Raw genomic sequence first — 115,343 nt, forward strand, 5'->3', positions numbered from 1 at the left:
GACCGGCCGCGTACGCAACCACCGCGCGCACCAGAACTCGCCGCGGAAATTCAGCACGACGATCACGATCGCGATCAGCGCGGCTTCGAGCGTCACGCCGTACGTCGCATTCCAGAAGCCGCCGAGCCGGTGCTCGGCGAGCGGCATGCCGATCAGCACGACGAAGACGAGCGCCGTCACGATGCGCGCCTCGCCGCGCCACGAGCCGATCCACGCTTCAAGCCGTTCGCGGTTGAGCGACGCATAGCAGCCGATCAGGATCGGATCGACACCGGTGTGCAGCATCATCCCGAGCTGCCCGCGCAGCGCCGGCGCAACGAAATACGTGACGGTGCGCACCAGCGGCACGACCAGGATCAGCGCGGCCAGCCAGCGCGTGCCGGCGCGGCGGATGCCGAGCACGAACAGCAACGGCCAGAACCAGTAGAACTGCTCCTCGAGCGCGAGCGACCAGAAATGGCCGAGATACCACGCGCCGTCGGGGTGCAGCGCGTTGTCGCCGGTCAGCCCGAACCACGCCGAGTAATTCCACAGGTGCAGCGCTGCATAGAGCCACTGCCGACGATCGACGTCGACCCCGCCGGCGAACGCGACGATCGCAACGGCCGCGAGATACACGTAGCAGGCCGGCCAGATCCGCAGCGCCCGGCGCACGTAGAACGACGTCAGCGCGATGCCGCCCGTGCGCGCGAACTCGGCGCGCAGCACGTTGGTGATCAGGAAACCGCTCAGCACGAAGAAGATCAGCACGCCGAGCCGGCCGTCGGCGATCAGCCGCAACGGCGCGTACCAGCCCGTATAGCCGCCGGGCAGCACATGCTCGGCGTGACCGACGACGACCATCGCGACCGCGACGGCGCGCAACCCGGTCAACTGCGTGACGCGATGGTTCATCGGCTGGTTTCCGTTGGCACGGTAAAGGAACAGGAATCGGCCGGCGCCCGACCGGCCCGCCGACATGTCGCCGGGATTTTGTATGAAAAATATCGGAATGAAATTGCTTCAAAAATCCGCGTGGCACATGCCGCCGACGAGGCGACGCCGCGCCACGGCGCGCCCACGCCCTGCGCGACGAATGGGCATAATGACAAGCCTTGTCCGGCGGCGGCCGGTCCGATGCCTACGCAACGAATCTTGCGGCGCAGCAACATCCGCTCGACCGTACCCGTCCGCACATCGGCCCGCGCCTCGTCCGCCTCCTGTCGACCTCACCGGAGCCTGTCTGTGTACCCACCGATCGAACCCTACGCCCACGGCCATCTCGACACCGGCGACGGCCACCGCATCTACTGGGAACGCTGCGGCAACCCGGCCGGCAAGCCCGCCGTGTTCCTGCACGGCGGCCCCGGCGCCGGCTGCGGCCCGGACCACCGCCGCCTGTTCGATCCCGAGCGCTACGACATCCTGCTGTTCGACCAGCGCGGCTGCGGGCGCTCGACGCCGCATGCGAGCCTCGAGAACAACACGACGTGGGATCTGGTCGCCGATATCGAACGCCTGCGCGAAATGGTCGGCGCCGAACAATGGCTGGTGTTCGGCGGCTCGTGGGGCAGCGCGCTGGCGATCGCGTACGCGGAGACCCACCCCGAACGCGTGAGCGCGCTGATCGTGCGCGGCATCTTCACGATGCGTCGCGCGGAACTGCTGTGGTACTACCAGGAAGGCGCGTCGTGGCTGTTTCCCGATCACTGGGAAGACTTCCTCGCACCGATTCCGGAAGCCGAGCGCGGCGATCTGATGGCCGCCTACCATCGCCGGCTGACCGGCGACGACGAAGCCGCGAAACTCGAAGCCGCGCGCGCGTGGAGCATCTGGGAAGGCCGCACGATCACGCTGCTGCCCGATCCCGCGCTCGCCGCGCATTTCGGGGACGGCCACTATGCGCTCGCGTTCGCGCGGATCGAAAACCACTACTTCGTGAACAAGGGTTTCGTCGAGGAAGGCCAGTTGCTGCGCGACGCACATCGGCTCGCCGGCATTCCGGGCGTGATCGTGCAGGGCCGCTACGACGTCGCGACGCCGGCGCGCACCGCGTGGGAGTTGTCGAAGGCGTGGCCGGATGCGACGTTCGAGATCGTGCCCGGCGCGGGGCATGCGTACAACGAGCCGGGGATTCTGGAGGCGCTCGTCGCGGCGACGGACCGGTTCGCTGCGTGATCGACGGAATGCGGCGCGGCGCGTGTCGCCGTGCCTGCGGGCACGCTTACGCGCCGCCGGTCACAACGCGGCTTCGACGATCGTCCGGCCGCTGATCGCCCGTTCGACGAGCTGTTCGTCGCCGACCTTGCGGATCGCGTCGTCGAGCAGCCCTTCCGGTTCCTCGGTCGCCACCTTCAGCAAGCCCGATAGCCCGCGCGCATCGAGCACCACGAGCGTTTCCATCGAATCCGCGCGGCTCACGAGCACGCGCCGAAACGCCGGACCCGCGCCGAAGCTCGCACAAAGCTCGATCGTCTCGTTGCCGAGCGTGTAGTCGAAGTGCTTGATCATGTCCGCCGCCGTTGCATGGAAATGGCGACGCGCGACGGCGCGGCGCCGTGACGTCGACGCACCCGCGCGTGCCGCCGGCGCGCGGGACCTGAGTTCGGACCGTTCGCCAGCACCACCATGCTAGGCGTGCAGTATTAACGAAGACTTAAAGGGTGCGAGCCCCGCCCGGCAGTACCGTCAAGCCGCATCGAGCGGCTCGACCGTCACGCCGACCTTCAGCTCCTGATCCGCGCCGCCGCCGCGGATCACGCCGCGCAGCGGCGTCACGTCGGCATAGTCGCGCCCGACCGACAGCATCACGTAGTCGTCGCCCGGCGCGCGATCGTTGGTCGGATCGAGTTGCAGCCAGCCGCCATCCTCGGGCCACGCCGGATCGTACACGTCGACCCACGCATGCGACGCGTCGGCGCCGATCAGCCGCGGCTGTCCGGGCGGCGGCTGCGTCAGCAGGTAGCCGCTGACGTAACGCGCGGCCAGCCCGAGCGAGCGCAGCGCGCCGATCATCACGTGCGCGAAATCCTGGCACACGCCCTTGCGCAACCGCAGCGCATCGAGTGCCGACGTCGTGATGTCGGTGCTGTTCGGCGTGTACGCGAAATCGGCATGCACGCGCCGCATCAGGTCCCACGCCGCCTGCACGAGCGGCCGTTGCGGCGTGAAGCTCGCAGCCGCGTACGCGGCGAGTTCGGGATCGCACGCTACATGCGGCGACGCGAACACGAACTCGCTTGCCGGGTCGTAAGGCTGCCCCGCGCGGAACCGCAAGCGGTCGCGCACGGCCTCCCATGCGGTGGCATGCGCGGCGTCCGGATTCGCGATCGACGGCGGCGGCTCGCCGCGGGCGCCAAGCGACCACATCGGCGGCGTCACGTGCACCGTGCTGCGGCTGCGCACGAGCAGCGCGTCGTGCGGCTGGTTCAGTGCGAACGACGCGCGCGCGTTGCCGAACGCGTCGATCTCGGTGCAGACCGATTCCGGCGCGGGCTCGATGTCGAGCGAGAACGACAGCACCTGCTGGCGCGGCGTCGCGAGCGGTTGCAGGCGAGCCTGGTGCTGCGCGGATTCGACACGCGCCGCGTAACGGTATTCGGTGTCGTGCGTGACGCGCAGCAACCGGCCCGGCGCGACGGCGGCCGGAGCCGCGGCCGCTGCCTGCCGTGCATGGCCGGCACCGGATGGCGTTTTCGGTGCGCCTTTCGTCGTCACCATAGCGTCCTGCCCGCCTCGCGCACGTGGCTGAAATAGCGCTCGCCGATCCGGTTCGACAGTTCCCACACCGCCTTCACCGTCGTGTCGAGCGCGGCGAGCAGCTTGTCGTGCCGACCGCCTTCGGCGGTCTCGCACAGCTCGTGGAGCGACCACGCGGGTATGTCCGGAACCGTCTCGGCCAGCTCGGACAGCGCGTAGCCTTCGCTGCGCTCGACCTTCGTCAGCCGGCCGCGCAGCGCCTGCACGACCCAGCCGAGCGAACGCGGATTGTCGGTATCGAGCACGACGAGCGACAGCAGCGGCGCGACGTCGAAGCCGCGCTGGAACCGCGAACGGAACGTGATCGTGCTGTCGAACAGTTCCAGCACGAGTTCGAAGCCGTCCTGCCGATGCACGGCCCCTTCGTCGAACGCGAACTTCAGCACGCTGCACAGGAAGTCGAGCCGGTCGATCTGTCGGCCGATCGACAGCAATCGCCAGCCGTCGTCGCGCGTCATGTTGTCGGTCTGCGCGCCGGTGATCGCGCCGAGCAGCAGCCCGAGGCGCTCCAGCAACTGCAGCGCGTCGTTGCCGATCTGCTCCTCGGCTTCCGGCTGCCCTGCGCTGTCCGCGAACAGTTGGGTCGCGTCGTCGATCAGCCGCCACTGATCGCTCGACAGCCGTTCGCGGATCGCGGCCGCCGCGCCACGCATGCCGAACAGGCACGACGCGATGCCCGACGTGCGATCGGCGCCGCGCGTGAGCGACGTCGCCAGCGCGTACTGAAATGCCTGCGGCGCATCGACGGCGTGCGGCGCGTCGGCCGCGACCAGCCCGGTGTCGCGGCACAGCGTGTCGATCAGTTCCAGATGCGCGGGGCTGTCGACGTCGTCTTCGCCGCGCAGCCGCTCGAGCGCGGCGCGCGCGAGGCGCATCAGGTTGGTCGCGCGCTCGGTGTAGCGGCCGAGCCAGAACAGGTTCTCGGCCGCGCGGCTCGCGATCGCGCGCGGCCGCTCGACGAGATCGTCGGGGCCGAGGTGCGTCTGCAGCAGCGTCGTCGAATCGACGATGCCTTCGGTCATCACCCACGTATCGACGGTGCTGCCGCCGCGCGGCATCGGCGCGTTGAACAGCGCGTCGCGCGTGCCGACCCGAGACAGCCCGCCCGGCAGGAGCCGCCAACGCCGCGCGCCGTCCGCAAGCGCGAACACGCGCAGCAACAGCGGCTTCGGCACGATCCGTGCGCTGCCGTTGCCGTCGGGGGCATCGGGCCGCGGCCAGGTCGGCGCCTGCGACAGCGGCAGGTCGGCCTGCACCGTGTAGTGTTCGGGCCGCGCGAGAATCCGCGCGCGCCATTCCGCCAATTGCGCCTGCGTGAGCCGCGCGCCGATCACCGGTTCGAACGCCCCGCCTTCCTGCACGTCGGGCGGATAGGATGCCTTGACGATGCTGCGCGCGAGCTGCGGCAGCGCGTCGTCGCACGCGGCCGCCTCGCCGCACCACCACGAATGCACGGCCGGCAGCGTCAGCGTTTCGCCGAGCAGCGCTTCCGCGAGACGCGGCATGAAGCCGAGCATCGCCGGCGATTCGAGGAAACCCGAGCCCGGCGCGTTCGCGAGCAGCACATTGCCCGCGCGCACGGCCTGCAACAGCCCCGGCACGCCGAGCATCGAATCGGGCCGCAGTTCGAGCGGATCGAGCCACGCATCGTCGACGCGCCGCAGGATGCCATGCACCGGCTCGAGCCCGCTGAGCGTCTTCAGGAATACGCGGTTGTCGCGCGCGGTCAGGTCGCCGCCTTCCACGAGCGTGAGGCCGAGATAGCGGGCGAGATACGCATGCTCGAAATAGGTTGCGCTGTGCGGCCCCGGCGTCAGCAGCACGATCCGCGAATTCTTCGCGGCGGGGCTGAGCGACTGCATGCTTTGCAGCAGCGCGCGATACGCGGATGCGAGGCGCTGCACGCGCAGCCCGCGAAACCCGCGCGGAAAGAGCCGCGACACGATCAGCCGGTTCTCGAGCAGATAGCCGAGCCCGGCCGGGCCCTGCGTGTGCTGTGCGACGATCCGCCATTGGCCGTCGGGGCCGCGCGCGAGATCGAACGCGACGACGTGCAGCCACGTGTCGCCCGGCACGCGTGCGCCGCGCATCGCGCGCAAGTAGCCGGGGTGGCCCGTGACGAGCGCGGGCGGCAGCAGCCCGCGCTCCAGGATCGTCTGCGGACCGTACAGGTCGGCCAGCGTCGCGTCGAGCAGCCGCACGCGCTGCAGCACGCCGCGCTCGATCGCGACCCAGTCCTCCGGTGTGACGATCAGCGGCAGCAGGTCGAGCGACCACGGGCCGACCGCACCGTCGCCGGCGCGCTGCTCGTGCAACTGGTAGAACAGCCCGTTCTCGCGCATGCGCCGGTGCAGTGCATCGGCGCGGCGGTCGAGGTCGGCCACGCCGTCGCTGCCGATCGACGTGAAGAAACTGCGCCATGCGGGCGCAAGCGCAGGCGCGTTCAGGCCGGCCGCGCTGCCGCGCAGTTCGTCGTAACGGCCGGCGGCGGCCGGCGCCGCGAGCGCGGCGGCCAGTTCGGCGGCGTCCGGCTGGGCGCCGGTATCGAAAAGCGTGGGCATCGCGTCGAGGGCGGCGAGATGATCGAGGTCAATGGGCGGCACGATGTCGTTCCGTCGTCAGGGTGCGGCCGCGCACGCGCGCCGCCAGTCGGGCGGCAAGCCGCAGCGCGGAACCGCAATCTGTCCGCATCCTAGCACTCCGGCGGCGTCGCGACCGACCGGCGGGCCCGGAGGTCGCGAACCGCGCATCGTCGTCCTCCCTGTCATCGATCGATCACGGCCGCCGCAAGTCGAGCGTGAACGGAAATTCGCGGCTCGGCGCGGCGGCCGCGACCTCCATCCGCCCCGGCGTGTGGCCGATCTCGACGAAGCGCGCGAGCCGGCGGCTCTCGGCTTCGTATGCATTGATCGGGAACGTCGCGTAGTTGCGCCCGCCCGGATGCGCGACGTGATACCGGCAGCCGCCGAGCGAGCGCTGCAGCCACGTATCGACGATGTCGAACGTGAGCGGCGCGTGCACGCCGATGGTCGGATGCAACGCCGACGGCGGCGCCCATGCCTTGTAGCGCACGCCCGCCACGTATTCGCCGACGGTGCCGGTCGGCTGCAGCGGCAGCGCGCGGCCGTTGACGGTCACCACGTGCCGGTTGTCGTTCAGCCCCGTCACGCGCACTTCGAGCCGTTCGACCGACGAATCGACGTAGCGCACCGTGCCGCCGGGCGCGCCCTCCTCGCCCATCACGTGCCACGGTTCCAGCGCGCCGCGCAGCGACAGCTGCATCCCGTTCACCGCGATCTGCCCGAACAGCGGAAAACGGAATTCGAAGTGCGGCGCGAACCACGCCGGATCGAACGCGAAGCCGGCGTCGCGCAGCTCGGCCAGCACGTCGTCGAAATCCATCCGAAGAAATTCCGGCAACATGAAGCGGTCGTGCAGCGCGGTGCCCCAGCGCGTGAGCGGCGTCGTATACGGCGCGGCCCAGAAGCGCGCGACCAGCGCGCGCAGCAGCAGTTGCTGCACGATGCTCATCCGCGCATGCGGCGGCATCTCGAACGCGCGCAGTTCGAGCAGGCCGAGCCGGCCGGTGGACGAATCGGGCGAATACAGCTTGTCGATGCAGAACTCGCTGCGGTGCGTGTTGCCCGTCACGTCGATCAGCAGGTTGCGCAGCACGCGATCGACGAGCCACGGCGGCATGTCCTGCCCGAACAGCAGCTTGTTGCGCTGGATTTCCGCGAACGCGATGTCGAGCTCGTAGAGCTGGTCGTTGCGCGCCTCGTCGACGCGCGGCGCCTGGCTCGTCGGCCCGATGAAGAGCCCCGAGAACAGGTACGACAGCGACGGATGGTTGTGCCAGTACGCGATCAGGCTCGCGAGCAGGTCCGGCCGGCGCAGGAACGGGCTGTCGGCCGGCGTCGCGCCGCCGAGCACGAAGTGGTTGCCGCCGCCCGTGCCGACGTGCCGCCCGTCGACCATGAACTTCTCGCTGCACAGCCGCGACTGCCACGCGGCGTCGTACAGGAATTCGGTGTGGTCGACGAGTTCGTCGAAGCTCGCGGCCGGGTGGATGTTCACCTCGATCACGCCCGGATCGGGCGTCACCTGCAGCAGCTTCAGCCGTGCGTCGCGCGGCGGCGGATAGCCTTCGAGCACGAGTTTCACGCCGAGCGTGTGCGCGGTCAGTTCGATCGCGCCGAGCAGGTCGAGATAATCCTCGAGCGCGGCGAGCGGCGGCATGAACAGGTACAGGATGCCGTTGCGCACTTCGACGCACAGCGCGGTGCGCGTGATCCACGCGGCCGATTCGAAACGCTCGGGCCGGCGATGCGGGTCCACGGCGCCCGCACGAGCGCTCGCGGCCGCGCCGTCGTCGCGCCACTGCATCACGGTCGGCGCGGACGCTTCGCGATGCACGCCGGCCAGATAGCGCGGCGCGTCGGCCGGGCCCGCGTAGCGGGCGCGCATGGCGGCGGCGTCCGGCAGTGCGTCGCGCGGTGCGAACGGATCGCGCTCGACGAGGTACGGATAGTCGGCGCGGGCCGTCCACGGCAGCGAGTCGAGCGGCAGTCGATAGCCCATCGGCGAATCGCCCGGCACGAGGTACATCCGCTCGTCGCGGAAGAACCACGGGCCCGTCTGCCAGCGCGGCCCGTCGAGACCCGGCGTGTCATCCACCCGCTTCACCGGCAGCACGTAGCCGACCACGCTGTCGAGCTGCTGCTCGAACACCTTGCGCAGCCGCGCGCGCTCGAGTTCGTCGTCGAGGCGCGCGTCGAACGGATCGACGTTGACGGGCAGCCGGCGCTCGCGCCACAGGTAGTACCAGACGTCCTCGTAGCCGGGCCGGATGAATTCGCCGGTCAGGTTCAGCCGCGCGGCGAGCGCATCGATGAAGCGCTTCGCGTCGTCGGTGGTGTACGAGGACGGCTCGCGCTCGTCGGCGAACAGCGAAGGATCCTGCCACACGGGCTGGCCGTCCGCGCGCCAGAAGATCGACAGCGCCCAGCGCGGCAATTGCTCGCCCGGGTACCACTTGCCCTGCCCGAAATGCAGGAAACCGCCGTCGCCGTATTCGGCGCGCAGCCGCTGCACGAGTTCGGTCGCGTAGCCGCGCTTGGTCGGGCCGAGCGCATCGGTGTTCCACTCGGCGCCGTCGCGATCGTCGATCGACACGAAGGTCGGCTCGCCGCCCTGCGTGAGCCGCACGTCGCCGGCGGCCAGCGCGCCGTCGACCTGCGAGCCGAGCGCGAGCACGGCATCCCACTGCGAGTCCGTATACGGCTTGGTCACGCGCGGCGATTCGTACACGCGCGTCACGCTCATCTCGTGCTCGAACGACACCTCGCATTCGTCGATCAGCCCTTCGACCGGCGCCGCGCTCGTCGGCTGCGGCGTACACGCGAGCGGAATATGCCCTTCCCCGGCGAGCAGGCCCGACGTCGGATCGAAGCCGATCCAGCCGGCGCCCGGTAGATAGACCTCGCACCACGCGTGCAGATCGGTGAAATCGACCGACGTGCCGCTCGGGCCGTCGAGCGATTTGACGTCCGGCGTGAGCTGGATCAGGTAGCCCGACACGAAGCGCGCGGCGATGCCGAGATGGCGGCACAGCTGCACGAGCAACCACGCGCTGTCGCGGCACGAGCCGGACGCGAGCTCGAGCGTCTGCGCGGGCGTCTGCACGCCGGGCTCCATCCGCACGAGATAGCCGATGTCGCGCTGAAGCTGCTGGTTCAGCGCGACGAGGAAGTTCACGGTGCCGGCCGGCGTGCGGTCCACACCGTCGAGATACGCGCGAAACAGCGGCGCGGCGCTCGTCTGCGGATCGCACGCGAGATACGGCGCGAGCTCGGTCTTCAGCGCGTCGTCATAGCTGAACGGATATTGCTCCGCGCTCGCTTCGAGGAAGAAGTCGAACGGGTTGTACACCGACATCTCGGCGACGAGATCGATCGTGATCTCGAAGTGCTCGGTGCGCTCCGGAAACACGAGGCGCGCCAGATAGTTCGAGAACGGGTCCTGCTGCCAGTTGATGAAGTGCTGCGCGGGCTCGACCGTCATCGAGTACGCGAGGATCGGTGTCCGGCAATGCGGCGCGGGCCGCAGCCGCACGACCTGCGGGCCGAGGTTGACGAGCCGGTCGTAGCGATAGCGGGTGGTGTGATGCAGCGCGACGTGGATGGACATGGGAGCTCGGGTCGGGTTGGGCCGGCCGCGCACGCCGCGTCGCTGTCGACGCGGCGGCCCGGCATGGCGGATTCGGCGAAAGCGCGCCGCCGGTCAGACGAGTTCCGGCGACTGCACGACGCTGATCTCGACGGCGACGGCCGTCGCACCGAGCCCCGTCACCGGCTGCGCGTCGCGATGGTCGAGGCCGACCGCGATGCGCACGTAGCGTTCGTCCGGGCAACGGTTCATGAACGGGTCGAAGCCGACCCAGCCGAGCCCTTCGACATAGGCCTCGGCCCATGCATGGCCGGCCGGCTGCTGCGTCAGCGACGCGGCTTGCGGCTGCGCGCCGAGCGCCGCCTGCGGCTGCCCTTGGGATTGCGATTGCGATTGCGACTGCGATTGCGACTGCGATTGCGCGGCATGCGACGCGCCGAGCGCCTGCTGCATGCCGTCGCCGCTCTGCAGCGCGAGCGCCGCCTCTTCCTCGACGTCGCCCGCATGCTGCTTCGAATCGGCGATGCGCTGCATCGCGCTGTCGGCCAACACGTAGCCCGAGATGTAGCGCGCGGGGATCTTCAGCACGCGTGCGGCCGCGATGAACGCGTGCGCATGGTCGCGGCTCGTGCCCTCGCCGCTTTGCAGCGCGGTTTCCGCATCGACGGGCGCATCGGTCGCCAGGTTCGGCGCGTATGCGATGCGGCCGTGCACTTCCGTCATCAGCCAGTGCAGTGCGTCGAGACCGTGCGGCTCGATCGGCAGCGCGTCCGTGAGCGCGCGCACGGTGTCGCCCGCCTTCGTGAGCGCGGTCTCGCGCTCGAAGATCCACGGCGGCGCATAGCCTTCGGAATTGCCGAGAATGCCCGCGCGGTCCTGCGTCTCGACGACGCCGGCCGCCACGACCACGATCTCGTCCTTCGCGCCGCGATCGTGGCGCACGAGGTCGATCCGGTTGCCGAGCCCGTCGGCGTACGACAGCGTCGGCTCGACGCCGTCGATCGTGACCTGCCACGCGCGCACCGTCTGCCCGGGGCCGGATTGCGGGCGCAGCCGCAGCCGTTGCAGCGCATGGCTGGCTTGATCGTCGAACCGATAACGCGAAATGTGTCGAATGGCGAGTCGCATGGCAAGCCTCAGTCGAAGTTGTAAGCCTGGGCGATTTCGAGCCCGAGGCTGTTGTTGCGGCCGATGAAGTCGGTCAGGAATTCGTGCAGGCCGCTCTTGAAGATCCGCTCGACCGAGGTATCGGACAGCAGTTGGAGGATCTTCGTGGCCGTGTCGTGACACGGGTGTGTCACGCCGTAATCCTTCGCGAGCAGGTTCAGGCTCGACACGACGCGCCCGTAGCAATAGCGCAGCGAACGCGGCATGCGGCCGTTCAGGATCAGGTAGTCCGCGATGTTGAGCGGCTTGTACTGCACGTCGTACACCCAGCGGTACGAACGATGCGCGGCCACGCAGCGCAGGATCGTCTCCCACTGGTAGTTGTCGAGGATCGTGCCCACGTGCGACACCGACGGCAGCAGCAGGTGGTACTTCACGTCGATGATCCGCGCGGTGTTGTCGGCGCGCTCGATGAATGCGCCGATCTGCGCGAAATCGAAGATCTCGTTGCGCAGCATCGTGCTGTAGAAGCTGCCGAGGATCAGCGCGGTTTCGCGCTTCACTTCGTCGAGCACGGCCGGCAGCTCGCTTTCAGGCACCGGCTGCGCGAGCGCGCGGCGCAGCGCGAGCCACGCGCCGTTCACGCTTTCCCACGCCTCGCGCGTGAGCGCCGTGCGCACCATCCGCGCGTTCGAGCGCGCGGCTTCGATGCACGACAGCACGCTCGACGGGTTGTCGCGGTCGCGCAGCAGGTAGTCGGTCACGGTATCGGCCGCGTACGCGTCGTATTTCTGCCGATAGCCGTCGTCGGCGCCCGAGCTGACGAGCACCGACGACCATTCGGCCGGCGCGTCGGCCGTGCGCGTGAGCGCCATCCGCAGCCCGGCATCGACGATGCGCGCGATGTTCTCCGCGCGTTCGATATAGCGGTACATCCAGTAGAGCCCGCTTGCAGTACGTCCCAGAAGCATCTCGTGTCCACTCCGTCTTCGTTCGGTTCGCGCGCCGGCTCCGGCGCGCGCGGTCGCGTCCGGCTCAGTCGGCCAGCACCCAGGTGTCCTTGGTGCCGCCGCCCTGGCTCGAGTTGACGACGAGCGATCCCTCCTTCAGCGCGACGCGCGTGAGCCCGCCCGGCGTGATGCGGATCCGGTCCGACACCAGCACGAACGGCCGCAGGTCGACGTGGCGCGGCGCGAGGCCGGCGTCGGTCAGGATCGGCGTCGTGGACAACGCGAGCGTCGGTTGCGCGATGTAGTTCGCGGGACGGGCGCGCAGCTTCGCGGAAAACGCGTCGAGTTCGGCCTTCGACGCGCACGGCCCGACCAGCATCCCGTAGCCGCCCGAGCCGTGCACTTCCTTCACGACCAGTTCGTCCAGGTGCTCGAGCACGTACTTCAGGCTGTCGGCCTCGCCGCAGCGCCAGGTCGGCACGTTCTCCAGCAGCGCCTTGCGGCCCGTGTAGAACTCGACGATCTCCGGCATGTACGAGTAGATCGCCTTGTCGTCGGCGATGCCGGTGCCGGGCGCGTTCGCGATCGTGATGTTGCCCGCGCGGTACACGTCCATGATGCCGGCCACGCCGAGCACCGAATCGGGGCGGAACGTGAGCGGATCGAGGAACGCGTCGTCGACGCGGCGATACAGCACGTCGATCGGCTGGAAGCCTTCGGTCGTGCGCATCGCGACGCGGCCGTCGATCACCTGCAGGTCGCTGCCCTCGACGAGGTGCACGCCCATCTGGTCGGCGAGGAACGAATGTTCGTAGTACGCGGAATTGTGGATGCCGGGCGTGAGCACCGCGACGGTCGGGTTGTCGGTGTTGCCGCCCGGCGGGCACACGGCCGCGAGCGACTGGCGCAGCATCTGCGGATAGGTTTCGACCGGGCGCACCTTCACCTGCTGGAACAGCTCCGGAAAGAGCTGCATCATCGTTTCGCGGTTTTCCAGCATGTACGACACGCCGGACGGCGTGCGCGCGTTGTCCTCCAGCACGTAGAACTCGTTCTCGCCGGTGCGCACGATGTCGACGCCGATGATGTGCGTGTAAACGTTTCCGGGCGGCCGGAAGTCGATCATCTCCGGGATGAACGCGTCGTTGTGCGCGATCAGGTGCTTCGGCACGATGCCGGCGCGCACGATTTCCTGGCGGTGGTAGATGTCGTCGAGGAACGCGTTGAGCGCCATCACGCGCTGCTCGATGCCGAGCGACAGCCGGCTCCACTCCGCCCCCGAGATGATGCGCGGGACGATGTCGAACGGAATCAGCCGCTCCGCGGCCTCCGCGTCGCCGTAGACGGCGAACGTGATGCCCGTCTTGCGGAACACGCCTTCCGCATCGTGGGCCTTCTGGGCGAGGCTCGCGGGATTCTGCGTGTCGAGCCATTGCTTCAGGCGCGCGTAAGGCGCCCTTACCATGTCGCCGGATTGCAGCATTTCATCGAATGGCTTCATCGATTTTTTCTCCATCGATCGTTTTCCCCGGCATTGCGCATGCCGGACCGGCGTAACCAATGCTTTGCAAGGAACGTGCCGTGTCCGCTCCCGTCGATATCCCCCTGTTTTTGCGCCGCGCCGGGCACGCCCGCGCCACGTTTCGCACCACAACGGTGCATCGCCGACGCGGCGCGCACTCGCGGTGCGCCGCCGACGCGCATGGCCGATGCTGCGCCGCATCCGACGAACATAGTTCTCCCGCGTGTCACGGATGTGCAATCTGCACTGCACCAAAAGCGACGAGGCGGGCACCGGCCCGCGCGGGCGGGCCGGCACGCACACGGCGCAGCCGGCCCGGGGGAAGCGCCGACCCGGCGGCCCGGACAGTCCGACGCGATGAACTGTCCGGTTAACTCGGTCCGGCCCCTCAACGCTATGCAGCCGTAATCCCGCCGACAACGCCCATGCATATTTCGACTGACACCGATCGAAAAAAAACATCGGCCCGACCGGCGCGATGCGCGGTACGCTAGAACGTTTGCGCAGCAGACGGCGCCCCCTTTCAGGCGCCCGACTATAAAAAGCGAAGATCGAAATGGAAGCAAAGTGGCTGGAAGATTTCCTGAGCCTGGCGGATACCAAGAGCTTTTCCCGGGCCGCGCGTCATCGGCACCTGACGCAATCGGCGTTCAGTAGACGAATCGCGGCTCTCGAAACCTGGATGGACGCGAAGCTGGTGGACCGGAGCATCAATCCGATCGCACTGACGCCGGCCGGCCAGATGTTCCGCGGGCTCGCCGCGGACATCCTGCGCAGCATGTATGCGGCGCGCAATCTCGTGAACGGCTACGACCAGTTCGCGGCCAGCGACCAGGTCGTGCGCTTCGCCGTCGCGCATACGCTCGTGTTCACGCTGTTTCCGGAATGGCTCAAGCAGCTCAACAGCGAGGTCGGCCACGTGACCGCGCGCGTCAATGCGGTGAACGTGCCGGAAGGCGTGCAGCAGCTCGTCGAAGGCGAATGCGACCTGTTGCTCGGCTATCACCATCCGCAGTTGCCGATCGTGCTCGATCCGAACCACTTTCCGTTCGTCAGCCTCGGCGTCGAACGGATCCTGCCCGTGTCGTCGCCCGATGCGCGCGGCAAGCCGGTGTTCCAGCTGCCCGGCACGCCCGATGCGCCGCTGCCGCTGCTCGCGTATTCGTCGGGCGCCTTTCTCGGCAACATCGTCGAGATGCTGCTGCTGAACGCGACCGAGCCGTATGTGCTGCACCGGTGTTTCGAGACGCATATGTCCGAGGCGCTGAAAGGCATGGTCGTGGCCGGGCACGGCATCGGCTGGCTGCCGGAAAGCTGCGTCGCGAAAGAGCTCGCGGACGGCACGCTCGTCTGCGCCGGCACCGGCGACTGGATCACCGAACTCGAAATCCGCCTGTATCGATCGGCGCGCAAGCGCGGGCTCGCGGCCGAGCAGCTGTGGGCCTACATCATGAACCGGCCGCGCACGGCGCTCGACGCGGCGATCGGCACCGAAGAGGCGGCCGCGCCGGCAATGCGCGGCGCGCGACGAAGCGCGGGCGGCAGCCGCTGAATGCCGTGTTCGCGCCGTGGATATCCATGGCGCGCATGCGTATTCTTTCGACAGCAATCGATAATCCGCCGGATTCCATAAAATCCCTTACCTGTCCGCAATCCGCCGCCATCAAAACGCAAACGTTTGCGAATCCATGTCGTACTTTTTACTGCTTTCCGTATTAAGTAAGAATATTCAGCCCGAATTTCCAGACAGAAATACCTTGTTACACAAGTTTCTATTTACCTGTAACAGCCGGAATGATCAAAAACGTCGCACTCTCATTTCGCGACATACGCTCTGTATCCGAACATTCATCGATTTTGCTTGAATACAGGCGCAACAGTTTCTTTTATCAGTCGTTATTTTTCGGCACGAACGTCGATACCTCCGACGTGATTCAAAGCGTGCTCGATCATCGCTACCGGTGAGCAATTTTCATGTCCGGGAATATCGACTTTATTCAGAATTAAGACATCCTTACCAATCTCTCCTTATCCTATTTAGATAGGATCTTTCGCTCTCGTCCCATTCGGGTCACACGCGGTTGTTGGTTCAAAAGCCATCGTGTATCAATAGCGTGTCGCAAAAAGAACGTTGGCAAATTCGACTCCGAGTCGATGCGCGTCATCGATTCCGGACGGGAGATTGGAATGTCACCTTCGCTTCGACAGCAGGCTCGCCCTTTCCTGAGCGTCGTGCTCTCCACGCTCTGCATGAACGCCATGGCTCAGACATCGGCGGCCTCGCCGCCGGCGTCCGGTCCGGGGGCAAACCGGTACGTGATTTCGTATATCTGCGGCGATGCGCGGATCGACGGCACCGCGCCGCTTCCCCCTGACGGGCGCCCGTACAACCTGGGCGTGTCGTTCGTGTCGGAGAGCACCGGGCAGCCGCTCTCCAACGTACAGGTGCGCCTGCGCCGGCATGGGCGCGTGCTCGTCGAATTCAATGCATCGGGATCGCGCTGCCTGTTCAGCGTGCCGGACGCGAGCTACCGGGTCGAAGGGACCTATCAGGGAGCAACCCAGTTCGCGATCGTCGAGACGGGTACGCTCACGACGCAGTTGCGATGGTGAAACGTCGCACCGCCCCGCTCCGATCGCGTCATTCATGGAACGCATCGAATCCAGGAGACTTGAATGCCCCGTCCAGAACGACCGGACGACTCGCCCGACCGTCAGCCGAAACCCTCGTGGGGTCCGGGAAGGAATGCGGCGCTCAGCGTCGCTGCATTTGCCGCGATCTTCGGCGCGTTCGCGTACGTCGAGCGAGACACGAGGATCGGCCACGCGAGCGTGACGCACGATATCGCCGGCGTGATCGGCAACGTCGTGGGCAAGTACCGCCAGCTCATCGTCGCGGCGACGGGCGGCTCGTCCCGAACAGCGGCGCCCGCCGGCTCGACGTCGACGATCGCGCAGGCCGGGCCGGTTCCGCCGTCCGCCTCGACGGCGCCCGCCGTGTCGGCGCCGGCCGAACCGGCCGTGCCGCCGCAAGCGACGGCCCGCTCCGACACGAGCCCACCGCGCGCCGCGCACGTGCCGCCGACGAAGCTCGCGGCGAGCCCGCACGCGGCGTCGACCGGCAGTCGCACGGCGCGCCCCGGCGATGCGCACCGGACGTCACGCTCGCAGGCGCTGGCACGCACGAGAAAACACCCCGACCCCGCGACGAAACGGCAGCCGCAGTCGAGCCTCGCCGGCACGCCGTACATGGAGACCGCCCGCGTCACGCACGATGAGCTGGAAGGCGCCCGCGCTCTGGCCAAGGCGCGCCGGTGCGCAGAGATCGACGAATGGAGCTGCGTGGAGCAGAACGCGAGCCGAGCACTCGCCATCGACCCGACGAACAGCGAATCGCGCGCACTGCTAGGACAGGCGATCCGCAACCGCCTGTGAACCGGCCCTCGGGCGTGCAATCGACGTGATCGTTTCAAAGTGAGGAGACACCGTGGCCAACAATCGTCACCAACAATGCACCACCGTCGCTCCGCCGACCCGGCGGATCCTCCTGCACGCGCCGCTGCTGTGCCTGCTCGTCGCGTCCGGCCCGTGTCTTTCCGCCGAAGGCGACGCGGAACCGCGCGGCACGAGCGAGATCGCCGGATCCCGCGGCGCGCCGGATGCGCTGCCACTCGACCTGCGGCCAACGGGCGCGTCGACGCAAGCCGCGCAGGATTCGGGCACGCAGCCCCCGCTTGCGACCACGCCGATCGCGCGGGCCTCGGATGCGTCGCTGCAGATCGCGCAGGCGCCGAACCCGGCGATGCCGACCACGGTCGTGGTGGACCCCGATGCTGCGCAGCCAAGCGCACCGGCGCCGGTCGCAGCATCGCCGAACGCGTCGATGCTGCTTGCGCAGGCATTCGACACCCCGCCGCCGGATACGTCGGCGCCGCGCGCGCGAACGTCGGATGCACCGCCGCAGCCCGCGCGACCCGTGACCACCGCACCGCCGGCCGCGCCGACCATGCCGACGCTCACCGCGCAGGCATCCGGCACACCGATGCCGAATTCGCCCACGCCTGCGACCGAGACGCCGGGCGCGCAACTGCCGTCGTCCCAGCCGCCGAATTCACAGACGCCCGGCGCCCAGCTCCCCGGCGAGCCGACCCAGCGATCGCAGGGACCCGACGTCGAAGCGCCGAATGCGCGGGCGCCGAATCTCCGCACCGCCGACGTCGAGACGGTACGCAACGACGTGTTCGGCCTCGCGGCGAGCGGCGGCGCGGTCAAGGCGCTCGACGAAGCGAAGGCCCGGCCCGATGCGTTCTCCGCCGTCGACATCGCGCAACTGGAAGAGCTGTCGATTCGCCAGCAGGTGCGCGGCGGACGCGACAAGTCGCGCTCGATGACGAGTTCGGACCGCTTCGATGGAATCGACGACGCGCTGCGCGCGGCGGACGACCTCGACAAGCGGATACCCGCGACACCCGAGTACACCCCGGTCCGCACCGCCCTCGCGGGCGACCGGGTCGTCGCCCTTGCCGCACGCGGCGAGATGAAAACGGCCGTCGCGACGTTCGAGACGATTCCGTCCAGCGCGGAAATCTCGATCGACGCGTTGGCGGCCGTCGGCGATGCATACCTGTACCTGAGCGAGCCGGCCAAGGCGAACGCCGTGTACGCGCGCGCGCTGAAACAGGCCACCGCCTCGCCGACCGATCGCGCGACCCGCGGCTTCCAGTACGGCTCGCGCACGCGCCCGATCGAGCTGCAGGAAGGGCTGTTCTGGTCGTACGTCGACCAGGCACGCGCGCCGGAAGCGAAGCAGGTGCTCGACGACATGGAGAAGTCGCTGCCGCCTGCCAGGCAGGTGACCAACGTCGGCCCGGGAGAAAGCGACTATCTGCGCTACTACCGGCTGCGCGCGCAATACCTGATCTTCACGGGTCACGTGAACGAAGGGATCGCCGCGCTCGAACAGCTCGAGAAAGAGGTGCCGTTCAACGCAGAGGTGCGCGCCGCGCACGCCGACGCCGTGTCGGGCCAATCGCATCCGCGCCAGGCGATCTCGATGTATCGCGCGTCGCTGACCGATCACCCGGACAGCGTCGAGATGCTCGCGGGCCTCGGCCGCGCATCGCTCACGGCGGACGATTACGCGACCGCGAAAACCGTCGACCAGACCCTCGGCAACACGTTCCCGGACAGCGGTGCGGTGCGCAGCTTCAAGCGCGACTACAACGCATACCGCAGCCCGGTGTTCACGACCGACCTGAGCTTCGAGCACGGCAACAGCGCGCTGGCCAACAACAGCTTCACGTCGGACAGCTATGTGTATTCGCAACCGTTCGGCGACAACTGGCGCGTGTTTTCGCACACGTTCTACGGTTTCGCGCAGACCGACGACGGCAACCTCAGCCGCACGCGCACCGGCATCGGCGGCGACTACCGGCACGGGCCGCTCACCGTGCTCGGCGAAGTCACGCGCTCGATGGGCGGGGACGGCCGAACCGGCGGCCGCGGGACGATCGCGTACGCGTTGAACGACTACTGGACGGTCAGCGCCGGGCTCGACACCAACGACAACTCGCTGCCGTGGAAAGCGTATGCCGCGCACATCTGGGGCCGCTCCGCGAACGTCGAGGTCGTGTATCGCCAGAACGACCGGCGCGAAGTCAAGCTCAGCTACGGCGTGAGCCGCTACAGCGATTCGAACCTGCACCAGGAGATCGCGGCGACCGCCACGCAGCGCGTGTATACGTCCGCGAACCAGCTCGTCAACGTCTCGCTGAACCTGGGCACGGACAGCAACACGCGGCGGGACGCGCCCTACTTCAGCCCCGGTCGCGACTACGCGGCCGCGGCGACCGTCATGCATCAACTGACGCTGTGGAAGAAGGGCGACCTCGGGCTGCGACAGCGCGTGTCGGTGTCGGGCGGCGCGTACAACGAGCGCGGCTTCGGCACCAGCCCGTTGTGGAGTGCGCGCATCGAGCACGCGTGGACGTTCAAGCACGACATCACGCTGAGCTACGGCGTCGAGGTCAGCAGCCACGCGTACGACGGCCAGCGCGAGCGCTCCGAAACCGGCTTCCTGTCGCTCAACCTGCCGTTTTAGAAAGGAGCCCTGAATGCAATCCAGACGGACCTTCATGTGCGGATGCCTCGGCACGTTTGCCGCCTGTTCGCTGTTCCCGGGCGTGAGCGGCGCCAAGATGATCGACCTGCTGCCGCCGTCCGACCCGGCCGACGGCAAGACGTTTCGCGTGATCTGCCTGCACGACGTGCGCGACAACCTGATGGCGTCGTTTTCGTCGCCGACCGCGATCATCGATCCGTTCGCGGTCGATACCGGTACGCTGACCGCGATCTTCTCGTGGCTGCAGACCAACAACTACCACACCATCACGGTCAAGCAGATCGAGGCGTCGCGGCGCGGCGGCAAGCCGCTGCCGCCGCGCTCGGTGCTGCTCACGTTCGACGACGGCTTTCGCAGCCACTACACGAAGGTGCTGCCGCTGCTGGAGCGCTTCAAGTATCCGGCCGTGATGGGCCTCGTCACCGCGTGGATCGACACGCCGCCGGATACGCCGATCCGCATCAGCGACAAGGTTCAGGTGCCGCGCGACTACTTCCTGTCGTGGGACGAGGTGAAGAAGCTCGGGCAGTCGGAATTCGTCGAGCTCGGCTGCCACACCCACAATCTGCATCATGGCGCGATCGCGAATCCGCAAGGCAACGAATTGCCGGCGACCACGTCGCACCTGTACCTGCAAGACCAGAAGCGCTATGAAACCGACGCCGAATTCCACGCCCGCGTGCACGATGACCTGCAGACTTGCGTGCGGCGGATCCGCGAACGCACCGGCATCGTCGCGCGCTCGATGGTGTGGCCGTACGGCGCGGAAAACCAGCCCGTGCGCCAGATCTCGACATCGCTCGGCATGGACGTCCAGTTCAGCCTCGATGCCGGCCCGAATACGCCGGACGTGCCGCTCGACCGGCTCAGACGAATCCTGATGATGTACGACGTCGATATCGGCGGGTTCGAGCGCTCAATGCGCGAGCCGGCGTCGAACCGCGGCGACGTCGACATGCCCGAGCGTACCGTGCAGGTCGATCTCGACCAGGTCTACGACCCCGATCCCGCGCGGCAGGAAGCGAATCTCGGCAAGCTGATCGAGCGCATCTACCGGATGCAGCCGAAATCGGTATACCTGCAGGCGTATGCGGACCCGAAGGGCACGGGCGTGGCCGAAGCGGTGTATTTCCCGAACCGGCATCTGCCGATGCGTTCCGACCTGTTCTCGCGTGCCGCGTGGCAGCTCAACACGCGGTCCAACGTGCAGGTATACGCGTGGATGCCGGTGCTTGCGTTCCGGCCGCCGGCCGACAAGCTGCGCGCGCTCGAAGCCGTCAGCGCCTACGGCGGCGCGCCGGCCCGCGAGAACGGCGCGCGCATGTTCCGGCTGAGCCCGTTCGATCCCGATGCGCGGCTGATGATCCAGCAGGTCTACGAGGATCTCAGCAAGCACGCGTCGTTCAGCGGCATCCTGTTCGGCGACGACGCCGTGCTCGACGACTACGAGGATGCGGGCCGGCATGCGCTGCGCACCTATTCGCAATGGGGGCTGCCGGCCGACGTCGGCAAGATCCGCGAGAACCCCGACCTGATGAAGCGCTGGACGCGCCAGAAGACGCGCTACCTGATCGACATGACCCGGCAGCTCGAACAGATCGTGCTGGCCCACCAGAACGCCGGCGACGTGCTGACCGCGCGCAACATCTTCGCGATGCCGGTGCTCAAGCCCGAATCGGAAGCGTGGTATGCGCAGAACTACGACGATTTCATCGCCGCCTACGACTACGTCGCGCTGATGGCCATGCCGTACATGGAACAGGCGAAGGACCCGGAAGGCTGGCTCGACCAGCTCGTGAAGGCGGTGCGCGCGAAGCAGCGCGGGCTGCAGCGCACCGTGTTCGAACTGCAGTCGTACGACTGGCGCGGGCAGAAGGCGGTGCCGGCCAGCACGCTGCTCGCGCAGATGCGGCGGCTGCGCAGCGAGGGCGCCGTGAATTTCGGCTACTACCCCGACAATTTCCTGACCGGCCAGCCGGAGCTCGACGCGATGCGCGACGTGATGTCGCTGAAGTCGCGCCTCGACCCAACCTCCATCAACGCGCTGATGCAGATGCAGCAATCGCGGGGAACCAAGACGCCATGACCTCCCATAGCCTGATCCAGCGCCTGCAGGATTTCGTCTTCTACTATCCGTTCTTCATGTCGTATCTGTGGATGATCGGCGGCGTCGTGCACTACTTCCTGCTCGAGGAAGGCCGCGAGCTATCGACGCGCACGATCGCGTCGAGCGGCATTCCGAAGGTGTCGATCGTCGTGCCCTGCTTCAACGAAGCCGCGAACGCGCGCAGCGTGATCGCCCATCTGAACGGGATGCAGTATCCGAACTACGACATCATCGCGGTCAACGACGGCAGCAACGATCGCACCGGCGAGATCCTCAACGAGCTGGCCGTCGAGATCCCGCGGCTGCTCGTGATCCATCACGCGCGCAACGAAGGCAAGGCGGTCGGGCTCACGACCGCGGCCGCGGTATCCAACGCGGAATACCTGCTCTGTATCGACGGCGACGCGCTGCTCGCGCACGACGCGATCGGCTGGATGCTCGAACATTTCCTGACCGACCCGGGCGTGGGCGCGGTGACCGGCAACCCGCGCATCCGCACGCGCACGTCGCTGCTCGGCCGCATGCAGGTCGGCGAATTCTCGTCGATCGTCGGGCTGATCAAGCGCACGCAGCAGGTATACGGCCGCATCTTCACGGTATCGGGCGTGATCACGATGTTCCGCAAGACCGCGCTCGCCGACGTCGGCTACTGGAGCTCGGACATGCTCACCGAGGACATCGACATCAGCTGGAAGCTGCAGTGCCGCGACTGGCGCGTCGTGTACGAGCCGCACGCGCTCAGCTGGATCCTGATGCCCGAGACGATCAAGGGGCTCTACCGGCAGCGGCTGCGCTGGTCCAAGGGCGGCATCCAGGTGCTGCTCAAGTACGCGGGCACGCTGATGCGGCCCACGCAGATGATGATGTGGCCGCTGTTCGTCGAGTACCTGATCGGCATCGCGTGGGCGTACTCGATGTCGTTCATCCTGCTGCTCGCGCTGATCGACGTCGTCTACCCGCTTCCGCCGAACTGGCATGTGTCCGTGGTGCCGCACTGGCACGGGATGCTGCTGGTCGCGACCTGCATCCTGCAGCTGATCATCGGCAGCATGATCGATCGTCGTTACGACGAAAAACTCCTGATGTACTTCCTTGACACCATCTGGTACCCCGTCGCGTTCTGGCTGATCAGCATGATCACCACCGTCGTCGCCCTGCCCGCCGTCGTGCTGCGGGGCCGCGGCAAGCGCGCCGTTTGGGTCAGTCCCGACCGAGGCATTCAACATGAAGAACGCGCCGATTATTGACCTTTCCCTGCGCGCCCCGCGCGACATGATCGCCGAACGCGGCGGCATCGTCGGGCCCGTGCTCGTCGCATGGTTCCGCCTCGTGCGGCCCGCGCTGGTCGGCGGTGTATGGGCATCGATCTGCATCTACACGTACCGCTACCTGCTGCCGTTCAACGAGGCCGAGATGCCGATCGAGCAGATCGTGTTCTACGTGACGAGCATCGCGCTGATCGCCGGCACGATCGTCATGTGGCTGATCGCGGGACGCGTCGTGCATCCATTCGCCTATCGCCTGCGCGTGTCGAGGATAGTGCGGCGCTCGGCCAGCGTGAAGGTGCGCTCGGTGCCGCCGACCGCGTTCGCGAGCGAGCGCCGGCGCGGCGCGCGCCGCACGACGCGCATTCTCGTCGCGTCGCACGATGCGAACGGGTCGATTTCGGGCATCGAATGGGTCGCCCATGCCGGGCCGCAGCCCCGCGAATAGATCGCCGGAGACGTGCCGCGCCGCGCGCGACGCTGCCGTGCGACGCGGCACCGCTCCTGACATCGTGCTGCCGCGCATCGCGCGCCAGCCAGAAAACTTCCTGGAGACGAGGTGAATCATGTGCGGAATCGTCGGAGCAAGCGGCCTGAACAATCAGGTGCCGCAACTGGTCAATGCACTGAGCCGGCTCGAATATCGCGGCTACGATTCGTGCGGCATCGCCGTTCAGGGCGACGGTCGCCTGCGCAGCGAACGCACGCTGCGACGCGTGACGGACCTGCAGGATCGCGTGCTGACGCTCGGCCTCGAAGCGCAAACCTGCATCGCGCATACGCGCTGGGCCACACATGGCGCGCCGTCTGAAATGAACGCGCATCCGATCATGTCAGGCGACACGATCGCCGTCGTGCACAACGGGATCATCGAGAACCACGACACGCTGCGCGCCGAACTGAAGCAACGCGGCTATACGTTTCGCGGGCAGACCGACACCGAGGTCATCGCACACCTGATCCACAGCCTCTATCGCGACGACCTGTTCGACGCGGTGGTGCGCGCGGTCAAACGGCTGCACGGCGCGTACGCGATCGCGGTGCTCGGCGCGCGCGAGCCGCAGCGCCTCGTCGCCGCGCGCGCCGGCTCGCCGCTCGTGATCGGCATCGGCGCCGAGCAGAACTACCTCGCGTCCGACTGCGCGGCGCTCGGCGACCTGACCGACCGCTTCGTGTACCTGGAGGACGGCGACGTCGCGCTGATCACGCCGGATCGCATCGCCGTGGTCGATGCGGGCGGGCAGGAAGCACGGCGCCCTTTGTGCGAAGTGAAGGCGCGCGCGGACGATGCCGCGCTCGGCCCGTACCAGCACTTCATGCAGAAGGAAATCTTCGAGCAACCGAAGGCGATCGACAGCACGCTCGACGGCATCGACACGATCTCGCCGGCGCTGTTCGACGCGACGGAAGGCACGCGCGCGCTGCTGTCGCGAGTCAGAAGCGTGCTGCTGCTCGGCTGCGGCACCAGCTATTACGCGGGCCTCACGGCGAAGTACTGGCTCGAAAGCATCGCGGGCGTGCCGGCCCAGGTCGAGATCGCCAGCGAATACCGCTACCGCGACACGGTGGCCGATCCGCGCACGCTCGTCGTCGGCATCTCGCAGTCGGGCGAAACGGCCGACACCATCGGCGCGATCGAGCAGGCGCGCACGATGGGCCAGGATTTGTCGATGGCGATCTGCAACGTCGCGACCAGCACGATCGCGCGCAACGCGCCACTGCGGTTCCTGACGCGGGCCGGCGCCGAACTCGGCGTCGCGTCGACCAAGGCGTTCACCACGCAGCTCGTCGCGCTGTTCTTGCTGACGCTGACGCTCGCGCAACTGCGCGGCCGACTCGATGCCGCGCAAGTCGCGACGCACCTGAAACAGTTGCGCGCGCTGCCCGAGCGCATCGGCCACGCGCTCGCGCTGGAAACGCAGATCATGGGCTGGGCCACGAAATTCGCGCGCACCGAGAACGCGCTGTTCCTCGGCCGCGGCATCCATTTCCCGATCGCACTGGAAGGCGCCCTGAAGCTGAAGGAAGTGTCGTACATCCACGCGGAAGGCTATGCGGCCGGCGAGCTGAAGCACGGGCCGCTCGCGCTCGTCACGAGCGCGATGCCGGTCGTCACGATCGCGCCGGACGACCGCCTGTTCCAGAAGCTGAAGTCCAACATGGCCGAGGTGCGTGCACGCGGCGGCCGGCTTTACGTGCTGGCCGGCAGTCAGCTCGAGATCGACGCCGACCGCGACACGCACCTGATCCGCGTGCGCGAATCGGGCGACCTGCTGTCGCCGATCGTCAATGTGATTCCGTTGCAACTGCTCGCGTATCACGTCGGCTGCGCGCGCGGCGCCGACGTCGACAAGCCGCGCAACCTCGCGAAATCGGTAACCGTCGAATGATGCGGCGAACGCGCCCGGTACAGGCCGTCGTGCGGCTGGCCGCGGCTGCCGTTTGCGGCGCCGGCGGCATCGGCACGGCGTCGCCGCCGGCCTTCGCCGGCGCGCCGATCGTGCATACGGTCACGGTGTCGAACGTCCCGTCGCCGCAGGACAGCGGCGACCCGCGGCGCTTCATGCACGGGATCGGCGTGGCCGACGCCGGCGACGGCAAACGCTGGGTGTTCTTCAGCAGCTCGGGCATCGTGCCGCGCGGCGCGCTCCGCGGCGGCAACTGGCCGCATGACGTGTACGTCGGCGAATGGCTGCCCGGCGGGACGCGCGTGCTGCACGTGCGCACGTTCATCAGCCGCCCCGAGGCGCAGGAACCCGTGTCGATCGCGCAAAACGCGCGCGGCGACATCTTCGTCACGTTCGAGGACGGCTGGAACGCGCCGCAGGAAGTCAGCCAGCGCTACGGCGTCTACCGCCGCGACCTGAAACCGGTCAAGCCCTACCCGAACGACGTCGAATCGGGCGGCCATTCGGGGCATGTCGCGACGGCCGGCGACCGCTTCGTCGTGTTCTATTCGGCCGACTGGGTCAACGGCGGCGGTGTCGACAACCTCGGCAGCGGAAACGGTGTCTACCTGAAAACCTACGATGCGGCCGGGCGCGTACTGAACCATGTCGCGGTCGCGCCGCGCCGCCGCGAGTGGTGGCCCGTGATCGCGGGCTCGCCGCGCAACGCGCTGCTCGTGTGGCAGAAGTTCATCGAAGGCAGCACGGACGCGACGCTCGAATACGCGATGTTCGATCCGATCACAGCGAAGCTGGAAAAACTCGGATCGCTGAACGACGCGATCCAGTACTACGTGTATTCAGCCGCCTATGTGCCGGAGATCGACCGTTTCATCGTCGTCACGACGACGGCGGACGATCGCGGCGTCGCGATGCTGATCGCGCCGGACGGCCGCCGCACGGCGACGCTCGATTGCCTGCCGGCGTCGGTGCGCGAATCGGACCTCGGTGTCGCCGGCACGCACGCGTATGTGCCGACCCGCGACGGGCGGCTGCTGACGCTCGCGCTTGGGCCGGCGAACATTGCAGTGAGCGGCGTGCAACGCTCGCCGATTCCTTGGGGTTCGACCGGCATCGCCGGTTTCCCGGCGCGCGGCACGGCGATGCATTTCGTATCGCTGACGCCGTCGGGGATGCGTGAAGCCGATTTCGAGCCAGCGCAACGCACACCCATGCCGAAAAGCGAAGCGGCTTGTTCGAGTCATTGACGACGATGGCCGGTCACGCAATGTCGTGAACGCGGGCAGACCGCGTGTCGCCACCGTGAGCGTTCTCCCTCCGTGGTCCGAACCGCGATGACGACACCTCGCCCACGCGGCGCCCCGTTGGTCGGACCCACTGTCGCGGGCCGGTCCGGTCATCACCGCCGCGCCCTTGCGCGCCGAATTGGCCAGCGCCGCCCGTACCGGATAGACTGTCGCCCGATTCCTTCCATCGGCCGCGGCGCCCCGCCTGCCGCCGCCGGAACGCCCCTTCCCGGAGAACGAATGCTGAAGCGCCAGTGGTTTTCGCTCGTGCTGCTGACGGTCTGCCTGCTCGGGCAACGCGCGTCGGCTCAGTCCACGCTCGAACTCGACACCGACGGCACGGCCCGCGCCCTCACCCGCCAGACGCTGCTCGCGCGTCCGGACGCGACCGACATCCACGTGCCGCGCGACATCGCATACGGCCGGCCGATGACGTTCCGCGCGGTGCCGTTCGCCGCGCTGCTCGGCGACACGCCGCTGCCGGCCGACGGCGTGCTCGAAACGCGCGCGGCCGACGGTTTCGCCGCGCAATTGCCGCTCGATCTCGTGCGCCGCCGCGCGCCGGCCGGCGCGGTCCCGTGGCTCGCGATCGAGGATCCGGCCCATCCGTGGCCGAAGCTGCCCGGCAAGCAGGTCGGCGCGGGGCCGTTCTATCTCGTGTGGCTCGGCCCGGACGCGTCGTCGGTGCGTGGCGAACAGTGGCCGTACCAGATCGTGCGCATCACGATCGAATCGTCGCCGCTCGCGCGCTGGCCGTCGCTCGCCGTCGATGCCGCGTTGCCCGCGAACGATCCGGCCCGCGCGGGCCAGCGGCTGTTCGTCACGCAATGTCTCGCGTGCCATCGCATCGACGGGGCGGGCAGCAGCCACGCCGGCCCCGACCTGAACACGCCGATGAATCCGGTCGACTACTTCCAGCCCGCCGCACTGCGCCGCTACATCCGCAACCCGGCGTCGGTACGCGACTGGCCGGGCCGCAGCATGCCGGCGTTTCCGCCCGAACAGTTGAGCGACCGCGAACTCGACCAGATCGTCGCGTATCTCGCGTATATGGCACGGCGCAAGGCGGGGAAGTAACGCGAGCGCTCCGCCGCCCGGCCGCACTCGTCGCGCTCAGGGTTCCTGCGCGCTCCGCAACACCGCGCGCAACAACACGTCGGCGCCCGCCGTCGCCCATTCCGGCGTAATCGCTTCGGCCTCGTTGTGGCTCAGCCCGTCCACACACGGGACGAAGATCATCCCGGTCGGCGCGACACGCGCGACATAGCACGCGTCGTGTCCCGCACCGGACACGATGTCCATGTGCGACAACCCGAGCGCGCGGGCCGCGTCGCGCACCGTGTCGATACAGCGGGGCGCGAACGGCACCGGCGCATACGTGAAAATCTGCTCGATTCGCACGCCGAGGCCGGTTTCGTCGGCAACGCGCGCGAGCTCCGCGCGCAGCGCCGCGTCCAGTTCGTCGAGGACCGCATCATCGGGATGCCGGAATTCCACCGTGAAAAAACAGCCGCCCGGCACTGTATTGCGCGAATTCGGCCGCGCCTCGATCATCCCGACCGTTGCGCGCGCATCCGGTGCGTAACGGCGGCCGAGTTCGTCGACGAACGAGATCATCCGCGCGGCGCCCACCAGCGCGTCGCGACGAAACTCCATTGGCGTCGTACCGGCGTGCGCATCGACCCCGGTCAGCGTCACCTCGTACCAGCGCTGCCCCTGCCCCGCCGTCACGACGCCGATCGTCTTGCCGGCCCGTTCGAGAATCGCGCCCTGTTCGATATGCAGTTCGTACGCGGCGTGCACCGGATAGCCGCCGACCGGCTCCGTGCCCGCGTAGCCGATCCGTTCGAGTTCCTCGCCGATCGACCGGCCCGCGCCGTCGGTGCGCGACAGCCCGTATTCGAGCGTATAGACGCCCGAGAACACGCCGGCCGACACCATCGCCGGCGCGAAGCGCGAGCCTTCCTCGTTGGTCCAGATCACGACGTCGACCGGGCGTTCGGTCTCGATGCCCGCGTCGTTCAGCGCGCGCACGACCTCGAGCCCGCCGAGCACGCCGTAGATGCCGTCGTAGCGGCCGCCGGTCGGCTGCGAATCGGCGTGCGAGCCCGTCATCACGGGTGCGGCGCCCGGATTGCGGCCCGCGCGGCGCGCGAACACGTTGCCCATCCGATCGACGCGCACCGTGCAGCCGGCGTCGCGCGCCCACTGCACGAACAGGTCGCGCGACTCGCGGTCGAGATCGGTCAGCGCGAGACGGCAGACGCCGCCCTTCGGCGTCGCGCCGATCTGCGCCATCCGTTCGAGCGACGCCCACAGACGGTCGCCGTCGACGCGCGGCATGGTCACGGTAGCGTCATGCATCGCCGTGCTCCGGCGCGCGTTGCAGCGCATAGCGGAAATCGCAGCGCTTGCCGCCCTGCATGATCGTGCTGGTGCGCGTGAGCACGATGTCCGGCGCGTAACCCTGGATGAAATAGCTGTCGCGCGCGCAGCTCAGCAGGTGGCCGATCTCGCCAAGCCCCATCGCGTGATACATCTCGGCGTAGCTGCAGCGATGCACGTCGTAGTCGTAGTGCGCGTCGTCCGCGCGCCGCACCTCGACGTCGAGCGCATCGTCCTTCTCCCACAGCACCTGCAGCGCGATGAACGACTTCACGCTCGTGCCGTCCGGCTCCTGCGCGGCGAACGTACGGCCCGCATCGACGGCCGCGCCGCGCACGGCTTCGGCGATCACGGCCTGCGCGCGCTCGGCGCCGAACTCGCGCTTCATGATCTCGTAGATCGGCTTGATGATTTCCGCTTCGATGCGGCGCCGCGCGAGAATCCCGAGGCGTGTGTCCTCGGGTGCGGCGGCGGATGTCGGGTTCGCTTCGGTCATGGGGATCGTCCTGATCGTTTTATCGTTACTTGACGGCGGTACGCGAGCCGCCGAGCACGTCGACGACGGCCCACTTGCCGCCGCGCACCTGGTAGATCGTGAAGGCCGGGTCCTTCAGGTTGCCTTCGGCGTCGAATGCGATGCGCCCCGTCACGCCGGGCCGGTCGATCGCGCGAACGGCCGCGACGAGCTTCGCCGGCTGGGTCGTGCCGGCCTTCTGCGCGGCCGCGATCAGCGTGGCGGCCGCGTCGTACGCGAACGGCGCATGTAGCTCGATCGGCGCGTGATAGCGCGCCTGGTATTGCGCATCGAACGTCTTGCCGCCCGGCATCCGGTCGAGCGGCAGGCCCGGTTCGAGCGCCGTCACGCCGTCGCCGTCCTTGCCGGCGAGCGACAGGAAGGTCTGGCTCACGAAGCCGCCCGCGCCGAGCAGCGGCGCGTTCACGCCGAGCTGGCGCATCCGGCGCGCGATCGGCGCGGCCTGCGCGTCGAGGCCGCCGAAGAATACGAGGTCCGCGCGCTTGCCCTTGATCGCGGTCAGCACGCCGCTGAAATCGGTGGTCTTGTCGTTCACGTACTGGCGATCGACGATCGTGCCGCCGTTCGCCTGCACGCCCTGGATGAACTGGTCGGCCAGCCCCGCGCCGAACGACGTGCGATCGTCGATCACCGCGATGCGCGTGGCCTTCAGCGTCTTCACCGCGTACGCACCGGTGAAGCGGCCGCCCGCATCGTCGTGACCCATGATGCGCAACGCCGTCGCGTAGCCCTGCTGCGTGTATTGATGGCCGGTGGAGGCCGGCGCGATCTGCGGAATGCCCGCATCGCGGTACACGCGCGACGCCGGCACGCTGCAGCCCGTGTTCCAGTGACCGACGACGCCGATCACGTGCTGGTCGACGAGTTGCTGCGCGACCGCGACGGCCGTACGCGGATCGGACTGGTCGTCGGCCGCGACGAGCTTGTAGACGACCGGCTTGCCGCCGATGGTTGGATGCTTGGCGTTCGCGTCGTCGATCGCGAGTTGCGCGCCGTTCTGCAAATCCTTGCCGATTCGCGCGGACGGGCCGGTGAGCGGCGCGGCGAGGCCGATCAGGACCGTCTGCGCGGACTGCGCGAACGCGGGAACGGCGGCGACGAGAGCGGCCGCGGAGAAGGCGAGACTGGCGGAGAGGAAAGCGATTTTCATGTGCGAGGGATCGGTGAATCGAATCATAAACATGAAAAATATTAAATATTCAACCACCAAACCCCAAATACCCAATTGTTGGATGCTTATACCGTTCTCGACACATTACCGTATGCCGCTGTAAATACAGGATATTTTTGTGTTGTCGCTTACCCTGATTTTTCGATAAAATTCGATACATGAAAAATATCGAACAATTGCCGAACGATCCGCCGCTGCGCGCGGTGCGTGCGTTCGAAGCGTTCGCGCGTCTGGGCTCCGTCACCGCGGCGGCGGGCGAACTGGACATCACGCCGTCGGCGGTCAGCCATCAGCTGCAACTGCTCGAAGCGTTCATCCAGACGCCGCTGACGGTGCGCGAAGGCCGGCTGCTCGCGCTCACCGACGAGGGGCGCGACTACTACCGGTCGATCAGCGCGGCCTTCTCGGTGCTGCGCAGCGCGACGCGCTTCGTGCGCGACCGTTCGTCGCTGCGCCAGATCACCGTCAGCCTGATTCCGCTGCTCGGCATCGGCTGGTTCATTCCCCGGCTGCATGCGTTCCTGGCCGACAACACCGATGTCGACGTCACGGTGCTGTACGCGCATCACCGCAACTACCGAAGCGATGCATCGGACCTGTCGATCCGCTTCGGCACCGGCGACTGGCCCGGCTACCGCTGCGAGCGGCTGCTGCCGGGCGCGATGGTGCCGATGTGCAGCCCGTCGTTCCTGAAGCGTCACGGGCCGTTCCGCACGCCGGCCGATCTCGCGCGCGCGCCGCTCGTGCACGACGAGGATCGCAGCACGTGGGTCAACTGGCTGCAGGGCGCCGGCGTGCGGCACGTGTCGCATGCGGTGGGGCCGATGTTCGAGGATGGCCAGCTCACGCTGAGCGCGGCGCGCGCGGACCTCGGCGCCGCGCTGCTGCGCGCGCCGCTGGTCCAGCGCGAACTGGCGAACGGCGAACTCGTGCAACTGTTCGACCATGCGCTCGACGACGGGCGCGACTACTACCTGTGCACGCGCGAGGACGCGGACATGCCGGACGGGGCGCGGCGGCTGGCGGAATGGTTGAGGAAGATGGCGGGGATTTGAGCGGGGGCTCCTTGCAGCGTCGTCCTGCCGGGGCCTTGCATACTTTTAAGTATGCATATATGATATGCATATCATATATCGGAGGTTACCATGGGTCGGATTCTGGTCGATCTGTCGGATGGCCAACTAGACGCATTGGCCGTCATCGTCGAGACTCAACACCGTCCCCGCGCCGCCATCATTCGTGACGCGATCGACGCCTACATTGCCCTGAACAAGCCCCGGCTTGCCGACGACGTCTTCGGTCTCTGGAAAAATCGCACGATCGATGGGCTCGCCTATCAAGAGGAATTGCGCTCGGAATGGTAAAAGCCCTTTTCGACACCAACATCCTGATCGATTATCTGGGCGGCGTGGAATCCGCCCGTGCGGAGTTAGGCCGCTACGACTATCGCGCAATCAGCATGATCACGTGGATGGAAATCCTCGCCGGGGCGTCCGCAAGGGACGAGGCACCCATCCGTGCATGGCTCTCGTCGTTCGACGTCATTGCACTCGACAGCACGGTTGCAAATCGCGCGGTGACGATTCGCGAGGACCGCCGGATACGCCTGCCCGACGCGATCGTGTGGGCATCGGCGCAAGTGAACGGTCTGCTGCTCGTATCGCGCAACACGAAGGACTTTCCCGCCTCCGAACCCGGCGTTCGCGTGCCGTATCAGATCTAAGCCGGCGTACGCCCAGCGCATACGCCTTCCCAGCACGTTCCCCGACCCCGCCTCATGCCGAGCGGGCGCCCGCATCAACGCCCTCCGCTCTCCCTCCCCACCCAATCAAGGGCCGGAAGCAGATAGAAAATCCCGATGCCCCGGATTGAAACAAGCAATTTCACAAACACAGGGTGAACCCGGATACTGGCAACACTCCACTCACCACTGACAAAAAGGAATTACCCAGATGCCGATCATCAACACCCAAATCAAGCCGTTCAAGGCAACCGCTTACCACAACGGCGAATTCGTGCCCGTCTCGGAAGAGAACTTCAAGGGCAAATGGTCCGTCGTCGTGTTCTACCCGGCCGACTTCACGTTCGTCTGCCCGACCGAGCTGGGCGACCTCGCCGACCGTTACGCGGAATTCCAGAAGCTGGGTGTCGAAATCTACGGCGTGTCGACCGACACGCACTTCACGCACAAGGCATGGCACGACACGTCGGACACGATCGCCAAGATCAAGTACCCGCTGGTCGGCGACCCGACGCTCACGCTGTCGCGCAACTTCGACGTGCTGATCGAGGAAGAAGGGATGGCGCTGCGCGGCACGTTCGTGATCAACCCGGAAGGCGAGATCAAGCTGTGCGAAATCCACGACAACGGCATCGGCCGCGACGCAGGCGAACTGCTGCGCAAGGTGCAAGCCGCGCAATACATCGCGGCGCATCCGGGTGAAGTGTGCCCGGCCAAGTGGACGCCGGGTGCGGAAACGCTGACCCCGTCGCTCGACCTGATCGGCAAGATCTGACGACCGCTCCGCGCGCCTCGCCCGAGGCGCGCGACGGCGGGCCCTGCATCGCGCGGCCCGCCCCTCCTCCGGCACGACGTGCCCGACCAGCATAATCAATACGGAATCCGAAACGCCATGCTCGACGCCAATCTCAAGAATCAACTGAAAGCGTACCTCGAAAAGATCACGCGTCCGATCGAACTCGTCGCCTCGCTCGACGACAGCGCGAAATCGCAGGAACTGCTGGCGCTGCTGAACGAGATTGCGTCGCTGACGGATCGCGTGACCGTGACCGAACGCCGCGACGACGCCGAGCGCAAGCCGTCGTTCTCGATCGGCGAACCCGGCAAGCCGGCCGGCATCCGCTTCGCCGGCATCCCGATGGGCCATGAATTCACGTCGCTCGTGCTCGCCTTGCTGCAAACGGGCGGCCATCCGATCAAGCTCGACGACGACGTGATCGAACAGATTCGCGCGCTCGACGGCGACTACGCATTCGAAACGTATTTCTCGCTGTCGTGCCAGAACTGCCCGGAAGTCGTGCAGGCGCTGAACGTGATGTCGCTGATCAACCCGCGCATCCGCCACGTCGCGATCGACGGCGCGCTGTTCCAGGATGAAGTCGAGTCGCGCCAGATCATGGCCGTGCCGACGATGTTCCTGAACGGGGCCTCGTTCGGCCAGGGCCGCAGCAGCGTGAAGGAAATCCTCGCGAAGCTCGATACGGGCGCCGGCGAACGCGCGGCGAAGTCGCTCGAGAACAAGCCGGTGTTCGACACGCTGATCGTCGGCGGCGGCCCCGCGGGCGCCGCCGCGGCGATCTACTCGGCCCGCAAGGGCATCGCGACGGGTGTGGTCGCCGAGCGTTTCGGCGGCCAGGTGCTGGACACGATGGCGATCGAGAATTTCGTGTCGGTGCAGGAAACCGAAGGGCCGAAGTTTGCGACCGCGCTCGAACAGCACGTGAAGCAGTACGACGTCGACATCATGGACGTGCAGCGCGCCGACGCGCTGATTCCGGGCGACGTGCATCAGATCCGTCTCGCGAACGGCGCGGTGCTGAAGGCGAAGACGATCATCCTCGCGACCGGCGCACGCTGGCGCGAAATCAACGTGCCGGGCGAGCGCGAATACCGCAACCGCGGGGTCGCGTACTGCCCGCACTGCGACGGCCCGCTGTTCAAGGGCAAGCGTGTCGCGGTGGTCGGCGGCGGCAACTCGGGCGTCGAGGCGGCGATCGACCTCGCCGGCATCGTGAAGGAAGTCACGCTGATCGAATTCGGCGCGCAGCTGCGCGCGGACGAAGTGCTGCAGCGCAAGCTGCGCAGCCTGCCGAACGTGACGATCGTCACGCAGGCGCAGACGACCGAGCTGACCGGCGACGGCAGCAAGCTGAACGGGCTCGTCTACAAGGATCTGCGCTCGGGCGACACGCAGCGCATCGATCTCGAAGGCGTGTTCGTGCAGATCGGCCTCGTGCCGAACACCGAATGGCTGAAAGGCACGGTCGAGCTGTCGAAGCACGGCGAGATCGTCGTCGATGCGCGCGGCGCGACGTCGGTGCCGGGCGTGTTCGCGGCCGGCGACGTGACGACGGTACCGTTCAAGCAGATCGTGATCGCGGTCGGCGAAGGCGCGAAGGCGTCGCTCGGCGCGTTCGACCACCTGATCCGGCACGACGTGGCGGCGCCGGTCGCAACCGCGCAGCCGAAGGCCGAAGAAGCGGTCGCCGCCTGACGCACGTCAGCCCGACGACATCAAGGTTTGTCTCTCTTGGCCCCGCATGCCTTGGTCGGCGTGCGGGGCCCTTTTTATGCCGAAAACGCGCGCGGTTACTTGGTTGCGGCCGAGCCGACGTCCGCCGGCGCAGGCGCCGTCGACTTGAAACTGCTCGACTGCCTGACCAGTTGCTCGGTCATCGCGGCGGCCACCGGATTTGCGCCGGACGACGCACCGCCTTGCCGGTACGAACCGGTGCTCGCCGGCATCGACTGCATCGATGACGTCGACGGCGGCGGCAGCGACGGATCGAGCTTCGCCGATTCCCTGACGAGCGCGGCCGTCTCCGGCGTTTCGGATTTCGTCGCGGCCGGCCGCGCGGCGGCCGCATGGCGTTCGAGGCCGTCGCGCTTGCGCGGCGCGCGCTGCGTGACCTGCGCGGGTGCGGTTGACTGAGCCGACTGAGCCGACTGAGGGGGCTTGGCGGCCGGCGCGGGGGTCGAATCCTGCGCATCCACCGTCACGACGTTGACTTTCGGCGGCGGTGCGGCCGGCTTCGTCACCGGCTGCGGCTTGTCGCTGACGACCGGAATCGCGGGAACCGGCGCAGGCGCGGCGCCGACGCGTGCGGTTGCAGCAGGCGCGGGTGTGGGTTCGGGAAGCGACGGCGCGGCCGGCGCCTGCTTCGGCGCCGTCGTGGCAGCCGGTGCGGGCGGCGCGATCGCGCCCTGCACCGCGTGATCGTTGCCCGCGGGCGCCGACGCAACGGGTGCGGCCGCGTCGCCGATGCCGGCGTCTTCGATCGCACGGTGGTCCGCGCGCAGCAGCATCACGTACGCGGTGCCGGCCGCGGCGACCAGGAGCCCGCCGGCGATCATCATGGTCTTACGGGTACTCGTCATGCTTGCTCACCGATCATATCCATGTGAACAAGCCATCATACGCGGCCAGCGTCCGTTGATCCCGGACGAATACATTTGGTTGCATTGATCGCGGCCGAGGCCGTCGGCGCCCTGCCGTACGCCCTATCGTCAGACGGAAGAAACGCCCGCCGTCGCCCGTCAGATGCAGAAAATCGCGACTGCGATCCCGCCGAACAGCAGCCACTTGACGATGTAGTACACGGTGCGATTCCACGCCTTCAAGCGCTTGCCGGCGCGGCGAATCGCATACAGGTACCTGAACGCGCGATTGAGCCCGCCCGTGCGATCGCCGGTTTCGTTCGGCGATGCGGCCGCGCGCATCAGCAGTTGCCCGAACGCATCGTTGATGCGCTGCGCCCAACGATATTTCATCGGGCGATCGATGTCGCAGAACAGGATCACGCGATCGTGCGCGGTGCGGTTTTCGGCCCAGTGCAGGTACGTCTCGTCGAACATCACGGCCTCGCCGTCGCGCCATGCATACGATTCGCCGTCGACGACGATCCGGCACGCGTCATCGTTCGGCGTATCGAGCCCGAGGTGGTAGCGCAGCGAGCCCGCATACGGATCGCGATGCAGCCCGAGCTTCCCGCCCGGCGGCAACTGCGCGAACATCGCCGCCTTGATCGACGGAATCCGCGACAGGATCTCGACCGAACGCGGACACAATGCCCGCGCGGACGGATGCGGCGCGTCGTACCACTTCAGGTAGAAACGCTTCCAGCCGTGGCGAAAGAACGAATTGAAACCGATGTCGTTGTACTCGCCCGACGCCTTGATCCGGCTCGCGTCGCGCAACGCGAGCGCTTCGCTGCGAAACGTGCGCCATTCGCGCTGCAGCACCGCGAGCTCCGGAAAGTGCCGCGTATCGAGAAACGGCGTGGTCGGCACCGACGAGAACGCGTACGAAAAGCAGTTCAGCGGTGCGGTAAAGGTCGAGTGGTCGGATAGTTGCCTGAACAACCGGTGCCGAACCTTGCCGCGCCGATGCGTGTACACGACACACGCAATGAACACGATCAACAGGACCCAGCGCATCGATATTTCCCCCGTAAGCTGTTTGCCGAAATTCTAGGGAGGGGAAAAATTTCCTGCTCTGACGGGTAGGTCGTGCTGTGTACGCCTTAAAACACGCCGAAGTCGCGAAACGATTCGTGCCGAAACGCCGAAAAGCCCGCGCGTACGTGCTTTTCGGGCCATCCGGGCGCGCGTGCGGCATGCTGCCGCCGCACGCGCCGGCAGCGATTATTCCGGAAACGGCAAATCAGTTTGTCCGTCCGCGCGCATATCGAACGTGTTGAGCGTCATCGCGACGAGCGCGTAATAGCCGAGCAGCGCGACGAGGTTCACCACGGTCTCGTGGCCGAAGCGGGCCTGCGCCCGCGCGAACGTCGCATCGCTCACACGGCGCGTGTCGTACAGCTCGGTGGCGAATGCGTGGATCAGCGCGTCGTCGTCCGATTCGAATGCGGGCGCGACGCCGAGCCGGATCGCGTCGGCCGTCGCGGCCGGCACGCCGGCCTCGAGCGCGATCGGATGATGGATGTGCCACTCGGCCTGCGAGCGCCAGCGCGAGGCCGTCACGAGAATCGCGAGCTCGGACAGGCGCAGCGGCAACCCCGTGCGGTAACGGCAGAACGCGCCGAGCTTCTGCGCGTGCTGGGCCAGCTCGGGGCTCGCGATCCAGCCGAGGAACGGCCCGTTCAGGTTGCCGCGCGGGCCGCTGAGGATATCGGCGAGCACGGCCTTCTGTTCGTCGGTGGCCGACGCGGGATCGAAAGGAGGCAGTCTGTCTGTCATGATGAGAATGCAGTGGGGTCGGGGTTCACGCGGCGGCCGATGCGAGCGCCGCGCCGATCGCGCCGGACAGCCGCTCGACGATCGTATCGATCTGCTGCGCGGTGCAAACGAACGGCGGCGCGATGAGGATGTGATCACCATGCACGCCGTCGATCGTGCCGCCCATCGGATACACCATCAAGCCGCGCTGCATCGCCTCGCGCTTGACTGCCGCGTGCAGCTTCAACGCAGGATCGAACGCCGCCTTGGTGTCGCGATCGCGCACGAGCTCGACGCCGACGAACAGCCCGCGGCCACGCACGTCGCCGACATGCGGATGCGCACCGTAATGCTCGCGCAACGACGCACGCAGTTGCTCGCCGCGCGCCTTCACGTTGTCGAGCAGCTTCTCCTCGGCGATCACGCGCTGCACTTCGAGCGCGGCCGCGCAGGCGGTCGCGTGGCCGATGTACGTGTGACCGTGCTGGAAGAAGCCCGAGCCGTCCACGATCGTCCGGTAAATACGATCGCTCACCATCGTCGCACCGATCGGCTGGTAGCCCGCGCCGAGCCCTTTCGCGATCGTCAGCAGATCGGGCGCGACGCCGTCCTCATCGCACGCATACAGGTAACCCGTGCGCCCCATCCCCGACATGATCTCGTCGAGGATCAGCAGCACGCCGTACTTGTCGCACACCGCGCGAATCTTTTTCAGGTAGGTTCGCACCGGCGGCACCGCGCCGGCCGTCGCGCCGACCACCGTTTCCGCGACGAACGCCGCGACGTTTTCCGCGCCGAGTTCGACGATCTTCCGTTCGAGCTCGTCCGCGAGGCGCTGCGCGTACGCTTCCTCCGTTTCACCGGCCTGCTGATCGCGGTACGCATAGCACGGGCTCACGTGGTGCGCGTCGATCAGCAGCGGCAGGAACGGCTCGCGCCGCCATGCGTTGCCGCCGATCGCGAGTGCGCCGAGCGTGTTGCCGTGATAGCTCTGGCGCCGGGCGATGAAATGACGGCGCCGCGGCTCGCCCTTCTCGACGAAGTACTGGCGCGCCAGCTTCAGCGCGGCCTCGATCGCCTCGGAGCCGCCCGACACGAAATACACGTGGTCGAGCCCGGCCGGCGCGCCGTCGACGAGCCGGTCGGCCAGTTCCTCGGCCACGTCGGTCGTGAAGAACGACGTATGTGCGTACGGCAATTGCTGCGCCTGCCGCTTGATCGCGTCGATCACGCGCGGGTTGCTGTGGCCGAGACACGAGACGGCCGCGCCGCCGCACGCATCGATATAGCGTTTGCCGGTCGAATCGACGATCTCGATGCCGTCGCCTGCGACGGCGACGGGCAAGGTGGCGCGCGGGGCGCGATGGAAAACGGTCGTCATGCGTGGCCTCATGGATCAGGATGCGCTGGGCGCGTGCGCGGACGGCACGATGCGCGTCGCGAAGCGCTGCGTGCCGTGTTGATGGACGGTGAAATCGATCGCGGTGTCGTCAATCTCGAACACCGCGGTCGCGAGCGGGTTCTCGTCGTCGGGATCGGCCGGACCGTCGCGGTAGATCGGCAGCCCTTCTGGTGCACGATCGCCGAGCACGCGCAGCAGCGCGGCTTCGTCGATCGCGTCGGCGACGAACGGATGGCCGCGCCAGCGGCGCACGGCCTGCCATGCGCGGCTCCGCCGCAAGTACGCGTCGAATTCCGGCCGGGCAAGCTCGCCGAGGCGCACGCCGATGTCGAACGGCGGGCCGGCGATGACGGGCGAAAGGAAAAGCGGCATGTCGTGCAAAAGAGTCCACTCCGGTGACATGTAGCGTGCGCCGGGTCGGCGCGCCCCGTCAAACGATGCGGGGACGCACGTCGTCACGATCTCGCAACACGCGATGACGAATTAGACATTCACACAACATATGTTGTCAATACCTGGGTACGGACAACACCGGATGCAGCCGCGCTCGCTGCCCCGTCACGCCGCGACCCCGCTCGCCTGATGCGACACGAGCCGCGCATACGCGCCCTGCCGCGCCATCAGCTCCGCATGGCGGCCAGCCTCGATCACGGCGCCCTGCTCCATCACGAGGATCAGGTCGGCATGGCGCACAGTGGACAGCCGATGCGCGATGATGATCGACGTGCGCTGCGTCATCAGGTCCTCCAGCGCCGCGCGGATCTGCTGCTCGCTGATCGTGTCCAGGTGCGACGTCGCCTCGTCGAGGATCAGCACCGGCGCATCCTTCAGGAATGCGCGCGCGATCGCCACACGCTGGCGCTGGCCGCCCGACAACTGCACGCCGCGCTCGCCGACGCGCGTCGCGAGCCCGTCCGGCAACCGCGCGACGAAATCGCCGAGCGCCGCGTGGTCGATCGCGCGCCGCACGTCCGCGTCGGATGCATCGTTCGCGGCGAGCCGGATGTTCGCGTCCAGCGTGTCGTTGAACAGATAGGTATCCTGCGCGACGAGCGCGATGTGCTGCCGCAGGTCGTCGAGCCGCAGGTCGCGCAGGTCGACGCCGCCGAGCGTGACGCGGCCCTGCTGCGGATCCCAGAAGCGCAGCAGCAGGCTCGCGACGGTCGACTTGCCCGCACCCGATGCACCGACCAGCGCGACCGTGCTGCCGGGCGGCACCTCGAAGCTCACGCGGTCGATCGCGGGCACGCCGCGGCCCGGATACGTGAACGACACCGCGTCGAACCGTACCGCCGGATTCCCGGGCATCGCGTGCGCGCCGTCCGTCACCGTCACGGGCTCCTTCTCCAGCGCGCGCAAGCGGCGCGTCGACGCGATCGTGTCGGCAAGCTGGCGCGCGACCTGACCGATTTCGGCCACCGGCATGAACGCGGCCACCGCGACGAGCACCAGCAGCGGCAACGACTCGTGCGGGAACCAGCCGCGTGCGCACAACCACGCGCCGAGCGCGGCGACCGCCAGCCCGCCGAGCCCGCTCGCGACTTCGAGCGCGGCGCTTTGCGTCGACAGATCGTCGAGCAGCTTCGCGCGCTGCCGACGATACGCATCGGCCTCGGCCACGAACGCCGCGCGCCGGCGTGCGATCGCCTGGAACGCGGTCAGTTCCGCGAGCCCCTGGATCGTTTCGGTCAGGTGCGCGCCGAGCCGGCCCAGCGCTTCGCGCGCGCCGGTGCCGAGCCGGTCGACGTCGCGGCGGGCCAGCACGGGTGCGAGCCCGGCCCACAGCAGAAACGGCAGCAGCACGAGCGCGAGCGGCCATGCGACCGACGCGAGCAGCACCAGCACGCCGGCCGGCACGAGCACCGCGACGAACGCGGGCGCGAGCGTATGCGCGTAGAAATATTCGACGGTCTCGACGTCCTGCGTCGCGAGCGACACGAGATCGCCGGAACGGCGGCGCAGCAGCCCGGCCGGCGCGAGCCGTTCGAGCGTCGCGAACAACGCGATGCGCATTTCCGCGAGCAGCCGGTACGCCATGTCGTGCGCGAGCCACGATTCGAGCCAGTGCAGCACGGCCGCGACCGGCGCGATCACGAGCAGCGCGGCCACCAGCCCGGTGCCGACATGACCGGTCGGCACCGCGCCGACCACCCGCGCGCCGAGCACGCCGACGCCGATGAAGGCGAGCACGCGGCCGATCCCGAACAGCACGGTGAGCACCACCTTGCCCTTCCATGGACGCACGAAGCGAAGCAGCGTCCGCAACGTCTCCGGCCAGCCGATTGTCGCCGCATCGTCGTTCAGCGGCCGCACCTGCGGGCCCGACGACGCGCGCGCGGTCGCGCCGGCCGGGGTCGCCGCGCCGACGGATTCGGCGGCCGCTTCCAGTTGCGGCCCCATCAGGCGGCGATACGGGCCGTCGCGTGCGATCAGCGCCGCGTGCGTGCCTTCGTCGACGACCTGCCCCTGGTCGAGCACCAGGATGCGATCGGCGCCGATCACGCTGGACAGCCGATGCGCGAGCACGAGCGTCGTGCGCCCGCGCGTGAGCCGGTCGAGCGCCTGCTGGATCAGCGCTTCGTTCTCCGCATCGACAGACGACAGCGCCTCGTCGAGCAGCAGGATCGGCGCATCGCGCAGCAGCGCGCGCGCAATCGCGATGCGCTGGCGCTGACCGCCGGACAGCATGAGCCCGCGTTCGCCGATGCGTGTCGCGTAGCCGTCGGGCAGCGACGAGATGAAATCGTGCGCGTTGGCGGCGCGCGCGGCGGCGATCATCTCCGCGTCGCTCGCGTCGGGGCGGCCGAGCCGCAGGTTGTCGGCGACGCTGCCGTCGAACAGCGTCGCATCCTGCGCGACGACCGCGATCATCTCGCGCACCTGGTCGACATCGAGCGTGCGCACGTCGTGGCCGCCGATCCGGACCGCGCCGCCCTGCGCATCGTGCTGCCGCAGCAGCAGGCGCACGATGGTCGACTTGCCGGCTCCGCTCGGCCCGACGATCGCGACCGTCTCGCCCTCGCGCACCGAGAAACTCAGCGCCGCATGGGCCTCCGCGCGGCGCCCCGGATACGCGAAACTGACGTCGTCGAACGCGATCTCCGGCCGCAGGCCCGCTACGCGCTGCGCATCGACGCGAGGCGCGGCGCCGCCCGCGTCGAGCAGCGCGTGGATCGCATTCGCCGCCGACTGGCCGATCATTCCCTGATGCAGCACCGCGCGCAGGTCGCGCAACGGGCGGAAGATCTCGCTGCCGGCCATCAGCACGATCAGCAGCGCTTCGAGGCTCATGTCGCCGTGCCGCACGCGCCATGCGCCCACCGCGATCGCCGCGGCCGCGCCGAGGCCGGTGCCGAGATCCGTGAAGAACCGTGTCAGCAGGCCGAGCGCGAGCACCCAGAACGTGCTGTCCGACAACGCGCGCGCCTTCGCGGCCAGCTTCGCGCCGAACGCGGTGCTCTGCCCGAACGCCTTCAGCGTCGGCAGGCCCTGCACCGCGTCGAGAAATTCCTCGCCGAACGCCTTGAACGCGGCCGAACGGGCGAGCGCCGCGCGTTTGTCGGCGCGATGCACGAGCTGCGGCAACGCGAGCGTGACGAGCGCCGCGACGAGCAGGATCGCGGCCGTCGGCACGTCCCACCATGCGAGCACCGCGAAGATCATGAGCGGCGCGCACGCGGCGATCACGAGCTGCGGCAGGTAGACGCCGAAGAAGGTCTGCAACTGCTCGACGCCGTCGACGACGGCGAGCATCACGCCGCCCGTGCGTTCGCCGCTGAACCAGGCGGGGCCGAGCGCGGCGATCCGGTCGAACAGCCGCGCGCGCAGCGTCGCCTGCACGCGGCCCGCCGTATGCTGCGCGAGCACCGTGCGGCGATGATCGAGCCATGCGCGCAGCAGCACGCAGGCCGCCGTTGCAACGACGGCTTCGCCGATGCCGCGCGCCGGCGCGCCGGAAAACACCAGCGCCAGCACGCGGCCGAGAAACACGAAGCGGAGGATGCCGACACCCATCGCGAGCAGCCCGAGCGCGACGGCCGCCGCCACCCGCCAGCGCAGGCCCGCCATCATCGCCCATAGTCGTCGGTCGAAATACATGAAGCCCTCCGGTCGGTGTTTGGTTGCGTTCTGGTTGACCGGATCGAGGCTACCCGCGCCGCCCGCGCGCGGCAAAAGATGATTTTTCAACGGGTGTTGAGTCAACTACAATACCCCGCATGTCGCACCTTCCTCCCCTCAGCGCACTGCGTGCTTTCGAGGCGGCCGTCCGCCTCGGCGGGTTCGCGCGCGCGGCGGTCGAGCTGAACGTGTCGACCAGCGCGGTCAGCCACCAGATCCGGTCGCTCGAGGAATCGCTCGGCGCGCGGCTGCTCGAACGCAGCACGGGGCTCGGCGGCATCGGTCTCACGCCGGCCGGTGCACGCCTGCTGCCGGCCGTCAGCGATGCGCTGTCGCGTCTCACCGACGCGTGCAGCGAGATTCGCGGTGCCGCGCAACGGCTCACCGTGTCCGCCAACGCACCGTTTTCGTCGATGTGGCTCGCGCGCCGGCTGGCGGAATTCTCGTCGCTTCATCCCGACACCCCGCTGCACGCGGTCGTGCTCGACGACGAGCCGGATTTCGCGCGCAGCGGCGTCGATCTGGCGATCGTGCACGTACCGGCGCACCGGCTACGGGCCGACGACGACGTGCTGATGCGGGAAACCGTGTTTCCGGTCTGCAGCCCCGAGCTGTTTCCGTACGCGTCGGGGCACGTATGCCGCTCGCGGCTGCTGCAGGAAATGCACGAGGACAGCCCCGAGATCGACTGGCGCAACTGGGCCGTGCAGTTTGGCTTGCCGGACGACTTCGAGACGAAGATCGTCCGTTACAGCAGTTTCAGCCAGGTGATCGGCGCGGCCGTCGGCGGCGCCGGCATCGCGCTCGGCCGCGTGCCGCTGATCGAGCCCGAGCTGCGCAGCGGGCGTCTGGTGCCGCTGGTGCCGGGCCTCGCGCGCGACGCGTCGTGGCGCTTCGTGCTGCGCCGCCATCCGGCGACGCGGCACCGGCTGCTCGATCCGTTGATCGCATTCCTGCGCAGCGAAGCGGACGCGCCGCCGTTCGTCTCGAAGATCGTTGCGCCCGCATCCAACGACAGTCACGCACGGGGCGCGGGCGGGGCCTGACGGGCCGCATGCAACGCCGGCAGCGCGTTTGCGTATGACCGGCCGCTTACGGCGTCGCGAAGAACAGCGCGACGACGCACGCCATCCCGCCGAACCACACGAGCGAACGCAGCGACGCCCAGTTCAACAGGTACATCAGCGCATAGACGACGCGGATCGCGACGAACGCGATCGCGAGCTGGTCGACGCGATGCGCGTTCGCGCCGTTGTGCCACGCCACCACCAGCGCGGCCGTAAACAGCGCGAGCGCTTCCCATGAATTCTGATGCGCGGCCTGCGCGCGGGCGCGCCAGCCTTCGAGCTTCGCGAGGTAATCGCGCGGCGTACGGTTGTCGTAACCCTTGCGGGCCTTGGCGAGAAACGTCATCGGGAACGGCAACAGCGCCACGATGAACAGGCACAGCTGGGACGTCGTCATCCAAGTCTCCTCCGTTATGATTACATTGATCAATGACAAGATCGTCGAGAGCTTAGCATTGCATCGTGCCGTTCGCGCACCGGTTTTCTAGACGGGAGACTCGGCCGCGCAGGTCGAAGTGGGCAGTGCGCGGCGAGCCTCAGCACCCGAATTTCCACCAAATCATCGATAAATACGTTAATTAAAACTGGTCGAACACCAATAAGATAGCGCTCAACACTGGCTGGGCGCGCGATCGCGCCGGCCTGCCGTTTCACTCCACGCCCCGTGCGCCGAACGACATCCGACCCGAGCCCTTGCCATGCCCCGTCCCATCGTCGCCCATATCCGCCCCGACGCCGTCCGCCACAACCTCGACTTCATCCGCCGCACCGCCGCGCAATCGCGCGTGTGGGCCGTGATCAAGGCCAACGCGTATGGCCACGGCATCGAGCGGATCTACCCGGGCCTCGCGGCCGCCGACGGCATCGCGCTGCTCGATCTGGACGAAGCCGTGCGCGTGCGCGAGCTCGGCTGGGACAAGCCCGTGCTGCTGCTCGAAGGGATCTTCGAGGCCGCCGACGTCGAGCTGGCCGATCGCCATCGGCTGACGGTCGCCGTGCACTGCGACGAACAGCTCGACCTGCTGATCGCCGCGAAGCCGCAGCAGCCGATCGACATCCAGCTCAAGATGAATTCCGGCATGAACCGGCTCGGCTATCGGCCGGCCGCGTTCCGCGCCGCGTGGGAACGCGCGGCGAGCGCGCCGTCGATCGGCAAGATCACGCTGATGATGCATTTCGCGAACGCCGACGAAGGCGAAGTCGACTGGCAGCTCGACCAGTTCGACGCGACCACGACCGGGATTCCGGGCGAGCGCTCGGTGTCGAATTCGGCGGCCGTGCTGTGGCACCCGCGCGCGCACCGCGACTGGGTGCGCCCCGGCACGATCCTGTACGGCGCTTCGCCGACGGGCGCCTCGCGGCATATCGCCGACACGCCGCTGACGGCCGCGATGACGCTGACGAGCCGGATCATCGGCGTGCAGACGGTGGCGCCGGAGGAAACCGTCGGCTATGGCCGCCGCTTCACGGCCGATCGGGCGATGCGGATCGGCGTCGTCGCGTGCGGCTACGCGGACGGCTATCCGCGCCATGCCCCGACCGGCACGCCGATCGCGGTGGACGGCGTGATGACGCGCGTCGTCGGCCGCGTATCGATGGACATGCTGACCGTCGACCTGACGCCGTGCCCGAACGCGGGCATCGGCTCGAGCGTCGAGCTGTGGGGCGACCAGGTGAAGGTGGATGACGTCGCGCAGGCCAGCGGCACGATCGGCTACGAGCTGATGTGCGCGCTCGCGCGCCGCGTGCCGGTCGTGATCGTGCCGCCCGGGGCGACGAGCGTGCACCCGGCGCTACGGACCGGCAGCTACGGACGCTGACGGGCGGCGATGCTGTGTTGCTGCGATGCGTGACAGCGTCGCCGCACATGCCGTGCCGCGTGCTGGCCGGCCGCCTCACGCGGCCCGTCAGCTCTGCGGCGAACCGCCCACGCGCACCGGCGACGACACGGTACGTCGTTGCGCGTTGCACAACGCCGGGCGCCGACGCGCGCTCTGTCCGCTTCCGTCAACGCATCACGAACGCCACGTCGGCTTGCGCTTCTCGAGAAACGCGTCGATGCCCTCGCCCGCATCCTCTTCCATCATGTTGCGCGCCATCACGTCGCCCGCGTACGCATACGCTTCGTCGAGCGGCAGCTCGCGCTGACGATAGAACATCTGCTTGCCATATCGCACCGCGGCCGGGCTCTTCGCGACGATCTCCGCGACCTTGCGCGCGACGGCCGCATCGAGCGCGTCCTCGGGCACGGCTTCGTTGACGAGCCCCCACGCGGCGGCCGTCGCCGCATCGACGAAGCGGCCGGTCACCAGCATGTCGAACGCGCGCTTGGCCGCGACGTTGCGGCTCAACGCGACGGCCGGCGTCGAGCAGAACAGCCCGACGTTGATGCCCGACACCGCGAAGCGCGCGGTATCGGCCGCGATCGCGAGGTCGCACGCGGCGACGAGCTGGCAGCCGGCCGCCGTCGCGATGCCGTGCACGCGCGCGATCACCGGCACCGGCAATGCGCGCATCGCGAGCATCACGCGGCTGCACTGCGCGAACAGCGTGCGGTAGTAGTCGAGTTCAGGCTTGCCGCGCATCTGCCGCAAGTCGTGGCCGGCGCAGAACGCCTTGCCTTCGGCGGCCAGCACGACGCAGCGCACGTGCGGATCGGCGGCAAGCGTATCGAACGCATCGTGCAGGGCCGAAAGCATCGCTTCGGACAACGCGTTGAACTGCTGCGGGCGATTCAGGCGCAGCGTGACGACGCCGTCGCGCGTGTCGCGCAGCAGGATCGGCCCGGCTGTCTCGTGAATGGGTTCCATGGTGTTCCGCTCGACGGGGTTCAGCACGGTTGAGGGGCGATGCGAACGAGCGGCCATCGCGCCCGCCCGCTCGCGGCATATCGGGGAAATGGTCCTCCACATTCGGCACGACGTCCAGCCGCGCCGCCGCATGCGCATGCACGCCGGCCCGTCGGCCATCGCGCGACGCGCGATGCCGCTCGCCCGTCAACGGCGCCGTTGCGCGCCGTGCTTCCGCGCCGACGCCGAGCCTGAACTGGTGCGCCTGATGAAGCGGCGATGCAATCATTTCACCGCGTGGCTCGTCGCCCGTGCCGATCTCTACAAGACCGCATGTACGGGCGGTGATCGAAGCCGTCGTCGACGAATTCGCGACGGCGGCGGCGGGCCCGGTCGTGGGCCGATAGCGGACCGCCAGGGCCGGTGCGTCAGCGCGGCTGATACGCGCCGTCCGCCGCGGACCAGCGAAACGTCCGGCGCCATTTGCCGCCGCGCTCGCGCAACTGCAGGTCGCGGAAGCCGTCCGTCGAAGTCGACAGCACGCTCAGCGTATTGCTGCCTTCGGTGATGTCGTGATCGCGCGTGCCGTTGCGATGCCAATCGCCTGCGATATCCCGGTAGAACATCATCGGCTGCGCGAACACGACGCGCAGCGTCTTGCCGTCGATCCGGAACAGGTACAACGCCTCGAACGACGCACCGCCGCCGGAATAACCGATCGACCAGCCCGCCCGCACCCCGAACGCGGCATCGCCCGCCCGCAGCGTATACGGCGCGAGATCGAACCGCGACCACCGCTCGGGACGTAGCAGGCGATCACCCGACGGCTTCGTCTCCTCGAGGTAGTCGGGACTGTCGAGATTCGTGTTGCTCCAGTCGGTGGCCTGGTCGAGCGGCTGTTCGGTTCGCGCGACGAGGCGCGGCACGCCGTCCGGGCTGCGCTCGAACACGCCCAGCCAGACCAGCTCCTTCTGGTCATCGGCCTCGGCGTGGCGCTCGAAACCCTCGCAATCGGTAGGCGCACGGAATCGCAGCGCCTCGCGCGCCGACTCGTCGGTCGGCGCCACGCAAACGATCGCGACGAACGCGCCCGGACGCTGCGGCCACGGTTTCGCGCCGGCCAGCACGACACGCGCAAGCGGCTGGCCCGGCGCAAGCTGCGCCACCAGCCCCTCCTTCGTGAAACCGGGCGGCAAGTGCACGCCGAAACCGTCCGCTTCCGGCGCGCCGCTCATGTCGCGCGCATACGCGGCGCGGGCGTCGGGCGAATCGAACTTGCCGGGCACCTGGTCAAGGGAATGCGCGGTGCCCGCCGCGTGCGCGGCGCAGCCCGCGAACGCGGCGCCGATCGCGACGAGCCACGGCATCAAGCGAATTGTCATGCCGGAATGTCCTGTGAAGTGTTTCAGTGCGCGGCGGGCGGGCGCGCCCGGCTGCGCCCGCTGCGCCACGCGCGCACGCCCGACCACAACTGACCGACGCCGACGGCGAAAAAGACCGCGCCCATCGCGCCGATTGTCAGCACGCCGCCCCAGATCGCGCCGAACGTATTGAGCCGCGCCGTCATCCTCGGCGCGTCCGGCGCATAGCGCACTTCGACCGTCGCGCCGTCCTGCACGCTGACCTCGCCGCCCTGCGCATATTCGACCTGCTCGCCCGCGAGCGTCGTGAACGCGATCTCCGGATGATGCTGGCCTGCGTTCAGCTTGACGACGCGCCCGGGTACGACGACCGACGCGCGCAGAAATTCGCGCGTCGACTGCGCATGCAACGTGACGCCGATCAGCACGCACGTGCCCACGACGGTAAAAACGACGCCCTTCGCGATCAGCGTCTCCGTGTGCCGCGCGGCGGGTCGCCCGTATTCGGATGCCATCGGTTTCGTTCCGTTCCTGATGTTCGTCAATGCCGGGCGTGGCGGCGCATGATGCGCCGCCACGCCGCCCTCGGCATCCGGCAGGATACGGACATCCCGGCGCGCTGTAAATTGCGCGCGCAACCGTTCGACGGCCCGCTGGCGCGTCAGCCCGCGAGCTTCTTCAGCGCGTCGAGCACCGCATCGCCCTTGAACGGCTTCACGATCCAGCCCTTCACGCCGGCGGCCTTGCCGCGCGCCTTCATCGCCGGGCTGCTTTCGGTCGTCAGCATCACGACGTTGACCGCCGTGTTCGCCAGTTCGCCGCGAATCTTCTCGACCATCGTCAGGCCGTCCATGTTCGGCATGTTCACGTCGCTGATCACGAGGCGCACGCCGGGCGTCGCCTTGAGCTTCGCGAGCCCGTCCTTGCCGTCGACGGCTGTCGCGACGTCAAGCCCGTGATTGCGCAGGAAGCCGGCCACTTCGTCGCGCACGGTGCCCGAATCGTCCACCACCAGAATCTTTGCCATGTCGTATTCCCCTTTCGTCGTTGCCGACTTCAACATTCAAAACAATTCGAGTTCGCCCGCTTCGACCATCGGCCCGACGTCCTGCACGGATTCGCGGAAATCCTCCGGCGACCAGCTCAGGCTGAACACGAAACGCTGGTCGAGACGGACCGAGCGCCCCGAAGCCGGGTCGGTCATCCGGTACTTGAAACAGAGCTGCGGACAGTCGCCGCCGAACGAGATGAACTTCTGCTTGTGATTGACGACGAGCGGCACCTGAACCGGATGGCGCGCCAGCGCCTCGGCGTCGCCGAGATAGCGGTTCTTGAACGCGCCCCACACGAGGTTGGTCAGTTCGCCGAGCACGCTGTTCACGTCGCGGAAATCCGGCGCGCGGCCGCTGTCGCGCGTGCCGCCGAGCATGTCGAGCAGCGGCTGCTCGCTCGTCTGCAGCAGCATGTAGCCGCGGCACCACGCGCTTTCGAGCGCGATCAGGCTGAACACTTCGCCGAAGATGATCTGGTCGCGCACGATGCACGGCGTGTCGTGCTCGATCGTCATGCCCGGGAACAGGCTGTCGATGCGCGCCTCGGTGATCTCCGAGATGCCGCGCACCAGCGCGTTCGGGTAGTCGCGGCCGAACAGGTATTCGTCGATCGCGCGCGCGAGCGGCGTCATGTCGTCGGCGACGTAGGCCGCGCACGCGACACGCGCGAGCGCATCGGGCAGCCCGTCGCGCGACGCGAGCGATTCGCGGCGCAGGATGATCGGCAGCTCGGGCCGCAGCGCGTCGATCTGCGTCGCGATGATCGCGCTCTCGGCCGGCGAGCCGCCGTAGTCCTCGGCCAGCAGGATCGCGCCGAGATCGATGTTCGAGCGCAGCACCTTCAAGAGCCGGCTGCGCCGCACGGTCAGGCCGACCAGATTGTGCTCGTCGCAGAAACGCTTGATCGCGTCGGCATGCACGCGGCTGTCGTCGAGCACGAGCACCTTGCTGACGGGTTGGTCTTCGGTCATCGGATGGATTCCTGATGGTCGGTCAGAACAGTTCGAGCTCGCCGCCGCTCTCCACCGCGGCGGTTTCCGGCACATGGAAATCGACCGGCGCGTTCGCGCACACGCACAGCGTCGCGCCGACCCGCACGTCGCCGTCGAGCGTCAGGTCGTACGCGGCCACGTAATCGGGCGAGAGCGCGTGCATGGCGTCGATGCTCGCGCCGCTCAGCAGGTAAGGCGTCGACATCCCGAGATCGGGGAACGGCGCGGTCAGCGCCTGGTTGATCGCGCCGCAACACAGGTTCGCGACTTCCATGAACGCGTCGGTCAGCGGCCGCTGGCTGCTCGCGCCTGCCGTCGCGCCGGCGAAATGGCGGCGCGTCGCGTCGTCGTCGCTGAAGCGCAGCGCAAGCAGCAGGCGGAAATGCAGCGCCGAGATCGTCAGCACGACCACATGTTCGACTACCGTCGGCTTCGAGCGCGGCTTCGCGTGCATGCGATCGGGCGCGTCGTGTGCGTGCCCGGCGGCCGGCCGGATGTCGCACGCGCCGCCGGCCGCGAGCCGCGTGCGCGCGGCATCGAAAAAGATCCGCTCGAAACCGGCCCTCGCCTGCGCGCTGATCACGGGGCCGCTCCTTCGATCCGCGCGTGCAGTTGCCCGGCCAGCGTCTCGACCGTCGCGAGCGCGGCCGTGATCATCTTGCCGCCGGCCTGAATGTCCTGGAACGTCGCGGCCGTCACGAGATCGTTGCGGTTCAGGCTGTCGCGATAGCTGTTCGACAGTTCCTGCGAGCGCGCGGCCAGCCCGCGCACCTCGCTCGCGACGATCGAGAAGCCGCGCCCGGCCGTGCCGGCACGCGCCGCCTCGATCGACGCGTTCAGCGACACGATCGACACGTGCGCGACGATCGCCGACAGCTCCAGGTTCTTCGCGCGCATGTCCTGGTTCTGCGTGGTCAACGAGATCATCTGCTCGTGCCAGCGCTCGAACGTGCCGGCGAGCCCGCGCAGGCGCGCGGCTTCGTCGGCGATCTTCATCGCATGCTGCGCGAGCGCCGCGCGGTCGGCCGACAGCGCCTGCAACGCGTCGCGCTGCGCGGCGCTCTCGGACACCTCGCGCGCCAGCGCCTCTTCCAGTTGCGCCTCGCGTTGCGCCCATGCGTCGGCCGCTTGCGCATGCGCCGACGCCGTCTCTTCCGCCCGCACCTCGGCCGCGTGGAGCGCACCGCGCAACGCATGCGCGTCGCGCTCCATCGACGCGACGAGCCGTTGGCGCATCACACGACACACGATCGCCGCCGCCACCGCGACGACCACGCCGCCCGCGAGCGCGGCGGCCATCTGAATCATCCACGCCTGCACGATCACGCCGTCACTCCGCCGCGCCGATATCCGCGAGGCGCGCCGGCTGCGCGTGCCCCGCGCCATGCGCGGCGCCGTCGGCCGCGAAGCGCGCCGGCAGCGACACGATCGTCTCGAACGCGCGATACGGCGCTCCGACGCGATCGTCGGTGAAGCGCAGCGCGATATCGCCGCCGTCGCGCTTCAGGAAATTGCGCACCGCGTCCATGCCGACGCCGCGCCCCGATACTTCGGTCACCGCTTGCGCGGTCGAGAAGCCCGGCCGGAAGATCAGCTCGGCGACATCCTCGTCGGACAACGCCGCTTCGCTCGCGGCATCGATCCAGCCACGCTCGCGCGCGATGCCGCGAATCCGGTCGAGCGCGAGGCCGCGGCCGTCGTCGCCGAGCACGAACCACAGTTCGCCGCCGCCCACGCCGACCGCGATGTCGATCGTGCCGGACGCCGCCTTGCCGGCCGCGCGCCGCTCGTCGGACGATTCGATCCCGTGGTCGATCGCATTGCGCAGCAGGTGCATGAAGACGTTCTCCAGCGTCGCGACGATCTCGCTGCGCACGCGCTGGCCGTGGCTGTCGATATGCACGACGGGCGCCGGTTTGCCGAGCTCGGCCGCGAGCGACGGCAGCGACTCGATCACGCCGCCGAGCGCCTCGCCGATCCCTTGCGTGCCGAGTTGGCTCAGCATGCGGCGCACCGCATCGCGCGCCGCATGCCAGTCGGACGCGTTCGCCGGATCGGCGCCGTCGAGCACGCGCAGGCTCTCGCTGATGCGCGCGCGCTCGACCATCAGGAAATCGGCGCCGCCCTGCGCCGGCTCGCCGCCGCGGCCGAGCGTGACCGCGTTGATCGTCGCGTAGTGGTCGACGGCTTCGCGTACGCGCGCCAGATCCTCCATCAGCGCGTCGCGATTCCACTCGGGGCCGCTGTCCGCGCGGCGCAGCGATTCGTACGCCTGCTCCGCTTCATGGACGATGTTCGTCAGGTGCTGAAGGCTGTACGTGCGCGCATTGCCCTTGATCGTGTGCATGTTGCGGAACAGCGCCGCGACGATCGAGTGATCGGCGCGCTCGTGCTGGCGGATCATCCGTTCGTTCTCGCTGAGGAAGCCCTTCGCGCTGTGCACGAAGTCGTGGAACTTGTCCTGGCTGATCGACAGAATCTCGCCGATCATCTCGAGGCGCCGCTGCTGCTCGCCGGCCTGCGCGGTCAGCGCGCGGATCTCGGTCACGTCGCGCACGCACAGCATCAGGCGCACCACCGTGTCGGTTTCGTCGGTGATCGCCGACCAGCTCAGGTCGAGCCACTTCTCGCGGCCGTCCGGCATTCGCTTCGCGACTTCGTTGACGAGCAGGTGCTCGTTGAACTCGAAGTTCATGCTGTCCTCGCCGAGGCACGCGTGCACGGCCGCGTCGACCTGCGAGCGCGCGTCGGCGCCGATCGCCGAATCGTCGAACACGAGCGCCATCAGGTCGCGGCCGGCGATGTCGTTCGTCTCGAAGATGGATTCGAGGTACGCCGAATATTCCGCGTGCACGACGCCGCCTTCGACGACGGTCAGGATGCCCTGCTGCATGTTCTGCAGCATCGCCTGGATGTCGGCCGTCTTCTGCTTCAGTTGCGCGGCGTTCTCCTGGATCTTCTCGATCATCCCGTTGAACGCGACGATCGAATGGCCGATTTCGTCCATCCGGCCCACCGGCACGCGGCGTGTGAAATCCTGGCTCGTCGCGATCTCGCTCATCGCCGTCTGCATCCCGATCAGCGGGCGCGTGATCTGGCGATACAGCACGAAGCCGAGCGCGGTCAGCAGCACGATCACCGTGCCGGCGACGCCCGCGATCGCGGTGGCCGTGGTCGCGAGCATCCCGTTCAGCGCGCCGATCGCGTCGTCCTTCTGGCGGTTCTTCTCGACGCGCAGCGTGTCGACGATGCTTTCGAGTTCGTCGCGATACTGCGCGACGTTCGCGAACAGGTAGGCCTGCGCCATCTCGGCCTTGCCGTCCGTCTTCATCTTCACGGTGTCGTCGATCGCCGCGAAATAGTTGGCGGCGCTGTCCTTCGCCTGCATGACGAGCCCTTCCTGCGCGCGGCCGACCGCCGATTTCGCCTGCGCGTCGAGCGCGGCGCGCAGCGCGGCCTGCTTCGCCTTCAGCTCGTCGCGCGCCTGGGCGGCGGTATTTGCGTCGGGCGCGTAGACGAGCGTCATCGCCGCGATCTGGATGTTCTTCACCTCGGCGACGAGATCGGCCGACGCGAGCGCGCTCGGCACGATGCCCTGGGTGACCTGACGCACCTCGGACGCGCTCTTGCGCGTCTGGTACACGGCATAGACGCCGATCGCGGACAGCGCGAAGAACGTCAGGACGACTAGCAGCGTGATGCGATGACGGATGGTCATGAGTACAGCTCCCCGCGGCGATCCGGGTGCGATCGCCCTTTGGTCTGTTGAAAGAGTGTGAGCGCCGAATTATCGGGGATGGCGTATGACGGTCCGATGACCGAAAATCAATCGGTCATTGAGGAAAATGGAATGAATAATTGTGCGGGGAAAAGCCTAAAGTCTTTTGCGGATTTGCCGTTAACTTCGCGCCGCCTTACCGGCGTGGAAGCGACGATCGAGGAATCATCGAAATAGCGGATATTTATTGTTTTATGCCGGCTCCCCAACATCCGTTTTATTGAATGCCGGCAAAACGTTTGCGTATTATCGGCGAGCCGGCTTGTTTTGGTATTTTTATAATCGTTGCAGTATTCGCCGGGCTGGCGCGTCAGTGTCCATCCCGCATGATCGACTGTTCAGCCTTCGTTCGGCTCGGCGAGCCAGTCTTCGAATTGCAGCTGCGGAACGCGCTCGAATGCGCGGACGTTGTGCGTGACGAGTACCAGATGCCGCGCACGCGAGTCGTCCGATCGGCCTCGCGTGAACGGAGTGCCGGGCCGTCGGCCCATGCCCGATCGCGTGACGTCGCGATCCGTTCCTGCAACGTACCGGGCCCCGATTCGTTCCGGTCACGAAACAATCAATCCCGCCCCGGCGATTCCCCTCCCCATCCGCCCGCTCTAGACTGTTGCATCGTTCCCCTTTCGGACCCACGCAATGACCGACGTCCTGCCGCTGACCACCGAGCCCGAATCCGGCCTTCAATACCGGCTGCGTCCGGCCACTGGCCGCCCGGCCGCCCGCCTGTTGCTGCTGCACGGCGTCGGCGGAAACGAGACCAACCTGCTGAACGTGGCCGACGCGATCGATCCGCGCATCGAAATCGCGTTCCTGCGCGGCCCGCTCACGTTCGGGCCCAATCAGCATGCATGGTTTCCGGTGCGTTTCGGCCCGAACGGCCCTGAAATCGATGCGGCGCGTGCGGACGAGAGCCGCGTGCAATTGATCACGCTGCTGCAAGCATTGCGCGCACAGGATGGCGCAGCCCCCGCGTTACCGACCGTGATCGCCGGCTTCAGCCAGGGTGGCATCATGAGCGCGAGCGTCGGCCTCACGTCGCCGGGCGACGTGAGCGCGTTCGCCGTGCTGTGCGGGCGCATCCTGCCTGAAATCGATCCGTTGATCGCGCCGCGCGCTGCGCTTCACCCGCTTCATGCGCTGATCGTGCATGGCCGTTTCGACGACAAGCTGCCCGTCGCGTGGGCGGACAAGGCCGATGCGACACTGGCGGCGCTCGGCGTCGCGCACGACACGCGGCTGTATGCAGCCGGCCACGAGCTGACCGCGGAGATGGCCGCCGATTTCGGCCGATGGGTCGGTGAACGCGCGGGGTTGAACTGAATTTGAATGGAACGGCCCGGGGCACCGGCCCGCGAACGAACCGGCGCCCCCGGTTGCATCACGTCACGCGTTCCTTGCAGGATCCGCCACGCCACGCACGGATGCGGGCACCGCCGCCGCCCGCTCGCGCTCGGCGCCACGTTTCGCGAGCTTCCAGCCGATCACCAGCGCGAGCACGACGACGGGAATCGTCGCGATGGTCCACGTGCCGCCCGGATAGTCGAACGCCATCAACACCAGCACGCCGACGAGAAACGCGAGCGTGAGCCACGACGTGAACGGCGCGCCGGGCATCCGGAACGACACGGCCTTCATCTCGCCGCGATCGACCGCGCGGCGGAACAGGATCTGGCACATCACGATGAAGCCCCACGTCGTGATGATCCCGAGCGACGCCATGTTCAGCACGATCTCGAACGCCTGGGCCGGCACGATGTAGTTCAGCGGCACGCCGATCGCATTGATCGCGACCGTGATCAGGATGCCGCCGTACGGCACGCCGCGGGCGTTCATCCGCGACACGAAGCGCGGCGCCGAGCCGCCCATCGCGAGCGAGCGCAGCACGCGGCCCGTCGAATAAAGGCCGGAATTCAGGCTCGACAGCGCGGCCGTCAGCACCACGACGTTCATCACGGTGCCGACGTAAGGCACGCCCAGCTTGCTGAAGAACGTGACGAACGGGCTTTCGTGCGCGCTGTACGCCGTCCACGGCAGCAGCAGCGTCAACAGCACGACCGAGCCGACATAGAACAGCGCGATGCGCCACATCACGCTGTTGATCGCCTTCGGCAGCACCTTGCGCGCGTCGGCGGTCTCGCCCGCCGCGACGCCGACGAGCTCGATGCTCGCGTACGCGAACACGACGCCCTGCACGATCAGCACCGCCGGCAGGATTCCGTGCGGGAAGATCCCGCCGTGATCCGCGACGAGATGCAGCCCCGTCATCTGTCCCGCCACCGGATGGCCGCTCGCGAGAAACACGGCGCCGACCGCGAGAAACACCGCGAGCGTGCCGACCTTCACGAGCGAGAACCAGAACTCCATCTCGCCGAACACCTTCACGCCGATCATGTTCATCACCGACACGATCCCGAGCGCGCCGAGCGCGAACACCCATTGCGGCACGTCGGTGAACACGGCCCAGTACTTCATGTAGATCGCGACCGCGGTGATGTCGACGATGCCGGTCGTCGCCCAGTTCAGGTAGTACATCCAGCCCGCGACGAACGATGCGCGCTCGCCCATGAACTCCCGTGCGTACGACACGAAGCTGCCGCTGGTCGGCCGGTGCATCACGAGCTCGCCGAGCGCGCGCATGATCAGGAACGCGAACACGCCGCACACGAGATACACGAGCGCGAGCGCCGGCCCCGCGCTTTGCAGGCGCCCGCCCGCGCCGAGAAAGAGGCCGGTGCCGATCGCACCGCCCATCGCGATCATCTGCACGTGCCGCGGCTTCAACTGCTTCGCATAGCCGGCTTCGTGCGACGCGAACATCGCATCGGGATCGGCGTGCACGGCATCCGCGCCGCCGGCCGGACCGGCCGGGCGCTCGGTGGGGTGTTTCATCGTGAGTCTCCGTTGTTTGTCGATGTGTTTCGCCCCGCTGCGGGGGCGCTTTCGGTTGGGCCGCGACCCGGCCGGCGTCAGAACACGCGCGGCCGGATCAGCGCTTCCGGCTGCAGCGCTTCGTCGAGCTGCGCCTCGGTCATCAGTTCGCGCGCCAGCACGACCTCGCGGATCGACTTGCCGGTCGCGTGCGCTTCGGCGGCCACGGCGGTCGCGCGCTTGTAGCCGATGTACGGATTCAGCGCGGTGGCGAGCGCGACCGAGCGCTCCATCGTTTCGCGCAGCCGTTCGGGATTCGCGGTGATGCCGCTCACGCATCGCTGCGCGAGCGTCGTGCAGGCGGCCGTCAGGTGGCCGAAGCTGCGGAACAGCGCGCTCGCGATCACCGGTTCGAACGCGTTGAGCTGAAGCTGGCCAGCCTCGGCCGCGAACGTGATGGTCACGTCGTTGCCGAACACCTCGAACGCGACCTGGTTGACGACCTCCGGGATCACCGGATTCACCTTGCCGGGCATGATCGACGAGCCGGCCTGCACGGGCGGCAGGTTGATCTCGCCGAAGCCCGCGCGCGGGCCGCTCGACAGCAGCCGCAGGTCGTTGCAGATCTTCGACAGCTTGACGGCGATCCGCTTGAGCACGCCCGACACCTGGACGAACGCGCCGCAATCCTGCGTCGCCTCGATCAGGTTCGGCGCGGTGCTCAGGTCGAGCCCGGTGATGCGGCGCAACGCGGCCAGCGCCTTCTCCGCGTACTCCGGATGCGCGGTGATGCCCGTGCCGATCGCGGTCGCGCCGAGGTTGATCTCGCGAATCAGCCAGCCGGCCTCCTGCAGCCGCGCGATGTCTTCCGTCAGCATCACCGCGTAGGTCGAGAATTCCTGGCCGAGCGTCATCGGCACCGCGTCCTGCAACTGCGTACGGCCGAGCTTCAGCAAGCCGGCGAACGCGTCGGCGCGCTCCGCGAAGGCATCGCGCAGCCGCGCCATCGCCTCGAGCAGATGCTCGACCGCGAAGCACGTCGCGATCCGGATCGCGGTCGGATAGACGTCGTTGGTGCTCTGCGCGAGATTGACGTGCTCGTTCGGATGCAGATATTCGTACTGCCCGCGTGCGTACCCCATGATTTCGAGCGCGCGGTTGCAGATCACCTCGTTCGCGTTCATGTTGGTCGACGTGCCGGCGCCGCCCTGGATGACGTCGACGACGAACTGGTCGTGCAGCCGCCCTTCGCGGATCTCGACGCATGCCGCGGCGATCGCGTCGCGGTACGGCCGCGGCAGCAGACCGAGTTCGCAATTGGCGTCGGCCGCCGCTTCCTTCACGGCCGCGAGCGCCATCACGAGGTACGGCAGCGACGCGATGGTGCGGCCCGAAATGTCGAAATTCTCTTTCGCGCGCAGCGTATGGACGCCGTAATACGCGGTAGCCGGAATGCTTCGTTTCCCTAAAAGATCCGCTTCGACGCGGAAGCCGCTTTCTGCCATCGTGCCCTCCTGAAATGTCTCGTGCCGCTCGCCGGCCGCCGCTTGCCGACGCGACGGGTTCGCATTCTATGCCTTTGCAAAAACAAGCTCGCTTCTGTATTATCGAAAGCGGTTTTGCGTGGGACGCAACAGCGAGAATCGAATGAAAAAAGGTGCGAGAGAAACCGGCATCGATCACCTCGGCGCGATGCGCGCGTTCGTGCGCGTGGTCGAAACGGGGAGTTTTTCGGCGGTGGCGAAGGAGATGCACGTGTCGACGTCCACCGTCGCGCGCAAGGTCACGGCGATCGAGGAGGCACTCGGCGTCGCGCTGCTGCACCGCTCGACGCACAGCGTGACGCTCACCGAAGCCGGCCATATCTACCTGGAACGCGCGGTCACGCTGATCGCCGATCTCGACGACACGCTGCGTGTCGTCGCCGAGCTGAATGCGCAGCCGAGCGGCCCGCTGAAGCTCACCGCGCCCGTCGCGTTCGGCCGCCGTCATCTCGCGCCGCTGATCGCGCCGTTTCTGGCGCGCTATCCGACGATCCAGCTCGACGTGCGGCTGACCGACAACCACAACGACCTCGTGGCCGGCGGCTTCGATCTCGACATCCACGAAGGCGAGAACTACCTGGACAACCTGGTCGTCCACCGGCTGTCGCGCAACGACAGCATCCTGTGCGCGACGCCCGGCTACCTCGACCGCTGCGGGCGCCCGGCGACGCCGGACGACCTGAAGCACCACAACTGCCTGCGCTACGTGCACCCGGAAGGCGATCCGCGCTGGGAGCTCGTGAGCGGCGATGCGCGGCACAGCGTGCTGCCGGCCGGCAATCTCGTCACCGACCATTCGGAGCTGCTGCTGGAAGCGACCTGCGCGGGGCTCGGCATCGCGGAATTCGAAATCTGGCTCGTGCGTGACCTGCTCGCGAGCGGCGAGCTCGAACCCGTGCTGCCGCGCCACCGGCTGCAGAATCGGCTGACCGGCGAATACATCTACATCGCGTATCTGGCGAACCGGCGCAGCTCGGCGAAGCTGCGCGTGCTGAAGGACTTTCTGGTGGAACACCTCGCGCAGATCGGCGAGCTGTCGGCGCGCGAACTCGCGAGGATTCGCGACGCACGCGCGTAGCGCGCGCCGATGCGCATGCCCGGGTCACGGGCCGGCGGCATCGGCGCGGTAACCGCGCTCAGGCCACCTGCAATTCGAACGGGAACGTCGCGTGCCCGAACTCCACGCCCTGCGTGTTGAGCATCGGCGGGCGGTGGAAGCCGGCCAGTTGCGCACGCTGCTCGGCCGTGCCGATCTGCAGCCGCTCGAGGATTTCGCTGACGACCATGTACAGCACGTCGAGATTGCCGTCCTCGATCTTCACAGAGATGCCGAGCGCGCCATCGGCGCCGAGTTGCCGCGTGCGTTCCGACGCGCGCACGCCGATCCCGTAGCACGCATCCGCGCCGAGCTTGCCGACCACCTGCCCGCCGAACGCGTTCATCAGCACCGTGCAATAGCGCCCTTCACCCGCCACCAGTTCCGGATGGGCGGTCATCGCGCGATGAATGCGCGCCAGTGCGCGGATCCGGTCCGTCACATGGGCGCCGCCCGCTTCCACCGCGTCCGCGCCGTCGGCCAGCGACGCGTACAGGCACGCCAGCCGATCCAGCGAAAACGCCGGCGTCGGCAGGTTGCAGCCGTCGATGCCCCAGACGACTTCGTCGTCGCGCAGGCCGCACGCATCGGCCACCACCTGCTTCACGCGCACCTGCATCGGATGGTCGGGCAGATGGTAATCGGCGATCGCCGCGCCGATCGCCTGCGCGCCAGCCAGCATCCCGACATGCTTGCCCGAACAGTTGCTGCATACGCCGGTCGGCGTGTAGTCGCGCTTGATCCATGAACGGTACACCGCGTCGGACAACGGCGGATGGCCGCCGCAGCGCAGATCCGCTTCGTGCGCGGCGACCTTCGCGAGCATCGCGCGCGTGCGTTCGATGTGACGGTCCTCGCTGCTGTGCGATGCACACATCAGCGCGATGTCCGCGTCGTCGAAGCCGAAGCGCTCCGGCGCGCCCGTCTCGATCACCGACAGCGCCTGGGCCGGCTTGGCCGCCGACCGCGCGAGCGTCATCCGGAACGGATCGCCGAACCGGGCCAGCAGCCGGCCGCGTGCATCGACGACCGCCACATGGGCGACGTGCGTGTTCTCGATCGCATTGCCGCGGTACGTGACGACCGCTGCGCGTGGGGTGTCCATCCTCTCTTGTCTCCTTGTTCGGGGGCCTGATGCCGGGGCCCGTCCAACCGGTACGGCAGTGTAGCGAGTCGTCGCCGCCGCGCGTCGGCCCTGACATGGAAAGCGGTGTTGCATGCGACGCAAAGGCAAGCGCGCCCCACGAACGCCCGTGGCGCGCTACGCGTCCAGCGCGAGCAACGCGAACGTCGCGAGCCAGTGCTCGCCCATGTAGTCGCCAGCCACATGCGAGAGAGCGCTCGCGAGATGCCGGTCGGCCGCGTCGAGCAGCTTCGCGCGCCGCGCATCGACTTGCGGCAGCGCGCCGGCCAGCGACCGCTGGCACCACGCACGGCTCAGGTTCAGCCCGTCGAGGTGCGCGATCTTGCCGTCGCTGCGGTCGCTGACGGTCGCCGGCTCGAACAGCGTCGCCGGTTCGCCGCGCGCGAGATCGGGCAGGAAGCGCGCGAACCAGCCGTCGAATTCGGCGGCCGGCAGCACGCGTCGCATCAGTTCGGCTTCCATCAGCGCGGGCGACAGGAATTCGTCGCCCGACGGCTCCCACGCCTGGCACGCGACGTCGTTCAGGTGCCAGCGCTTCGCGGTATCGACGATCAGCGCGGCGAGCCCGTCGCGCTGCGTGTCGCGGGCGAAATCGAGCGCAAGCGCCAGCGCGAACGCGGTGTTGAAATGCGTGCCGACGCGCAGCGGATAGGTGGCCTTCGGCAGGAAAGTCTCGAAGCGCGACACGAACAGGTCGGCCAGCGGCGCCATCGTCTTCGCCCAGCGCGCGGCCTGCGGCAGCGCGCCCTTCAGCGCAAGCCGCTCGAGTTGCGCGGCGAGCGCGAGCAGCCACGCCCAGCCGTACGGCCGCTCGAAGCCCGCGTTGTGCGGCAGCGCGAGATACGCGCGTTCGCCGGCGACGTTCGCGTCGGTAAAGTGCGCATCGACGATCGCGACGATGCGCTCGGCCTCCGGCAATGCCGGGTAGCGTTCGAGCACGCGCAGCACGAGCCAGTAGCCGTGCACGCACGAGTGCCAGTCGTAGCTGCCGTAGAAGATCGGGTGCAGCGCGCGCGGGCCCTGCACGTCGTGCGGCCCTTCGAGCGCATGCGTGAGCTTGTTCGGATATTCGCGAGTCAGGTGCGCGAGCGCGAGCGACGCGAATTTCGACGCGAGTTCGGGGGTGAGTCGGTCGGTCATGAGGATCTCTTCCATCGAATCAGAAGCGGAATACGAACGCGTACATCAGCAGCGTGTTCACGGCCAGCAGCAGCACGGCCGTCGGCCACTGCGTCTTGATCACGCCGTTCTTGTCCTTCAGTTCGAGCAGCGCCGCGGGCACGATGTTGAAGTTCGCGGCCATCGGCGTCATCAGCGTACCGCAGAAGCCGCTCAGCATCCCGATCGCGCCCATGATCGCCGGATTGCCGTGGAATTGATGGACGATCAACGGCAGCCCGATGCCGGCCGTCATCACCGGAAACGCGGCGAAGCCGTTGCCCATGATCATCGTGAACAGCGCCATGCCGACCGTGTAGGCCGCGACCACCGCGAACGGCGAATCGATCGGCACCCAGTCCTTCACGAGCCCCGACACCACGCCGCCGACGCCCGCGACCGCGAACAGCGCGCCGAGCGCCGCGAGCATCTGCGGCAGGATCGCGGCCCAGCCGACCGCATCCATCGTGTGACGCGCTTCCTTCAGCGCATGCACGGGCGAATCGCGCAGCATCGCGAGCGCGACGACGAACGCGACGATCGTGCCGAGCACGAGCGAGATCAGCGTCACGCTCTTCGGCTCGACGAACGGCAGGAGTTTCAGCGCGAACGTGCCGATCAGCGTGACGACCGGAATCAGCAGCGCGGGCAGGAACAGCCGGTTGCCGAACCGCTGCGCGAGCGTCTCGCGCCGCACCGCCGCCGCACCGCCCGCCTCGTCGGACTGGCCGCGGCCAAGCTTGCCTGAACCGGCGATCACCGCGAGCGCGATCGCGAGGCAGCCCGTCACGAAATGCGGCAGCAGCGCGCCGAACAGGAACGTGACCGCATAAATGGCCCAGAACGCGAAATTGACGACGCGACGCGGGTTCGTGCGGTCCGTCAGGTTGAAGTACGCGAACGCGGCGAACATCAGCCCCGCGAGCGTGTACAGCGATTCGAGGCCGATCATCGCGCGCCCTCCTGCTTCACCAGGCCGAAGCCGCGCGCGAGCCGGCGGTCGAGCAGCGCGAGGCGCGTGCAGTGAATCAGCAGCGCGGCGACGGCGGTCGGGATCGCCCACACCGACAGGTGCAGCGGCTCGATGGAGATGCCATTCTGTTCGAGAAAGCCCTTGATCAGCAGGATCGACTGGATCGCGATGAAGATGTCCTCGCCGAAGAACACGGCGACGTTGTCGGCGCCCGACGCATGCGCGCGGATCTGCTGGCGCACCGACTCGGGCAACTCGCCGTGCCGGCCGACCGCGGCGGCCTCGGCCATCGGCGCGATCAGCGGCCGCACCATCTGCGTATGGCCGCCGAGCGACGTGAGGCCGAGCGCGGCCGTCCCCTGGCGCAGCACGAAGTACAGCATCAGCACGCGGCCCGTGGTGGCCGCCTGCACCCGCGAGATCATCCGCTTGGCCTGCTCCTTGAGCCCGTTGCGCTCGAGCAGCGCGATCACCGGCAGCGTGAGCCAGATCAGCCCCATGTAGCGGTTCTCGGTGAACGCCTTGCCGAACGCGCTGACGATGTCGACGAGATTCAGCCCGCCCGCCAGCCCCGTCGCGAGCCCCGCGATCGTGACCACCAGCAGCGCATTGAAGCGCAGCGCGAAGCCGATCACGACGATCGGCACCCCAATCAGCACCAGCATTTCTCCTCCTCGTGTCTGGGGACGCGCGGCACGTCGGCCGCGCGCGGCCGGCCCGGTTTGCATCGGGCTCGGACGGCGAAATCTAACACGAGACTTTATCGATAAAAAGTCGACAATTTGCAGGTTCGGGTAAACGTTGAAGCGGCACACCGTGCGCGCACCGTGTGTCGGCCGCCTTTCATCCGATGAATCGGGCGTGCCGGCCCGCCCGCGTGGCGCGGCCGCGGCACGCCGACTACACTGAAAAGCATCGGCAACGTACGGGAGAGCCGCCATGATTGACGTATTCCAGACCATCGGCAGCCGCGCGTTCTCCGCCCATCTGGCGAAGGACGGGATGGTGACGCTGATGGAGCAACGCCATGAAGTCGACCGCGTGACGCTCGCGACCGCCTATGCCGCGCTCGTCGAGGAAGCCGAGCAGGAAGACGACCTGCGCGATGCGACGGTCGAGGGAATGATGCGCGCGCTGATCCAGGGCTACGCGCGCAGCCATTGACGGCGCGGCGGCGTATTGGGCGCGCCGGTTAGGCGGCTGGCATGCCGGCGCCCGTGCCGAAACAGCGTTCGCGCTCGGCGACGGACAGGTTCGTCGTGCTCGGTTGGTACGGGTGATGCGGCACCGCGAACAGGAGGTTGTCACCGCGGCGTCGCGCAACGCGCACCGCGTGGGAGCCGACCGGATTCAGCGCGAACGTGGAACCTGTCCGCATTTTTGTGGACGAGGCGGTTGAACAACGCGTTATCCTCGCGCCTCCATAAATAGGGCGCTTCGTGGCATGCGTGGGCGGCTGCACGGATCGAGCCGGCGCGTCGTTTCTCCGTCGCTACTTGTAGTACAGATCGATTGCCGCGCCGGCATTGAATCTGCCCAGCTTCGGCATGGTGGTTCGCCACTTCAGGCTCGCCAGAAAATTCTGGACATTAGTTTGCGTCGATGTCGGCTGCGTCAGGACTAGTTCCCTCTTGAACGCGAGCGTAGTCAAGTCGTCGGCTCTGAGAAGATTGATGCCGACCGTCGTGTTGTCGGAAGGCACCAGGGTCGTGTCGTTGTCGGCGAGCGTGCCCTGCACCGGTGTCAGGTAGGCATTGACGCCATACACCGCGCCACAAGTACGTTCATCGGTAATGGTGAACGGCACCTGCTTGATCACCTGGCCCGGCTTCGGAATCGGGAAGTTGGTGCTGATTCCCCTGAAGTCGATGATGCTTGGACTGACGCGGATTTTCGACTCGCAAGGAATATAGCGCAGTCGGTTGAGGCCATTGATCGTCATATTGAAGCTCTGGCCAGGCCGGACCGCGCCCTCGCCGTCGAACTGGAAAGCGACGTAGTTGGAAATCGGAGCCATCGGCCCGTCCTTGGCCGTGCCGGCCGGTGATTTCTTGACGAGGAACACTGAGAACGTGAACGTCCTCAGGTCCGTCCCCGCCGAGCCGCACTCAACGCCATTGGGGCAACCATTGACATAGATGTCCGTCTTCAGACGGCCTCCCGGCAAGGAAGAGGCGAGATAGTCCTTCCCCTGATAAGTGACGCCGATTTCGAGGTCGGGCCCGAGATCCATCTTCTTCGGGTTGACGTAGAAATAAACATACTCGCCGGGATAGCCATTCAGGTCCACCCAACACTGCATGACACGCGTCTGCGTAGGTTGTCGCCAGAGCACCGTACCCTTCGGCTTGGAGTTGGGGACGGCAATCGTCGTGTCGACGGTCGTGATTGCGCTGACATTGCCGCCCGAGCCCGCAAGTACGCAGATCAGCGCATGGCTCTTGAGCGGCATCCAAAACAGCAGCGCAGCCGTCAAACAGAATAAATTGTGCAGTTTCATTGACTGATTCTTCAGTGAGGTCGGATTCACGGCGCCGACCGCAGTGAGACCGTGCGCGGATGCTCGAAGCCGCCGTCGCTGATGTAGACGTAGCTGACACCCGACGGCGGAACGGCACAGCCGGAATCGGGCAGTGCCTGCGTGGAGTACGGCTCCAGCATCCAATGCCGAAGTACCTTTCCGCACGCCTTTCCATTGCTGTCCTTCAGCTCGATGTCGGTCAGCGTCAGGTAGTACGGCGAATCGTTGCGCGCACTCGGCAATGACGAGCCGGGCTGACGCGTCCACCCAAGCCGGTCGATCGCCTCTTGCGAGGCAATGGAAAGCTGCGGGCGATAAAGGAGCTTGAGATGATGCCGTATCGCGAACTGCAGGGTGTCAGGCGCATCCGCCTTCTTTGGAATCTCCATCACGCTCATCAGGAAGTACGATTCCCTATCGTTCGGAAGCCCCTCGCCTTGATACATGACCTCCACCGACGCTCTTTGCCGTGCGGGAATGAGCAGCAGCGGTTTGGAAACGGCTACGGGCAGGCTCGGTGAAGCATCTTCGTTCCCCCAGCCGATGCTGATCTGCACGAGAGCCGGCTCGCGACCGTCGTTCACATGCGGTGGACTAGACTAAATCTGACAGTGGTTGGTTTTTCATGCTGGCGCGCATTGGCGCGGAGGGCGTAGCCCGTAGCGGCAATGCGCGCCGCGAACAGCAAGGAGTCCGCCATGACTCAGGAGCAGAAGGTAATTCGTGCCAAGGTCGGCATACTCGAGCTGGCCCGGCAACTCGGCAACGTCAGCCAGGCCTGTCGCGTGATGGGTTACTCGCGCGACAGCTTCTACCGATTTAAGGAACTGTACGATCGAGGCGGTGAAGCTGCGCTGCAGGAGATTTCCCACCACCGGCCGCTGCTCAAGAACCGCGTGGATCCGCAGGTCGAGGCCGCAGTTGTCGAACTGGCCCTCGAATTGCCAGCCTACGGTCAGGTGCGTATCGCCAACGAGGTCCTCAAACGGCATGCTCTTTCTGTCTCGCCCCAAGGCGTCCGTAGCATCTGGTTGCGCCACGATCTGGAGACCATGCCGAAGCGCTTGAAGGCCTTGGAAGCCAAGTCCGCCCAGGAGGGGTTGGTGCTGACCGAGGCGCAGCTTGTCGCGCTCGAACGCGCCAAGCACGAGAAGGAAGTGCACGGCGAATTCGAGTCCGAATGCCCGGGCTACTGCGGCGCGCAGGATACGTTCTACGTCGGCAGCCTCAAGGGCGTCGGCCGTGTCTACCAGCAAACTTTCGTCGATACCTACTCGAAGGTTGCTTTCGCCAAGCTCTATGATCGCAAGACACCTTTGCCGGCGGCGGACCTGCTCAACGATCGCGTTGTCCCGTTCTTCGACAGCTTCGGCATTCCGCTGCTACGCGTGCTGACAGACCGCGGCACCGAATACTGCGGCAACCCCGAACATCACGAATACGAGCTGTATCTGGCCTTGGAGGACATCGACCATACCCGAACCAAGGCCAAGTCGCCGCAAACCAACGGGATCGTCGAACGGCTGCACAAGACCATGCTCAACGAGTTCTATCGCATCGTCTTCCGAAAGAAGATCTACGACTCGATCGCTACGCTGCAGACGGACCTTGATGCGTGGCTCGACCAGTACAACAATGAACGAGAGCATCAGGGGCGCTGGTGTTATGGCAAGACGCCGATGCGTACTTTCCTCGATTCGCTCGAACTAGCCAAGGAGAAACTCATCACCCATTGATGGCTCGTTCTTTGTAGGCCCGACTACCTGTCAGATCGAGTCCCGGCTAATACAGTTCACAATCTCGATATTCTTCCTGCCGTTCTTCTCGTCCATGATGAAACGAGTTTGACCGCCGAAATCGATATCGGCCCAGGCAGCACCCGCATACGTCACTGTCATCAGAAATGCGACCTTTGACAGGGCTGCCAATGAGACAGTCGGAAAAGAAAGAAGCCTGTTCAGCATGTTGTCTACGTCCCTAAAAGCACCGTTTCCGTTTTCTTCGCCACAAAGCGCCGCAAATGGAATCGTCTAGCGCGTTCTGCTCCTGAGCTGCCTCGCGGTTACGGTCGATCGCATCAATCGGTTGCCGTAACCTTGCCGAGCACGCATCGCGTTGCTACGCGCTCATACGCGAGTTCCTTGTTTTGCGGTTTCAGCGCATAACCGATCGTGCATTGCTTGCCGCCCCAGCGTACGTCGATGCTGCCCTTGTCTTCGATACCGAACACCAGCACGCGCGACTGGTTGTCGACCACGCCGAGCAGTTTGCCGTTCGCGTCATACGCCTGCGCGCCGAACGGCACCTTACCGCCTTCGCCGCCGGTCAATTCGAACTGCACGCGCCGCCCCGACGACGCTTCGAAGCGCGCCGCGACGATCGCGCCGCGGGTCGGCACCACGTTCTTCGCGTTGTCGGTAATTTCGGTTCCGGTGCCGAGACTCGACGGATCGATGTTCAGCCAGTTCTGGCGGTACGGCTGCAAATACGGCACGACCGCATAGCCGCGCCGGTCGGTACGGATAGCCGACGATCCGAATGTCACGCCGGCCACCTTCGGCACCTCGACCACCGCGAACGTCTCGCCGAGCGGCTGCCCCAACGTGATGCCGCCGCGATGTGCGACGACCGAACCCGCGGCACCTACGTTCAGGTTCCGGCCGGAGCGATCCTGCGTGAAGTTGCCGGTCAGCTTCGCATTCGGCGTATCCCAGCCCGCGCTGATACCCCCCGAGCCGCCACCATTGCGGCTGTAGCCGCCCTGCACACCGTAATTGAGCGTGTTGCTCTCGTTCAGGTAACCCGACACGCCGGTCTGCACGTTGAAATCGCCGCGCGTCGACGATACCGCGTTCGCATAGAGACGATGCGTGCTCGACGCCTTGCCGAGCGGAATGCTGACGGATACGTTGAACTGCGTGTCCGGCCGCGCGAACGGGCCCGACTCCTGAATATGCGACGCCGACACGCTATAGCTGATGTTCTTGTAGCTATTGCTGTAGCCGATCTGGAAACGGCGGCTGCGCCCTTCGCCGTTCCAGTAGGTCGTGTCGCCCACGCCGACGGACATCGAGCCGCTCGCCAGCGGCTGATTCACGTTCATGTCGAGCCGGCTTTTCTGCCGCATCAGGCGCGGACTGTACGAACGATCCCCTTCCTCGACGTGCTGGGCCAGCGTCCGATAACCATCGGTCGAGTAGCGGTAGCCCACCATCGTGAACGTCGTGCCGGTCTGATAGAGCGTCTTCGAGTAAAGAAACCGGAAGCTCTGCCCTTGCCGAGTGCCGTTCGAGGTGCGCGAACGGCTGTGCGTGGCGTCCAGCGACATGCCGCCGATACGTGTGTTCACTCCGACGCCGAGATTGGCCGCCAGATAGTTGTCCGCGGCGAGAATACCGCCGTAACCGGTGAAGTTGTCGGACAGGCCATACACCAGCGTGCCCTGCGTGAGCTTCGGCTTCGACGCGCCCTGCACGCGATACTGACCGACCGCGAACGAATAGCGCAGACTGCCGCGCCGCACCATCACCGGCAGGTACGAGTATGGCTGGCTGAACGTGCGCACGCGCCCGTCCGCCTCGATGATCCGAACCTCGAGGTCGCCGTTCGAGCCGCTCGGATAGATGTCGGTGATCTCGAACGCGCCCGGCGGCACCGGCGTCGAATAGATGACGTAGCCGTTCTGCCGCACCTCGACGACGGCATTGCTGTCTGCGATGCCGCGCACGACCGGTGCGAAGCCGACTTCGCTGTCGGGCAACATGCCGAGATCGGTGCCGATCTGTGCGCCGACGAAGCGCACGCTGTCGAAGATGTCGCCCGACGTATACAACTCGCCGGCCGCTATCTTGCCGCGCAGGCTCCGGACGTTGCGCTCCACGTAGCTGCGATTGCTGGTGAACTTGCTCCCCGTGCCGGTCGTGCCGTTGAACGTCGATTCGTTGCGCAAGCGCCAGGCGCCGACGTTGAGGCCGCTGCGCAATCCGACGAAGTAATACTGGCTGTTGTAGCCGTGGCCGTCGTTGCGGCTGTAGCTGGCCTGATAGTCGCTGTACACCGCGGAGACGCCATCGTCCCACAGCGATGGATCGACGTACCCGCGCGGCGCGCGCGACACGTACAACTGCGGAAAGCTGATGTTCAGCGACAGCGTATTGGGATCGAACACCACCGACGCGCCATCCGCGACGGTCGACATATCGACGATCGTCGTATCGTCCGCGCCCGCAGTAACGTGCCCGTCCTTTTGCAGCCTGGCAATGTCGACGCCGGCGGCACGCAGCATGCCGAGCGTCACCGTCGGGTTGACGGTGCCTTCCGCGTCCGCGCGGAACACCACGTTCTCGCGCTTGATCAGGGTGTGATTCAGATAGAGGTCGACGTCGTAGCTGCCGGGCAGCACTGCGCTGCCTTTCTCGAAATAGCGCAGATCGACGGGCCCTTCGCCCTTGCGCAGGAAGGATTCGTTGAATTCCGCGGCATGGCCCGATACGGACATCATGAGCCCCATCAACGCGAGACTCGGCACCCCGATGTGCGCGGGCATACGGCGATCAGTATCCTTCCTGATGTATTCCATACCTTTTCTCTAAGTTGAATCACCTCCCGAGCGGCATCGCAAGCGCGCATACGCCCGTCCCCGCGACCGAGGCCCGGGGAATAACGAAAATGAAGGGAAGTACGACGTATCGATCGGGCTTCGTCAGCCGGTGATGGCGCTGTCGTGCGGTTCGACCGCACCGTAATCGTTGATCGATTCGAAATGGACCTTTGCGCCCGTGGCGCCGGCCGGCAGGTTCTTCACATCGAAGTAGCGCGTCGCGGACGGCGCCACCATTTCAGCTGCCGCCGCATAATCGCGGCCGCCGCTTTGCACCTTGACCGATGCCAGCGAAACAAAGTAAGCCGACGGGTTTTTCACTTCGAGCTGCGTCCGGCCATCGTGCTGAACGAGCCGCCAGCGGAGCTGCGCAGGTGCTTCTGCAACCGTGCCGGGCAAGCCGTCGGGCCGGTAGAAGAACTTGACGCGTTGACGCACGGCGATCTGCAGCGTGTTGTCGTCCTTGATCTTCTGCGGGATCTCCTGCACGTTGAGCCAGAACACCGATTCGCGATCGACAGGCAGGCCTTGCCCGTAATACAGGATGCGCAGCGTCTGCTGTTTCTCGCCGGCCAAACGGGTAAGGGCCGGCGTGATGACAAACGGAACGTCCGTTTTCGCATTGGCGTCGCCGGTATCCATCCACGTCTGGATCATGACGTCGGCCGGCGCCGGGTTCCGGACCATCAGAGAGGCCTCCTTGCTCGGCGCGGCCAGCACGACACGGGTTGCGCCTAGTGTGATGCCGGCGAACGAGGCGGCGGAGGACAACAATAGCGAACCGGCCAGGGCCAGCCTGGCAAAGTGGAGTCGTTTCATGGGAGGTCTCGGTAAGCGGGCGAGGGATCGCCCCCCTCGCCCGGAGGGGGCCAGCGGCTTACTCGTAGGTCAGCGTGAACGGCAGCGTGCCGTTTGCCGTACCTGCAACGACTTCATCACCGTTCTTCACATAGCCGGCGCGCATCGCCAGATTCGCCGTGTAGACCGGTGCTTCGGCCGTACCGCCGTTGACCAGCGGTGCATCGAACGTCTCGTTGGCGTTCATGTTCAGCAGCGTGCCGGCGGCGTCGTAAATGCCGATGCCGACACCCTTGGCCGTGCCGGTGGTCTGCAGCAGCTTGTTGTTCTTGCCGTCCACACCCGAACCGCTTGCCGGGTCGAAGCGTACCTTGACCGTGCTCAGGCCCTTGGCGGTCGCGCCGCAGTCGAGGTTCAGGTTGACCGCGGTACCGGCTGCAATGCCGCCGCCCGCCGCGCCGCCCAGTGAGTCGACGCTGACCTTGCCAAGCTTGACGTCGATCGACTGCTGACCCTTGCCCCCCGTGACCGACGTACCATTGCCGCCGGTGATGCCGCACGACGCGGCGACGATCTCGCCCGTGAAGTTGATCGTGCCATCGGCCGCCATTGCACTGCCGGCCGCCAGCGCAACCGCTGCCGCGACGGTCATTTTCTTGATGGAAATTGCCACTGTTAGCTCCAGTTAAGTGAAAACCAAAACTCTTTATAAGAGTCCAGTCAATTCTATATTTCACAAGCAATGCAAGAAAATAGAACCTGTACGATTCATTAAATACACTGAGTAGGACGAGTACTAAATAAAAATAGCACCTCGAATTGACGATTCTTGACGTTCAAACCAGCACATTCGGAACGCCGCGCCTGAATGATCTCTCGGCCAAACGATCGAAGCCGCTCCGAACATCGCAATGTCGGGGGCACGGAACGAGGCTGAAGGGTGTTGCCTGGGAGAGCTGCGCACGCACGAAGTGCGGGCGCGGAGACGCGGAACAGGGGTGCGGCAGAATCTCTGCCGCACCGGGCGTCAAGCTGAATATGTTCGGCGCAGCGAAATCCCGGCCACGCCAAACGAACGTGTAACAATCAGTTGCGCATTAGTTTTTGAGTGTGCATCCTGTCTTTTATCATCGTTTATGTCGACCCGATTTTTCGGTCATATCGGACACGATTCGTACCCACGGTACGGCCGGTAGATTGCGCGTGATGATTGCGCCAGGCGCGCTCTCGATAGCGACAGTCCGAACCGAAGCCCCATTCCGACCGGGCTACTGGTACGAGAAAGTAAACGTGGCGCCGGCATCGAGCGAGCCCGGCGTGAACGTCTCCGCCGTTTTTACATACCGAGCCACGAGCGGGATAGACAGACTGGCGTCCGTCACGGTGCCCGCGAGCCATTGATTCTTGTTGCCCTTCACTGCCGAATCCGGCCCAAAGTGGAGCGGCGTCTCACTACCTTGCCTGTAGATCTGGAGCCCGATGCCACGCGAAGTCGAACCGGGGAGCGCACTCAGGATCGTGCCTTCGTTCGCCTGATTCGCTACATCGGACAACGTCGCATAGACGTTCACCGCACCCTGGCAATCGACACGCAGCGTCACCGGCGCGGCTTCGTCCGATACAGCGCCGACCGCCTGCAGCTTGTTGCCGACGAGTTGCGGAAGTTTGATATTCATCTGCTTGCCCGATGTCAGCGTACATCCGCTCGCGGCAACGTTGATCGTCATCCCGTTCAGATAGGTGGTGCCTGAATAAACGACACGCCCGTCGAGGCCGTATGCCTTCGAAGTTCCGACCACAATCCTGGGTATCGTGTACGTGCCGGTGGTGAGCGAACCGGTAAATACAAGTACTGCCTGATAATAGACGATATAGTAAAACGTTATCTGATTTCCACTGGTGGCCAATAGAGTCTCTTCCAGTTGGAGGGGCTTCCAATTCGTCGGCGAACCACTCGAAGTAGCACCCACCATCAGCGCGACTCCGATTCCCGGAACCCCGGTCTCATAGATAGGGAAAGACTGCCCTCCTGAGTCATAGGTAACGTTGGGAACCAGCTTTCCGTTTGCCGCCACGCCAACCTTGCTCAGTTGTCCACCGCCGCAGTTGTAAAGGTAAAAACCGATTTGTTGGTCGCTGGCACGCGGACCGATAAGCGCACCGGGGCGATTGGCATCACGTGCGCTCGTGATCGTCGCGGGAGCGGGTGGACGGACAGTCGAGGTGGATACGCTCGATTGACACGCATGTGCCGACCCAACGACCGTCAGCAACACGATTCCGCATATCATCGTCCCGATGATGGACCGTATCCGTCGTTGCGAGGCTCGATTCGATTCCGAATTCGCTGTCGTTTTCACTCGATATTCCATATCAATTGCCGTACATTCTGCTTGATGACGAAGGGCGCTTCGCAGCGCCTTCAGCGTGGCACGTCGGTGTCGAAAGACGATGTCCATCCATCGATCACTTGACGCACGCCACCGTACCGACGGACATGCAACTCGCCGCTTCACTCGTACGCCAGCACCTTGTTTCGTTTCATCGCATAGCCGGGCGTGCATGGCTTGCCGCTCCACCGCCTATCGATGCTGCCTCGGTGTCGATACCGAGCACGAGCAAGCGCGCCCGTTTTGCATGTCGCCGAGCAACCTGTTATTTGCGTCGTTCACCTGCGCGTCGGCTCGATCAGACCAGTCCGCGCCCCGAACGGCCCCGACGCTTCGATGTGCAACGCCGACAAGCGATGGCTGATGTTCTTGCAATCGTTGCTGGAGCCGACGTGAAGGCGCCGACTGCGCCCTCAGCCGCTCCGATACGTCGTGTCGCCTACACCGGCGAACATGGAGCCTCTCCCGAACGACGGGTCGACGTTCACGTCCAAGCGGCTTTTCTGACGCGACGCGCGGCCCATGCGAACGGTCTGTGCTGGCAAATCGACAAGCCGGACTAAAAAACGGATCGCGTGATGCTTTCCGAAACAACTATCTGATCACATGGAGAATTTCGTCATTGCCCACTTAATCGAGATCCGCCTCGAACATGATTTCAAACTTAATAAAATTCATTAAACTTTAAAATTCATACTTAAATTAAGCCATTTAACAATACGTGACCTACTTGCAATATTATTGACAATCCGCTCCCCAATAAATGGGACGAGTTCCATAACAATGACGCGCCATCTAGGACAAGTACGAATTCCTCTTCGCACCGATTCAGCCATCAATCATCAAACAAGCTTGGCAAACGCGCGACATTCCGATCGAGCCACCTCGCGTGTATCGCGCGGGTGCGTAGAGGAAGCCCCGGCCACTCCGTCGTGCCGGTTCTTGCTGTCGGATTTCAGCGGCTGACGCGAGGTCAGCGATCGCGACGACCCGCAGCGCGTTGAAGCGCAGCGCGAGAGCGGTCACGACGATTGCCCCGATCGGCACCCGGCATTGCCCTCCTTGTGTTGGATGCAGAGCGCCGCGACAGCGCACCGCCCTCGCCGCTTTCGCCCCGGTTCAGGCCGCAAAATCCGGGACGAGACTTTATCGATAAAAGGTCAATGATTTGATGCCTGGAAGGGGGGCAGCATTGAACCCGACGCCACGTTGCGCCGGCCGTATGCTCGTGGTGCTTCGGCGGCGTTTGACGGGAACGGTCCCGCAGCGGTCGCCGGGGGCCGGGAAACGCGCGGCAGCCGCGACGCCTGCAAGCGGTCGATGGAGGGCACCCCGTTTCCGCACTGCCGCATGACGGCGCGCGCGGCTATCCGGCCGTGCGAACGGCGGAAAATCCGCGCAACCAGTGAGAAAATGGTCTGAAACGACGCAATGCGGAATTTTTTCGATTGCCGCCGCCCGCGCCGCATGACAGCATTCGGGCGTCGCCAACCGAAAAGAATGCCGCGCCGTCCGGCCGCCGATGCCGTTCGGCCGCGCCGAACAGGCTGCCCCCTCCATGAACCCGGCCCAGCTCCAACACCACGAACCGACCGGAGAATTCCGCTTGTGAACATCGGCATCGTCAACGACCTCCCGCTAGCCGTCGAGGCGATGCGCCGCGCGATCGCGCGACGGCCCGAGCACCGCGTGCTGTGGGTCGCGACCGACGGCGCGCAGGCCGTCGAACTGTGCGCCACGCAGCCGCCCGACATCGTCCTGATGGACCTGATCATGCCGAAATGCGACGGGATCGAGGCGACCCGCCGGATCATGCGTTCCGAACGGCCATGCGCGATCCTGATCGTGACGAGCTGCATCGGCGCGAACGCGTGGCGCGTGTTCGAGGCGATGGGCGCCGGTGCGCTCGACGCGGTCGACACGCCGCGGCTCGGCGACGGTGCGGCCGGCGACACGACGAAACTGCTGCTCGCGAAGATCGATCAGATCGGCCACCTGCTCGACGCGCCGGGCGGCACGCGCGTCGCCGGCGCGGCCGCGCGCACCGGCGGCGGCCCGCTGGTCGCGATCGGCGCATCGGCCGGCGGCCCCGGCGCGCTCGCGTCGATCCTCGGCAGCCTGCCGGCCGATTTCAATGCGCCGATCGTGATCGTGCAGCACGTCGATCGCGCGTTCGCCGAAGGCATGGCGCAATGGCTCGACGGCCAGACCCGGCTCACCGTGCGCGTCGCCCGCGCGGGCGACCGCCCGCAGCCGGGCGTCGCGCTGCTCGCCGCGACCGACGATCACCTGCGCGTCACGCGCGCCGGCACGCTCGAGTACACGCGGGAACCGGCCGCCACGCCGTATCGCCCGTCGGTCGACGTGTTCTTCAACAGCCTGACCGAGCACTGGCCGGGCCGCGTGATCGGCGTGCTGCTGACGGGGATGGGCCGCGACGGCGCGATCGGCCTGAAGGCGCTGCGGATGAAGGGCTACCATACGATCGCGCAGGACGAGGCGACGAGCGCCGTGTACGGGATGCCGAAGGCGGCCGCGACGCTCGGCGCGGCGCGCGCGATCCTGCCGCTCGGGCGCATCGCGGGCGAACTGGCCGCGCTCGCGCGCATCTGAGCCCGACGATGACCGCGCGCAACACCCATGCCTGCTCCTGCAACGACCGCAACAACCCGCATCGACCATGACGATTGACCTGACTCGCCTGCCCGGCGGCCCGAGCGCGTCGCCCGCCGACGCGCCGGCGATGGTGCTGCTGGTCGACGACCAGACGATCGTCGCGGAAGCCGTGCGGCGCGCGCTCGTCGACGAGGAAGGCATCGACTTCCACTACTGCCCGCGCTCGGACGACGCGATGGCCGCCGCGATCGAGACGCGCCCGACCGTGATCCTGCAGGACCTCGTGATGCCGGGCACCGACGGGCTGAGCCTCGTGCGGGCGTACCGCGCGAACCCGGCCACGCGCGACGTGCCGATCATCGTGCTGTCGACGCAGGAAGAGCCGGTGATCAAGAGTGCCGCGTTCGCGTCCGGCGCGAACGACTATCTGGTCAAGCTGCCCGATCGCATCGAGCTGGTCGCGCGCATCCGCTACCACTCGCGCTCGTACCTGAACCTGCTGCAGCGCGACGAGGCCTATCGCGCGTTGCGGCAGTCGCAGCAGCAACTGCTTGAGGCCAATCTCGAACTGCGGCGCCTCACGCACTCCGACGGCCTGACCGGGCTGTCGAACCGCCGCTATCTCGACGAATACCTGGCCGCCGAATGGCGGCGCGGCACACGCGAGCGCAGCGAGCTGTCGCTGCTGATGATCGACGTCGACAACTTCAAGCTGTACAACGACACGTACGGGCACGTGTCGGGCGACAGCGTGCTCAAGCAGATCGCGTCGACGATCGAGCGCTGCCTCGGGCAATCGGGCGATCTCGCCGCGCGCTTCGGCGGCGAGGAATTCGCGGTCGTGATGCCCGGCACGTCGCCCGGCGCCGCGCGGCTGCTCGGCGAGAAGATCCGGCTCGCGGTCGAGGCGCTGCGACTGCGGCACGCGCATTCGTCGACGGGCAACCAGACCGTGACGATCAGCATCGGCGGCGCGAGCATCGTGCCCGCGCCCGGCCTGCCGACGACCGTCCTGATCGAGGCGGCCGACCGCGCGCTCTATCGCGCGAAGCACGCGGGCAAGAACCGGGTCGAGATCGATCCGTCGTCGACGCCGCCGGGCGCCGGCGGGTTCGGCGCTCGGTAACGGCTGCAACCGGCGAACGCGCCGCGCTCAGGCCGCGCCGAGCCGGCGCGCGTAGTCGCCCGCGTCCAGCGGTCGGCTGAACAGGTAGCCCTGCTGCATGTCGCAGCCGATCTGCTGCAGGAACCACGACTGCGCCTGCGTCTCGACGCCCTCGGCCGTGACCTTCATCCCGAGCGAATGCGCCATCGCGACGACCGCCTGCGTGATCGCGACCGAGTCGTGATGATCGGGCACGCCCGACACGAACGAGCGGTCGACCTTCAGGTTGTGCAGCGGAAAGCGCTTCAGGTACGCGAGCGACGAATAGCCGGTGCCGAAATCGTCGACCGAAATCCGCACGTTCATGTCCGTGAGCGCTTCGAGCATCGGCAGCACGGTGTCCGTGTCGTTCATCAGCACGCCTTCGGTGATCTCCAGCTCCAGCGCGGACGGGTCGAGCCGCGTTTGCGCGAGACAGCGGCCGACCGATTCGACGAGCCCCTCGTGGAACTGCCGCGGCGACAGGTTGACGGCCAGCATCAGGTCCGGCGCGATCGTGCGGCGCCACTCGGCGGCCTGCCGGCACGCGGTTTCGAGCACCCACTGGCCGATCGCGACGATCAGCCCCGTATCTTCCGCGACCGGAATGAATTCCGCCGGCGACATCGGCCCGAGCTCGGGGCTCGTCCAGCGCAGCAGCGCCTCGGCGCCGACCGTGCGGCCGCTGCGCGCATCGACGACGGGCTGATACGCGAGCCTCAGCGTGTCCGACGCCAGCGCGCGCCGCAGCGACTGCTCGATCGCGAAGCGGCGCTGCAGCCGCAGGTTGAGCTGCGCGGTGAAGAACGTGAAGAGGTTGCGGCCGCGCTGCTTCGCGTCGTACATCGCCGAATCGGCGTTGCGCATCAGCGTCACCGCATCGTCGCCGTCGCGCGGCGCGACGCTGATGCCGATCGATACGCCGAGCCAGTATTCGTTGTTCGCGATCGCGAACGGCTTCGCGATCGCGTCGATCACCTCGCGCGCGAGCACCGCGAGACGGTCGGGATCGTCGCAGTCGTCGACGAGGATCACGAACTCGTCGCCGCCGACGCGCGTGAGCGCATAGCGGCCGTCCGCGCAGGCCGCGAGCCGCGACGCGACGCTGCGCAGCAGCGCGTCGCCCGCGTCGTGGCCGGCCGTGTCGTTGACCTTCTTGAAGCCGACCAGATCGATGAACAGGATCGCGACGCGCGCGGGCCCGCCCGCCGCGTCGGGCACGCCGAACAGCTCGCGCATGCGGTCGCCGAGCCAGCGGCGGTTGTAGAGGCCCGTCAGCGCGTCGCGGGTCGCCATGTAGCGCAACTGCTGCTGCGCTTCGCGCACGGGGCCGATGTCGTTGAACGACACGAGCACCGAATCGGCCTGCGTGTCGCCCGGCCTCACGATCGGCACCGCGTTGCCGCGCACCCAGATGATGTCGCCGTCCGCGAGACCGAAGCCGACCGTATAGTCGAGCATCGGCGTGGCCGTCTCGAGCGCGCGCCGGCTCGGCCAGTCGTGCGGCTCGATCGGCGTGCCGTCCTCGCGCAGCTTGCGCAGGATCACCGTCGACAGCCGGCGGCCGACGAGCTCGCCCTTCACGCGCATCATCCGGTTCGCGCTCGGATTGCTCGCGATCACAACGCCGTCGCGCGAGACGACGAGGATGCCCTCGCTCAGGCTGTTGACGACGAGCCGGTGATGTTCCTCGCTGCGCGCGAGCTGGCGCGCGATCCGGTCCTGATGCACCGCGAGGCCGACGCTGTTGCCGATATCGCGCAACAACGCGGTTTCCTCGTCGCTGGGCCGGCACGGCCGCGGGTGATAGACGGCGAACGCGCCGAGCACGGCGCCCGCATCGTCGAGAAACGGCACCGACCAGCACGCGCGCAAGCCCAGCGGCAACGCGATCGCGCGGTAGTCGGCCCATAGCGGATCGGTTTCGATGTCCTCGACGGTGACCATCCGGCGCTCGTACATCGCGGTGCCGCACGAGCCGGCCGCGGGCCCGATCGTCGCGCCGTCGATCGCCGCGCTGTACTGCGCGGGCAACGACGGCGCCGCGCCCACGCGCACGTGCATGCCGTCCGTATCGAGCAGCAGGATCGTGCACGACGCGCCGTCGCCGAGCAAAGCCTCGGCACGCCGGCAAACCTCGACCAACAGTTCCGGCAGCGGCGTGTTGCGTGTGATCAGCCTCAGCACGCTCTGCTCGGATGCGAGCACTTCCGCGGCGAGCCCGAGGCTGTAACGAGAACTTTGCGGTTCGGTATTCAAAGTGAATCCTGCCGTCTGTCCGACCGGGTCTGATGCGCCCGATTCGTTTTCGATATTTCGTGCCCTGTTCCGCCTCGGGTTTACGCCGATGCCCGGTGCGCCCCGTTTGCGCGCCGAGCGAGGGCGCGCCGAAATCTATTTAACACCAATCCGTGACGATCGGCACACCTGCTTCCATCAGGGGATACGCTCGGTTGCCGCGCCGCCCCCGCCAGCGACGAACGGATCGCCGCCAGGTTGCTGCACCGCACGAAGGCCGCGCGCGCTTTCTCCGAAAACGATCCGTCAGAATGTGTCCGCGCCCCGCTCCGTTCCCGGTCGGTCGTCCGCGCCAGGATGCGTGCGCGTCACCGCGCTCAGCGCGTCGATCGCCGCGGCGACCGACACGCTCGCCGGCGCCGCATACAACGCACCGACCGTCTCCGGCATCGTCGACAACTTCAGCGGCAGCCGGCCGATGCGCTCGCCGGCCCGCGCGGCGAGGTCGAACGCGCGGGCCGACTGCACGAACAGGCACGGCGACTGGTCGGCGACCGCGCGGTTGGTCTGCCACGACACCGACTCCATCAGCACGGCCGGCGGCGCCAGGCCGGCCTTCGCGAACTCGGCATCGAGCGCCGTGCGCGCGGGGGAACCGAACGGCGGCGCGATCCACGGAAACGCGGCGGCGTCGCGCCAGCCGATCCGCGCACGCCCGAGCAACGGATGGCGCAGCCCGCACACGACGATCATGTCGTCGCGGTACAACGGCGCGACGGCGAGCCCCGCGCTCAACGCCGACGCGTCGAGCCGGCACACGAGCAGGTCGAGCTCGTGGCGCCGCGCCTGCACGAGCATCCGGTCGAGCGTGTCTTCCCGCACGTTGAGCTGTACGGGGCGGCCGGCTTCCCGCAGCCACGCGAGCGCGCCCGGAATCAGTTGCGGCGCCATGTTCGGCAGCAGGCCGATCGACACCGGTCGGCCGGCGCCGGTCCGCAATGCGTCGAACGCGGGTGCGACGCCGCGCATATCGGTCAGCACGCGGCCGATGCATTCGAGCAGCGCATCGCCGTATGCCGTCGGCGCGACCCGCCGCGACGTGCGCTCGAACAGCGGCAGCCCGAGCGAGTCCTCGAGCTCGCGCAGCCATTTCGACAGCGCCGGCTGCGTGATCGACGCGGCCTCGGACGTGCGCGCGAAGCTGCGTGTGCGGCCGAGCGTATCGAGCGTTTCCATGTCGCGCACACGCAGCCGCCGCAGCGCCTGCGCGATGCGCTGCTCGTGGGCCGGCGCGCCGGGCTGCGCGAGCGGGCCCGGTCGCGTGCGGCCGGCCGGGCCGCGGGGGTCGAGGGTCACGGGCGTCTCCGTCATTCATGTTCGTCAGGTTATCGATCGACCCTGATCTTTCATCGATCGATACGCGATCCTGCCGCATAGTCGTCGGCATGAAAACCCCCGGCACGAGCCGTGCATGACCAGGAGACAGCCGACGTGAAAGACGATCAGGACGCCCCCGCCACCGAGCCCACCGCGCGGCGTCGGTTCCTCAAGCTGGCCGGTGCGGCCGTCGCGTCGGCCGGCTTCGGCGCCGATGCGCTGGCCGCGAACCCGCCGCCGGCCGCCCCGGCCGCCGGTACCGCGACCGCCTCAGCCGTCGATCCCGGCTTGCGCGGCGCCGCAACGGCGCCCGCCACTCCGCCCGCCGGCTACAACATCCTGTTCATCCTGACCGACCAGGAACGCCACTTCGACCGCTGGCCGTTCCCGGTGCCCGGCCGCGAAGCGCTGCGCCGCGACGGCATCACGTTCATGCATCACCAGATCGCCGCATGCGTGTGCTCGCCGTCGCGCTCGACGGTCTATACGGGGCAGCACATCCAGCACACCGGCGTGCTCGACAACGCGGGCCTGCCCTGGCAACAGGACATGTCGCCGGACATACGCACCGTCGGCCACATGCTGCGCGATGCCGGCTACTACGCCGCCTATCTCGGCAAGTGGCACCTGAGCGCGTCGATGCACGAAACCGCGAGCCCGTACACGGCGCCCGTGGCCGACTACAACCGCACGATCCGCGCGTACGGCTTCGACGACTACTTCGGCGTGGGCGACCTGATCGGCATGGTGCGCGGCGGCTACCAGTACGACGGGCTCACGGCCGAGGCCGCGGTGAGCTGGATGCGCAACCATGCGCCGCGCCTCGCGAAGGAAGGCAGGCCGTGGTTCCTCGCGGTGAATCTCGTGAACCCGCACGACGCGATGTTCGTGAACACCGACACGAACGGCTCGACGGTGCAGGATGCGAACCACCCGATGCTCGGCAACGCGCCGCCGCCGAACGACGCGCTGTACCGCACGTCATGGCGCGACGTACCGCTCGCGGCGTCGCGGCGGCAGCCGTACGACGAGCCGGGGCGGCCGCCCGCGCACGGCATGTTCAACGCCGCGCATGCGAACCTCGTCGGGCGCTACCCGTTCACCGACGAACGCGTGCGCCTCTATCAGGACAACTACTTCAACTGCATCCGCGATTGCGACACGCACGTCGTGCGCCTGCTGCAGACACTGCAGTCGCTCGGGCTCGACGACCGCACGATCGTCGTGATGACGGCCGACCACGGCGATCACGTCGGCGCGCACCAGCTCGTCGGCAAGGGCGCGGCCGCGTACCAGCCGCAGAATCACGTGCCGCTCGTGATCCGGCATCCCGCGTATCCGGGCGGCATGCAATGCGATGCGCTGACGTCGCACATCGACATCGCGCCGACCTTGCTCGGACTCACCGGCCTCGACGCCGCGCGGCTCGCGACGATCCGCGGCAGCGCGTTGAAGGGGCACGACCTCACGCGCTGGCTCGCGAAACCGGCGGACGCGAAACGGCGCGGCGCGCGATGCGACGCGGCGCGCGATGCGACGCTGTTCAACTACGCGATGCTGCTGTACTACGACAGCGAATGGATGCTGAAGGAACTCGGCACGCTGCGGCAGAAAGGCGTGCCGGAGGATGAACGGCTGCGCCGCGCGCTCGCGCAGCAGCCGGATTTCCGGTTGCGCGGCACGATCCGCAGCGTGTTCGACGGCCGCTACCGCTTCACGCGCTATTTCTCGCCGCTCGAATTCAACCGGCCGACGACGATGGAGGATCTGTTCGCGCGCAACGACGTCGAGTTGTTCGACATCGCGAGCGATCCGGGCGAGATGCGCAATCTCGCGATGGACAGGAAGCAGCACGGCGAATTGCTGCTCGCGATGAACGGCCGCCTGAACGATCTGATCGCCAGCGAAGTCGGCGACGACAGCCCGGACGTGATGCCGATTCGCGACGGGAAGGTGCAGGTGCGGATCCGCAAGCGGCACTGACCGCCTGAACGCACCGGGCCCCGGTCGGGGTTCGGCGCGCGCGTCAGCCGGTACCGTCCGGCCGGCCGCCGCGCGCCGTCGCCGCGCGCGCCGGCTCCGGCTCGACCGGCGCGCGAGCCACGCACCGCGCCCTCCCGGGCCGGGTTTTCGCATCCGTGATTCAATGTCGATCGAACCGGCGCCACGCCATCCGGCGGCACGGCGATGTGACCCCTCATCGAACGACCTTCACTCGATCACCATGACGAACCCTGCCGAAATCAAGGCGCTCGTTTTCGATGTCTTCGGAACGATCGTCGACTGGAGAAGCGGCGTCGCGCGCGGCGCCGCCGCATTCCTGGAGCGTCACGCGCCGACGCTCGACCCGTTCGCGTTCGCCGACGCGTGGCGCGCCGAATATTCGCCGTCGATGGAAGAAATCCGCAGCGGACGCCGCCGCTACGTGCGGCTCGACGTGCTGCATCGCGAGAACCTCGTGCGCACGCTCGACCGTTTCGGGATCGTCGACGTGCCCGATGCCGACGTCGACGCGCTCAATCTCGCATGGCACCGGCTCGATCCGTGGCCCGATTCCGTCGCCGGGCTGCACCGGCTGAAGCAGCGCTACATCATCGCGCCGCTGTCGAACGGGAACATCCGGCTGATGATCGACGTCGCGAAACACGGCGGGCTGCCGTGGGACGCGATTCTCGGCGCCGAGGTCGCCCGCGCGTACAAGCCGTCGCCGGCCGTCTATACCGAAGCGGTCGAGATTCTCGGCCTCGCGCCGGCCGAGCTGTGCCTCGTGGCCGCGCACAACGGCGATCTGGCCGCGGCGCGCCGGCTCGGACTGTCGACCGCGTTCGTGCTGCGGCCGACCGAGCACGGGCCCGGCCAGACGACCGACCTGCAGGCCGACGACGCGTGGGATTTCGACGTCAGGGATCTGAACGAACTCGCCGATCGGCTGGGCTGCCCGGGTTGACTACCGGAGGCGCGGCCGCCCCCCCGCGCCGCGACCGCGAGGCGACGGGGCGCCGTTACTTCACGACCGCCCGCCATGCGGCCCGCGCATAGAGCAGCAGCAACGGCAGCAGCGCCAGCGCGAACAGCATGCCCAGCGCGAGCACCCACACCGGCCATTGCTGCGGATTCCCGTGCACCCAGTAACGGTACGGCACGCTCAGGAATGCGATTTCCATCAGCAGCGCGCCGAGCGGCACGAGCCCGTTCACCACCGCCGCCATGCCGAAGCGGGCCGCGCCGTCGATTTTCTTCCCGGCCCCGTACGCCGCGATCAGATAGACGAAATACCCGATGATCGCGACCATCACCGCGCCGCCGGCCAGCAGACCGATACTGCGCACGCTGCGCTCGTGCAGTTGACGCGCCCCTTGCGGCAACACGACATCGACCTTCTCGCCGATTTCGGGCACGGCGCCCGAGCGGATGTTGCCGGGCAGCACGATGCGCTCGCCATTCGGCATCACGGCTTCCAGGATCGACGTGTACTTGATGCACCGGTACGAAGAGGTTCGCCCCGAGCTTTCGCGGCGCTCGCAGGTGTCCCACTCCGACTGGTAGGACACGACGGTCGCTTCGTACGTCGGCGACACCGCGAGCGCGTAAATCTCGTCGCCGATCCAGTACGCGAACGGGAACAACAGCGACACCAGGCAAAAACACACGAGCCACCAGAATGCGACCGCGCCGCCGGAGCCGCGCTTGCCGCCCGTCTGGCGGCGCACCATGCGCGACGCGAGCCAGTAAGCGGCCACGCCGAATACGACCACGCACACCACGAAAACCTTGCCCGCATGCGTCAAGGCCATCTGCCTTCCCCCCGATAGCCGGTCGAATCGCCGCCGGCTGTTTCGTCACCCACGTCGGTCATGTCGATCGCGCCGCCGTCGCGACGCGCGTGCAACCCGCTATTCCGGCTCGCCGACGAACCTCAGCGCCCCCGACTCCCCCGCCAGCAACGCACGGTTCGCATCCGCCGCCGCGCGCAGGTAATCCCACAGCGCGGTCACGCGCCGCAGCTTGCGCAGATCCTCGCGGCACGTCAGCCAGAAACACCGCGTGACGACCACGTCGTTCGGCAGCACGGGCACCAGCGCCGGCTGCGTGGCCGCGATGAAGCACGGCAGGATCGCGAGGCCGCCGCCCTGCAGCGCCGCGAAAACCTGCGCGATCACGCTCGTCGTGCGCAACCCGGCCGTCGCGCCGGGCACCGCGCGATCGAGGTACAGCAGTTCGTTGCTGAACGCGAGATCGTCGACGTAGCTGATGAACGCGTGCCGCGCGAGATCGGCCGTGCAGGCAATCGGCGCGTGGTTCGCCAGATAGTCGCGCGTCGCATAGAGCCGCAACTGATAGTCGCACAGCTTCGTGACCACATAAGGCCCGCGCTCGGGCCGCTCGAGCGTGATCGCGAGATCGGCCTCGCGCTTGGGCAGGTTGACGAAATGCGGCACCGGCAGCAGATCGACCGTCACGTGCGGATGCGCGGCGCGGAACCGCGCGAGTTGCGGCGCGAGGAAAAAACAGCCGAACCCCTCGGTCGACCCGATCCGCACGTGGCCCGACAGCGCCTCGCCGGTGTTCGCGACCTGATCGCACGCGGATTGCACGGTCGTCTCCATCGCGTCCGCATACGCGACGAGCCGCTGTCCTTCGGCCGTCAGCGTGAAGCCGCCGGAGCGCGACTTGTCGAACAGCAGCGTACCCATCGCGGCCTCGAGCGCGCGAATGCGCCGCGCGACGGTCGTGTAGTCGACGCCGAGACGCTTCGCCGCGCCGCTCGCGCGCTGCGTGCGCGCGACCTCGAGGAAAAAGCGCAGGTCGTCCCAGTTCAGGTTGCCGGAAACCGGCTCGGTGGCATGTCGCATCGGCGAGGGGAAAAAGGCGGGCGTCTCCGGGCCGGCCGTCGATATGCATAAATGCACATCCAACCGGTTTCTTTGTCGGTACATCATGAATCCGCGCATAACTATACTCGACCGTGACCTGCGGACCATGAGCCGCGGGCAATAAAACCGGAGACACCATGCAGACCCGATCCACCCTCGACGAGCATGCGACCATCGCGACGCCGGCGCCCGAGCGCACCGCGAAGCACTACCTGCTGGCCGGCTGGGCCAGCATGGCCGGCACCACGATCGAGTGGTACGACTTCTTCCTGTACGGCACGGCCGCCGCGCTCGTGTTCAACCGCATCTTCTTCCCGTCGCTGGACCCGGTCGTCGGCACGCTCGCCGCGTTCGGCACGTTCGCGGTCGGCTTCATCGGGCGGCCGATGGGCGGCATCGTGTTCGGCCACTTCGGCGACCGCATCGGCCGCAAGTCGATGCTGATGATCACGCTGCTGCTGATGGGCGTACCGAGCATGATCATCGGGCTGATCCCGTCGTACGACAGCATCGGCTACTGGGCCGCCGCGCTGCTGATCGCGATGCGCTTCCTGCAGGGGATGGCGGTGGGCGGCGAATGGGGCGGCGCGGTGTTGATGGCCGTCGAGCACGCGCCCAACGGCCGCAAGGGGCTGTTCGGCAGCCTGCCGCAGACGGGCGTCGGGCTCGGCCTGATCCTGTCGTCGGTGGCGATGGCCGCGGTGGCCGCGTTGCCGGAAGCCGACATGCTGTCGTGGGGCTGGCGCGTGCCGTTCCTCGCGAGCATCGCGCTCGTCGGCCTCGGCTGGTTCATCCGCGCGAAGGTGCCCGAGTCGCCCGACTTCGAGAAGATGCAGCGCCAGGGCAAGGCCGAGAAATCGCCGGTGACGGCCGCGCTGCGCCGCCATCCGCGCGAAGTGCTGACGATCGTCGGCGCGCGCGCCGCCGAGAACACGTGGTTCTACATGGTCGTCACGTTCGCGCTCGCTTACGCGACGCAGCAGCTGCATCTGCCGAAGGCCGAGATGCTGCACGCGATCACGGCAGGCGCCGCGCTGTCGCTCGTGACGATGCCGCTGTGCGGGCATCTGAGCGACCGCATCGGCCAGCGCCGGATGTTCGCGATCGGCCTCGTGCTGATGTGCGCGTTCGCCGCGCCGTTCTTCATGATGCTCGGCACGCAGCAGACGTCGACCGCGTGGTGGGCGATCGTGCTCGGCCTCGGCGTCGTGTTCCCGATTCTCTATGCGCCGGAATCGCTGCTGTTCGCGCAGCAGTTTCCCGCGGAAATCCGCTACAGCGGCATCTCGCTGTCGGTGCAGCTCGCCGGCGTGATCGGCGGCGGCTTCGCGCCGATGATCGCGACGTCTCTGCTGAAGGCCGGCGGCGGCCAGCCGCACTACGTGATCGCGTATCTCGTCGGCTTCGGCGTGTTCGCGCTTGCTTGTACCGCGCTGATGCGTCCGGCGCGAACGTAAGCCCACCGGCTCGCAGCGCCCGCATTCATTCGATTTCAGTTCGACCTGCCGCCCGCCGTGCCTGCGCGCGCGGCGGACGCAGCCCCTTTTTCATCGTCACACCGTTTCCCCGGAGCATGCCATGAACGCCGCAGTCCCCCAGACCACCCTCGCCCTGCCCACCGCCAAGCTGCTGATCGACGGCGCGTTCGTCGATTCGCACAGCGCCGAATGGGGCGACATCGTCAACCCCGCGACGCAGGAAGTGATCGGCCGCGTGCCGTACGCGACGCTCGACGAGGTCGATGCCGCGATCGCGTCCGCGCAGCGCGCGTTCCAGACCTGGAAGACGACGCCGATCGGCGCGCGGCTGCGCATCATGCTGAAGTTCCAGGATCTCGTGCGCCGCAATCTCGAACGGATCGCGCACACGCTGACGGCCGAACAAGGCAAGACGCTGCCCGACGCGCAGGGCGACATCTTCCGCGGGCTCGAAGTGGTCGAGCACGCGTGCTCGATCGGCACGCTGCAGCAGGGCGAATTCGCGGAGAACGTCGCGGGCGGCGTCGATACCTACACGCTGCGCCAGCCGATCGGCGTGTGCGCGGGCATCACGCCGTTCAACTTCCCCGGCATGATCCCGCTGTGGATGTTCCCGATGGCGATCGTGTGCGGCAACACGTTCGTGCTGAAGCCGTCCGAGCAGGACCCGCTGTCGACGATGCAGCTCGTCGAACTCGCGATCGAGGCCGGCGTGCCGCAAGGCGTGCTGAACGTCGTGCACGGCGGCAAGACGGTGGTCGACCGCCTGTGCACGCACCCGGACATCAAGGCGATCTCGTTCGTCGGCTCGACGCGCGTCGGCACGCACGTGTACAACCTCGGCAGCCAGCACGGCAAGCGCGTGCAGTCGATGATGGGCGCGAAGAATCACGCGGTCGTGCTGCCCGACGCGCATCGCGAGCAGTCGATCAACGCGCTCGTCGGCGCGGGCTTCGGCGCGGCCGGCCAGCGCTGCATGGCGACGTCGGTCGTCGTGCTGGTCGGCCAGGCGCGCGACTGGCTGCCCGATCTCGTCGAAAAGGCGAAGGCGTTGAAGGTCAACGCGGGCGCCGAAGCCGGCACCGACGTCGGCCCGGTCGTGTCGAAGGCGGCGAAGGCGCGCATCCTGTCGCTGATCGACGCCGGCGTGAAGGAAGGCGCGACGCTGCTGCTCGACGGCCGCGACGTGAAGGTGCCCGGCTACGAGCACGGCAATTTCATCGGCCCGACGATCTTCTCGGGCGTGACGACCGACATGTCGATCTACAAGGAGGAAATCTTCGGGCCGGTGGTGGTCGTGATGGAAGCGGACACGCTCGACGAGGCGATCGCGCTCGTCAACCGCAACCCGATGGGCAACGGCGTGGGCCTGTTCACGCAGAGCGGCGCGGCCGCGCGCAAGTTCCAGAGCGAAATCGACGTCGGCCAGGTCGGCATCAACATCCCGATTCCGGTGCCGGTGCCCTACTTCAGCTTCACCGGCTCGCGCGGCTCGAAGCTCGGCGATCTCGGCCCGTACGGCAAGCAGGTCGTGCAGTTCTACACGCAGACGAAGACGGTCACCGCGCGCTGGTTCGACGACGACGCGACGGCCGGCGGCGTGAACACGACGATCGCGCTGCGCTGACCCGACGGAGCCCGGACATGGAAATCGCCTTCATCGGACTCGGCAACATGGGCGGCCCGATGGCCGCCAACCTGCTCAAGGCCGGCCACGCGCTGACGGTGTTCGACCTCGATGCGAACGCGGTCGGCGCCGCGGTGCGCGCGGGCGCGACGGCGGCGGCGTCGCCGCGTGACGCCGCCGCGCGCGGCGCGTTGATCATCACGATGCTGCCGGCCGCGCAGCACGTGCGCGCCGTCTACCTCGGCGACGACGGCGTACTGGCCGGCGCGCGCGCCGGCGCGACGCTGGTCGACTGCAGCACGATCGACCCCGGCACCGTGCGCGCGGTGGCCGACGCCGCCGCGCGGCGCGACCTCCCGCTCGCCGACGCGCCCGTGTCGGGCGGCACCGGCGGCGCGCAGGCCGGCACGCTGACCTTCATGGTCGGCGCGGACGGCGCGCTGTTCGAGCGCATCCGCCCGGTGCTGCTCGACATGGGCAGGAACGTCGTGCACTGCGGCGGCACCGGCACCGGGCAGATCGCGAAGATCTGCAACAACCTGCTGCTCGGCATCTCGATGATGGGCGTGGCGGAAGCGATGGCGCTCGGCGCCGCGCTCGGCATCGATCCGGCCGTGCTGGCCGGCATCATCAACACGTCGACCGGCCGCTGCTGGAGCTCGGACACCTACAACCCGTACCCGGGCGTGAGCGACGCGGCGCCGGCCGCGCGCGGCTATGCGGGCGGCTTCGCGGCGAACCTGATGCTGAAGGATCTCGGGCTGGCGACGGAAGCCGCACGCGGCGCGCATCAGCCGGTGTGGATGGGCGCGCTCGCGCAGCAGCTCTATCAGTCGATGAGCCAGCAGGGGCTCGGCACGCTCGACTTCTCCGCGTGCGTGAAGCTGTACGAGGCGCAGCCGGCCTGACCCGCCCGGCCGACGCCGGACGTGCGCCGGCCCGCGACGTGCCGGTACGGCATCGCGGGCCGGTTTGCCATGCGGGGGAAGGAAAACGCGGGCGGCGCAGTCATGCCGCCGGCCGGTCAACCGCGCGGGTTAGACGCCGTCTCGAAGGTCGGATGGCACTCGAACGCGAGTTCGGAGCGCGCGTCGACGCGGCGGCCGCCGGTCAGCGATTCCTGCTTCACGCTCGCGCGCATCCCGCGCTGCGAGCAGTAGTTGGTGGCTTCGCTGACGGCCTTCGCATGGGCGTCGGCCCATGTCGTGGACACGCCGAGCGTGCGTGTCGTCACGGTGAATACGTTCGGGTTCGACGTCGTGGTCACGTCGGAAGCGGTCGAACACGCGGCGAGCAAGCATGCAGTAGCCGCAATGGTCAACCATCGCAAGGTTCGAAAAGAGACTGGAATGGACATGGAGGGCAAGCGCACGCCGTTCGACGCGCATTGAGCAACATAGGCGACAGTATGCCTGCTCGATCGCCGGAGATCATGCCCCTTTCGGTGAACACATTGTTTCGAATGGTTAAACGATGGCCGAACCCGGCAAGAATTACAGCCGTCGCCGACCATCGTTTTCGTGCGGCAGGTCATTTCGCCCGGCGCGCTGGCCACGCGGGATGCGTCGGCCCGCCCGCGGGCATGGGGACCGGCTGCGCACTGGTGCTTGCCTAAACCACACGGTTAGCGACGGCACGCGCCACGCCCTTTTTACAACCGCACCACTCGCGCGGTTCGCGCCCGCGCCTCGCGCCCGCCATACCGGCCAGTGCCCGCCCGCCTGCGTCCGTCGCGCCTGGTCTTCCCGCAGGCACGTCGATTGCGTCATCCTCGCGCCCGCCCTCCGGCGGACAGCCAACTTCCTTCCAACCGGCGCTGCGCCCCGCGCGATCGTTCACGCGGCGGTCCGGCATCGCAATACAGGTTTCCTGAACGAGAGGACGACATGAAATCAATACGAACGATAGTGGCCCTGTGCTCGGTCATTTCCATGCTCACGGCATGCGGCGGCGGCGACGACGCCGGGACCGTACTCGGCATCTCGAAGCCGCAGGCGCGCTTCATCAACGCGGTGCCGGCCGGCCCGAACCTCGACTACTACCTGAATGCGAAGGTCGACCAGGCGGGCGTCGCCTACAAGGGCGTGACGCGCTATCACGACATCGATTCGGGTAATCAGACCGCGAGCTATGACGTATCGGGCACGACGACGACCATCGCGTCCCAGTCGTTCAGCGCGGCGAACGGTCACCATTACACGACGATCGCGCTGCCGAGCACGACGTCGCTGATCTCCGTCATCGACGATCCGTACGACAAGGGGCTGCTGTCCGACAAGGCGCGCGTGCGCAGCTTCAACGCGTCGCCGAATGCGCAGAACGTGGACGTGTACGTCGTGGCGCCGGGCACCGACATCACGACGGTCAGCCCGACGATGGCGGGCGCCGCCTACCAGAATGCCGTGCCGGCAACGACGCAGGATTCGGTCTACCTGAACGGCGGCACCTACCAGGTGGTCGTGACGACGGCCGGCAGCAAGTCGCCGATCCTCAAGACCGCGCCGGTCAACATCGGCAACAACGCCGACTGGCTGCTTCTGACCATTCCGTCCGGCGGCATCGGCGACGTGACGCCGAACGACATCCACGTGCTCGTCGCGCAGGGCAACGACGCCGATACGTCCGCGCAGGAGCTGGGGCCGCAGTAACGCGGCAAGGGTCCGAAAACGGTCGCGGCGGCCGGTGCGATTGCATCGGCCGCCGCGTGTCGTATACCGGGATCAAACGTCGCGGGATCAAACGCCGGCATCAATGCCGGCTATCAGTCGTCCACCCGCTCGAGGCAGATCACGTGCTCGGCACGCGCGCCGTCGCCGTGCGCGATATCCACGTCGCCGACATGGCGCACGCGCCAGCCCGGCCGCGTCGCGATCTGCGGCATGTTGCCGGACGGACGGCTCTCGATCCCGCCCAGCCCTTCGTCGGGCGTATCGACCGCTTCGTCGAGCGACGCGTTCGAATAGATCACGTTGTCCTGCAGTTCGGACGCGCCGGTGCGCGCCTCCATGCCCTTGCCGTCGACGTCGACCGTGTTGTCGGTCATCGCCATGTTCGCGTTGTCGAGCGTGACGATCCGGCCGGCGGCCCGGCGCACCGGATCGCCGCTGTCGACCGCATGCGCATCGACGTCGATCTCCGGCAGGCCGGTCGGCATCTTGCCGGCGACCGCCTCCGGCGTCAGCGGACGCCGCGCGACCTGCTCGGCCTGGGTCGCCGCGTCGGGCATGTCGCCGGCGGCCGGCGTCTTCACCGGGCTCTTCTCGATCTGTTCCCGCTGCTTTTCGGGGGTAGGGTTCGATTCCGCGTTCTGCATCGCACCTCCTTGGCCGGCCGACGCACGCCGGCGTCACGCCGTCGCCGCCGGGCCGGAAATCGCTACAACGGTCCTTGCAAATCTTTCATGCGCACCACTGGGCGCGCGCCGTCCATCTGGCGCACCTGCCGCCGGGCACTGCACCGGCCGGGAAGTGGGCGACACGCTCGCGCGCCGCCCGCCTGCCGCCCGGACGCGGGTCAACCGCCGCCGCTCGCGCCGGCCGGCGCCGAAGCCGCGCCCGGCAGGCTCGCGCCGGTGTCGCCGCTGCTGCCGGCCGCCCCGCTGCTGGGCATGCCCGATGGCGCGGTGGAGGGCGCGGTGGAAGGCGCGGCCGACATGCCGCTCGATGCGCCCGAGTCGGCGTTGTCGCTCTTCTTCTGGCAGCCGGCGCCTGCCGCGAGGCCCGCGATCAGGATGCCGGCGAAGACGGCTCGCGATACGTGACGAAATGAATATCGCTGCATGACACCTCCGCTGATGTCGATGTGAAGGGAACCCGTTGACCCGCAATTTGCGTGCCGCGCGCCGGGCGGCGCGGCCGGGCGCGTTCCATTTGTTTTTCGAATGCCGCCCAGCCGAATATTTAATTTCCCTTCGCCGCACCTGCCGCCCATACTCGCGAACAAATCCGAGACATAACGTCCACGGCGGCCGGGCCCGCGCCGCGTGCATACGCGGCCGGTTTCGCGCCCCGCACATGGAAGGAGACAACGGCGTGCAACTGGAAGCCATCCACCGCGCGGGCATCGGGCTCGGCGCGGACGACGCATCGCATCGACACGATACGGCCGCGCGCGAGCCCGCGCCGAGCCCGCGGCTGCACAACCCCGATCTCGCGCCGACCCGGGCCGAAGGCCGGACGTGGGGCCGCTACAGCATCTTCGCGCTCTGGACCAACGACGTGCACAACATCGCGAACTACTCGTTCGCGATCGGGCTGTTCGCGCTCGGCCTGTCGGGCTGGCAGATGCTCGCGTCGCTCGCGATCGGCGCGGTGCTCGTGTACTGCTTCATGAATCTCACCGGCTACATGGGCCAGAAAACCGGCGTGCCGTTCCCGGTGATCAGCCGGATGAGCTTCGGCATCTACGGGGCGATGCTGCCCGCGATGATTCGCGCGGTGATCGCGATCGCATGGTTCGGCATCCAGACCTATCTCGCGTCGGTCGTGCTGCGCGTGCTGCTTACCGCGATCTGGCCGGGCCTCGCCGCGTTCGACCGGAATGCGGTCTTCGGGCTGTCGACGCTCGGCTGGATCACGTTCGTCGCGATCTGGCTCGTGCAGATCGGCATCCTCACGTACGGGATGGAGATGGTCCGCAAGTACGAGGGGCTCGCCGGCCCGGTGATCCTCGTCACGACGCTGTCGCTCGCCGCGTGGATGTTCAGCCGCACCGGCGGCCACCTCGCGATGTCGATCGGCAAGCCGATGACCGGCCTGAAGATGTGGACGGAAATCTTCGCGGGCGGCGCGCTGTGGCTCGCGATCTACGGCACGCTGGTGCTCAACTTCTGCGATTTCACCCGTTCGTCGCCGAGCGCGAAGACGGTGCGCGTCGGCAACTTCTGGGGCCTGCCGGTCAACATCCTCGTGTTCGCGACGATCAGCTTCGTGCTTGCCGGCGCGCAGTTCAAGCTGAACGGCCACGTCATCCACAGCCCGACGGAAATCATCGCGACGGTGCCGAACAAGCTGTTCCTCGTGCTCGGCTGCCTCGCGTTCCTGATCGTGACGGTGGCCGTGAACATCATGGCGAACTTCGTCGCGCCGGCCTTCGTGCTGACGAGCCTCGCGCCGCACCGCCTGTCGTTTCGCCGCGCGGGCCTCATCAGCGCGACGATCGCCGTGCTGATCCTGCCGTGGAACCTGTACAACAGCCCGATCGTGATCGTCTATTTCCTGTCCGGCCTCGGTGCGCTGCTCGGCCCGCTGTACGGGATCATCACGGTCGACTACTGGCTCGTGCGCAAGCAGCGCGTGAACGTGCCCGATCTCTATTCCGAAGCGCCGACCGGCGCCTACTTCTACACGCGCGGCGTGAACCGCAACGCGCTCGCGGCGCTCGTGCCGTCCGCGCTGATCTCGATCACGCTCGCCGTCGTACCGGCCTTCAGCGCGATGACGCCGTTCTCGTGGCTGCTCGGCGCGGCGATCGCGGGCGGCGTGTACTGGCTGCTGGCCGATCGAAAACGGCATTACGAAGCGCGCTCGGGCGAACACATCGCGGTTGCCTGCGCGCGACACTGACACACACGCATACGGAGTCACGGATGAGGATCCTGGTAGTCAACGTCAACACGACCGAGTCGATCACCGACGCGATCGCCGCGCAGGCGCAGGCCGCCGCGTCGCCCGGCACGGAGATCGTCGGGCTCACGCCGCGCTTCGGCGCGGAGTCGGTCGAAGGCAACTTCGAGAGCTACCTCGCGGCGATCGCCGTGATGGATCGCGTGATGAGCTACGACGAACCGTACGATGCGGTGATCCAGGCCGGCTACGGCGAACACGGCCGCGAAGGGCTGCAGGAATTGCTGACGGCGCCCGTCGTCGACATCACCGAAGCGGCCGCGAGCGTCGCGATGCTGCTCGGCCATCGCTACTCGGTCGTCACGACGCTCGACCGCACGGTGCCGCTGATCGAGGATCGCCTGAAGCTCGCCGGGCTCGATGCGCGTTGCGCGTCGGTGCGTGCAAGCGGTCTCGCGGTGCTGGAACTCGAGGAGAACCCGGCGCGCGCGATCGAGTCGATCGTCGGCGAGGCGCAGCGCGCGGTGCGGGACGATCATGCGGAAGTGATCTGCCTGGGCTGCGGCGGGATGGCCGGCCTCGACCGGCAGATCGAGGAATGCACGGGCGTGCCGGTCGTCGACGGCGTATCGGCCGCGGTCGCGCTCGCCGAGTCGCTGGTGCGCCTGAAGCTGAAGACGTCGAAGGTCCGCACCTACGCGCCGCCGCGCCCGAAGCGGATCGTCGGCTGGCCGGGCACCTTCGCGAAATGACGGGCCGCCGGCCGGCCGCCGCGTCGCGCGGCGGCCTCGCCTCGCCGGGACGCGTATCGACATGCGCGATCCGCTAGACCCGGCCGCGCTGCCCCGCGACGCGTCCGACAACTCGGGCGCGCTCGACGGGCTCGATGCGCGGCTGATGCGCATCCTGCTCGTGCTGCTGACCGAGCGTACCGTGTCGCGTGCGGCCGTGCGCCTGAACATGTCGCAGCCGGCGACGAGCGCCGCGCTCAAGCGCCTGCGCACGCTGCTCGGCGATCCGCTGCTGGTACGCAGCCGCTACGGGATGGTGCCGACCGAGTTCGGCGCGCGCCTGATCGAGCCGTTGCGCAACGCGCTGCGCGTGATCGATTTCATCCGCATCCAGCAGCCGACGTTCGACGCGCGCACGTCGGTGCGCACCTACCGGATCGGCTGCCCCGACTACCTGAACGTGCTGTTCGTGCCGAAACTCGTCGCGCTGTTTCGCGAGCGTGCGCCGAACGCGCAACTGGTGTTTCATCCGCTCGGCGACGGGTTCGACGACGAGCGCGCGCTGGCCGACGGCGAGCTCGACGTCGTGATCGACAACCGGCCCGCACGCCGGTCGCGCTTCCGTCAGGACGACCTGTTCGACGACCGCGTCGTGTGCCTGATGCGCGCGACGCATCCGCTCGCGCGGCGCGGCGCGATGACGGCCGCCGGGTTCGCGGCGGCGCCGCAGCTGTGCCCGACGCCGTCGTGGCTCGAAGCGTCCGGCGCGATCGACCGGCAGCTCGAACGCGTGGGCCTGCAACGGCGCATCGTCGTCACGCTCCCGCACTTCGAGCTCGCCGCGCATGCGCTCGTGCGCGCCGACCTGATCCTCACCACCACGTACCGGCTCGCGCGGCACTACGCGAAGCTGCTGCCGCTCGCCGCGGTCGCGCTGCCGGCGGAACCGCCGGACATCGTGTACCGGATGACGTGGAACGAATCGGGATCGTGTGTGGAAGGCGTGCAGTGGCTGCGCGGGTTGATCGCGGAAGCGACGCGCGCATGGCTCGACGCCGACGCGATGCTGCCGGCCGTCGCCGCGATCGCCGCTTCGGGTATCGATGCGGATACCGTGAAAACCGCACCGACCGTCGCCGAATCCTCGGAGCCCACCCGTCGCCCGCGCCGCACACCGGCCGCGCATGGTCACGCGTCCCACCCGGCGCGCGTCGCGCAAGCGGCACGCATCCATCGCCTCGCGACGAAACCGCACTGACCGGCGCAGGCATCACGCGGCGTTCCCCTTCCGCCGCCCGCGCCTGCAACGATTCGCTGCTCAACCCGTGCACGCGGAGATTGTCCGTGCGATTCCCTATTCGGACTCAAGTCAGACTAATCCTATTTACGCGCCCGGTACCGAATCGTCAGAATGCGTTCTTGAAACATCGCCGCGACCGTACCGCATCGCTGATTCACCCGGCCGCTATCCTGTCGAGAACCCCACCATGAAGAAAACGCTCGTTATCCTGGCCATTCCCGCCGCACTGCTCGCGAGCATCAGCGCCTTCGCCGATACGCAAGATTGCGCGACACGCATTCGTGCATTGCAGACGCAGATCGACAACGCGAAGCGAGTCGGCAACACGCACCAGGCGATGCGCCAGCAGGCCGCGCTCGAACAGATCAAGGCCCATTGCACGGACGCCGGCCAGCTCGCGCGCGCCGAGCGCAAGGTCGCCGACAAGCAGCGCGATCTGCAGCACGCGCAGGACGAGGTGCGCGACGCACAGGCACGAGCCCATGCAGCCGAAGCGCTCGGCGATGCGAAGAAGTCGAACAACGCGCAACGCAAGCTCGCCGACAAGCAGGCCAGGCTGCGCGACGCCATGCGCAAGCTGCACGACGCGCAAGTCGATCGCGACGCACTGAAAGGCTGACGGGATGCGTCAAACGACGTACCGGCTCACAGGCGCCGCGTGAGTGCGAGCCGCACCGGCAGCGAGACGATCGACCCGAGCGTCGACAGCAGAACGATGCGCTGCGCATGCAAGCGTCCGCGTCACGCGGGTTCGCGCCTCGGTTGCGTAAGCAACTTGTACGCAACGACGGCCGCAACCAGCGCCAGTACGCCGCTTACCTTCAGCGCATCGGCGAATCCGCTCGCGAACGCGGCCGGCGCCGCCTGTGCGAGCGCACCGGCAGCCGACGGCGGCACGCGGCCGAGCGCCTGCGCGAGATCACCGGCCAGCAGGCTCGACATGAACGGCGCGTCGACGAATGCGCGCAGGCCGGGCCTCGCGGACAGCAGCCCGTCGAGCCGCGCATGCGTACTGGCCGCCAGCACCGCGCCGAGCACGCCCACGGCCGTGACGATCGCCGAGAAGCGCGTCGTCGTGCTGATGCCCGACGCCATGCCCGTGCGATTCGGCGGCACGCACGCCATGATCGCCTTCTGCGTGTCGCCGTTCATGATGCCGGCGCCGCACCCCGTCACGAACATGCCGAGCGCGACGAGCCGGTAGTAGTCGCCGGCCGTCAGCGCCGCGGTCGCGAGGTTGCCCGCGCCGATCAGCGCGAGCCCGCCGGCCAGCACGCCGCCGGACGACACGCGCGCGGCGAGCGCCGCGCCGAGCGACGGGCCGGCGATCATCGCGAACGCGAACGGCAGCATCCCGAGCCCCGCATCGATCGCCGACATCCCGAACGCGTTTTGCAGGTACAGCGGCAGGAACGTCATCATCACCTGCGCGCACGCCGCGTAACCGAACATCGCGAGCACGGCGCCGACGAAGCGCGGCTGGCGAAACAGCGCGAGATCGATCATCGGCCGCGCCTGCCAGCGCTCCGCGCCGACGAACGCCGCCAGCAGCGCCGCCGCGAGCGCGAACCGGCCCAGCGTCGCGATGGACAGCCAGCCGTGCGACGGCGCGCCGATCAGCGCCGCGATCGCGCAGGCGAGCGCCGCGCCGAACAGCAGGCTGCCGGCCACGTCGACGCGCTTCGCATGGGGATCGTTCGATTCGTCGATCGCGACGTGCGCGCCGGCCGCCAGCAGCAGGCAGACGGGCAGGTTCAGCAGGAACACCCAGCGCCATCCGATCCATTGCGTGATCGCGCCGCCGACGAGCGGCGCGATGGCCGTCGCGATCCCCATGCACATGCCCCAGATCGCCCACGCGCGTGCCCGCTCGCGCCCGTCCGGGAAACGGTTCGCGATCACCGCGAGCGCCGCGGTCAGCAGCAGCGCGGCGCCGCCGCCCTTCACCGCACGCGCGGCGATCAGCCAGCCCGCCGACGGCGCGACGCCGCAGCCGAGCGACGCGATGAAGAAGAGCGCGAGGCCCGCGAAGAGCATCCGCTTGCGCCCGAAGCGGTCGGCGAGCCCGCCGGCCGGCAGCAGGCACGCGGCGAACGCGGTCATGTACGCGCTGACGACCCACTCGATATCGGCGAAGCTCGCGTGAAAGCCGCGCGCGATGCTCGGCAGCGAGACGGCCACCACGTTCGTGTCGAGCACGATCAGCGAACAGGTCGCGGACGCGACGGCGAGCGTCGCGGCGGCAGGCAGACGGGCGCCGGCGGGCGGGGCGGCGGCCGCGCTTGCGCGCGACGCCGGTGAAGACTGAGACATCGGCCACTCCGGAACAGGATGAACGAGCCGTATGCTAGGCTTTCCCCGTATTGCCTGTCATTGATACTTCCATGCTGTTTCATTGACGAAAACTGCAACCATGAGCCAGCTCGAATTCCGTCATCTGCGCGCGTTCCTGAGCGTCGCGCAACACCTGCATTTCGCACGCGCGGCCGAGGCGCTCGACATGGCGCCGCCCGCGCTCACGCGGCAGATCCAGGAAGCCGAGCGCGCGCTCGGCGTGCGGCTCTTTCACCGGTCGCGCCGCGCGGTCACGCTGAGCGCGGCCGGCGAGGCGTATCTCGCGGAAGCGAGGGCCGCGGCCGAGCACCTGCAGCGAGGCCGCGAACTCGCCGCGCTGGCCGAACGCGGCGAACTCGGCCGGATCGAGATCGGCTACGTGTCGTCGGCCGTCTATTCGGGCACGCTGCAGCGCACCGTCGGCGCGTTCCGCGCCGCGCACCCGCGCATCGAGCTGAACCTGCGCGAGGTGCCGATGGACGACGTCGCGAACCAGCTCGACACGGGCCGGCTCGACCTCGCGTACGTGCGCCCGCCGCTGGCGCTGCCCGGCGGCGGGCGGATCGTCACGCTGCAGCGCGACGTGTTCGTCGCGGCCGTGCCGGCCGATTCGCGTTATGCGGCGATGGCGACCGTGCGCGCGGCGGACCTCGCCGACGCGCGCTTCGCTGTGCCCGAACAGGCGCTCGGCACGCTCGAAGTCGCGCGCCGCGGCCGCTTCGCGCCGGTCGTCGCCGCGCGGCCGGGCGGCCTGCTCGCGGTACTCGCGTGCGTGTCGGTGAACGGCTGGGTCGCGGTGATTCCCGATGCACTTGCCGGCTGCGTGTCGCTGCCGGGCGTCGTGTACCGGCCGATCGCCGGCAAGCCGATCATGTCGGCGCTCGCGCTCGCGCACCGGCGGTTCGAAAAGGCGCCGGCCGTGCGGGCATTCCTGCGGACGATTCGGCCGGCCGCGTAAGACGTGCGCGCTCGGGCGCCGGGTCGAGCGCCGCCGCACCGGCCAAACCGGCCGCCCTCCGCACGAATATGCATTTCACGATTCGATGTTTGTCGCCCGGAAACCGATTCCGTAACCTGCCCGGCAGCCGCGCCGTCCGCGCGCGGATCACCGAGGACACGCCGCCGATGACCCATTCTTTCGCCACAGCGCGCCGCCGCGCGCTGCAGCGCCTTGCCGCCCTCGCCGCCGCGCCGCTCGCGGGCGGCCTCGCACTGCCGGCCCGCGCGGCCGGCACCGACCTGTCGGGCGTCACGCTCGTGCTCGGCGACCAGGCCGGCGGCCTGCGCGCGCTGGCCGAAGCGGCGCGCGTGCTCGACGGCACGCCGTACCGGTTCCGCTGGGCCAACTTCCAGGGCGCCGCGCCGCTGTTCGAAGCGCAGCGCGCGGGCGCGATCGATCTCGCGCCGGCCGGCGACCTGCCCGTCCTGACGGCCGCGCTCGGCGATCCGTCGCTGCGGATCGTCGCGACGCGCGTCGGCTCGCCGACGTCGCTCGGCATCGTCGTGCAGCCGGACTCGCCGGTTCGCACCGTGGCCGATCTGAAAGGGCAAACCGTCGTCGTATCGTCGGCGCGCGGCAGCATCTCGCAATACCAGTTGTACGGCGCGCTGCGCGAACATGGGCTCGCGCCGCGCGACGTCGAGGTGCGTTTCGTCCTGCCGGTCGACGCGTTCGCCGCGTTCGAGGCGAAGCGGATCGGCATCTGGGCCACGTTCGATCCGTACTACGGGCATGCGGTGCGACGCGGCGCGCGCATCGTCCGCGACGGCAGCGGCATCAACTCGGGGCTCGCGTTCCTCACGTCGCCGGTCGAAACGCTCGACGATCGCGGCAAGCGCGCGGCGCTCGCGGACGTGCTCGCGCGGCTCGCCCGTGCGGGCCAATGGGCGCTCGCGCACCCGGCCGACTACGCGAGCGTCTACGCGTCGCTCACGCGCCTGCCGCCCGACGCCGCCACCGATATCGCGCGCCGGGCCGCGCTCGCGCAGCGCAGCCTCAGCGGCGCCGACATCGACGTGCTGCAGCGCGTCGCCGATCGCGCGGCGGCGGACGCGATCCTGCCGCGCCGCGTCGACGTCGCGTCGATCGCCATCCGGAACGTGTCGGCCTGAGTGGCGCCGCGCGGGGCGCGACGCACGGTCAGCGCGGGCGCGCCATATCGAGGTCGGGCACGTCGTCGCCGAACGTCGACGCGACGATCGTGCGCATCGCGGCGATCAGCAACGTCGGCCCCGACTGGTTGAACGTGCAGCGCTCGCCCGCGGCCGGCACGGCCCGATGCAACACGGCGCGCCACGCGCCCCGCCCGCCATCGCGCTCGAACGCGGCGAACGGCCGCCGCTCGACGATCGGGCCGCCGTCCGCCCAGGACGACGACGGCGCGAATGGCGCCGGCACGCCGCCCGCCGTGCGAACCGACGTGCATCCGTACGCGTCGGCACGTGGCGCATCATGGCCTTCCGCGATCGCGACCCAGTAATCCAGCGCCGCGCCTGTCAGATCCTGAACTTGCATGCCCCTCTCCGTTACCGTCGTGACAGCAACATGCTAACGGTTGCGCGCGTATGCAGACCGGTCGGAACGCCAACGCCCCTTGGCACGGGCGACATCGCGGAAATCCCCCCGAGCAAACCCGCGCATGCTGTCACTCGCGTGCCGTTCGTGCTTAGAATGATCCGACGGTTCGCCGCCCGGCCCGCGGCAGCCAGCGAGGCCGTCATAACCGCGACATGCGCACCGGTCCGGGCCCGTTTCCGCACGTTCGGCGGCAACAGAACCAGACAATGCGCCGCAGACCGGATCTCACGGGGGACGTATGTCCAGGCACACCCTGAAGCCGTTGGTATCGCTCGTCGTGCCGTTTCACGACGAAGCGGAAGCGATCGATGCGTTCTTCGCGACCACCGTTCCGATACTGGAAGCGATCGGCACCGCGCGCTTCGGTAGCGTTTGCGTAAACGACGGCAGCCGCGACGGCGCGCTGGACAAGCTGATCGGCATCGCGGTCGCCGATCCGCGCGTGCGCATCGTCGATCTCACGCGGCGCTTCGGCAAGGAGGCCGCGCTCAGCGCGGGCCTCGACGAGGCGGCCGGCGCGGCCGTGATCCTGATCGACGTCGACCTGCAGGACCCACCGGCCCTGATTCCCGCGATGCTCGAACGCTGGCGCGCAGGCGCCGCGGTCGTCGCCGCGAAGCGCACCGACCGGATGTGGGATCCGCTGATGCAACGCGTGGCGGCCTCGCTCTGCTACCGCGGGCACAACCGGCTCTCGGAAGCGCCGCGCAATCTGCCGGCCAAGTAGCGCCGCATGGATATTTCCGGCTCGCCGATACGGCGCGGCGGACGCCCTGTCCGCGCCTGGCTCACCCCCGCACGCATCGCGCTTTACAGCGCGGTCATGCTGGCGATCGGCGTACTGCTGGGGGCGATCCTGCTCTGGATCGGCCTTCGCTCGACCGAACCGGGCACGTTCCGCCCCGGTTCGGGGTACATGGTGTTCTGGTCCGCGTCCCATCTGATGCTCCACGGCTCGCCGTGGCAGGCCTACGACATCCCCGCGTTCTCGCGCGCGCTCGCCGGACTGTTCCCGTTGGCCGGCCGCCATGCATTCCTGCCGTGGCTGTACCCGCCGTCGTATCTGCTCGCGGTGACACCGCTCGCGCTGCTGCCCTATGCGATCAGCTATCCGCTGTTCGTCGTGCTCGGCGTCGTGCTGCTCGGCCTCGCGGTGTGGCGCGTATCGGGGCTCGGCGCCGTGCCCGACGCGACACGCATCGGCTGGCTCGCGCTGCTCGCGTGCCCCGGGGTGCTCGTCACCGCGATATACGGACAGAACGCGATGCTGACCGCCGCGTGTGCGGCGCTCGCCGTGTATTTCGTCGACCGGCGGCCGATGCTGGCCGGCCTGTGTATCGGACTCCTGTCGGTCAAGCCCCAACTGGCGGTGCTGTTCCCGTTCGTGCTGATCGCCGCGCGCGCGTGGCGCGCGTTCGCATGGGCCGCGGCATGGGCGATCGCGATCACCGCACTGGGCATCGCGGCGGGCGGCATGGAACCGCTTCGCTTGTTTCTGCGGAATACCGGCGCGCTGCGCGCGCTGATCATCGAGCATGGCGTGCCGTTCTGGTTCGCGTCGCCGACACCATTCGCGGCGTTTCGGCTTGCCGGCCTGTCGCCCGCCGCCGCGTTCGCCGGCCAGGCCGCCGTCGCGGCGGTCGCGCTCGCGGCGGCGTGCCAGGTCTGGCGCCGCAGCCGCGACGCGCGGTTGCGCGGCGCGGCACTGGTCGTCGCGACGCTCGTCGCCAATCCGTATGTCTGGCACTACGAACTGTCGTGGCTGTGCATTCCAATCGCCTGCATGATCGCCGTCGGCTCGCAGCATGGCTGGCGGCGCGGCGAGCAATGCGCCGTCGCCGCGATGTGGGCGCTGCCGCTGTACGAGTTTCTGAATCCGTGGATGATGCTGCCGCAGATCGGCCCCGCCATCACGTCGATCGCGCTGCTCGTGCTGCTGCAGCGCGCTCGGTCCCTCCCGCGATCCCCCGCGCGGCGATAAGCATAGTTCAAATCGTTGCTTGTCCGGCCTCCGGGCGTCATCGAGAATGACCCGACGGGCTGCGGCCCGGCCTCGTTCCCCAACGTTCCGGATCCATCGATTCATGCTTCCACTGCGCCTGCTGCGATCACTGCTGATCGCGTCCCTCGTTGCGTTGCCGGCCGCCGCCGCGCACGCGGACAAGCCCGCCATTCTCCGCATCGGCGTCGCCCAGCAGGGCGCCGGCGACCCACCGACGTTCGGCGGATCGAGCGCCGCGACGGTGCAGTTGCAGCAGCTCGTCGAAAAGGAATTCGCCGCCGACGGCATCAAGGTCGAATGGCTGTTCTTCAAGGGCGCGGGGCCGGCCGTCAACGAGGCGATCGCCAACAAGGCGCTCGACTTCGCGTACCAGGGCGACCTGCCCGCCGTGCTCGCGCGCTCGAACGGGATCAAGACGCGCCTGCTGCTCGCCGCGAGCGTGCGCTCGGGCATCAAGATCGCGGTGCCGCCCGACTCCACGATCCGCTCGATCAAGGACCTGAAGGACCGCCGCGTGTCGATCTTCCGCGGCACCAACCTGCAACTCGTCGCCGACAACGCGCTCGCGAAGAACGGCCTCGGCGAACGCGACCTGCGCGTGATCAACCTCGACGCCGCCAGTTCGCTCGCCGCGCTCGCGTCGAAAGGCATCGACGCGTCGGTCGGCGATTACGGGCTCTACAAGCTGCGCGACGCGGGCCTCGCGAAAATCATCTACGAATCGCAGAACGACGGCCCGCAGTTGACGCGCCAGACCCACCTGCTCGTACTCGACGATTTCGAACGCGCGCACCCGGACATCGTGCAGCGCGTCGTCACCGCGTTCGTGAAGGGCGCGCAATGGTCGTCCGACGAGGCGAACCGCGATGCGCTGTTCAAGCTGTGGGCGAAGAGCGGCGTGCCGTACACGTCGTGGCAGGCCGACTATGCGAACCAGCGCCTGAAGGACCGCCTGTCCCCGCTGATCGACCCGTTCGTCGTCGCGCGCTACAAGGCCGTCGCGCAGGATGCGCTGAACCTGAAGCTGATCCGTCAGCCGGTCGACGTCGACGGCTGGTTCGAGCCGAAGTATCTCGACCATGCATTGCGCACGCTCAAGCTCGAAAACTACTGGCCGCGCTATGACGCGGCCGGCAAGCCTCTCTCCTGACCGGATCGACCCCGATGAGCGACACCGCGTTTCCCGTCCCGTCGTCCGAGTCGCGCACGCTCGCCGTGCCGCCGCGCCGCGCGGCCGCGCTGGAACGGCTCGCGTGGCGGCTCGCGCCGTGGGTGCTGCCCGCGCTGCTGTTCGCACTGTGGAGCGTGGGCAGCGCGCGCGGCTGGATCGCGCCGCAAATCCTGCCGCCGCCCGAACGCGTGGTCGACACGCTGGCCGAGCTCGCGTCGAACGGCGATCTCGTGCGCCACACGCTGATCAGCCTGCAACGCGTGCTCGTCGGCTTCGCGGCCGGCACGCTGCTCGGCGTGTCGATCGGCGTCGCGCTCGGGCTGTCGCGCACGCTGGAAGCCTACGTGCTGCCGAGCTTCAACGCGCTCGTGCAGATCCCGGTGCTCGGCTGGCTGCCGTTCCTGCTGCTGCTCGTCGGCGTCGGCGAACCGCTGAAGTACCTGCTGATCGCGCATGCGGCGCTCGTCCCCGTCACGCTGAGCACGCTGCAGGGGTTTCGCCAGACGCCGCCCGCCCTCGACGAAGTCGCGCGCGGGTTCGGCTACACGCGCCGGCAACGCATCGTCCACGTCGTGCTGCCGGCCGCGATCCCGACGCTCGCGACCGGCGTGCGGCTCGCGTTCACGAAGTCGTGGCTCGCGCTCGTCGTGGTCGAACTCGTCGCGTCGTCCGAAGGGCTCGGCTACCTGATCGTGTACGGGCGGCAACTGTTCCAGCTCGATCTCGTGATGGCGGCCGTGGTCGTGGTCGGCGCGGTCGGCCTGCTGATCAACTGGGCGCTCGACGCACTCGAAGCGCGCCTGCGCCGCGGCGTGCCGTCCGCGTTTCGCGGCTGAACGGGCCCGCCGCCCAACCGAAGGAGAATCGCCCGTGCCGCCTGCCGCCGCGCCGTCAGCCACACCGCCCGCTACCACCGCTACATCCGCCGCGGCCGCCCGCCGTCCGCATGTACCCGACTGGCGCGGCTTCGTGCTGCCGCTCGCGGCGTTCGCGCTCTGGTGGGCGATCGCTTCCGCGCATCTCGTGACAAGCGGGCTGCTCGTCGGCCCGGCCGACGTGCTGCACACCGCGTGGGCGCAGGCGGCAAGCGGCGCGCTCGGCCGTGCGCTGTCGGCGTCGCTCGCGCGCGAAGCGTGCGGGTTCGCGATCGGCGCGACGGGCGGCCTCCTGCTCGGCGCGGTGCTCGGGCTGTCGCGCATCGCCGCGCGGATGGTCGGCCCGAGCTTCGACACGTTCAAGCAGATCTCGCTGTTCGCGTGGATTCCGCTGATTTCCGTGTGGTTCGGCCTCGGCGACGTCGCGAAGGTCGTGTTCCTGTCGCTCGCCGCGCTGCTGCCGGTCGCCGCCCATACCTGCGACGGCATTCACGCGGTGCCGCGCGCGTATGTCGACGTCGCCCGCGCGCTGCGCTACTCGCGGCTCCAGCTGATCCGCCACGTGATCCTGCCGGCCGCGCTGCCGTCGATCTTCACCGGCCTGTATCTCGGCCTGATCTATTCGTGGCTCGCGACGCTCGGCGCCGAATACCTGCTCGTCGCCGGCAGCGGGATCGGCAACACGCTGATCGACGGCAGCGAGCAGTTCCGGATGGATCTCGTGCTGTTCGGGATCATCGTCGTCGGCGTGACCGGCTGGGCGCTGAACGCGACCGCGCGAGCGATCGAGCGCAAGGTGCTGGCCCGGCGCGGCGACCTCACGCGCTGAGCGCGCCTTGCCTCCTTTCCGCCCCCTTCTTCGTACCGCCATGACGACCCTCGCCTCCGATTCGCTCGACATCCTCCATGTAAGCAAGCACTACGCGCGACGCGACGCGGCGCTCGCCGTGCTCGACGACGTATCGCTGCACGTGCGTGCCGGCGAATTCGTCACGATCGTCGGCGCCAGCGGCTGCGGCAAGTCCACGCTGCTGCGGCTCGTCGCCGGGCTCGACACCGACTACACGGGCGAAATCCGCGCGGGCGGTGAACGCGTGCGCGACACGTCGCTACAGCGCGGCATCGTGTTCCAGGATCACCGGTTGTTTCCGTGGCTGACCGTCGAACAGAACATCGGCGCCGCGCTGCGCAACGCGCCGCTGGACGCCGCCGCGAAACGGCGTGCGGTCGCGGAACACATCGCCCTCGTCGGGCTGAACGGCTTCGAGCACGCGTTTCCGAACCAGTTGTCGGGCGGGATGGCGCAGCGCGTCGCGATCGCGCGCGGTCTCGTGAACCGGCCGCGCGTGCTGCTGCTCGACGAGCCGTTCGGCGCGCTCGACGCGCAGACGCGCGCGAAGATGCAGAACGAACTGCTGCGCATCTGGGAACAGGAACGCATCACGATGCTGCTGGTCACGCACGACGTCGACGAAGCCGTCTATCTCGGCGACCGCGTCGTCACGATGGCGCCGCGTCCGGGCCGCATCGCGCGCATCGTCGACGTCGCGCTGCCGCGCCCGCGCCGGCGCGATTCGCCGGCATTCGCGCGCTTGCGCGCCACGGTGCTCGCCGATTTCGACGACAGCGACCCGTCGGGCGACGACGCGTCGGGCGGCAAGCGCATCGACGCGGCGCGAGCGCACCCGATCGGCGAATGGCGGCTCGCGTGGTAGCGATGCAACGCGTTTGCATTGCTCAGCATGACGACACATATCGTTCATCGCAGCCCGCACGCTAAGGTTGTGACGATTCATCGGTTCCGAATCCGCGCGGCGCCTGCTTGAATGGAGGCTCGACCGACCCGACTCCAGGAGACTCCCGATGTCCGATATCCAGCACGCTGCTCATTCGCCTTCGCCTGCTTCGCACGCCGCGCCGCGCACGGCCGCCGTCCCGCTTCAGCTTCGCCAGGTCGCCGGCCGGATCGGCGCCGAAATTTCCGGCGTGCGGCTGTCGGCCACGCTCGACGACGCGACGTTCGACGCGATCCACGCCGCGCTGCTGCGCCACAAGGTGCTGTTCTTCCGCGGCCAGCACCATCTCGACGACACCGCGCAGGAAGCGTTCGCCCGCCGCTTCGGCGACACGGTCGCGCACCCGACCGTGCCGTCCGTCGACGGCAGCGCGGCGCTGCTCGAACTCGATTCCGCGCACGGCGCACGCGCGAATTCGTGGCACACCGACGTGACCTTCGTCGATGCGTACCCGAAGGTCTCGATCCTGCGCGCGGTCGTGATCCCGCCGTTCGGCGGCGACACCGTATGGGCCAACACGGCCGCCGCGTACGCGCATCTGCCCGATTCGCTGCGCGCGCTCGCCGACACGCTGTGGGCGCTGCACACGAACGCCTACGACTATGCATCGACGCACGTGCACGCCGACGATGCGCAACTGAAGCGCTACCGCGAAGTGTTTACGTCGACCGTCTACGAAACCGAGCACCCGGTCGTGCGCGTGCATCCGGAAACCGGCGAGCGCACGCTCGTGCTCGGACACTTCGTGCAGCGGCTCAAGGGGCTGTCGGCGCAGGATTCCGCGCACCTGCTGCAGGTGTTCCACGAGCACGTGACGCGTCTCGAGAACACCGTGCGCTGGAACTGGCAGGAGGGCGACGTCGCGATCTGGGACAACCGCGCGACGCAGCACTATGCGATCAACGACTACGGCGATGCGCGCCGGGTCGTGCGCCGTGCGACCGTTCACGGCGACGTGCCGGTCGGCATCGACGGCCGCCGGAGCGTCCTGCTGAAGGGGCCGGGCGCCACGCTGCAATAACGTCCATGTCCCGCGGCGGCGCCCTTTCGCCTGTTTCCTTTCCCTTTTTCCCGCGCGCCGCCGCGCCACTCCCTGCCGGACACCCGCCATGAACCTCGCGCCACCGGACCGACGCTTGCACGCGCAACGATGTCGTCCGTCTTCCCCGTTCACTTCCGCCAGGAGCGTCGCATGAGCGCCCTACTCGAACCCGCCGCGCAGCCGGTCGACGTGATCCCGCTGTCCGCCCATATCGGTGCGGAAATCCGCGGCGTCGACCTCACGCAACCGTTGACCACGCCGCAGATCGCGGCGATCCGCGCCGCGCTGCTGAAATGGCGCGTCGTCTTCTTCCGCGAACAATTTCTCACGCACGAGCAGCATGTCGCGTTCTCCGCGCAGTTCGGCGAGCCGACGGTCGGCCACCCGGTGTTCGGGCACGTCGACGGCCATCCGGCCGTCTATTCGATCGCGAAGCACCGCAAGGCGACGCGCTTCGAAGGCGAACCGGTGCGCCGGCCCTGGACCGGCTGGCACACCGACGTGACGGCCGCCGTGAATCCGCCGTGGGCATCGATCCTGCGCGGCGTGACGATCCCGCCGTACGGCGGCGACACGCACTGGACCAACCTCGTGCGCGCCTACGAAACGCTGTCCGCGCCGCTGCGCGGCTTCGTCGACACGCTGCGCGGCATCCATCGCTTCACGCCGCCGCCAGGCGCGCGCGCGACCGGCGCATTCGACGATGCGGTCGAGCGCCGCCCGCTCGTGACCGAGCATCCGCTCGTGCGCGTGCATCCGGAAACCGGCGAACGCGCGCTGTACGTGAGCCCGAGCTTCCTGAAATCGATCGTCGGGCTGACGCCGCGCGAGAGCCAGGCGCTGCTCGAACTGCTGTGGGAGCACGTGACGCGGCCGGAATTCACGGTCCGCTTCAAGTGGGAGCCGCGCAGCATCGCGTTCTGGGACAACCGCGCGACCGCGCATCTCGCGCCCGTCGACATCTTCGATCTCGACTTCGACCGCCAGCTATATCGCACGACGCTCGTCGGCGACGTGCCGGTCGGCCCCGACGGCCGGCCGTCGGTCGCGCTCGAAGGCACGCCGGTCGAAACGGCCGCGGCCGTCGCGCTCGGCTGACGCGGCGAACGCCGGTGCGCACGGGCGCGCCGGCCCCCTTCCATCAATCGAGCCACACGCCGTCGAACCGGTGCCCGCCGAGCGGCGAGAACGTCAACCCGTGGACGCGCCTGGAGATCGGCAGCGACACGATCGACGTCGCGATCGGCGTGAACGGCACCTGGTCCTTGAACACCACCTGCGCCTGCTCGTACAGCGCCGTGCGCTTCGCGACATCGGCATTCGAGCGCGCCGCCGTCACGAGTTGCTCGAAGTCCTTGTTGCACCACTTCGCGAGATTGCTGCCGTGCACGGCGTCGCAGCCGAGCAGCGTGCCGAGCCAGTTGTCGGGGTCGCCGTTGTCGCCCGACCAGCCGTACAGGATCGCGTCGTGCTGGCCGTCGTGCTTCGCGCGGCGGTTGTATTCGCCCCATTCGTAGCTGACGATCCTCGCGCGCACGCCGATCGTCGCCCAATCCTGCTGGATCAGTTGCGCCATCAACTGCGCGTTCGGGTTGTACGGGCGCTGCACGGGCATCGCCCACAGCGTCAGGTCGAAGCCGTTGGGAAAGCCGGCCTGCGCGAGCAGCGCCTTCGCGGCGGCCGGATCGCGCGGCGCGTCCTTCAGGCGCGGGTTGTACGACCATTGCGCGGGCGGCATCGGGTTCGTCGCGATCGTCGCGTCGCCGTTGAACACGGTCTTGATGATCGCCGCCTTGTCGATCGCGATGTCGAGCGCGCGCCGCACGTCGACGCGATCGAGCGGCGGATGCTGCGTGTTGTACGCAACGAAGCCGACGTTGAAGCCCGTCCCCGAAAACAGCGTCAGCTTCGGGTCGCGCCGCACCGTCTCGAGATCGGCCGGCCGCGGAAACGCCGACACCTGGCACTCGCCGGCCACGAGCTTCTGCAAGCGCGCGGCCGGGTCGGGCGTGATCGCGAACACGAGGCGCGCGAGCTTCACGTCGTCCGGGTTCCAGTAGTCGGGATTCGCGTCGTAGCGGATCAGCGCGTCCTTCTGGTACGTACGCAGCACGAACGGCCCCGTGCCGACCGGGAACTGGTTGATGTCCGACTCGCGATGGCGCGCGGCGAGCTGCCCCGCATATTCGGCCGACAGCACCGACGCGAACGCCATCGCGAGATTGCGCACGAACACGACGTCGGGCGACTTCAGCACGAAGCGCACCGTGTAGTCGTCGACTTTCTCGATGCGCTCGATGTTGCGGTCGAAGCCGAGATCGCTGAAATACGGGAAGCTGACCGGATAGGCCTTGCGGAACGGATCGTCCGGGTCGAGCATCCGGCGGAACGTGAACACGACGTCGTCGGCCTGGAACGGACGCGTCGGCTTGAACCACGCGGTGGTCTGGAATTTCACGCCGCGCCGCAGGTGGAACGTGATCGTGCGCTGGTCGGGCGACACGTCCCAGCTCGTCGCGAGCGCGGGTACGAGATCGAGCGTGCCGCGCTTGAACTGCACGAGCCCGTTGTAGACCGGGTACGTGCTCGCATCGAAATCGGTGCTCGTCGTGTGCTGGCCGGGATCGAAGCCGGCCGGGCTGCCTTCGGTGCAGTACACGAGCGTCTTGCCCGCGGGCGCCGCGAGCGCGTGCGTCGCGGCGCCGGCCAGCAGCAACGACGCGGCGATGCAGCGGAGCGCGGCGCCGGCATGCGATACGCCGCGCGTGCGGCGCGCGGCTGACGAAACGAAAGGATTCTTCATGGTGGCGGATAAAAAAGGCTGTCATGCGATTGATGACCGCCGATCTTCGCGCGCCTGCCGCCGATCGCTTACCAATTAATTCCGCGTTGCTTATCGTCGTGGATGCATCCCGCTGCCGCTGCATCGAAAAGTCCATGCGAGCGCCGCATGCATGCCGAACGCCGCCGCCGCGAGCTGCCCGGACCCCCGATCGAAAACCGCCGCACGGCCTTCCGGCCCCCTGCAAGTTCTCCGGAATGGGCGCATCGTATCGATTGGCCGACGCCGGCGCCGGCGCGCGGGAATCCGCCCGGCGTGCACATGCCGGCACGGCGCGTCCGTGCGCGCCGCCCTTTCCGGAGGAACCCGATGCCGATCAACCCCGATACGCCCTCTCGTCCGGTGAAGTCGCCGGGCCCCGATCACCCGATCCTGATCGAACCGCATTCGTCCCGCGTGATCGTGAAGGTGGCCGACAAGGTCGTCGCCGATACGCGCCATGCGCTGGTGCTGCGCGAGGCCAGCTATCCGGCGGTGCTGTACATTCCGCGCGAGGATGCCGACATGTCGCTGCTCGAACGCACCGACCACGCGACCTACTGCCCGTACAAGGGCGATTGCGCGTACTACTCGATTCCGGCCGGCGGCGAACGCTCGATCAACGCCGTGTGGACGTACGAGCATCCGAATCCGGCCGTCGAGTCGATTCGCGGGCACCTCGCGTTCTATCCGGATCGCGTCGACTCGATCGAGGAACGCCTGCTCGTCACCGACTGAGCGCGGCGGCGTGCTGCCGCGTCACCGGTTACGTATCGTCCGGCCGCTGATTTGCATATTCGGATTCGTTGGTTGGCCGCCGGCCCGCCGCGCCGTATCGTCGTGACTCCGGCGCGGGCCGGCCCGTTGCGTGCGTCGCCCGCATCCGGCCCGGTCCTGCGCCGGCCGCGCGGCCTTCGCGCGCGGCCCGTGAACCCGCCAGCAGGACGCCTCGATGAACGACACACCGCACGCAGACCTTGAATCGACTCCGGCAAACCCGCGCCGCCGCCAGTGGCTGCACGGCGCGGCCGCCGGGCTGGCCGGGCTCGCGCTCGGGCCGCTCGCGGCCGCGCCCGCACGCGCCGACGCCGGCGGCACGCGGCTGCGCATCGGCTTCCAGAAATACGGCAACTTCGTCGTCCTCAAGGCGCGCGGTACGCTCGAGAAGCGTCTCGCGAACCAGGGCGTCGCCGTGCAATGGCTCGAATTCCCGGCCGGCCCGCAACTGCTCGAGGGGCTGAACGCCGGCGCGATCGACGTCGGCACGGTCGGCGAAACCCCGCCGATCTTCGCGCAGGCGGCCGGCGTCGATTTCGTCTACATCGGCAACGAGCCGCCCGCGCCGCAGGGCGAGGCGATCGTCGTGCTGCCCGACTCGCCGATTCGAACCGTCGCGCAACTGCGCGGCAAGAAGGTCGCGTTCAACAAGGGTTCGAACGTCCATTACCTGCTGGTGAAGGCGCTCGAGCGCGCGGGCCTGACCTATGCCGACATTCAGCCGATCTACCTGACGCCGGCCGATGCGCGCGCCGCGTTCGTGCAGCGCAGCGTCGATGCGTGGGTGATCTGGGATCCGTATCTGGCCGCCGCCGAACGGCAGCTCGGCGCGCGCGTGGTCGCGAACGGCGACGCGCTCGTGCGCAACACGCAGTACTACCTCGCGGCGCGCAAGTACGCGGCCGCGCACCCGCAGGTGCTGCGCGCGCTGCTCGACGAAGTCGATGCGGTCGACCGCTGGGCGCGCGATCACGTGCCCGAGGTGGCCGCGCAACTGTCCCCGCTCGTCGGCCTCGACGCGCCGACGCTCGAAGTCGCGCTCAAGCGCGCCGGCTACGGCGTGCAGCCGATCACCGACGCGACTCTCGCGTACCAGCAGAGCATCGCCGACGCGTTCAGCACGCTGAAGCTGATCCCGGCCAAGCTGTCGGTCGCCAGCGCGCGCTGATGCGTCACGACGCGGGCGCCGCGCCGATGCGCCGCCATTCGTCGTAGTCGGTGACGAGGCCCGCGCCGTCGATCGCGATATCGGCCGCATACGTGCCGCTCTCGTAGCGATACACGTGCGGCGCCGTGCGCGTATAGCGCTGCTCGCCGCGCACGATGTCGACATCCGGAAAACGCAGCCACGCGGTGTGAATCTCCGCCGACTCGCCGACGGCGAGCGCGAGCCGCCGGATCGGCAGCGTATTGGTCGACGGGCTGAAGCCGAGATCGATGTCGGTCGCGCCCGCGAGCGCCGGCGCATCGACGCCGTCGATCGTCCACCGCCCCGCATCGCACGCGATGTGCCATTGCCGTGGCGGCGCCGTGCCGGTCCACCGCGTCACGCGCGCCGAACGCGTGAGCCAGTCGGTCCCGCATGCGATCGCGTAATCGATGCGAAACGGCGTGCCGTCGATCGCGCCCGCCACCGCACCCGCCAGCGCGATGCCCGTTTGCGACTCGTCGAGCCGGCACCATTCGGCCGCCTGCCACGTCTGCACGATCTGCCATGCGACGCAATGCGTCCGTGGGGCTTCGTTGTGTTGCGTCATGCCGGGTCTCCTGTCGGTCGCGCGGGAACGAAGCCGATTTTCGCTCACGGCGCGGACGAACGCACGCGGCTTCGTCGGCACCATGAGCGCCCCGGCCGATAATGAGTATCGGCCCGACGCACACCGTCGGCCCTCCGCCGCTTTGATACCATCCGTCGATCGGCACAAAATCGAACCGGAAGACAAAAGGCGCGACTTCATGGATTTGTTGGCGACGATGCGCATCTACGTCAGGGTCGTGGAGCGCGGCACGATGTCCGGCGCGGCACGGGATCTCGACATGGGCCAACCGGCCGTCAGCGAGCGCATCGAGAAACTCGAGAAACATCTCGGCACGCGGCTGCTGATGCGCAGTGCGCGTACGCTCGCGTGCACGGAGGAAGGCCGCCTTTTCTACGAACGCAGCAAGGCGCTGCTCGAGGCGGCCGAGTTGGCCGTTGCATCGGTGTCGAAGACGGAAAACGCGCTCGACGGCACGATCCGGCTCGCGGCGCCGCAATGCTTCGGCGAGGTCGTACTGCCGGGCGTGCTGATGCAGATCCGCACCGCGTATCCGAAGCTGCACATCGACCTCGTGCTGAACGACGACATCGTCGATCCGGTCACCGAGGGCGTCGACATTTCGATCCGGGTCGGACAGCTCGGCGACGGCGGCTTCGTCGCCTACGCGCTCGACGCGGTCGGCCGCGTGCTCGTCGCCGCACCGTCGTATCTCGACCGGCACGGCCCGATCGACACGAAGGCCGATCTCGCGAACCATCCGTTCATCCGCGTGAAAGGCGTGTTCGCGAACGAACAGGTGCCGCTGCAGCGCGACGGCGGCGCAGTCGAATACGCGCGTATCCGCACCGTCATGACCGCGAGCCACTGGCGCCCGATGTTCGACACGATCGCGGCGGGCGGCGGCATCGGCGTGGTCCAGCACCCGGCTTGCGCCGATGCGCTCGCGCACGGCCGGCTCGTCCGCCTGCTGCCGCACTACGACGTTCCCGACTTCGCGCTCAACGTGCTGGTGCACGCGCAGCGGCCGCTGCCGCCGCGCGTGCGCGCCGTCGTCGATCTGTTGAAACGAGCACTCCCGCCGCTGCTGACGCAGCGGCAGCGTTAGGGCCTGTTCATGCCTGCAGCGACTTCCCCGGTTCCTTCACGTGCGCATCGACTTCCATCTGGTAGAAGCGCGCGCTGACGAAGCCGGACGGCACGAAGCAGGCGTCGGCGTACGTGGTGGCAGCCGGCGCCGACGCGTCGCGCATGTAGGCACGGCGGGCGGCTCGGCGCGCTCGTGGCCGTCGCGCCGGCATGCGCGTGGGTTGCGGCACGGCCCGCGCGGCCGGTCGCGCGCGCGTCGTGAATCGTGCCGGGCGATGCGCTACGCGCGCCCACCGCGTCACCACGCCTGCCGATAGATCTCCAGCGCGTCGGCCTCGGTCACCTCGCGCGGATTGTTCACGAGCAGGCGCGTCTGCAGCATCGCGTCCGACGCCATCCTCGGCAGGTCGGCCTCGCCGATGTCGACCTCGCGCAACGTGCGCGGAATGCCCGTCGCGACGATCAGCCGGTCGATCTCGGCGATCAGCGCGTGCGTTTTCGCTTCGTCGCTGCCCGTGGCCGACGGCGCGACGATCGCCGCCAGTTCCGCATACAGCGGCGCGGCGGCCGGCGCGTTAAAGCGCAGCACGTGCGGCAGCACGAGCGCGTTCGACAAACCGTGCGGCACGTGGAAGATCCCGCCGACCGGATAGGCCAGCGCGTGTACGGCCGCGACCGGCGCGTTCGCGAACGCCTGCCCCGCGAACATCGCGCCGACCAGCATCGCTTCGCGCGCGTGCCGGTTCTGCCCGTCGTCGCATGCGGCCAGCAGGTTGCGCGACAGCAGCGTCAGCGCATGCGTCGCCAGCATGTCG

At 67.8% G+C, this 115,343-nt stretch carries 99 protein-coding genes and 3 pseudogenes (2 of these 102 cut by a window edge); 49 read left to right on the forward strand and 53 right to left on the reverse strand.

What is annotated here, in order from left to right:
* Positions 1 to 894, reverse strand: the 5' portion of a protein-coding gene (locus WS64_RS21380) for an acyltransferase family protein (protein ID WP_060968533.1). The gene continues 258 nt to the left of window position 1, outside the view; only the first 894 of its 1,152 coding nucleotides appear in the window; it begins with the start codon at positions 892 to 894; the stop codon falls past the left edge of the window.
* A 330-nt stretch (positions 895 to 1,224) separates the two neighbouring features.
* On the opposite strand from WS64_RS21380, the gene pip reads away from it, so the two are divergent.
* Complete coding sequence (gene pip, locus WS64_RS21385; protein ID WP_059639302.1) at positions 1,225 to 2,157, forward strand: prolyl aminopeptidase; 933 nt, start codon at positions 1,225 to 1,227, stop codon at positions 2,155 to 2,157.
* Between the two features lie 60 nt (positions 2,158 to 2,217).
* Here pip and WS64_RS21390 read toward each other — a convergent pair whose 3' ends face one another.
* From WS64_RS21390 to WS64_RS21420, 7 genes are all read right to left on the reverse strand, one after another.
* Positions 2,218 to 2,490 (reverse strand): hypothetical protein, encoded by a 273-nt coding sequence (locus WS64_RS21390; protein ID WP_059582375.1) that lies wholly within the window; start codon positions 2,488 to 2,490, stop codon positions 2,218 to 2,220.
* Positions 2,491 to 2,667: 177 nt separating this feature from the next.
* On the reverse strand, positions 2,668 to 3,699 hold the full coding sequence (locus WS64_RS21395) for a transglutaminase family protein (protein WP_059639301.1): 1,032 nt from the start codon (positions 3,697 to 3,699) through the stop codon (positions 2,668 to 2,670).
* Positions 3,693 to 6,299: a circularly permuted type 2 ATP-grasp protein gene (locus WS64_RS21400; protein ID WP_060967637.1), complete on the reverse strand. Its 2,607-nt coding sequence runs from the start codon at positions 6,297 to 6,299 to the stop codon at positions 3,693 to 3,695. The genes WS64_RS21395 and WS64_RS21400 overlap by 7 nt, the downstream gene beginning before the upstream one ends.
* A gap of 214 nt (positions 6,300 to 6,513) precedes the next feature.
* Positions 6,514 to 9,927 carry a transglutaminase family protein gene (locus WS64_RS21405; RefSeq protein WP_060967638.1) on the reverse strand — a complete coding sequence of 1,138 codons (3,414 nt, stop codon included), beginning with the start codon at positions 9,925 to 9,927 and terminating at the stop codon, positions 6,514 to 6,516.
* Between the two features lie 93 nt (positions 9,928 to 10,020).
* Positions 10,021 to 11,034 (reverse strand): transglutaminase family protein, encoded by a 1,014-nt coding sequence (locus WS64_RS21410; protein ID WP_060967639.1) that lies wholly within the window; start codon positions 11,032 to 11,034, stop codon positions 10,021 to 10,023.
* 8 nt (positions 11,035 to 11,042) lie between these two features.
* On the reverse strand, positions 11,043 to 11,984 hold the full coding sequence (locus tag WS64_RS21415; RefSeq protein ID WP_059582387.1) for an alpha-E domain-containing protein: 942 nt from the start codon (positions 11,982 to 11,984) through the stop codon (positions 11,043 to 11,045).
* A gap of 64 nt (positions 11,985 to 12,048) precedes the next feature.
* Complete coding sequence (locus WS64_RS21420; RefSeq protein WP_059582390.1) at positions 12,049 to 13,464, reverse strand: circularly permuted type 2 ATP-grasp protein; 1,416 nt, start codon at positions 13,462 to 13,464, stop codon at positions 12,049 to 12,051.
* Positions 13,465 to 14,041: 577 nt separating this feature from the next.
* On the opposite strand from WS64_RS21420, the gene WS64_RS21425 reads away from it, so the two are divergent.
* From WS64_RS21425 to WS64_RS21470, 10 genes are all read left to right on the forward strand, one after another.
* Positions 14,042 to 15,037 carry a LysR substrate-binding domain-containing protein gene (locus WS64_RS21425; RefSeq protein ID WP_059582392.1) on the forward strand — a complete coding sequence of 332 codons (996 nt, stop codon included), beginning with the start codon at positions 14,042 to 14,044 and terminating at the stop codon, positions 15,035 to 15,037.
* Positions 15,038 to 15,672: 635 nt separating this feature from the next.
* Complete coding sequence (locus WS64_RS21430; protein ID WP_059639903.1) at positions 15,673 to 16,098, forward strand: hypothetical protein; 426 nt, start codon at positions 15,673 to 15,675, stop codon at positions 16,096 to 16,098.
* Positions 16,099 to 16,161: 63 nt separating this feature from the next.
* Positions 16,162 to 16,920, forward strand: a complete 759-nt coding sequence (locus WS64_RS21435) for a hypothetical protein (RefSeq protein WP_060967640.1) — start codon at positions 16,162 to 16,164, stop codon at positions 16,918 to 16,920.
* Between the two features lie 52 nt (positions 16,921 to 16,972).
* Positions 16,973 to 19,585, forward strand: a complete 2,613-nt coding sequence (gene pgaA, locus WS64_RS21440; protein ID WP_060967641.1) for a poly-beta-1,6 N-acetyl-D-glucosamine export porin PgaA — start codon at positions 16,973 to 16,975, stop codon at positions 19,583 to 19,585.
* A gap of 13 nt (positions 19,586 to 19,598) precedes the next feature.
* Positions 19,599 to 21,692, forward strand: coding sequence for a poly-beta-1,6-N-acetyl-D-glucosamine N-deacetylase PgaB (pgaB, locus tag WS64_RS21445; protein WP_060967642.1), 2,094 nt, complete (start codon positions 19,599 to 19,601; stop codon positions 21,690 to 21,692).
* Positions 21,689 to 22,960, forward strand: coding sequence for a poly-beta-1,6-N-acetyl-D-glucosamine synthase (gene pgaC / locus WS64_RS21450; RefSeq protein ID WP_060967643.1), 1,272 nt, complete (start codon positions 21,689 to 21,691; stop codon positions 22,958 to 22,960). Before pgaB ends, pgaC begins: the two co-directional genes overlap by 4 nt.
* Entirely contained in the window at positions 22,938 to 23,426 is a 489-nt protein-coding gene (locus WS64_RS21455; protein WP_059639292.1) for a hypothetical protein, read from the forward strand. The genes pgaC and WS64_RS21455 overlap by 23 nt, the downstream gene beginning before the upstream one ends.
* Before the next feature lie 118 nt (positions 23,427 to 23,544).
* On the forward strand, positions 23,545 to 25,368 hold the full coding sequence (gene glmS / locus WS64_RS21460) for a glutamine--fructose-6-phosphate transaminase (isomerizing) (protein WP_060967644.1): 1,824 nt from the start codon (positions 23,545 to 23,547) through the stop codon (positions 25,366 to 25,368).
* A complete protein-coding gene (locus WS64_RS21465) occupies positions 25,365 to 26,633 on the forward strand; it encodes a hypothetical protein (protein ID WP_060967645.1) in 1,269 nt (422 codons plus the stop codon). The genes glmS and WS64_RS21465 overlap by 4 nt, the downstream gene beginning before the upstream one ends.
* A 279-nt stretch (positions 26,634 to 26,912) precedes the next feature.
* Complete coding sequence (locus WS64_RS21470; protein WP_060967646.1) at positions 26,913 to 27,749, forward strand: c-type cytochrome; 837 nt, start codon at positions 26,913 to 26,915, stop codon at positions 27,747 to 27,749.
* Positions 27,750 to 27,785: 36 nt separating this feature from the next.
* On the opposite strand, the gene WS64_RS21475 is transcribed toward WS64_RS21470, so the two are convergent.
* Genes WS64_RS21475 through WS64_RS21485 form a run of 3 tightly spaced genes read right to left on the reverse strand, consistent with a single transcriptional unit; the run spans position 27,786 to position 30,742 of the window.
* Entirely contained in the window at positions 27,786 to 29,036 is a 1,251-nt protein-coding gene (locus WS64_RS21475) for a Zn-dependent hydrolase (protein ID WP_060968534.1), read from the reverse strand.
* Positions 29,029 to 29,553 (reverse strand): L-2-amino-thiazoline-4-carboxylic acid hydrolase, encoded by a 525-nt coding sequence (locus tag WS64_RS21480; RefSeq protein WP_060967647.1) that lies wholly within the window; start codon positions 29,551 to 29,553, stop codon positions 29,029 to 29,031. The genes WS64_RS21475 and WS64_RS21480 overlap by 8 nt, the downstream gene beginning before the upstream one ends.
* A gap of 25 nt (positions 29,554 to 29,578) precedes the next feature.
* The gene (locus tag WS64_RS21485) at positions 29,579 to 30,742 is read right to left on the reverse strand and encodes a branched-chain amino acid ABC transporter substrate-binding protein (RefSeq protein ID WP_060967648.1); all 1,164 of its coding nucleotides are present in this window, start codon (positions 30,740 to 30,742) and stop codon (positions 29,579 to 29,581) included.
* 179 nt (positions 30,743 to 30,921) lie between these two features.
* Between WS64_RS21485 and WS64_RS21490 the strand changes: the two genes are divergently transcribed.
* The 5 genes from WS64_RS21490 (at position 30,922) to ahpF (ending at position 34,998) form a co-directional block, all read left to right on the forward strand.
* Entirely contained in the window at positions 30,922 to 31,818 is an 897-nt protein-coding gene (locus WS64_RS21490) for a LysR substrate-binding domain-containing protein (RefSeq protein WP_060967649.1), read from the forward strand.
* 90 nt (positions 31,819 to 31,908) lie between these two features.
* Entirely contained in the window at positions 31,909 to 32,127 is a 219-nt protein-coding gene (locus tag WS64_RS21495; protein WP_059639285.1) for a ribbon-helix-helix protein, CopG family, read from the forward strand.
* Positions 32,121 to 32,486 (forward strand): type II toxin-antitoxin system VapC family toxin, encoded by a 366-nt coding sequence (locus tag WS64_RS21500; protein WP_060967650.1) that lies wholly within the window; start codon positions 32,121 to 32,123, stop codon positions 32,484 to 32,486. Before WS64_RS21495 ends, WS64_RS21500 begins: the two co-directional genes overlap by 7 nt.
* A 229-nt stretch (positions 32,487 to 32,715) precedes the next feature.
* Positions 32,716 to 33,279 (forward strand): alkyl hydroperoxide reductase subunit C, encoded by a 564-nt coding sequence (gene ahpC / locus WS64_RS21505; RefSeq protein WP_011547973.1) that lies wholly within the window; start codon positions 32,716 to 32,718, stop codon positions 33,277 to 33,279.
* Positions 33,280 to 33,396: 117 nt separating this feature from the next.
* Positions 33,397 to 34,998 (forward strand): alkyl hydroperoxide reductase subunit F, encoded by a 1,602-nt coding sequence (ahpF, locus tag WS64_RS21510; protein ID WP_060967651.1) that lies wholly within the window; start codon positions 33,397 to 33,399, stop codon positions 34,996 to 34,998.
* Between the two features lie 95 nt (positions 34,999 to 35,093).
* On the opposite strand, the gene WS64_RS21515 is transcribed toward ahpF, so the two are convergent.
* From WS64_RS21515 to WS64_RS21540, 6 genes and pseudogenes are all read right to left on the reverse strand, one after another.
* Positions 35,094 to 35,882, reverse strand: a complete 789-nt coding sequence (locus tag WS64_RS21515; protein WP_060967652.1) for a hypothetical protein — start codon at positions 35,880 to 35,882, stop codon at positions 35,094 to 35,096.
* Between the two features lie 159 nt (positions 35,883 to 36,041).
* Positions 36,042 to 36,941: a lipid A hydroxylase LpxO gene (lpxO, locus tag WS64_RS21520; protein WP_060967653.1), complete on the reverse strand. Its 900-nt coding sequence runs from the start codon at positions 36,939 to 36,941 to the stop codon at positions 36,042 to 36,044.
* Between the two features lie 207 nt (positions 36,942 to 37,148).
* Positions 37,149 to 37,703, reverse strand: a complete 555-nt coding sequence (locus WS64_RS21525; protein ID WP_059639281.1) for a carboxymuconolactone decarboxylase family protein — start codon at positions 37,701 to 37,703, stop codon at positions 37,149 to 37,151.
* Between the two features lie 25 nt (positions 37,704 to 37,728).
* On the reverse strand, positions 37,729 to 39,063 hold the full coding sequence (locus WS64_RS21530) for an aspartate aminotransferase family protein (RefSeq protein ID WP_060967654.1): 1,335 nt from the start codon (positions 39,061 to 39,063) through the stop codon (positions 37,729 to 37,731).
* A 15-nt stretch (positions 39,064 to 39,078) separates the two neighbouring features.
* Positions 39,079 to 39,303, reverse strand: a pseudogene (locus WS64_RS35660) (peptidase C45); the annotation flags it as partial.
* Between the two features lie 339 nt (positions 39,304 to 39,642).
* Positions 39,643 to 43,182, reverse strand: a complete 3,540-nt coding sequence (locus WS64_RS21540; RefSeq protein WP_060968535.1) for an ABC transporter ATP-binding protein/permease — start codon at positions 43,180 to 43,182, stop codon at positions 39,643 to 39,645.
* A 119-nt stretch (positions 43,183 to 43,301) separates the two neighbouring features.
* On the opposite strand from WS64_RS21540, the gene WS64_RS21545 reads away from it, so the two are divergent.
* Positions 43,302 to 44,249, forward strand: coding sequence for a LysR family transcriptional regulator (locus WS64_RS21545; RefSeq protein WP_060311136.1), 948 nt, complete (start codon positions 43,302 to 43,304; stop codon positions 44,247 to 44,249).
* A gap of 46 nt (positions 44,250 to 44,295) precedes the next feature.
* On the opposite strand, the gene WS64_RS21550 is transcribed toward WS64_RS21545, so the two are convergent.
* Positions 44,296 to 44,667 carry an MAPEG family protein gene (locus WS64_RS21550; protein ID WP_059639277.1) on the reverse strand — a complete coding sequence of 124 codons (372 nt, stop codon included), beginning with the start codon at positions 44,665 to 44,667 and terminating at the stop codon, positions 44,296 to 44,298.
* Positions 44,668 to 44,968: 301 nt separating this feature from the next.
* On the opposite strand from WS64_RS21550, the gene alr reads away from it, so the two are divergent.
* Positions 44,969 to 46,090 (forward strand): alanine racemase, encoded by a 1,122-nt coding sequence (gene alr / locus WS64_RS21555; protein WP_060967656.1) that lies wholly within the window; start codon positions 44,969 to 44,971, stop codon positions 46,088 to 46,090.
* 195 nt (positions 46,091 to 46,285) lie between these two features.
* Here the strand turns inward: alr and WS64_RS21560 are convergent, their stop codons facing one another.
* Positions 46,286 to 47,080 (reverse strand): enoyl-CoA hydratase, encoded by a 795-nt coding sequence (locus WS64_RS21560; RefSeq protein ID WP_060968536.1) that lies wholly within the window; start codon positions 47,078 to 47,080, stop codon positions 46,286 to 46,288.
* A 205-nt stretch (positions 47,081 to 47,285) separates the two neighbouring features.
* Between WS64_RS21560 and WS64_RS35610 the strand changes: the two are divergent.
* Positions 47,286 to 47,466, forward strand: a pseudogene (locus tag WS64_RS35610) (LysR family transcriptional regulator); the annotation flags it as partial.
* A gap of 21 nt (positions 47,467 to 47,487) precedes the next feature.
* Here the strand turns inward: WS64_RS35610 and WS64_RS21565 are convergent.
* From WS64_RS21565 to WS64_RS21595, 7 genes are all read right to left on the reverse strand, one after another.
* Entirely contained in the window at positions 47,488 to 48,441 is a 954-nt protein-coding gene (locus WS64_RS21565; protein WP_060968537.1) for a hypothetical protein, read from the reverse strand.
* A gap of 23 nt (positions 48,442 to 48,464) precedes the next feature.
* Positions 48,465 to 48,935, reverse strand: a complete 471-nt coding sequence (locus WS64_RS21570; protein ID WP_060967657.1) for a DUF3592 domain-containing protein — start codon at positions 48,933 to 48,935, stop codon at positions 48,465 to 48,467.
* 146 nt (positions 48,936 to 49,081) lie between these two features.
* On the reverse strand, positions 49,082 to 49,447 hold the full coding sequence (locus tag WS64_RS21575; protein ID WP_059639893.1) for a response regulator: 366 nt from the start codon (positions 49,445 to 49,447) through the stop codon (positions 49,082 to 49,084).
* Between the two features lie 36 nt (positions 49,448 to 49,483).
* Positions 49,484 to 50,443: a chemotaxis protein CheX gene (locus WS64_RS21580; protein WP_060967658.1), complete on the reverse strand. Its 960-nt coding sequence runs from the start codon at positions 50,441 to 50,443 to the stop codon at positions 49,484 to 49,486.
* A 22-nt stretch (positions 50,444 to 50,465) separates the two neighbouring features.
* Positions 50,466 to 51,047 (reverse strand): hypothetical protein, encoded by a 582-nt coding sequence (locus tag WS64_RS21585; RefSeq protein WP_060967659.1) that lies wholly within the window; start codon positions 51,045 to 51,047, stop codon positions 50,466 to 50,468.
* The gene (locus WS64_RS21590) at positions 51,044 to 51,772 is read right to left on the reverse strand and encodes a methyl-accepting chemotaxis protein (protein ID WP_059639891.1); all 729 of its coding nucleotides are present in this window, start codon (positions 51,770 to 51,772) and stop codon (positions 51,044 to 51,046) included. The genes WS64_RS21585 and WS64_RS21590 overlap by 4 nt, the downstream gene beginning before the upstream one ends.
* Before the next feature lie 22 nt (positions 51,773 to 51,794).
* Positions 51,795 to 54,182, reverse strand: a complete 2,388-nt coding sequence (locus WS64_RS21595) for an MCP four helix bundle domain-containing protein (protein WP_060967660.1) — start codon at positions 54,180 to 54,182, stop codon at positions 51,795 to 51,797.
* A 699-nt stretch (positions 54,183 to 54,881) separates the two neighbouring features.
* On the opposite strand from WS64_RS21595, the gene WS64_RS21600 reads away from it, so the two are divergent.
* The gene (locus WS64_RS21600) at positions 54,882 to 55,565 is read left to right on the forward strand and encodes an alpha/beta hydrolase (protein WP_060967661.1); all 684 of its coding nucleotides are present in this window, start codon (positions 54,882 to 54,884) and stop codon (positions 55,563 to 55,565) included.
* Positions 55,566 to 55,628: 63 nt separating this feature from the next.
* Here the strand turns inward: WS64_RS21600 and WS64_RS21605 are convergent, their stop codons facing one another.
* Together WS64_RS21605 and WS64_RS21610 are read right to left on the reverse strand one after the other, a co-directional pair.
* Positions 55,629 to 57,134: an amino acid permease gene (locus WS64_RS21605; RefSeq protein WP_060967662.1), complete on the reverse strand. Its 1,506-nt coding sequence runs from the start codon at positions 57,132 to 57,134 to the stop codon at positions 55,629 to 55,631.
* Between the two features lie 77 nt (positions 57,135 to 57,211).
* Positions 57,212 to 58,618 (reverse strand): aspartate ammonia-lyase, encoded by a 1,407-nt coding sequence (locus WS64_RS21610; RefSeq protein ID WP_060967663.1) that lies wholly within the window; start codon positions 58,616 to 58,618, stop codon positions 57,212 to 57,214.
* 142 nt (positions 58,619 to 58,760) lie between these two features.
* Between WS64_RS21610 and WS64_RS21615 the strand changes: the two genes are divergently transcribed.
* Positions 58,761 to 59,735 (forward strand): LysR family transcriptional regulator, encoded by a 975-nt coding sequence (locus tag WS64_RS21615; protein WP_059639266.1) that lies wholly within the window; start codon positions 58,761 to 58,763, stop codon positions 59,733 to 59,735.
* Positions 59,736 to 59,793: 58 nt separating this feature from the next.
* Here the strand turns inward: WS64_RS21615 and WS64_RS21620 are convergent, their stop codons facing one another.
* The 4 genes from WS64_RS21620 to WS64_RS21635 form a co-directional block, all read right to left on the reverse strand.
* Positions 59,794 to 60,858, reverse strand: coding sequence for an asparaginase (locus WS64_RS21620; protein ID WP_060967664.1), 1,065 nt, complete (start codon positions 60,856 to 60,858; stop codon positions 59,794 to 59,796).
* Positions 60,859 to 61,014: 156 nt separating this feature from the next.
* Positions 61,015 to 62,037 (reverse strand): DUF2891 domain-containing protein, encoded by a 1,023-nt coding sequence (locus WS64_RS21625; RefSeq protein ID WP_060968538.1) that lies wholly within the window; start codon positions 62,035 to 62,037, stop codon positions 61,015 to 61,017.
* A gap of 19 nt (positions 62,038 to 62,056) precedes the next feature.
* The gene (locus tag WS64_RS21630) at positions 62,057 to 63,007 is read right to left on the reverse strand and encodes a DUF979 domain-containing protein (protein WP_060967665.1); all 951 of its coding nucleotides are present in this window, start codon (positions 63,005 to 63,007) and stop codon (positions 62,057 to 62,059) included.
* Entirely contained in the window at positions 63,004 to 63,693 is a 690-nt protein-coding gene (locus WS64_RS21635; RefSeq protein ID WP_060967666.1) for a DUF969 domain-containing protein, read from the reverse strand. Before WS64_RS21635 ends, WS64_RS21630 begins: the two co-directional genes overlap by 4 nt.
* A 274-nt stretch (positions 63,694 to 63,967) precedes the next feature.
* Between WS64_RS21635 and WS64_RS21640 the strand changes: the two genes are divergently transcribed.
* Positions 63,968 to 64,192, forward strand: a complete 225-nt coding sequence (locus tag WS64_RS21640) for a hypothetical protein (protein ID WP_050013757.1) — start codon at positions 63,968 to 63,970, stop codon at positions 64,190 to 64,192.
* Positions 64,193 to 64,220: 28 nt separating this feature from the next.
* Here WS64_RS21640 and WS64_RS21645 read toward each other — a convergent pair whose 3' ends face one another.
* The 3 genes from WS64_RS21645 to WS64_RS21655 all read right to left on the reverse strand — a co-directional run bounded on the left by WS64_RS21645 (position 64,221) and on the right by WS64_RS21655 (position 66,133).
* Positions 64,221 to 64,406 (reverse strand): hypothetical protein, encoded by a 186-nt coding sequence (locus WS64_RS21645; protein WP_060967667.1) that lies wholly within the window; start codon positions 64,404 to 64,406, stop codon positions 64,221 to 64,223.
* A 114-nt stretch (positions 64,407 to 64,520) separates the two neighbouring features.
* Positions 64,521 to 65,528, reverse strand: coding sequence for a fimbrial protein (locus tag WS64_RS21650; RefSeq protein WP_059639889.1), 1,008 nt, complete (start codon positions 65,526 to 65,528; stop codon positions 64,521 to 64,523).
* Between the two features lie 26 nt (positions 65,529 to 65,554).
* Positions 65,555 to 66,133 (reverse strand): fimbrial biogenesis chaperone, encoded by a 579-nt coding sequence (locus WS64_RS21655; protein ID WP_060967668.1) that lies wholly within the window; start codon positions 66,131 to 66,133, stop codon positions 65,555 to 65,557.
* Positions 66,134 to 66,247: 114 nt separating this feature from the next.
* Here WS64_RS21655 and WS64_RS21660 point away from each other — a divergent pair, with 114 nt between their 5' ends.
* Positions 66,248 to 67,285, forward strand: coding sequence for an IS481 family transposase (locus WS64_RS21660; protein WP_060966884.1), 1,038 nt, complete (start codon positions 66,248 to 66,250; stop codon positions 67,283 to 67,285).
* Between the two features lie 30 nt (positions 67,286 to 67,315).
* Here the strand turns inward: WS64_RS21660 and WS64_RS21665 are convergent, their stop codons facing one another.
* The 5 genes from WS64_RS21665 to WS64_RS33235 form a co-directional block, all read right to left on the reverse strand.
* Positions 67,316 to 67,513, reverse strand: coding sequence for a hypothetical protein (locus tag WS64_RS21665; protein ID WP_060967669.1), 198 nt, complete (start codon positions 67,511 to 67,513; stop codon positions 67,316 to 67,318).
* 113 nt (positions 67,514 to 67,626) lie between these two features.
* Positions 67,627 to 70,095: a fimbria/pilus outer membrane usher protein gene (locus tag WS64_RS21670; protein WP_167351640.1), complete on the reverse strand. Its 2,469-nt coding sequence runs from the start codon at positions 70,093 to 70,095 to the stop codon at positions 67,627 to 67,629.
* A gap of 156 nt (positions 70,096 to 70,251) precedes the next feature.
* The gene (locus WS64_RS21675) at positions 70,252 to 70,968 is read right to left on the reverse strand and encodes a fimbrial biogenesis chaperone (protein ID WP_059639260.1); all 717 of its coding nucleotides are present in this window, start codon (positions 70,966 to 70,968) and stop codon (positions 70,252 to 70,254) included.
* Between the two features lie 58 nt (positions 70,969 to 71,026).
* On the reverse strand, positions 71,027 to 71,620 hold the full coding sequence (locus WS64_RS21680; RefSeq protein WP_230943784.1) for a fimbrial protein: 594 nt from the start codon (positions 71,618 to 71,620) through the stop codon (positions 71,027 to 71,029).
* Between the two features lie 595 nt (positions 71,621 to 72,215).
* Positions 72,216 to 73,406, reverse strand: a complete 1,191-nt coding sequence (locus WS64_RS33235) for a fimbrial protein (RefSeq protein ID WP_167351641.1) — start codon at positions 73,404 to 73,406, stop codon at positions 72,216 to 72,218.
* Between the two features lie 1,539 nt (positions 73,407 to 74,945).
* On the opposite strand from WS64_RS33235, the gene WS64_RS21690 reads away from it, so the two are divergent.
* Both WS64_RS21690 and WS64_RS21695 read left to right on the forward strand, forming a co-directional pair.
* On the forward strand, positions 74,946 to 75,950 hold the full coding sequence (locus WS64_RS21690) for a chemotaxis response regulator protein-glutamate methylesterase (protein WP_060967670.1): 1,005 nt from the start codon (positions 74,946 to 74,948) through the stop codon (positions 75,948 to 75,950).
* A gap of 67 nt (positions 75,951 to 76,017) precedes the next feature.
* Positions 76,018 to 77,079: a diguanylate cyclase gene (locus tag WS64_RS21695; protein ID WP_060967671.1), complete on the forward strand. Its 1,062-nt coding sequence runs from the start codon at positions 76,018 to 76,020 to the stop codon at positions 77,077 to 77,079.
* A 27-nt stretch (positions 77,080 to 77,106) separates the two neighbouring features.
* On the opposite strand, the gene WS64_RS21700 is transcribed toward WS64_RS21695, so the two are convergent.
* Together WS64_RS21700 and WS64_RS21705 are read right to left on the reverse strand one after the other, a co-directional pair.
* Positions 77,107 to 79,356, reverse strand: a complete 2,250-nt coding sequence (locus WS64_RS21700; protein WP_060967672.1) for a putative bifunctional diguanylate cyclase/phosphodiesterase — start codon at positions 79,354 to 79,356, stop codon at positions 77,107 to 77,109.
* 285 nt (positions 79,357 to 79,641) lie between these two features.
* The gene (locus tag WS64_RS21705) at positions 79,642 to 80,691 is read right to left on the reverse strand and encodes a LysR substrate-binding domain-containing protein (protein ID WP_060968540.1); all 1,050 of its coding nucleotides are present in this window, start codon (positions 80,689 to 80,691) and stop codon (positions 79,642 to 79,644) included.
* A 135-nt stretch (positions 80,692 to 80,826) separates the two neighbouring features.
* Here WS64_RS21705 and WS64_RS21710 point away from each other — a divergent pair, with 135 nt between their 5' ends.
* Positions 80,827 to 82,695 (forward strand): sulfatase-like hydrolase/transferase, encoded by a 1,869-nt coding sequence (locus tag WS64_RS21710; RefSeq protein ID WP_060968541.1) that lies wholly within the window; start codon positions 80,827 to 80,829, stop codon positions 82,693 to 82,695.
* A gap of 241 nt (positions 82,696 to 82,936) precedes the next feature.
* Positions 82,937 to 83,659: a haloacid dehalogenase type II gene (locus tag WS64_RS21715; RefSeq protein WP_060967673.1), complete on the forward strand. Its 723-nt coding sequence runs from the start codon at positions 82,937 to 82,939 to the stop codon at positions 83,657 to 83,659.
* Positions 83,660 to 83,714: 55 nt separating this feature from the next.
* On the opposite strand, the gene WS64_RS21720 is transcribed toward WS64_RS21715, so the two are convergent.
* On the reverse strand, positions 83,715 to 84,506 hold the full coding sequence (locus tag WS64_RS21720; protein WP_060967674.1) for a hypothetical protein: 792 nt from the start codon (positions 84,504 to 84,506) through the stop codon (positions 83,715 to 83,717).
* A gap of 99 nt (positions 84,507 to 84,605) precedes the next feature.
* Complete coding sequence (locus WS64_RS21725) at positions 84,606 to 85,565, reverse strand: LysR family transcriptional regulator (protein ID WP_060967675.1); 960 nt, start codon at positions 85,563 to 85,565, stop codon at positions 84,606 to 84,608.
* Positions 85,566 to 85,723: 158 nt separating this feature from the next.
* Between WS64_RS21725 and WS64_RS21730 the strand changes: the two genes are divergently transcribed.
* From WS64_RS21730 to mmsB, 3 genes are all read left to right on the forward strand, one after another.
* Positions 85,724 to 87,043, forward strand: coding sequence for an MFS transporter (locus WS64_RS21730; RefSeq protein WP_059639252.1), 1,320 nt, complete (start codon positions 85,724 to 85,726; stop codon positions 87,041 to 87,043).
* 121 nt (positions 87,044 to 87,164) lie between these two features.
* Positions 87,165 to 88,691 carry a CoA-acylating methylmalonate-semialdehyde dehydrogenase gene (locus tag WS64_RS21735; RefSeq protein ID WP_060967676.1) on the forward strand — a complete coding sequence of 509 codons (1,527 nt, stop codon included), beginning with the start codon at positions 87,165 to 87,167 and terminating at the stop codon, positions 88,689 to 88,691.
* 17 nt (positions 88,692 to 88,708) lie between these two features.
* Positions 88,709 to 89,599, forward strand: coding sequence for a 3-hydroxyisobutyrate dehydrogenase (mmsB, locus tag WS64_RS21740; RefSeq protein WP_060967677.1), 891 nt, complete (start codon positions 88,709 to 88,711; stop codon positions 89,597 to 89,599).
* Positions 89,600 to 89,715: 116 nt separating this feature from the next.
* Here the strand turns inward: mmsB and WS64_RS21745 are convergent, their stop codons facing one another.
* Positions 89,716 to 89,958 carry a hypothetical protein gene (locus tag WS64_RS21745; RefSeq protein ID WP_230951180.1) on the reverse strand — a complete coding sequence of 81 codons (243 nt, stop codon included), beginning with the start codon at positions 89,956 to 89,958 and terminating at the stop codon, positions 89,716 to 89,718.
* Between WS64_RS21745 and WS64_RS35310 the strand changes: the two genes are divergently transcribed.
* On the forward strand, positions 89,897 to 90,082 hold the full coding sequence (locus WS64_RS35310; protein WP_244166683.1) for a hypothetical protein: 186 nt from the start codon (positions 89,897 to 89,899) through the stop codon (positions 90,080 to 90,082). The genes WS64_RS21745 and WS64_RS35310 overlap by 62 nt on opposite strands.
* Positions 90,083 to 90,577: 495 nt before the next feature.
* The gene (locus WS64_RS21750; RefSeq protein WP_059582525.1) at positions 90,578 to 91,339 is read left to right on the forward strand and encodes a DUF4397 domain-containing protein; all 762 of its coding nucleotides are present in this window, start codon (positions 90,578 to 90,580) and stop codon (positions 91,337 to 91,339) included.
* Between the two features lie 113 nt (positions 91,340 to 91,452).
* Here the strand turns inward: WS64_RS21750 and WS64_RS21755 are convergent, their stop codons facing one another.
* Both WS64_RS21755 and WS64_RS34445 read right to left on the reverse strand, forming a co-directional pair.
* Positions 91,453 to 92,004, reverse strand: coding sequence for a DUF3005 domain-containing protein (locus tag WS64_RS21755; RefSeq protein WP_060967678.1), 552 nt, complete (start codon positions 92,002 to 92,004; stop codon positions 91,453 to 91,455).
* 200 nt (positions 92,005 to 92,204) lie between these two features.
* Complete coding sequence (locus tag WS64_RS34445) at positions 92,205 to 92,471, reverse strand: lipase chaperone (protein WP_059582530.1); 267 nt, start codon at positions 92,469 to 92,471, stop codon at positions 92,205 to 92,207.
* 233 nt (positions 92,472 to 92,704) lie between these two features.
* Between WS64_RS34445 and WS64_RS21765 the strand changes: the two genes are divergently transcribed.
* The 4 genes from WS64_RS21765 to WS64_RS21780 all read left to right on the forward strand — a co-directional run bounded on the left by WS64_RS21765 (position 92,705) and on the right by WS64_RS21780 (position 96,905).
* Positions 92,705 to 94,255, forward strand: coding sequence for a cytosine permease (locus WS64_RS21765; protein ID WP_081103887.1), 1,551 nt, complete (start codon positions 92,705 to 92,707; stop codon positions 94,253 to 94,255).
* Positions 94,256 to 94,278: 23 nt separating this feature from the next.
* On the forward strand, positions 94,279 to 95,007 hold the full coding sequence (locus WS64_RS21770) for an aspartate/glutamate racemase family protein (RefSeq protein ID WP_059639247.1): 729 nt from the start codon (positions 94,279 to 94,281) through the stop codon (positions 95,005 to 95,007).
* Positions 95,008 to 95,068: 61 nt separating this feature from the next.
* Positions 95,069 to 96,244 (forward strand): LysR family transcriptional regulator, encoded by a 1,176-nt coding sequence (locus tag WS64_RS21775; RefSeq protein WP_060967679.1) that lies wholly within the window; start codon positions 95,069 to 95,071, stop codon positions 96,242 to 96,244.
* 229 nt (positions 96,245 to 96,473) lie between these two features.
* Complete coding sequence (locus tag WS64_RS21780) at positions 96,474 to 96,905, forward strand: DUF1090 family protein (protein ID WP_060967680.1); 432 nt, start codon at positions 96,474 to 96,476, stop codon at positions 96,903 to 96,905.
* Positions 96,906 to 97,027: 122 nt separating this feature from the next.
* On the opposite strand, the gene WS64_RS21785 is transcribed toward WS64_RS21780, so the two are convergent.
* Complete coding sequence (locus WS64_RS21785) at positions 97,028 to 98,599, reverse strand: MFS transporter (RefSeq protein WP_060967681.1); 1,572 nt, start codon at positions 98,597 to 98,599, stop codon at positions 97,028 to 97,030.
* A 100-nt stretch (positions 98,600 to 98,699) separates the two neighbouring features.
* Here WS64_RS21785 and WS64_RS21790 point away from each other — a divergent pair, with 100 nt between their 5' ends.
* Both WS64_RS21790 and WS64_RS21795 read left to right on the forward strand, forming a co-directional pair.
* Entirely contained in the window at positions 98,700 to 99,578 is an 879-nt protein-coding gene (locus tag WS64_RS21790; RefSeq protein ID WP_060967682.1) for a LysR family transcriptional regulator, read from the forward strand.
* A 167-nt stretch (positions 99,579 to 99,745) separates the two neighbouring features.
* Positions 99,746 to 100,732, forward strand: coding sequence for an ABC transporter substrate-binding protein (locus tag WS64_RS21795; protein WP_060968543.1), 987 nt, complete (start codon positions 99,746 to 99,748; stop codon positions 100,730 to 100,732).
* 28 nt (positions 100,733 to 100,760) lie between these two features.
* Here the strand turns inward: WS64_RS21795 and WS64_RS21800 are convergent, their stop codons facing one another.
* A complete protein-coding gene (locus WS64_RS21800) occupies positions 100,761 to 101,135 on the reverse strand; it encodes a phage protein NinX family protein (protein ID WP_059639242.1) in 375 nt (124 codons plus the stop codon).
* 301 nt (positions 101,136 to 101,436) lie between these two features.
* Here WS64_RS21800 and WS64_RS34450 point away from each other — a divergent pair.
* The 8 genes and pseudogenes from WS64_RS34450 to WS64_RS21840 form a co-directional block, all read left to right on the forward strand.
* A pseudogene (locus WS64_RS34450) lies at positions 101,437 to 101,913 on the forward strand (glycosyltransferase family 2 protein); the annotation flags it as partial.
* Positions 101,914 to 101,931: 18 nt separating this feature from the next.
* Complete coding sequence (locus WS64_RS21810) at positions 101,932 to 103,179, forward strand: glycosyltransferase family 87 protein (RefSeq protein ID WP_060967683.1); 1,248 nt, start codon at positions 101,932 to 101,934, stop codon at positions 103,177 to 103,179.
* Between the two features lie 103 nt (positions 103,180 to 103,282).
* Positions 103,283 to 104,350, forward strand: coding sequence for an ABC transporter substrate-binding protein (locus WS64_RS21815; protein WP_059582549.1), 1,068 nt, complete (start codon positions 103,283 to 103,285; stop codon positions 104,348 to 104,350).
* Positions 104,351 to 104,364: 14 nt separating this feature from the next.
* Positions 104,365 to 105,207, forward strand: coding sequence for an ABC transporter permease (locus WS64_RS21820; RefSeq protein WP_060967684.1), 843 nt, complete (start codon positions 104,365 to 104,367; stop codon positions 105,205 to 105,207).
* Positions 105,208 to 105,241: 34 nt separating this feature from the next.
* The gene (locus WS64_RS21825) at positions 105,242 to 106,075 is read left to right on the forward strand and encodes an ABC transporter permease (RefSeq protein WP_060967685.1); all 834 of its coding nucleotides are present in this window, start codon (positions 105,242 to 105,244) and stop codon (positions 106,073 to 106,075) included.
* A 40-nt stretch (positions 106,076 to 106,115) separates the two neighbouring features.
* Entirely contained in the window at positions 106,116 to 106,961 is an 846-nt protein-coding gene (locus WS64_RS21830) for an ABC transporter ATP-binding protein (protein WP_060967686.1), read from the forward strand.
* Positions 106,962 to 107,109: 148 nt separating this feature from the next.
* Positions 107,110 to 108,063 carry a TauD/TfdA dioxygenase family protein gene (locus tag WS64_RS21835; protein WP_060967687.1) on the forward strand — a complete coding sequence of 318 codons (954 nt, stop codon included), beginning with the start codon at positions 107,110 to 107,112 and terminating at the stop codon, positions 108,061 to 108,063.
* Positions 108,064 to 108,234: 171 nt separating this feature from the next.
* Entirely contained in the window at positions 108,235 to 109,182 is a 948-nt protein-coding gene (locus WS64_RS21840; protein WP_060967688.1) for a TauD/TfdA dioxygenase family protein, read from the forward strand.
* Between the two features lie 43 nt (positions 109,183 to 109,225).
* On the opposite strand, the gene WS64_RS21845 is transcribed toward WS64_RS21840, so the two are convergent.
* A complete protein-coding gene (locus WS64_RS21845; protein ID WP_060967689.1) occupies positions 109,226 to 110,887 on the reverse strand; it encodes an ABC transporter substrate-binding protein in 1,662 nt (553 codons plus the stop codon).
* A gap of 348 nt (positions 110,888 to 111,235) precedes the next feature.
* Here WS64_RS21845 and WS64_RS21850 point away from each other — a divergent pair, with 348 nt between their 5' ends.
* Positions 111,236 to 111,643, forward strand: coding sequence for a DUF427 domain-containing protein (locus tag WS64_RS21850; protein ID WP_060967690.1), 408 nt, complete (start codon positions 111,236 to 111,238; stop codon positions 111,641 to 111,643).
* Between the two features lie 214 nt (positions 111,644 to 111,857).
* Positions 111,858 to 112,850 (forward strand): sulfonate ABC transporter substrate-binding protein, encoded by a 993-nt coding sequence (locus WS64_RS21855; RefSeq protein ID WP_060967691.1) that lies wholly within the window; start codon positions 111,858 to 111,860, stop codon positions 112,848 to 112,850.
* Between the two features lie 4 nt (positions 112,851 to 112,854).
* Here the strand turns inward: WS64_RS21855 and WS64_RS21860 are convergent, their stop codons facing one another.
* Positions 112,855 to 113,439, reverse strand: a complete 585-nt coding sequence (locus WS64_RS21860) for a putative glycolipid-binding domain-containing protein (RefSeq protein WP_060968544.1) — start codon at positions 113,437 to 113,439, stop codon at positions 112,855 to 112,857.
* A 199-nt stretch (positions 113,440 to 113,638) separates the two neighbouring features.
* On the opposite strand from WS64_RS21860, the gene WS64_RS21865 reads away from it, so the two are divergent.
* Positions 113,639 to 114,547, forward strand: coding sequence for a LysR family transcriptional regulator (locus WS64_RS21865; protein ID WP_060967692.1), 909 nt, complete (start codon positions 113,639 to 113,641; stop codon positions 114,545 to 114,547).
* Positions 114,548 to 114,554: 7 nt separating this feature from the next.
* Here the strand turns inward: WS64_RS21865 and WS64_RS34455 are convergent, their stop codons facing one another.
* Both WS64_RS34455 and WS64_RS21870 read right to left on the reverse strand, forming a co-directional pair.
* Positions 114,555 to 114,692, reverse strand: a complete 138-nt coding sequence (locus tag WS64_RS34455) for a hypothetical protein (RefSeq protein WP_155720462.1) — start codon at positions 114,690 to 114,692, stop codon at positions 114,555 to 114,557.
* Between the two features lie 134 nt (positions 114,693 to 114,826).
* Positions 114,827 to 115,343, reverse strand: the 3' end of a protein-coding gene (locus WS64_RS21870; RefSeq protein WP_060967693.1) for an iron-containing alcohol dehydrogenase. It continues 641 nt past the right edge of the window; 517 of the gene's 1,158 nt are visible here — the last part of the coding sequence; its start codon lies beyond the right edge, outside the window; its stop codon occupies positions 114,827 to 114,829.

This window comes from Burkholderia anthina (assembly GCF_001547525.1).
GTDB classification, from domain to species: domain Bacteria; phylum Pseudomonadota; class Gammaproteobacteria; order Burkholderiales; family Burkholderiaceae; genus Burkholderia; species Burkholderia semiarida.

Excerpts from the sequence above, each read along its gene's own strand:
- WS64_RS21615 (WP_059639266.1), top strand. The coding sequence starts at position 58,761 with ATGAAAAAAGGTGCGAGAGAAACCGGCATCGATCACCTCGGCGCGATG.
- WS64_RS21785 (WP_060967681.1), bottom strand. The coding sequence starts at position 98,599 with ATGTCTCAGTCTTCACCGGCGTCGCGCGCAAGCGCGGCCGCCGCCCCG.
- WS64_RS21790 (WP_060967682.1), top strand. The coding sequence starts at position 98,700 with ATGAGCCAGCTCGAATTCCGTCATCTGCGCGCGTTCCTGAGCGTCGCG.
- WS64_RS21620 (WP_060967664.1), bottom strand. The coding sequence starts at position 60,858 with ATGGACACCCCACGCGCAGCGGTCGTCACGTACCGCGGCAATGCGATC.
- ahpC (WP_011547973.1), top strand. The coding sequence starts at position 32,716 with ATGCCGATCATCAACACCCAAATCAAGCCGTTCAAGGCAACCGCTTAC.
- WS64_RS21775 (WP_060967679.1), top strand. The coding sequence starts at position 95,069 with ATGCGCGATCCGCTAGACCCGGCCGCGCTGCCCCGCGACGCGTCCGAC.
- WS64_RS21670 (WP_167351640.1), bottom strand. The coding sequence starts at position 70,095 with ATGCCCGCGCACATCGGGGTGCCGAGTCTCGCGTTGATGGGGCTCATG.
- WS64_RS21800 (WP_059639242.1), bottom strand. The coding sequence starts at position 101,135 with ATGCAAGTTCAGGATCTGACAGGCGCGGCGCTGGATTACTGGGTCGCG.
- WS64_RS21725 (WP_060967675.1), bottom strand. The coding sequence starts at position 85,565 with ATGCGACATGCCACCGAGCCGGTTTCCGGCAACCTGAACTGGGACGAC.
- WS64_RS21865 (WP_060967692.1), top strand. The coding sequence starts at position 113,639 with ATGGATTTGTTGGCGACGATGCGCATCTACGTCAGGGTCGTGGAGCGC.
- WS64_RS21425 (WP_059582392.1), top strand. The coding sequence starts at position 14,042 with ATGGAAGCAAAGTGGCTGGAAGATTTCCTGAGCCTGGCGGATACCAAG.
- WS64_RS21820 (WP_060967684.1), top strand. The coding sequence starts at position 104,365 with ATGAGCGACACCGCGTTTCCCGTCCCGTCGTCCGAGTCGCGCACGCTC.
- WS64_RS33235 (WP_167351641.1), bottom strand. The coding sequence starts at position 73,406 with ATGGACATCGTCTTTCGACACCGACGTGCCACGCTGAAGGCGCTGCGA.
- WS64_RS21480 (WP_060967647.1), bottom strand. The coding sequence starts at position 29,553 with ATGACCGAAGCGAACCCGACATCCGCCGCCGCACCCGAGGACACACGC.
- mmsB (WP_060967677.1), top strand. The coding sequence starts at position 88,709 with ATGGAAATCGCCTTCATCGGACTCGGCAACATGGGCGGCCCGATGGCC.
- WS64_RS21455 (WP_059639292.1), top strand. The coding sequence starts at position 22,938 with ATGAAGAACGCGCCGATTATTGACCTTTCCCTGCGCGCCCCGCGCGAC.
- WS64_RS21640 (WP_050013757.1), top strand. The coding sequence starts at position 63,968 with ATGATTGACGTATTCCAGACCATCGGCAGCCGCGCGTTCTCCGCCCAT.
- WS64_RS21575 (WP_059639893.1), bottom strand. The coding sequence starts at position 49,447 with ATGGCAAAGATTCTGGTGGTGGACGATTCGGGCACCGTGCGCGACGAA.
- WS64_RS21860 (WP_060968544.1), bottom strand. The coding sequence starts at position 113,439 with ATGACGCAACACAACGAAGCCCCACGGACGCATTGCGTCGCATGGCAG.
- WS64_RS21635 (WP_060967666.1), bottom strand. The coding sequence starts at position 63,693 with ATGCTGGTGCTGATTGGGGTGCCGATCGTCGTGATCGGCTTCGCGCTG.
- WS64_RS21570 (WP_060967657.1), bottom strand. The coding sequence starts at position 48,935 with ATGGCATCCGAATACGGGCGACCCGCCGCGCGGCACACGGAGACGCTG.
- WS64_RS21465 (WP_060967645.1), top strand. The coding sequence starts at position 25,365 with ATGATGCGGCGAACGCGCCCGGTACAGGCCGTCGTGCGGCTGGCCGCG.
- WS64_RS21630 (WP_060967665.1), bottom strand. The coding sequence starts at position 63,007 with ATGATCGGCCTCGAATCGCTGTACACGCTCGCGGGGCTGATGTTCGCC.
- WS64_RS21595 (WP_060967660.1), bottom strand. The coding sequence starts at position 54,182 with ATGACCATCCGTCATCGCATCACGCTGCTAGTCGTCCTGACGTTCTTC.
- WS64_RS21795 (WP_060968543.1), top strand. The coding sequence starts at position 99,746 with ATGACCCATTCTTTCGCCACAGCGCGCCGCCGCGCGCTGCAGCGCCTT.
- WS64_RS21590 (WP_059639891.1), bottom strand. The coding sequence starts at position 51,772 with ATGATTCAGATGGCCGCCGCGCTCGCGGGCGGCGTGGTCGTCGCGGTG.
- WS64_RS21720 (WP_060967674.1), bottom strand. The coding sequence starts at position 84,506 with ATGGCCTTGACGCATGCGGGCAAGGTTTTCGTGGTGTGCGTGGTCGTA.
- WS64_RS21390 (WP_059582375.1), bottom strand. The coding sequence starts at position 2,490 with ATGATCAAGCACTTCGACTACACGCTCGGCAACGAGACGATCGAGCTT.
- glmS (WP_060967644.1), top strand. The coding sequence starts at position 23,545 with ATGTGCGGAATCGTCGGAGCAAGCGGCCTGAACAATCAGGTGCCGCAA.
- WS64_RS34445 (WP_059582530.1), bottom strand. The coding sequence starts at position 92,471 with ATGCAGCGATATTCATTTCGTCACGTATCGCGAGCCGTCTTCGCCGGC.
- WS64_RS21780 (WP_060967680.1), top strand. The coding sequence starts at position 96,474 with ATGAAGAAAACGCTCGTTATCCTGGCCATTCCCGCCGCACTGCTCGCG.
- WS64_RS21840 (WP_060967688.1), top strand. The coding sequence starts at position 108,235 with ATGAGCGCCCTACTCGAACCCGCCGCGCAGCCGGTCGACGTGATCCCG.
- WS64_RS21565 (WP_060968537.1), bottom strand. The coding sequence starts at position 48,441 with ATGACAATTCGCTTGATGCCGTGGCTCGTCGCGATCGGCGCCGCGTTC.
- pgaC (WP_060967643.1), top strand. The coding sequence starts at position 21,689 with ATGACCTCCCATAGCCTGATCCAGCGCCTGCAGGATTTCGTCTTCTAC.
- WS64_RS21475 (WP_060968534.1), bottom strand. The coding sequence starts at position 29,036 with ATGCATGACGCTACCGTGACCATGCCGCGCGTCGACGGCGACCGTCTG.
- WS64_RS21715 (WP_060967673.1), top strand. The coding sequence starts at position 82,937 with ATGACGAACCCTGCCGAAATCAAGGCGCTCGTTTTCGATGTCTTCGGA.
- WS64_RS21765 (WP_081103887.1), top strand. The coding sequence starts at position 92,705 with ATGGAAGGAGACAACGGCGTGCAACTGGAAGCCATCCACCGCGCGGGC.
- WS64_RS21770 (WP_059639247.1), top strand. The coding sequence starts at position 94,279 with ATGAGGATCCTGGTAGTCAACGTCAACACGACCGAGTCGATCACCGAC.
- WS64_RS21485 (WP_060967648.1), bottom strand. The coding sequence starts at position 30,742 with ATGAAAATCGCTTTCCTCTCCGCCAGTCTCGCCTTCTCCGCGGCCGCT.
- WS64_RS21410 (WP_060967639.1), bottom strand. The coding sequence starts at position 11,034 with ATGCGACTCGCCATTCGACACATTTCGCGTTATCGGTTCGACGATCAA.
- WS64_RS21845 (WP_060967689.1), bottom strand. The coding sequence starts at position 110,887 with ATGAAGAATCCTTTCGTTTCGTCAGCCGCGCGCCGCACGCGCGGCGTA.
- WS64_RS21600 (WP_060967661.1), top strand. The coding sequence starts at position 54,882 with ATGACCGACGTCCTGCCGCTGACCACCGAGCCCGAATCCGGCCTTCAA.
- WS64_RS21490 (WP_060967649.1), top strand. The coding sequence starts at position 30,922 with ATGAAAAATATCGAACAATTGCCGAACGATCCGCCGCTGCGCGCGGTG.
- WS64_RS21735 (WP_060967676.1), top strand. The coding sequence starts at position 87,165 with ATGAACGCCGCAGTCCCCCAGACCACCCTCGCCCTGCCCACCGCCAAG.
- WS64_RS21650 (WP_059639889.1), bottom strand. The coding sequence starts at position 65,528 with ATGAAACTGCACAATTTATTCTGTTTGACGGCTGCGCTGCTGTTTTGG.
- WS64_RS34455 (WP_155720462.1), bottom strand. The coding sequence starts at position 114,692 with ATGCGCGACGCGTCGGCGCCGGCTGCCACCACGTACGCCGACGCCTGC.
- WS64_RS21645 (WP_060967667.1), bottom strand. The coding sequence starts at position 64,406 with ATGCGGACAGGTTCCACGTTCGCGCTGAATCCGGTCGGCTCCCACGCG.
- WS64_RS21850 (WP_060967690.1), top strand. The coding sequence starts at position 111,236 with ATGCCGATCAACCCCGATACGCCCTCTCGTCCGGTGAAGTCGCCGGGC.
- WS64_RS21830 (WP_060967686.1), top strand. The coding sequence starts at position 106,116 with ATGACGACCCTCGCCTCCGATTCGCTCGACATCCTCCATGTAAGCAAG.
- WS64_RS21415 (WP_059582387.1), bottom strand. The coding sequence starts at position 11,984 with ATGCTTCTGGGACGTACTGCAAGCGGGCTCTACTGGATGTACCGCTAT.
- WS64_RS21810 (WP_060967683.1), top strand. The coding sequence starts at position 101,932 with ATGGATATTTCCGGCTCGCCGATACGGCGCGGCGGACGCCCTGTCCGC.
- lpxO (WP_060967653.1), bottom strand. The coding sequence starts at position 36,941 with ATGCGCTGGGTCCTGTTGATCGTGTTCATTGCGTGTGTCGTGTACACG.
- WS64_RS21815 (WP_059582549.1), top strand. The coding sequence starts at position 103,283 with ATGCTTCCACTGCGCCTGCTGCGATCACTGCTGATCGCGTCCCTCGTT.
- WS64_RS21395 (WP_059639301.1), bottom strand. The coding sequence starts at position 3,699 with ATGGTGACGACGAAAGGCGCACCGAAAACGCCATCCGGTGCCGGCCAT.
- WS64_RS21610 (WP_060967663.1), bottom strand. The coding sequence starts at position 58,618 with ATGGCAGAAAGCGGCTTCCGCGTCGAAGCGGATCTTTTAGGGAAACGA.
- WS64_RS21855 (WP_060967691.1), top strand. The coding sequence starts at position 111,858 with ATGAACGACACACCGCACGCAGACCTTGAATCGACTCCGGCAAACCCG.
- WS64_RS21660 (WP_060966884.1), top strand. The coding sequence starts at position 66,248 with ATGACTCAGGAGCAGAAGGTAATTCGTGCCAAGGTCGGCATACTCGAG.
- WS64_RS21675 (WP_059639260.1), bottom strand. The coding sequence starts at position 70,968 with ATGAAACGACTCCACTTTGCCAGGCTGGCCCTGGCCGGTTCGCTATTG.
- WS64_RS21500 (WP_060967650.1), top strand. The coding sequence starts at position 32,121 with ATGGTAAAAGCCCTTTTCGACACCAACATCCTGATCGATTATCTGGGC.
- WS64_RS21540 (WP_060968535.1), bottom strand. The coding sequence starts at position 43,182 with ATGTATTTCGACCGACGACTATGGGCGATGATGGCGGGCCTGCGCTGG.
- WS64_RS21560 (WP_060968536.1), bottom strand. The coding sequence starts at position 47,080 with ATGGAACCCATTCACGAGACAGCCGGGCCGATCCTGCTGCGCGACACG.
- WS64_RS21550 (WP_059639277.1), bottom strand. The coding sequence starts at position 44,667 with ATGACGACGTCCCAGCTGTGCCTGTTCATCGTGGCGCTGTTGCCGTTC.
- WS64_RS21495 (WP_059639285.1), top strand. The coding sequence starts at position 31,909 with ATGGGTCGGATTCTGGTCGATCTGTCGGATGGCCAACTAGACGCATTG.
- WS64_RS21625 (WP_060968538.1), bottom strand. The coding sequence starts at position 62,037 with ATGACCGACCGACTCACCCCCGAACTCGCGTCGAAATTCGCGTCGCTC.
- WS64_RS21405 (WP_060967638.1), bottom strand. The coding sequence starts at position 9,927 with ATGTCCATCCACGTCGCGCTGCATCACACCACCCGCTATCGCTACGAC.
- WS64_RS21835 (WP_060967687.1), top strand. The coding sequence starts at position 107,110 with ATGTCCGATATCCAGCACGCTGCTCATTCGCCTTCGCCTGCTTCGCAC.
- WS64_RS21665 (WP_060967669.1), bottom strand. The coding sequence starts at position 67,513 with ATGCTGAACAGGCTTCTTTCTTTTCCGACTGTCTCATTGGCAGCCCTG.
- alr (WP_060967656.1), top strand. The coding sequence starts at position 44,969 with ATGCCCCGTCCCATCGTCGCCCATATCCGCCCCGACGCCGTCCGCCAC.
- WS64_RS21605 (WP_060967662.1), bottom strand. The coding sequence starts at position 57,134 with ATGAAACACCCCACCGAGCGCCCGGCCGGTCCGGCCGGCGGCGCGGAT.
- WS64_RS21545 (WP_060311136.1), top strand. The coding sequence starts at position 43,302 with ATGTCGCACCTTCCTCCCCTCAGCGCACTGCGTGCTTTCGAGGCGGCC.
- WS64_RS21470 (WP_060967646.1), top strand. The coding sequence starts at position 26,913 with ATGCTGAAGCGCCAGTGGTTTTCGCTCGTGCTGCTGACGGTCTGCCTG.
- WS64_RS21530 (WP_060967654.1), bottom strand. The coding sequence starts at position 39,063 with ATGACGACCGTTTTCCATCGCGCCCCGCGCGCCACCTTGCCCGTCGCC.
- WS64_RS21755 (WP_060967678.1), bottom strand. The coding sequence starts at position 92,004 with ATGCAGAACGCGGAATCGAACCCTACCCCCGAAAAGCAGCGGGAACAG.
- WS64_RS21525 (WP_059639281.1), bottom strand. The coding sequence starts at position 37,703 with ATGACAGACAGACTGCCTCCTTTCGATCCCGCGTCGGCCACCGACGAA.
- WS64_RS21515 (WP_060967652.1), bottom strand. The coding sequence starts at position 35,882 with ATGACGAGTACCCGTAAGACCATGATGATCGCCGGCGGGCTCCTGGTC.
- WS64_RS21580 (WP_060967658.1), bottom strand. The coding sequence starts at position 50,443 with ATGACCGAAGACCAACCCGTCAGCAAGGTGCTCGTGCTCGACGACAGC.
- WS64_RS21400 (WP_060967637.1), bottom strand. The coding sequence starts at position 6,299 with ATGCCCACGCTTTTCGATACCGGCGCCCAGCCGGACGCCGCCGAACTG.
- pgaB (WP_060967642.1), top strand. The coding sequence starts at position 19,599 with ATGCAATCCAGACGGACCTTCATGTGCGGATGCCTCGGCACGTTTGCC.
- WS64_RS21695 (WP_060967671.1), top strand. The coding sequence starts at position 76,018 with ATGACGATTGACCTGACTCGCCTGCCCGGCGGCCCGAGCGCGTCGCCC.
- WS64_RS21430 (WP_059639903.1), top strand. The coding sequence starts at position 15,673 with ATGTCACCTTCGCTTCGACAGCAGGCTCGCCCTTTCCTGAGCGTCGTG.
- WS64_RS21750 (WP_059582525.1), top strand. The coding sequence starts at position 90,578 with ATGAAATCAATACGAACGATAGTGGCCCTGTGCTCGGTCATTTCCATG.
- WS64_RS21730 (WP_059639252.1), top strand. The coding sequence starts at position 85,724 with ATGCAGACCCGATCCACCCTCGACGAGCATGCGACCATCGCGACGCCG.
- ahpF (WP_060967651.1), top strand. The coding sequence starts at position 33,397 with ATGCTCGACGCCAATCTCAAGAATCAACTGAAAGCGTACCTCGAAAAG.
- WS64_RS21420 (WP_059582390.1), bottom strand. The coding sequence starts at position 13,464 with ATGAAGCCATTCGATGAAATGCTGCAATCCGGCGACATGGTAAGGGCG.
- WS64_RS21435 (WP_060967640.1), top strand. The coding sequence starts at position 16,162 with ATGCCCCGTCCAGAACGACCGGACGACTCGCCCGACCGTCAGCCGAAA.